This is a genomic window from Lactobacillus sp. YT155, from assembly GCF_030504545.1.
Classification (GTDB): domain Bacteria; phylum Bacillota; class Bacilli; order Lactobacillales; family Lactobacillaceae; genus BQUT01.
The window spans coordinates 287,404-402,746 of record NZ_JAUKWP010000001.1; the positions used below are offsets into that span (position 1 = coordinate 287,404).

General features: G+C 33.6%; 127 protein-coding genes, 1 tRNA gene and 4 pseudogenes (1 of these 132 running past the window's edge). 28 read left to right on the forward strand and 104 right to left on the reverse strand.

What is annotated here, in order from left to right:
- Positions 1-226 precede the first annotated feature (226 nt).
- The 4 genes from Q2T76_RS01530 (at position 227) to Q2T76_RS01545 (ending at position 3,823) form a co-directional block, all read left to right on the forward strand.
- Entirely contained in the window at positions 227-841 is a 615-nt protein-coding gene (locus Q2T76_RS01530) for an alpha/beta fold hydrolase (RefSeq protein ID WP_302083466.1), read from the forward strand.
- A 50-nt stretch (positions 842-891) separates the two neighbouring features.
- Positions 892-1,113 carry a hypothetical protein gene (locus Q2T76_RS01535; RefSeq protein ID WP_302083467.1) on the forward strand — a complete coding sequence of 74 codons (222 nt, stop codon included), beginning with the start codon at positions 892-894 and terminating at the stop codon, positions 1,111-1,113.
- A gap of 616 nt (positions 1,114-1,729) precedes the next feature.
- Complete coding sequence (locus tag Q2T76_RS01540; protein WP_302083469.1) at positions 1,730-2,809, forward strand: AEC family transporter; 1,080 nt, start codon at positions 1,730-1,732, stop codon at positions 2,807-2,809.
- A 15-nt stretch (positions 2,810-2,824) separates the two neighbouring features.
- The gene (locus Q2T76_RS01545) at positions 2,825-3,823 is read left to right on the forward strand and encodes an NAD(P)-dependent oxidoreductase (protein ID WP_302083471.1); all 999 of its coding nucleotides are present in this window, start codon (positions 2,825-2,827) and stop codon (positions 3,821-3,823) included.
- A gap of 17 nt (positions 3,824-3,840) precedes the next feature.
- On the opposite strand, the gene Q2T76_RS01550 is transcribed toward Q2T76_RS01545, so the two are convergent.
- From Q2T76_RS01550 to Q2T76_RS01570, 5 genes are all read right to left on the reverse strand, one after another.
- A complete protein-coding gene (locus Q2T76_RS01550) occupies positions 3,841-4,527 on the reverse strand; it encodes a response regulator (RefSeq protein ID WP_302083473.1) in 687 nt (228 codons plus the stop codon).
- Positions 4,517-6,130 carry an ATP-binding protein gene (locus tag Q2T76_RS01555; protein ID WP_302083474.1) on the reverse strand — a complete coding sequence of 538 codons (1,614 nt, stop codon included), beginning with the start codon at positions 6,128-6,130 and terminating at the stop codon, positions 4,517-4,519. The genes Q2T76_RS01550 and Q2T76_RS01555 overlap by 11 nt, the downstream gene beginning before the upstream one ends.
- Before the next feature lie 64 nt (positions 6,131-6,194).
- Positions 6,195-8,501: an RNA polymerase recycling motor HelD gene (helD, locus tag Q2T76_RS01560; protein WP_302083476.1), complete on the reverse strand. Its 2,307-nt coding sequence runs from the start codon at positions 8,499-8,501 to the stop codon at positions 6,195-6,197.
- Positions 8,502-8,579: 78 nt separating this feature from the next.
- On the reverse strand, positions 8,580-8,927 hold the full coding sequence (locus Q2T76_RS01565; protein ID WP_302083478.1) for a CrcB family protein: 348 nt from the start codon (positions 8,925-8,927) through the stop codon (positions 8,580-8,582).
- A complete protein-coding gene (locus Q2T76_RS01570; protein WP_302083480.1) occupies positions 8,927-9,301 on the reverse strand; it encodes a CrcB family protein in 375 nt (124 codons plus the stop codon). Before Q2T76_RS01570 ends, Q2T76_RS01565 begins: the two co-directional genes overlap by 1 nt.
- Before the next feature lie 108 nt (positions 9,302-9,409).
- Between Q2T76_RS01570 and Q2T76_RS01575 the strand changes: the two genes are divergently transcribed.
- Positions 9,410-10,315 (forward strand): proline-specific peptidase family protein, encoded by a 906-nt coding sequence (locus Q2T76_RS01575; protein WP_302083482.1) that lies wholly within the window; start codon positions 9,410-9,412, stop codon positions 10,313-10,315.
- Positions 10,316-10,388: 73 nt separating this feature from the next.
- Here the strand turns inward: Q2T76_RS01575 and Q2T76_RS01580 are convergent, their stop codons facing one another.
- Together Q2T76_RS01580 and Q2T76_RS01585 are read right to left on the reverse strand one after the other, a co-directional pair.
- A complete protein-coding gene (locus Q2T76_RS01580; RefSeq protein ID WP_302083484.1) occupies positions 10,389-11,291 on the reverse strand; it encodes a haloacid dehalogenase-like hydrolase in 903 nt (300 codons plus the stop codon).
- Positions 11,292-11,328: 37 nt separating this feature from the next.
- Positions 11,329-12,756, reverse strand: a complete 1,428-nt coding sequence (locus Q2T76_RS01585) for a PTS sugar transporter subunit IIC (protein WP_302083904.1) — start codon at positions 12,754-12,756, stop codon at positions 11,329-11,331.
- A gap of 258 nt (positions 12,757-13,014) precedes the next feature.
- On the opposite strand from Q2T76_RS01585, the gene Q2T76_RS01590 reads away from it, so the two are divergent.
- Positions 13,015-13,668 (forward strand): histidine phosphatase family protein, encoded by a 654-nt coding sequence (locus Q2T76_RS01590; RefSeq protein ID WP_302083486.1) that lies wholly within the window; start codon positions 13,015-13,017, stop codon positions 13,666-13,668.
- 56 nt (positions 13,669-13,724) lie between these two features.
- Here the strand turns inward: Q2T76_RS01590 and Q2T76_RS01595 are convergent, their stop codons facing one another.
- The 19 genes from Q2T76_RS01595 to Q2T76_RS01685 all read right to left on the reverse strand — a co-directional run bounded on the left by Q2T76_RS01595 (position 13,725) and on the right by Q2T76_RS01685 (position 25,174).
- Positions 13,725-14,027 carry a hypothetical protein gene (locus tag Q2T76_RS01595; protein ID WP_302083488.1) on the reverse strand — a complete coding sequence of 101 codons (303 nt, stop codon included), beginning with the start codon at positions 14,025-14,027 and terminating at the stop codon, positions 13,725-13,727.
- A complete protein-coding gene (locus tag Q2T76_RS01600) occupies positions 14,011-14,475 on the reverse strand; it encodes a DUF805 domain-containing protein (RefSeq protein ID WP_302083489.1) in 465 nt (154 codons plus the stop codon). Before Q2T76_RS01600 ends, Q2T76_RS01595 begins: the two co-directional genes overlap by 17 nt.
- A gap of 18 nt (positions 14,476-14,493) precedes the next feature.
- Positions 14,494-14,817, reverse strand: a complete 324-nt coding sequence (locus Q2T76_RS01605; protein WP_302083491.1) for a hypothetical protein — start codon at positions 14,815-14,817, stop codon at positions 14,494-14,496.
- Positions 14,801-15,229: a DUF805 domain-containing protein gene (locus tag Q2T76_RS01610; protein ID WP_302083493.1), complete on the reverse strand. Its 429-nt coding sequence runs from the start codon at positions 15,227-15,229 to the stop codon at positions 14,801-14,803. Before Q2T76_RS01610 ends, Q2T76_RS01605 begins: the two co-directional genes overlap by 17 nt.
- Before the next feature lie 122 nt (positions 15,230-15,351).
- A complete protein-coding gene (locus Q2T76_RS01615) occupies positions 15,352-15,795 on the reverse strand; it encodes a hypothetical protein (RefSeq protein ID WP_302083495.1) in 444 nt (147 codons plus the stop codon).
- 13 nt (positions 15,796-15,808) lie between these two features.
- Positions 15,809-16,354 (reverse strand): hypothetical protein, encoded by a 546-nt coding sequence (locus Q2T76_RS01620; protein ID WP_302083497.1) that lies wholly within the window; start codon positions 16,352-16,354, stop codon positions 15,809-15,811.
- A 14-nt stretch (positions 16,355-16,368) separates the two neighbouring features.
- Positions 16,369-16,818, reverse strand: a complete 450-nt coding sequence (locus tag Q2T76_RS01625; RefSeq protein ID WP_302083499.1) for a hypothetical protein — start codon at positions 16,816-16,818, stop codon at positions 16,369-16,371.
- Positions 16,819-16,834: 16 nt separating this feature from the next.
- Positions 16,835-17,143 (reverse strand): hypothetical protein, encoded by a 309-nt coding sequence (locus tag Q2T76_RS01630; RefSeq protein WP_302083501.1) that lies wholly within the window; start codon positions 17,141-17,143, stop codon positions 16,835-16,837.
- A gap of 17 nt (positions 17,144-17,160) precedes the next feature.
- A complete protein-coding gene (locus Q2T76_RS01635; RefSeq protein ID WP_302083503.1) occupies positions 17,161-18,654 on the reverse strand; it encodes a hypothetical protein in 1,494 nt (497 codons plus the stop codon).
- A 101-nt stretch (positions 18,655-18,755) separates the two neighbouring features.
- Positions 18,756-19,244 (reverse strand): sigma-70 family RNA polymerase sigma factor, encoded by a 489-nt coding sequence (locus Q2T76_RS01640; protein WP_302083505.1) that lies wholly within the window; start codon positions 19,242-19,244, stop codon positions 18,756-18,758.
- A gap of 148 nt (positions 19,245-19,392) precedes the next feature.
- Positions 19,393-19,623, reverse strand: coding sequence for a DUF2922 domain-containing protein (locus Q2T76_RS01645; RefSeq protein ID WP_302083507.1), 231 nt, complete (start codon positions 19,621-19,623; stop codon positions 19,393-19,395).
- Positions 19,624-19,639: 16 nt separating this feature from the next.
- Positions 19,640-19,855 (reverse strand): hypothetical protein, encoded by a 216-nt coding sequence (locus Q2T76_RS01650; protein ID WP_302083510.1) that lies wholly within the window; start codon positions 19,853-19,855, stop codon positions 19,640-19,642.
- A gap of 306 nt (positions 19,856-20,161) precedes the next feature.
- Positions 20,162-20,545, reverse strand: coding sequence for a hypothetical protein (locus Q2T76_RS01655; protein ID WP_302083512.1), 384 nt, complete (start codon positions 20,543-20,545; stop codon positions 20,162-20,164).
- Between the two features lie 153 nt (positions 20,546-20,698).
- Positions 20,699-20,980: a hypothetical protein gene (locus tag Q2T76_RS01660; RefSeq protein ID WP_302083514.1), complete on the reverse strand. Its 282-nt coding sequence runs from the start codon at positions 20,978-20,980 to the stop codon at positions 20,699-20,701.
- 2 nt (positions 20,981-20,982) lie between these two features.
- Positions 20,983-21,837, reverse strand: coding sequence for a hypothetical protein (locus Q2T76_RS01665; protein ID WP_302083516.1), 855 nt, complete (start codon positions 21,835-21,837; stop codon positions 20,983-20,985).
- Positions 21,838-21,949: 112 nt separating this feature from the next.
- Positions 21,950-23,491 (reverse strand): hypothetical protein, encoded by a 1,542-nt coding sequence (locus Q2T76_RS01670; protein ID WP_302083518.1) that lies wholly within the window; start codon positions 23,489-23,491, stop codon positions 21,950-21,952.
- Entirely contained in the window at positions 23,484-24,197 is a 714-nt protein-coding gene (locus Q2T76_RS01675) for an ABC transporter ATP-binding protein (protein WP_302083520.1), read from the reverse strand. The genes Q2T76_RS01670 and Q2T76_RS01675 overlap by 8 nt, the downstream gene beginning before the upstream one ends.
- A 52-nt stretch (positions 24,198-24,249) precedes the next feature.
- Entirely contained in the window at positions 24,250-24,909 is a 660-nt protein-coding gene (locus tag Q2T76_RS01680) for an SdpI family protein (protein ID WP_302083521.1), read from the reverse strand.
- The gene (locus Q2T76_RS01685) at positions 24,893-25,174 is read right to left on the reverse strand and encodes an autorepressor SdpR family transcription factor (RefSeq protein WP_302083523.1); all 282 of its coding nucleotides are present in this window, start codon (positions 25,172-25,174) and stop codon (positions 24,893-24,895) included. Before Q2T76_RS01685 ends, Q2T76_RS01680 begins: the two co-directional genes overlap by 17 nt.
- 172 nt (positions 25,175-25,346) lie before the next feature.
- Between Q2T76_RS01685 and Q2T76_RS01690 the strand changes: the two genes are divergently transcribed.
- Both Q2T76_RS01690 and Q2T76_RS01695 read left to right on the forward strand, forming a co-directional pair.
- Positions 25,347-26,270, forward strand: coding sequence for a DMT family transporter (locus Q2T76_RS01690; RefSeq protein ID WP_302083525.1), 924 nt, complete (start codon positions 25,347-25,349; stop codon positions 26,268-26,270).
- Positions 26,271-26,330: 60 nt separating this feature from the next.
- Entirely contained in the window at positions 26,331-27,323 is a 993-nt protein-coding gene (locus Q2T76_RS01695; RefSeq protein ID WP_302083527.1) for a D-2-hydroxyacid dehydrogenase, read from the forward strand.
- 329 nt (positions 27,324-27,652) lie between these two features.
- Here Q2T76_RS01695 and Q2T76_RS01700 read toward each other — a convergent pair whose 3' ends face one another.
- Positions 27,653-28,048 carry a hypothetical protein gene (locus Q2T76_RS01700; RefSeq protein ID WP_302083530.1) on the reverse strand — a complete coding sequence of 132 codons (396 nt, stop codon included), beginning with the start codon at positions 28,046-28,048 and terminating at the stop codon, positions 27,653-27,655.
- 94 nt (positions 28,049-28,142) lie between these two features.
- Positions 28,143-28,646 (reverse strand): DUF1836 domain-containing protein, encoded by a 504-nt coding sequence (locus Q2T76_RS01705; protein ID WP_302083532.1) that lies wholly within the window; start codon positions 28,644-28,646, stop codon positions 28,143-28,145.
- A 127-nt stretch (positions 28,647-28,773) separates the two neighbouring features.
- Here Q2T76_RS01705 and Q2T76_RS01710 point away from each other — a divergent pair, with 127 nt between their 5' ends.
- The 3 genes from Q2T76_RS01710 to Q2T76_RS01720 all read left to right on the forward strand — a co-directional run bounded on the left by Q2T76_RS01710 (position 28,774) and on the right by Q2T76_RS01720 (position 31,053).
- The gene (locus Q2T76_RS01710; RefSeq protein ID WP_302083534.1) at positions 28,774-29,616 is read left to right on the forward strand and encodes a DegV family protein; all 843 of its coding nucleotides are present in this window, start codon (positions 28,774-28,776) and stop codon (positions 29,614-29,616) included.
- 70 nt (positions 29,617-29,686) lie between these two features.
- A complete protein-coding gene (locus Q2T76_RS01715; protein WP_302083536.1) occupies positions 29,687-30,124 on the forward strand; it encodes a MarR family winged helix-turn-helix transcriptional regulator in 438 nt (145 codons plus the stop codon).
- Positions 30,124-31,053, forward strand: coding sequence for a nucleoside hydrolase (locus tag Q2T76_RS01720; protein ID WP_302083538.1), 930 nt, complete (start codon positions 30,124-30,126; stop codon positions 31,051-31,053). Before Q2T76_RS01715 ends, Q2T76_RS01720 begins: the two co-directional genes overlap by 1 nt.
- A 28-nt stretch (positions 31,054-31,081) precedes the next feature.
- Here Q2T76_RS01720 and Q2T76_RS01725 read toward each other — a convergent pair whose 3' ends face one another.
- Positions 31,082-32,023, reverse strand: a complete 942-nt coding sequence (locus tag Q2T76_RS01725; protein WP_302083540.1) for a Dyp-type peroxidase — start codon at positions 32,021-32,023, stop codon at positions 31,082-31,084.
- A 143-nt stretch (positions 32,024-32,166) separates the two neighbouring features.
- Here Q2T76_RS01725 and Q2T76_RS01730 point away from each other — a divergent pair, with 143 nt between their 5' ends.
- Positions 32,167-32,784: a TMEM175 family protein gene (locus tag Q2T76_RS01730; protein ID WP_302083542.1), complete on the forward strand. Its 618-nt coding sequence runs from the start codon at positions 32,167-32,169 to the stop codon at positions 32,782-32,784.
- A 108-nt stretch (positions 32,785-32,892) separates the two neighbouring features.
- A complete protein-coding gene (locus Q2T76_RS07910; protein ID WP_367881607.1) occupies positions 32,893-32,982 on the forward strand; it encodes a type I toxin-antitoxin system Fst family toxin in 90 nt (29 codons plus the stop codon).
- A gap of 174 nt (positions 32,983-33,156) precedes the next feature.
- Here the strand turns inward: Q2T76_RS07910 and Q2T76_RS01735 are convergent, their stop codons facing one another.
- From Q2T76_RS01735 to yycF, 9 genes are all read right to left on the reverse strand, one after another.
- Positions 33,157-33,567, reverse strand: a complete 411-nt coding sequence (locus Q2T76_RS01735; protein WP_302083544.1) for a peptide deformylase — start codon at positions 33,565-33,567, stop codon at positions 33,157-33,159.
- Positions 33,567-34,025 carry a DUF2975 domain-containing protein gene (locus tag Q2T76_RS01740; protein WP_302083545.1) on the reverse strand — a complete coding sequence of 153 codons (459 nt, stop codon included), beginning with the start codon at positions 34,023-34,025 and terminating at the stop codon, positions 33,567-33,569. Before Q2T76_RS01740 ends, Q2T76_RS01735 begins: the two co-directional genes overlap by 1 nt.
- A gap of 12 nt (positions 34,026-34,037) precedes the next feature.
- Positions 34,038-34,517, reverse strand: coding sequence for a 23S rRNA (pseudouridine(1915)-N(3))-methyltransferase RlmH (rlmH, locus tag Q2T76_RS01745; protein ID WP_302083547.1), 480 nt, complete (start codon positions 34,515-34,517; stop codon positions 34,038-34,040).
- Between the two features lie 531 nt (positions 34,518-35,048).
- A complete protein-coding gene (locus tag Q2T76_RS01750; protein WP_302083549.1) occupies positions 35,049-36,251 on the reverse strand; it encodes a S1C family serine protease in 1,203 nt (400 codons plus the stop codon).
- 80 nt (positions 36,252-36,331) lie between these two features.
- Complete coding sequence (locus Q2T76_RS01755; RefSeq protein WP_302083906.1) at positions 36,332-37,114, reverse strand: MBL fold metallo-hydrolase; 783 nt, start codon at positions 37,112-37,114, stop codon at positions 36,332-36,334.
- Positions 37,115-37,144: 30 nt separating this feature from the next.
- Entirely contained in the window at positions 37,145-37,933 is a 789-nt protein-coding gene (locus Q2T76_RS01760; protein ID WP_302083550.1) for a two-component system regulatory protein YycI, read from the reverse strand.
- 2 nt (positions 37,934-37,935) lie between these two features.
- Entirely contained in the window at positions 37,936-39,246 is a 1,311-nt protein-coding gene (locus Q2T76_RS01765; RefSeq protein ID WP_302083552.1) for a hypothetical protein, read from the reverse strand.
- Entirely contained in the window at positions 39,236-41,107 is a 1,872-nt protein-coding gene (gene walK, locus Q2T76_RS01770) for a cell wall metabolism sensor histidine kinase WalK (RefSeq protein WP_302083553.1), read from the reverse strand. The genes Q2T76_RS01765 and walK overlap by 11 nt, the downstream gene beginning before the upstream one ends.
- Before the next feature lie 42 nt (positions 41,108-41,149).
- Positions 41,150-41,863 carry a response regulator YycF gene (yycF, locus tag Q2T76_RS01775; RefSeq protein WP_302083555.1) on the reverse strand — a complete coding sequence of 238 codons (714 nt, stop codon included), beginning with the start codon at positions 41,861-41,863 and terminating at the stop codon, positions 41,150-41,152.
- 131 nt (positions 41,864-41,994) lie between these two features.
- Between yycF and Q2T76_RS01780 the strand changes: the two genes are divergently transcribed.
- Positions 41,995-42,067, forward strand: a tRNA-Lys gene (locus Q2T76_RS01780).
- 254 nt (positions 42,068-42,321) lie between these two features.
- Here the strand turns inward: Q2T76_RS01780 and arsC are convergent.
- The 9 genes and pseudogenes from arsC to Q2T76_RS01820 form a co-directional block, all read right to left on the reverse strand.
- Positions 42,322-42,735, reverse strand: a complete 414-nt coding sequence (gene arsC, locus Q2T76_RS01785; RefSeq protein WP_302083557.1) for an arsenate reductase (thioredoxin) — start codon at positions 42,733-42,735, stop codon at positions 42,322-42,324.
- On the reverse strand, positions 42,735-43,787 hold the full coding sequence (arsB, locus tag Q2T76_RS01790) for an ACR3 family arsenite efflux transporter (protein WP_302083558.1): 1,053 nt from the start codon (positions 43,785-43,787) through the stop codon (positions 42,735-42,737). Before arsB ends, arsC begins: the two co-directional genes overlap by 1 nt.
- A gap of 17 nt (positions 43,788-43,804) precedes the next feature.
- Entirely contained in the window at positions 43,805-44,134 is a 330-nt protein-coding gene (arsD, locus tag Q2T76_RS01795; RefSeq protein WP_302083560.1) for an arsenite efflux transporter metallochaperone ArsD, read from the reverse strand.
- Positions 44,135-44,162: 28 nt separating this feature from the next.
- A complete protein-coding gene (gene arsA / locus Q2T76_RS01800) occupies positions 44,163-45,890 on the reverse strand; it encodes an arsenical pump-driving ATPase (RefSeq protein WP_302083562.1) in 1,728 nt (575 codons plus the stop codon).
- 13 nt (positions 45,891-45,903) lie between these two features.
- A complete protein-coding gene (gene arsD, locus Q2T76_RS01805) occupies positions 45,904-46,269 on the reverse strand; it encodes an arsenite efflux transporter metallochaperone ArsD (RefSeq protein ID WP_302083563.1) in 366 nt (121 codons plus the stop codon).
- An 11-nt stretch (positions 46,270-46,280) separates the two neighbouring features.
- Positions 46,281-46,595 carry a metalloregulator ArsR/SmtB family transcription factor gene (locus tag Q2T76_RS01810; RefSeq protein ID WP_302083565.1) on the reverse strand — a complete coding sequence of 105 codons (315 nt, stop codon included), beginning with the start codon at positions 46,593-46,595 and terminating at the stop codon, positions 46,281-46,283.
- Positions 46,596-46,873: 278 nt separating this feature from the next.
- The gene (locus Q2T76_RS01815; protein ID WP_302083567.1) at positions 46,874-47,851 is read right to left on the reverse strand and encodes a replication initiation factor domain-containing protein; all 978 of its coding nucleotides are present in this window, start codon (positions 47,849-47,851) and stop codon (positions 46,874-46,876) included.
- A gap of 42 nt (positions 47,852-47,893) precedes the next feature.
- Positions 47,894-48,037: pseudogene (locus Q2T76_RS07915) on the reverse strand (helix-turn-helix transcriptional regulator); the annotation flags it as partial.
- 455 nt (positions 48,038-48,492) lie between these two features.
- On the reverse strand, positions 48,493-48,765 hold the full coding sequence (locus Q2T76_RS01820; protein WP_302083569.1) for a hypothetical protein: 273 nt from the start codon (positions 48,763-48,765) through the stop codon (positions 48,493-48,495).
- Positions 48,766-48,906: 141 nt separating this feature from the next.
- Here Q2T76_RS01820 and Q2T76_RS01825 point away from each other — a divergent pair, with 141 nt between their 5' ends.
- Positions 48,907-49,293 carry a helix-turn-helix transcriptional regulator gene (locus tag Q2T76_RS01825; protein ID WP_302083571.1) on the forward strand — a complete coding sequence of 129 codons (387 nt, stop codon included), beginning with the start codon at positions 48,907-48,909 and terminating at the stop codon, positions 49,291-49,293.
- Positions 49,294-49,348: 55 nt separating this feature from the next.
- The gene (locus tag Q2T76_RS01830; RefSeq protein ID WP_302083573.1) at positions 49,349-50,509 is read left to right on the forward strand and encodes a tyrosine-type recombinase/integrase; all 1,161 of its coding nucleotides are present in this window, start codon (positions 49,349-49,351) and stop codon (positions 50,507-50,509) included.
- Positions 50,510-50,812: 303 nt separating this feature from the next.
- Here the strand turns inward: Q2T76_RS01830 and Q2T76_RS01835 are convergent, their stop codons facing one another.
- Positions 50,813-51,151 (reverse strand): hypothetical protein, encoded by a 339-nt coding sequence (locus Q2T76_RS01835; protein WP_302083574.1) that lies wholly within the window; start codon positions 51,149-51,151, stop codon positions 50,813-50,815.
- Between the two features lie 77 nt (positions 51,152-51,228).
- A complete protein-coding gene (locus Q2T76_RS01840; RefSeq protein ID WP_302083576.1) occupies positions 51,229-51,414 on the reverse strand; it encodes a hypothetical protein in 186 nt (61 codons plus the stop codon).
- Between the two features lie 357 nt (positions 51,415-51,771).
- On the opposite strand from Q2T76_RS01840, the gene Q2T76_RS01845 reads away from it, so the two are divergent.
- Positions 51,772-52,644, forward strand: coding sequence for a LysR substrate-binding domain-containing protein (locus tag Q2T76_RS01845; RefSeq protein WP_367881608.1), 873 nt, complete (start codon positions 51,772-51,774; stop codon positions 52,642-52,644).
- A gap of 104 nt (positions 52,645-52,748) precedes the next feature.
- On the opposite strand, the gene Q2T76_RS01850 is transcribed toward Q2T76_RS01845, so the two are convergent.
- Genes Q2T76_RS01850 through Q2T76_RS01865 form a run of 4 tightly spaced genes read right to left on the reverse strand, consistent with a single transcriptional unit; the run spans position 52,749 to position 56,073 of the window.
- Positions 52,749-53,408, reverse strand: a complete 660-nt coding sequence (locus Q2T76_RS01850) for a Crp/Fnr family transcriptional regulator (RefSeq protein ID WP_302083577.1) — start codon at positions 53,406-53,408, stop codon at positions 52,749-52,751.
- Positions 53,409-53,428: 20 nt separating this feature from the next.
- Positions 53,429-53,974 (reverse strand): DNA starvation/stationary phase protection protein, encoded by a 546-nt coding sequence (locus tag Q2T76_RS01855; RefSeq protein ID WP_302083579.1) that lies wholly within the window; start codon positions 53,972-53,974, stop codon positions 53,429-53,431.
- The gene (locus Q2T76_RS01860; RefSeq protein ID WP_302083581.1) at positions 53,971-54,189 is read right to left on the reverse strand and encodes a heavy-metal-associated domain-containing protein; all 219 of its coding nucleotides are present in this window, start codon (positions 54,187-54,189) and stop codon (positions 53,971-53,973) included. Before Q2T76_RS01860 ends, Q2T76_RS01855 begins: the two co-directional genes overlap by 4 nt.
- Before the next feature lie 57 nt (positions 54,190-54,246).
- Positions 54,247-56,073: a heavy metal translocating P-type ATPase gene (locus tag Q2T76_RS01865; RefSeq protein ID WP_302083583.1), complete on the reverse strand. Its 1,827-nt coding sequence runs from the start codon at positions 56,071-56,073 to the stop codon at positions 54,247-54,249.
- A gap of 141 nt (positions 56,074-56,214) precedes the next feature.
- Here Q2T76_RS01865 and Q2T76_RS01870 point away from each other — a divergent pair.
- From Q2T76_RS01870 to Q2T76_RS01885, 4 genes and pseudogenes are all read left to right on the forward strand, one after another.
- Positions 56,215-57,155 (forward strand): annotated as a pseudogene (locus Q2T76_RS01870) (NADP-dependent oxidoreductase).
- Between the two features lie 105 nt (positions 57,156-57,260).
- Positions 57,261-57,893: a helix-turn-helix domain-containing protein gene (locus tag Q2T76_RS01875; protein WP_302083584.1), complete on the forward strand. Its 633-nt coding sequence runs from the start codon at positions 57,261-57,263 to the stop codon at positions 57,891-57,893.
- A 198-nt stretch (positions 57,894-58,091) separates the two neighbouring features.
- A complete protein-coding gene (locus tag Q2T76_RS01880) occupies positions 58,092-59,252 on the forward strand; it encodes a tyrosine-type recombinase/integrase (RefSeq protein WP_302083586.1) in 1,161 nt (386 codons plus the stop codon).
- 198 nt (positions 59,253-59,450) lie between these two features.
- A pseudogene (locus Q2T76_RS01885) lies at positions 59,451-59,617 on the forward strand (6,7-dimethyl-8-ribityllumazine synthase); the annotation flags it as partial.
- A gap of 47 nt (positions 59,618-59,664) precedes the next feature.
- Here the strand turns inward: Q2T76_RS01885 and Q2T76_RS01890 are convergent.
- The 5 genes and pseudogenes from Q2T76_RS01890 to Q2T76_RS01910 form a co-directional block, all read right to left on the reverse strand.
- Positions 59,665-61,152, reverse strand: a complete 1,488-nt coding sequence (locus Q2T76_RS01890; protein ID WP_302083587.1) for a family 1 glycosylhydrolase — start codon at positions 61,150-61,152, stop codon at positions 59,665-59,667.
- 25 nt (positions 61,153-61,177) lie between these two features.
- On the reverse strand, positions 61,178-63,007 hold the full coding sequence (locus tag Q2T76_RS01895) for a beta-glucoside-specific PTS transporter subunit IIABC (RefSeq protein WP_302083589.1): 1,830 nt from the start codon (positions 63,005-63,007) through the stop codon (positions 61,178-61,180).
- A 132-nt stretch (positions 63,008-63,139) separates the two neighbouring features.
- Positions 63,140-64,102, reverse strand: coding sequence for a LacI family DNA-binding transcriptional regulator (locus Q2T76_RS01900; protein ID WP_302083591.1), 963 nt, complete (start codon positions 64,100-64,102; stop codon positions 63,140-63,142).
- Between the two features lie 33 nt (positions 64,103-64,135).
- A pseudogene (locus Q2T76_RS01905) lies at positions 64,136-64,486 on the reverse strand (MFS transporter); the annotation flags it as partial.
- Positions 64,476-65,783, reverse strand: a complete 1,308-nt coding sequence (locus Q2T76_RS01910; protein WP_302083592.1) for an alkaline phosphatase family protein — start codon at positions 65,781-65,783, stop codon at positions 64,476-64,478. The pseudogene Q2T76_RS01905 and the gene Q2T76_RS01910, both read right to left, overlap by 11 nt.
- Positions 65,784-65,887: 104 nt before the next feature.
- On the opposite strand from Q2T76_RS01910, the gene Q2T76_RS01915 reads away from it, so the two are divergent.
- A complete protein-coding gene (locus Q2T76_RS01915) occupies positions 65,888-66,472 on the forward strand; it encodes a hypothetical protein (protein WP_302083594.1) in 585 nt (194 codons plus the stop codon).
- A gap of 28 nt (positions 66,473-66,500) precedes the next feature.
- Here the strand turns inward: Q2T76_RS01915 and Q2T76_RS01920 are convergent, their stop codons facing one another.
- The 18 genes from Q2T76_RS01920 to Q2T76_RS02005 all read right to left on the reverse strand — a co-directional run bounded on the left by Q2T76_RS01920 (position 66,501) and on the right by Q2T76_RS02005 (position 78,057).
- Positions 66,501-67,052, reverse strand: coding sequence for a hypothetical protein (locus Q2T76_RS01920; RefSeq protein ID WP_302083595.1), 552 nt, complete (start codon positions 67,050-67,052; stop codon positions 66,501-66,503).
- 105 nt (positions 67,053-67,157) lie between these two features.
- The gene (locus tag Q2T76_RS01925; RefSeq protein WP_302083597.1) at positions 67,158-67,565 is read right to left on the reverse strand and encodes a hypothetical protein; all 408 of its coding nucleotides are present in this window, start codon (positions 67,563-67,565) and stop codon (positions 67,158-67,160) included.
- A gap of 10 nt (positions 67,566-67,575) precedes the next feature.
- The gene (locus Q2T76_RS01930) at positions 67,576-68,220 is read right to left on the reverse strand and encodes a DUF443 family protein (RefSeq protein WP_302083599.1); all 645 of its coding nucleotides are present in this window, start codon (positions 68,218-68,220) and stop codon (positions 67,576-67,578) included.
- A 120-nt stretch (positions 68,221-68,340) separates the two neighbouring features.
- Positions 68,341-69,075 carry a hypothetical protein gene (locus Q2T76_RS01935; protein WP_302083600.1) on the reverse strand — a complete coding sequence of 245 codons (735 nt, stop codon included), beginning with the start codon at positions 69,073-69,075 and terminating at the stop codon, positions 68,341-68,343.
- Positions 69,076-69,080: 5 nt separating this feature from the next.
- Positions 69,081-69,800: a hypothetical protein gene (locus Q2T76_RS01940; protein ID WP_302083602.1), complete on the reverse strand. Its 720-nt coding sequence runs from the start codon at positions 69,798-69,800 to the stop codon at positions 69,081-69,083.
- Positions 69,801-69,805: 5 nt separating this feature from the next.
- Positions 69,806-70,543: a hypothetical protein gene (locus Q2T76_RS01945; RefSeq protein WP_302083603.1), complete on the reverse strand. Its 738-nt coding sequence runs from the start codon at positions 70,541-70,543 to the stop codon at positions 69,806-69,808.
- A 2-nt stretch (positions 70,544-70,545) separates the two neighbouring features.
- A complete protein-coding gene (locus Q2T76_RS01950; RefSeq protein ID WP_302083605.1) occupies positions 70,546-70,944 on the reverse strand; it encodes a hypothetical protein in 399 nt (132 codons plus the stop codon).
- A gap of 13 nt (positions 70,945-70,957) precedes the next feature.
- Positions 70,958-72,133, reverse strand: a complete 1,176-nt coding sequence (locus tag Q2T76_RS01955) for a hypothetical protein (RefSeq protein WP_302083606.1) — start codon at positions 72,131-72,133, stop codon at positions 70,958-70,960.
- Between the two features lie 77 nt (positions 72,134-72,210).
- Positions 72,211-72,645 carry a hypothetical protein gene (locus Q2T76_RS01960; protein WP_302083608.1) on the reverse strand — a complete coding sequence of 145 codons (435 nt, stop codon included), beginning with the start codon at positions 72,643-72,645 and terminating at the stop codon, positions 72,211-72,213.
- Positions 72,646-72,655: 10 nt separating this feature from the next.
- Positions 72,656-73,303, reverse strand: a complete 648-nt coding sequence (locus Q2T76_RS01965; protein WP_302083609.1) for a DUF443 family protein — start codon at positions 73,301-73,303, stop codon at positions 72,656-72,658.
- Between the two features lie 15 nt (positions 73,304-73,318).
- Positions 73,319-73,981 (reverse strand): DUF443 family protein, encoded by a 663-nt coding sequence (locus Q2T76_RS01970; protein ID WP_302083610.1) that lies wholly within the window; start codon positions 73,979-73,981, stop codon positions 73,319-73,321.
- Positions 73,982-74,022: 41 nt separating this feature from the next.
- Positions 74,023-74,541 carry a hypothetical protein gene (locus tag Q2T76_RS01975; RefSeq protein ID WP_302083612.1) on the reverse strand — a complete coding sequence of 173 codons (519 nt, stop codon included), beginning with the start codon at positions 74,539-74,541 and terminating at the stop codon, positions 74,023-74,025.
- Between the two features lie 2 nt (positions 74,542-74,543).
- Positions 74,544-75,029, reverse strand: a complete 486-nt coding sequence (locus tag Q2T76_RS01980; RefSeq protein ID WP_302083614.1) for a hypothetical protein — start codon at positions 75,027-75,029, stop codon at positions 74,544-74,546.
- A 2-nt stretch (positions 75,030-75,031) separates the two neighbouring features.
- On the reverse strand, positions 75,032-75,523 hold the full coding sequence (locus Q2T76_RS01985) for a hypothetical protein (RefSeq protein WP_302083615.1): 492 nt from the start codon (positions 75,521-75,523) through the stop codon (positions 75,032-75,034).
- 45 nt (positions 75,524-75,568) lie between these two features.
- Positions 75,569-76,246: a DUF4176 domain-containing protein gene (locus Q2T76_RS01990; RefSeq protein WP_302083617.1), complete on the reverse strand. Its 678-nt coding sequence runs from the start codon at positions 76,244-76,246 to the stop codon at positions 75,569-75,571.
- On the reverse strand, positions 76,236-76,820 hold the full coding sequence (locus Q2T76_RS01995; RefSeq protein WP_302083619.1) for a hypothetical protein: 585 nt from the start codon (positions 76,818-76,820) through the stop codon (positions 76,236-76,238). Before Q2T76_RS01995 ends, Q2T76_RS01990 begins: the two co-directional genes overlap by 11 nt.
- A gap of 12 nt (positions 76,821-76,832) precedes the next feature.
- On the reverse strand, positions 76,833-77,300 hold the full coding sequence (locus Q2T76_RS02000; RefSeq protein ID WP_302083620.1) for a hypothetical protein: 468 nt from the start codon (positions 77,298-77,300) through the stop codon (positions 76,833-76,835).
- Positions 77,301-77,373: 73 nt separating this feature from the next.
- Positions 77,374-78,057 (reverse strand): DUF443 family protein, encoded by a 684-nt coding sequence (locus tag Q2T76_RS02005; protein ID WP_302083622.1) that lies wholly within the window; start codon positions 78,055-78,057, stop codon positions 77,374-77,376.
- 165 nt (positions 78,058-78,222) lie between these two features.
- Between Q2T76_RS02005 and Q2T76_RS02010 the strand changes: the two genes are divergently transcribed.
- Complete coding sequence (locus Q2T76_RS02010; protein ID WP_302083624.1) at positions 78,223-79,029, forward strand: helix-turn-helix domain-containing protein; 807 nt, start codon at positions 78,223-78,225, stop codon at positions 79,027-79,029.
- Here Q2T76_RS02010 and Q2T76_RS02015 read toward each other — a convergent pair.
- The 3 genes from Q2T76_RS02015 to Q2T76_RS02025 all read right to left on the reverse strand — a co-directional run bounded on the left by Q2T76_RS02015 (position 79,018) and on the right by Q2T76_RS02025 (position 82,501).
- The gene (locus Q2T76_RS02015) at positions 79,018-79,767 is read right to left on the reverse strand and encodes a LytTR family DNA-binding domain-containing protein (RefSeq protein WP_302083626.1); all 750 of its coding nucleotides are present in this window, start codon (positions 79,765-79,767) and stop codon (positions 79,018-79,020) included. The two genes, Q2T76_RS02010 and Q2T76_RS02015, sit on opposite strands and share 12 nt — an antisense overlap.
- A gap of 2 nt (positions 79,768-79,769) precedes the next feature.
- On the reverse strand, positions 79,770-81,131 hold the full coding sequence (locus Q2T76_RS02020; protein WP_302083628.1) for a GHKL domain-containing protein: 1,362 nt from the start codon (positions 81,129-81,131) through the stop codon (positions 79,770-79,772).
- Between the two features lie 260 nt (positions 81,132-81,391).
- The gene (locus Q2T76_RS02025) at positions 81,392-82,501 is read right to left on the reverse strand and encodes a hypothetical protein (protein WP_302083630.1); all 1,110 of its coding nucleotides are present in this window, start codon (positions 82,499-82,501) and stop codon (positions 81,392-81,394) included.
- A gap of 144 nt (positions 82,502-82,645) precedes the next feature.
- Here Q2T76_RS02025 and Q2T76_RS02030 point away from each other — a divergent pair, with 144 nt between their 5' ends.
- Complete coding sequence (locus Q2T76_RS02030) at positions 82,646-83,551, forward strand: LCP family protein (protein ID WP_302083632.1); 906 nt, start codon at positions 82,646-82,648, stop codon at positions 83,549-83,551.
- A gap of 37 nt (positions 83,552-83,588) precedes the next feature.
- On the opposite strand, the gene Q2T76_RS02035 is transcribed toward Q2T76_RS02030, so the two are convergent.
- From Q2T76_RS02035 to Q2T76_RS02115, 17 genes are all read right to left on the reverse strand, one after another.
- The gene (locus tag Q2T76_RS02035) at positions 83,589-83,954 is read right to left on the reverse strand and encodes a MarR family winged helix-turn-helix transcriptional regulator (RefSeq protein WP_302083633.1); all 366 of its coding nucleotides are present in this window, start codon (positions 83,952-83,954) and stop codon (positions 83,589-83,591) included.
- Positions 83,955-83,969: 15 nt separating this feature from the next.
- Positions 83,970-85,445: a helix-turn-helix domain-containing protein gene (locus tag Q2T76_RS02040; protein WP_302083635.1), complete on the reverse strand. Its 1,476-nt coding sequence runs from the start codon at positions 85,443-85,445 to the stop codon at positions 83,970-83,972.
- A 60-nt stretch (positions 85,446-85,505) separates the two neighbouring features.
- Positions 85,506-86,267 carry a hypothetical protein gene (locus tag Q2T76_RS02045; protein WP_302083637.1) on the reverse strand — a complete coding sequence of 254 codons (762 nt, stop codon included), beginning with the start codon at positions 86,265-86,267 and terminating at the stop codon, positions 85,506-85,508.
- Positions 86,260-87,648, reverse strand: coding sequence for an O-antigen ligase (locus Q2T76_RS02050; protein ID WP_302083638.1), 1,389 nt, complete (start codon positions 87,646-87,648; stop codon positions 86,260-86,262). Before Q2T76_RS02050 ends, Q2T76_RS02045 begins: the two co-directional genes overlap by 8 nt.
- A complete protein-coding gene (locus tag Q2T76_RS02055) occupies positions 87,641-88,306 on the reverse strand; it encodes a hypothetical protein (protein WP_302083640.1) in 666 nt (221 codons plus the stop codon). Before Q2T76_RS02055 ends, Q2T76_RS02050 begins: the two co-directional genes overlap by 8 nt.
- A 1-nt stretch (position 88,307) precedes the next feature.
- Positions 88,308-88,988 carry a YveK family protein gene (locus Q2T76_RS02060; RefSeq protein WP_302083642.1) on the reverse strand — a complete coding sequence of 227 codons (681 nt, stop codon included), beginning with the start codon at positions 88,986-88,988 and terminating at the stop codon, positions 88,308-88,310.
- Positions 88,981-90,159: a glycosyltransferase gene (locus Q2T76_RS02065; protein WP_302083643.1), complete on the reverse strand. Its 1,179-nt coding sequence runs from the start codon at positions 90,157-90,159 to the stop codon at positions 88,981-88,983. Before Q2T76_RS02065 ends, Q2T76_RS02060 begins: the two co-directional genes overlap by 8 nt.
- Entirely contained in the window at positions 90,149-91,366 is a 1,218-nt protein-coding gene (locus Q2T76_RS02070; RefSeq protein WP_302083645.1) for a glycosyltransferase, read from the reverse strand. The genes Q2T76_RS02065 and Q2T76_RS02070 overlap by 11 nt, the downstream gene beginning before the upstream one ends.
- A gap of 195 nt (positions 91,367-91,561) precedes the next feature.
- On the reverse strand, positions 91,562-91,762 hold the full coding sequence (locus Q2T76_RS02075) for a hypothetical protein (protein WP_302083647.1): 201 nt from the start codon (positions 91,760-91,762) through the stop codon (positions 91,562-91,564).
- On the reverse strand, positions 91,755-93,245 hold the full coding sequence (murJ, locus tag Q2T76_RS02080) for a murein biosynthesis integral membrane protein MurJ (RefSeq protein WP_302083648.1): 1,491 nt from the start codon (positions 93,243-93,245) through the stop codon (positions 91,755-91,757). Before murJ ends, Q2T76_RS02075 begins: the two co-directional genes overlap by 8 nt.
- 8 nt (positions 93,246-93,253) lie before the next feature.
- On the reverse strand, positions 93,254-93,928 hold the full coding sequence (locus tag Q2T76_RS02085) for an acetyltransferase (protein ID WP_302083650.1): 675 nt from the start codon (positions 93,926-93,928) through the stop codon (positions 93,254-93,256).
- Entirely contained in the window at positions 93,879-94,481 is a 603-nt protein-coding gene (locus tag Q2T76_RS02090; protein ID WP_302083652.1) for a sugar transferase, read from the reverse strand. Before Q2T76_RS02090 ends, Q2T76_RS02085 begins: the two co-directional genes overlap by 50 nt.
- A 1-nt stretch (position 94,482) precedes the next feature.
- Positions 94,483-95,778, reverse strand: a complete 1,296-nt coding sequence (locus Q2T76_RS02095) for a UDP-glucose/GDP-mannose dehydrogenase family protein (protein ID WP_302083653.1) — start codon at positions 95,776-95,778, stop codon at positions 94,483-94,485.
- A 12-nt stretch (positions 95,779-95,790) separates the two neighbouring features.
- Complete coding sequence (locus tag Q2T76_RS02100; RefSeq protein ID WP_302083655.1) at positions 95,791-96,999, reverse strand: glycosyltransferase family 4 protein; 1,209 nt, start codon at positions 96,997-96,999, stop codon at positions 95,791-95,793.
- 11 nt (positions 97,000-97,010) lie between these two features.
- Complete coding sequence (locus Q2T76_RS02105) at positions 97,011-97,448, reverse strand: DUF4352 domain-containing protein (protein ID WP_302083656.1); 438 nt, start codon at positions 97,446-97,448, stop codon at positions 97,011-97,013.
- Between the two features lie 81 nt (positions 97,449-97,529).
- Entirely contained in the window at positions 97,530-100,118 is a 2,589-nt protein-coding gene (locus Q2T76_RS02110) for an immunoglobulin-like domain-containing protein (RefSeq protein ID WP_302083658.1), read from the reverse strand.
- A 625-nt stretch (positions 100,119-100,743) separates the two neighbouring features.
- The gene (locus Q2T76_RS02115; RefSeq protein ID WP_302083659.1) at positions 100,744-101,253 is read right to left on the reverse strand and encodes an HdeD family acid-resistance protein; all 510 of its coding nucleotides are present in this window, start codon (positions 101,251-101,253) and stop codon (positions 100,744-100,746) included.
- 266 nt (positions 101,254-101,519) lie between these two features.
- Here Q2T76_RS02115 and Q2T76_RS02120 point away from each other — a divergent pair, with 266 nt between their 5' ends.
- Both Q2T76_RS02120 and Q2T76_RS02125 read left to right on the forward strand, forming a co-directional pair.
- The gene (locus Q2T76_RS02120) at positions 101,520-103,952 is read left to right on the forward strand and encodes a YhgE/Pip family protein (RefSeq protein WP_302083660.1); all 2,433 of its coding nucleotides are present in this window, start codon (positions 101,520-101,522) and stop codon (positions 103,950-103,952) included.
- 114 nt (positions 103,953-104,066) lie between these two features.
- Positions 104,067-104,393, forward strand: coding sequence for a DUF6506 family protein (locus Q2T76_RS02125; protein WP_302083662.1), 327 nt, complete (start codon positions 104,067-104,069; stop codon positions 104,391-104,393).
- A 28-nt stretch (positions 104,394-104,421) separates the two neighbouring features.
- Here the strand turns inward: Q2T76_RS02125 and Q2T76_RS02130 are convergent, their stop codons facing one another.
- The 8 genes from Q2T76_RS02130 to Q2T76_RS02165 form a co-directional block, all read right to left on the reverse strand.
- Complete coding sequence (locus Q2T76_RS02130; protein WP_302083664.1) at positions 104,422-106,497, reverse strand: sodium:proton antiporter; 2,076 nt, start codon at positions 106,495-106,497, stop codon at positions 104,422-104,424.
- 102 nt (positions 106,498-106,599) lie between these two features.
- Entirely contained in the window at positions 106,600-107,208 is a 609-nt protein-coding gene (locus Q2T76_RS02135) for an alpha/beta hydrolase (protein WP_302083665.1), read from the reverse strand.
- A gap of 87 nt (positions 107,209-107,295) precedes the next feature.
- Positions 107,296-108,411, reverse strand: a complete 1,116-nt coding sequence (locus Q2T76_RS02140; RefSeq protein ID WP_302083667.1) for an NAD(P)-dependent alcohol dehydrogenase — start codon at positions 108,409-108,411, stop codon at positions 107,296-107,298.
- A 70-nt stretch (positions 108,412-108,481) separates the two neighbouring features.
- Positions 108,482-109,300: a rhamnulose-1-phosphate aldolase gene (gene rhaD / locus Q2T76_RS02145; protein ID WP_302083669.1), complete on the reverse strand. Its 819-nt coding sequence runs from the start codon at positions 109,298-109,300 to the stop codon at positions 108,482-108,484.
- 14 nt (positions 109,301-109,314) lie between these two features.
- Positions 109,315-110,592, reverse strand: coding sequence for an L-rhamnose isomerase (locus Q2T76_RS02150; RefSeq protein ID WP_302083670.1), 1,278 nt, complete (start codon positions 110,590-110,592; stop codon positions 109,315-109,317).
- A gap of 4 nt (positions 110,593-110,596) precedes the next feature.
- Positions 110,597-110,911, reverse strand: a complete 315-nt coding sequence (rhaM, locus tag Q2T76_RS02155) for an L-rhamnose mutarotase (RefSeq protein WP_302083672.1) — start codon at positions 110,909-110,911, stop codon at positions 110,597-110,599.
- 2 nt (positions 110,912-110,913) lie between these two features.
- Positions 110,914-112,368 (reverse strand): rhamnulokinase, encoded by a 1,455-nt coding sequence (rhaB, locus tag Q2T76_RS02160; protein WP_302083673.1) that lies wholly within the window; start codon positions 112,366-112,368, stop codon positions 110,914-110,916.
- A gap of 15 nt (positions 112,369-112,383) precedes the next feature.
- Positions 112,384-113,640, reverse strand: a complete 1,257-nt coding sequence (locus Q2T76_RS02165; RefSeq protein ID WP_302083674.1) for an MFS transporter — start codon at positions 113,638-113,640, stop codon at positions 112,384-112,386.
- A 68-nt stretch (positions 113,641-113,708) separates the two neighbouring features.
- On the opposite strand from Q2T76_RS02165, the gene Q2T76_RS02170 reads away from it, so the two are divergent.
- Both Q2T76_RS02170 and Q2T76_RS02175 read left to right on the forward strand, forming a co-directional pair.
- On the forward strand, positions 113,709-114,770 hold the full coding sequence (locus Q2T76_RS02170) for a helix-turn-helix domain-containing protein (protein ID WP_302083676.1): 1,062 nt from the start codon (positions 113,709-113,711) through the stop codon (positions 114,768-114,770).
- Between the two features lie 68 nt (positions 114,771-114,838).
- A protein-coding gene (locus Q2T76_RS02175) for a helix-turn-helix domain-containing protein (RefSeq protein ID WP_302083677.1) crosses the window boundary here: on the forward strand, positions 114,839-115,343 show its 5' portion. Its footprint extends 188 nt past the window's final position; 505 of the gene's 693 nt are visible here — the first part of the coding sequence; it begins with the start codon at positions 114,839-114,841; its stop codon lies beyond the right edge, outside the window.

Here is a 115,343-nt window from a genome sequence, read left to right on the forward strand (position 1 = left end):
AGAAATTGAACACTAAGATGATTTAGAATTGATTTCGTTAGAAGTCGGTTCAAAATTAACTTAGGCGGAAATTTCTGTTGCTTGGAATGCGTTTTAAATAAGAGTTAACCTCTCCCGAGGTAGCTCTTATTTTTTTAGTCCAATTATCCATTGACCTTTGAAGCTGTGAACTTAGCATATGATATAATGGTTTTTATAAAATAAATATTATGATAGGAACTCTGCAATGAAAAAGGTTTTAGTTCATGGGTCAGGACATAAAGCTGTTAGTTGGGATGAGACAATTTCCTACCTAGATGCTAGTGAGGATGTAATGTGTCCAGATTTGTCCTCAATTCTTAATGGCAAAGAAGCAACTTACACAAATTTATATTCTGTTTTTATCGACTACTGTAATGAAATTGAGGGAAAAATTGATTTGTGTGGGATTTCTTTAGGAGGAATTTTAGCATTAAATTATGCGCTTGATTTCCCTGAAAAAGTAAAAACTTTAGTCTTAATTGGAACGCCCTATAAAATGCCTAAAGCAATCTTTAGCATTCAAAATGTAATCTTCAAAGTTCTGCCAAAGTCAGTCTTTAAGAACATGGCGTTTGATAAAACAGATACTTTTGTTTTGAGTAATTCGATTAAAGATTTAGATTTCAGTACTGAAGTACAAAACATTAAATGTCCTACTTTGATTATTTGTGGCAAAAAAGACCGTGCCAATCTCAAATCAGCTCAATACTTGACAGAGAATATTAGTGACGCTGATTTGAAAATCGTCGAAAATGCAGGCCATATTGTAAACGAAGAAAACCCTAAAGCATTAGCAGAAATTCTGAATCATTTTTATTAAATTTTCACTTAATTGTTGTCATATAGTGTCTTATGAAAGAGGTTATACTTATGAAATTATCTGACATCAAGAAAAGCCTTAATGAAGCTTTTATAATTCTAGGAATGTGTTTTCTTGCATCTGTAGTAATTTCTTTTTTCACTCCTAATTTTATAAATTTTGACATGGAAGGAAAAATCTTCCTATTAGTTATTTTTGTAGGTTTGTTCGTAGTTGACTTATATAGATCAAAAAAGAAAAAATCAACTTCAAAATCTCAAGAGAATGAATAGTTTATTTTGAAATACACTTTAAAAAAATGTCTGGTATTGGCATCTTACTTAAAGTTGCAATATTTTTGTGCTACAATACTTATACAAAATAATTTAATATTGGTAACAATATTAGCACCAAAAAATCTCCCAGTCTGCTAGCTGTGGAGATTTTTTATTTTAGATTTAACATAAAAAACACGACCCTGCTAGAAGTCGTGTCTTAAATCATAAGTCACCTAACGTTTGCCCAACCAATTGCTAAATATTACAAGTAATAACCCAACAGTTAGAGGAAAAACAAAATAATTTACTAAATCAGGTAACAATTTTAACACCTCCAATCTTATTAGACTAAGGTAAGGTGACATACTAAATTACGATAAAATATCTTCTAATAATTTTCGAATTCAGACAAGATTTCAAGAAGCAGAGACCCACACTTAAATAAAAAAGACCAAAATCTAAAAAGATTCTGGTCTTTTTTATACCTATATTCTGACTATAAATTGTCACGCTCTTACTTTCATTAGTTACATAAAGTTTCATTACTTCCATAATGTTCATTATTTCACAAATTAAATATATGATTTATTCGTTATTAAAACAACGTTTTTAAAATTCTGGAGGAATTATTATGGACTTTATTAAGGCTATTGAGTCAACTTTCACAAACATGGCGATTGTCAGCTCAATTACTTCAACTATTTTTATTATTCTCTTAGGTTTCTACTTAAGAAAACGCAAAACTTTCGGTGAAACTTTTGGTAAGGTACTTTCAAAAGTTGTTCTATCCGTTGCTTTGCCTGCACTTGCTTTCACTTCATTCATGCAACCTATTGATAGTGAAACACTAACTCAAGGTATGAATGTCTTGATTTGGGGTATTCTTATCTACATCATTATGATTTTTGTTACTCCACTTGCTTATACAAAATATCCTAAGGACAAAAAAGATGTTCTAGCAATTCTAACAACTTTTGGTTCAACCACTTTCTTCGGTATTCCTATCGTTGGTGCTGTCTTCGGTCCTAAAGGTATCATGTACAGTTCAATCTTCAATATTGGTTACCGTATCTTCCTATACTCATACGCCTACATCAAGATGTCAGGTCTTAAGATGGAAGCTAAGAACATCAGAGAAATGTTCCTAAACCCAATTGTTATTGCAACTTTTGCTGGTTTGATTCTTTGGTTAATCCAAGATTGGGCTCCAATGGTTACCGTTCAACAAGCTCTTAATGGTGCAGTTGTTCCTGATGGTGGTACAGTTTCTGTTGCCTTCTTCCGTATCGATCAAACTGCTCTATGGTTATTCAAACCACTTCAATATCTAGGAAACTTAGCTTCACCTCTTGCATGGTTATCAATCGGTGCAACTCTAGGTTCAATTTCATTCAAGGATGCTGCTAAGGACAAAACTTCTTGGTACTACGGTATCAACAAAGTTGTGCTTATTCCTTTACTAAACTTAGTACTATTGACTATCCTTACAGTTACAAACATCTTACCTGTTAGCTACGTTGCTTTAGCAACTGTTGTTATCATGATGTCTACACCAACTGCTACGGTTGCTGCTGCCTATGCTATCAGTTTTGATCGTGATGCATTGTTAGCTTCCAACGCTTCATTAATTTCAACAGTCTTAGCGGTTGTTGCAACACCAATCTGGATTACAATTCTAGAAATTATCAAACATATGGGTCTGTTTAGTTAAAAGGGGGCTTTGTCTATGTTCAAAATTACTGCTTACGGTGTTCGTCCAAATGAAGTTTCATTTTTTAACGATTTGAACAAATACGATTATGAATTAAATCTTGTCGAAGAGTTGCTAACTCATGATAACATCGAAACTGCAAAAGGTTCTGATGCCGTGTTACTCCGTGCCAACTGTGTCGGAGATGCTACTAATCTAACCAAACTTAATGAGTGGGGTATCAAATACGTCTTCACTAGAACTGTTGGTTTCAATCATATCGACTTAAAAAAAGCTGCTGAGTTCGATATGAAAGTTGCCCGTGTACCTGCTTATTCTCCTTATGCTGTTGCTGAATTAGCGATGACTTTGGGAATGATGCAATTAAGACATACTACTCAAGCTACCAACAATACTCATAATGGCAAATTCGTTGTCGAAGCTGGACTTTTCTCTAAAGAAGTTCATTCAAGTACTGTTGGTATTGTAGGAACTGGAAAAATTGGTGCAACTGAAGCTAGTCTATACAAAGGTATGGGTGCTAAAGTTCTTGGTTACGATCCATATCCTAGCGACTACGCCGCTCAATTCGTTGAGTTCGTAAGTCTTGAAGAATTACTTACTCAATCTGATCTTGTTTCACTCCATGTTCCTTATTTCCCAGGTCAAAATGACCAAATGGTTGATGAGAAATTCTTAGCACAAATGAAAGCTGATGCAGTGCTTGTCAATACTGCCCGTGGTGAATTAGTTGATCATCAAGCAGTCTTAAATGCCTTGAAGGCTAATAAACTTGGTAGTTTTGCTACTGATGTTTTCCCTAACGAAGAACTATTCTTAGGCAAAACATTTGATGGCGAACTTCCTGATAAAGTTGTTAACGAACTTAACGACTTTTATCCTCGTGTAATCATGACTGCTCATGTTGGCTCATTTACTGAACCAGCATTGGAAGACATGATTTCTGTAAGTTATGACAACTTCCATCAAGTATTGGAAACTGGTCATACTGACAATGATGTTGATTTGAAATAAAAAAGAAGCTGTGGTTATCACAGCTTCTTTTTGTATACCGTTAATGGTCGACCGATTTCTAAATACTTAATTTCTGATTGGATCTCATCTTGATCAAGCAAATAATCTATATATTTCTTCACCGAGATTCGTGATAGTTGTGTTTTTCGAGCCAAGTCTTGAACTGAGAACAATCCTTCTTCTTTCGAAATTTCTTTTTTTATCTTCTGTAAAGACAACTCCGACAATCCTTTTGGTAAGTCGTGATTGTCTTTTTTGATTTCATTAGTATTTTGGAAAAGCGAATCAATCTTTTCTTGGGAAAAGACCTTATTATCATTTAATGATTGTTGAGTCTTTAGGAATTTTTCAATAGCTTGTTGGAACCGTTCAAATGTAAACGGCTTAACTAAATAATCTAGCACGCCATACTCCACCGCTGACTGTAAATGTTTGGACTCATTGGCAGCAGTAAGCATAATGATTTGTGGATGCTTCTTCAACTCCAGTAATTCTTTCAGAAGTTTATCGCCATTTAATTTTGGCATATAAACATCTAACAAGATTAAATCAAAATCTTGTTTGGTAATTTCTTTCAAGGCGGCTGAGCCATCCTTAGCCACGGATATTTCTAATTGAGTGTCATCAATTGTCCGTTGTAGATACGATTGATTGATTTCACTAACCATTGGATCATCTTCAACAACTAGTATTTTAATTTTCATCGCCCTCATAACTTTCTATTGGTAATTCAATATAAAATAATGTCCCCTGTGGTTCTACATTTGTAGCTTCAATAAATCCATTCTTAGAATCTATTAGTTGCTTAACTAATGCCATACCATATCCACGATTATTTCCTTTGGTGGAGTATTTCAAATCAAATATTTTCGATTTTTGTTCATCAGTTAAATTAGAACCGTTATTTTGTTCTTCAACAATAAGAATATTACTTTCTTCATCATAATTAAAGCCCAAAGTTATTTCTGGATGTTCGACTTCATTCATATTGAATTCATCAAAAGAATTATCAATCAAATTACCAAGAATTTTTATCAAATCAATTGCTAATTCATTGGTAACTATCTTCTTAGGAAGCAAACTCTTTTTATTCAAACGTAAGCTAATTCCTTGTTCGTTAGCCTGACGCATCTTTCCAATCAAGAATCCTGATACGGTTGGACTCTGAATATGATCATTGAAGTCACCAAAGTTCTGACGATATTCTTTGGTTGTTTCCATAATGAAGTTTTCTAAATCATCGTATTGTTTTAACTCAATTAAACCTACTATTGTTTGCATTTTATTCAAGAATTCGTGAGTTTGAGCTCGTAGTGATTGGATATACTGTTCACTTCCTGATAGTCGATCGGTCAACTCTTTATAATCAGATTGATCACTGATTACCGCCATGCCACCAATATTCTTACCATTAACTTCCAGAGGAGTCACGGAGATAATTAGTTCTCTAGCATTAGCAATGATTGCCTTATTAACCACTCTGGTATGGTTATAAAAACTCGCCTCAAAGATATTCTCAAATAGTTCATCAGTAAGCTGCTCTTGTTCTTTTTGCTGCGGGAAATAGCTTCGTGCCACTGGATTCATTGAGAGAACTCTCTTGTCATCATCAATGGCAATTAGTCCTTCACTCATACTGTTATTGATGGCAGCCATCTCAGTCACCTTCTCGGCAATCTCTTCTGGCTCCATCCCTAACAATAACTTTCTAACATGACTTGCCACCAACCAAGCAGCAATCAAGCCTACGAATAATCCTAAAGCTAAGCCGATATAAATCGGGGTTTGTTCTTGCGCCAACTCACTACCGATAGACTTATTGGTTAACCCTACACAGACCATTCCAATCTGTTGATGCTGTTTATTGTAAATAGGTTGGAAGTATCGGTAACCCATTCCTAATACTCCCTCTTTAGTTGAAAAATGAGGTTTTCCATTTAAAGATTTGCTGGCATCTTTGGGCGAACTAAAAGTTTTACCAATAACTTTGGTATCAGGATGAGTGTAACGAGTTAATTTCTGATCTAAAACCACCACAAAATCTACTTTCATTACGTCTTGAATGTAAGTAGTGTATTTTTGCAGCTCACTATCGTTTGCGGGAGTATTCCCCTGTTCTAAAGCGAACTTAACTCGATTACTATCACTCACTATTTCGGCAGTTTTTTTGATATTACTGCGAATATTAGCTCGTTGAGTAGCTGTGACATTTTGATAAGTAAGAATATTAGAAACAATTAACGAACTAGAAACCGTTAATAGAATTAATGAAATAATGATGATTCTTAATGAGATTTTTCGCTTCATTTGGTTACCTATTGTGAATGACTTACCTTAATAATATCAAAAAAACTATGCTAAAAGCATAGTTTTAGTTACGTTCTAATTTATAGAATTCAGCAGGAATGTTTTCAAGTAATTGACTCATTTCACCAATCGCTGAAATTGTTAACTTATGCATCGCCCGTGAGGCAATTGTATAAATTAATTGTTGTTCATCTTCTGCGAATTCATCTTTTGAAGCATTCCAGACAATAACTGCATCAAACTCTAATCCTTTAGCTAGGTATGATGGAATTACCAAGTTACCTTCTGCCAAACGTTGATTCTCTGACTTAATCAAAGTAACTTTTTGTCCATGATCTTGAAGTTCTTGGGCCAATTTCGTTCCTTGTTCTAAGTCTTTGGCAATGATTGCCGTAGTATCATTTTGAGCATCGTTAGCTTGTAATTGCTTGATAACTGACTCTATTGCTTGGTTCTCATCTTGGTTGATGCGAATGTTAGGAATATCACCTTGACGACTAAAGGCCTCGATTTTCTGTCCATTAGTCAACATTGCACGAGTAAATTCAGTGATTTGTTGTGTTGAACGATAAGAATGAGTTAGTTGAACCACTCTAGTCTTATCAACATCAAACATTTTTTGAACTTGTGCTAATAAACTTTGACTATCATTCTTAGTGAAGATTGATTGATTCAAATCTCCCAGCATTGTGTATCTAGCCTTAGGGAAATTGTACTTGAGATAAGCTAATTGGAATGGAGAATAATCTTGAATTTCATCAATGAAGACAAATTTCATTTCTGTTTGTCCATGTTTACCCAACAATAAGTCATACAAGTAAAGGTATGGTGTGATATTCACCATCGCCATCTGCTTGTTCTTCAAACTAGTATTGAAATCATCAACAAAAGCTTGCCACTCAGCTTCGCTAATATCATATTTAGACAAATCACAAATCTGCGGAACTGCCTTTAGGAAGTTGAAATAGTTTCCCGAAATATTAAAGAAACGATTCCGAACTATCTTCTTATGCACGCCTCGATAAGCTTGTTGAACGATTTTTTTTGCAAGGAATTTCTGTTCAGATTCATTATTTTTGAATTCTTGATCAGCTGTTGCATAAAGAGACTGCAATTCTTCTTTGCCAAGATTTTCAATTGCTTCAGCAACCCACTTGGATCTTAATTCGTGACCCATTTTGGTGCTAAGTATCTTCAATAGACGCTCAACTGTTGCGTCTAATCGATTGCTCAAATTATATTGTGAGCCAAAACTATAATAAATTTCAGCGATTCGTTCTTTGTCGATGACCACTTGTCCATCACGCTTGATATCCTTGAAGTAGACACCCGATTCGCCAAGTAATTTACTATATTTAGTCATTAAATTGAAGAACTTCAAGTCAGAAACAAACTTGTTAACTTTTTTTCTGGAAGCATCATTATTATCAACAAATTGTTGATTCAAATCCTCAACTTTAATATTTGGCAAACGACGTGCTACATATTGCAAGTAAGTCATTTGCACCATATTCTGCTCACCCATCTCAGGAAGAACATCTTCAATATAGTCATTGAATAATTGGTTAGGTGAGAACATTACCACCTGACTAGAATTCAAATTCTTACGGTAACGATAAAGTAAGAAAGCTACCCTTTGCAAAATTGCCGAAGTTTTTCCTGAACCAGCAGCACCTTGAACAAATAACAATTGTGAATCAGTATCGCGAATAATCTTGTTTTGTTCACGTTGAATGGTTTTAACAATGTTCTTCATGTGCGTTGATGACTTATCATCTAGCACTTCAAGTAACATCTGATCACCAATAGTTTCTTGTGTATCGAAATAGTTCTTGATGATACCATTTTCAACTAAAAATTGACGTTTCAAATAAAGATTAACTTTTTGCATGCCATCTGGAGTTTCATATTCCACTTCGCCCAGATTACCATCATAATAAATTGATGAAATTGGCGCACGCCAATCATAGATTAAGAAGTTATTCTCATCATCGGTATCAGTAAAAGAACTCAAACCAATATAAACTGTTTCTTTTTTACCCTCACCTTGCTCTTCAAAATCTAACCGAGCAAAGTACGGTGTTTTTTCTAATTGTTGTAAGATATTCAAACGTTGCTTCGATTGTTGCCAACTATTATTACGTTCATTCAACATTTGTTGCTGTTGATGAATTGATAACGCTGAATCCATAGCAATGGAATCGTCCCCAAGACCTACATGAACATCGTCATGAAAAGTTTCATTGATTCCTTCGATATCTTCTTTAGCGCGGTCAATATTATTTTTCATTTTGACTTCGCTAATTTTAATTTTTGAAACTACATCATCGAGCCTTTGTTGCTCTAGTTTCTTTTGACTATTCTCACTCAAGACAATCCCTCATTTACTTCAAAATACGATAAATAATCATATCATTTTCTCACTGGAAACGCAAACAATGACCCCATTCTACGCATAATATCCAATGATTCCAGCCAAGATTCCCACAATATAGCTGGTAGTTAAATAAATTCCGAAAACGACATACTTTTTATCATAAAATAACCCCATTAATTCTGAGTTAAAGGTGGAAAAAGTTGTTAGTCCTCCACAAAAACCTGTACCAATCAGCAGATATATCAGAGAACTTGCCGAGAAGTTCTTCAAAGCCAGTCCCAGAATGAAACTACCGACAATGTTAATGACAAAAGTTGCCCCGATTTTATAATCGATTTTGAAAAAGTTAGCATATTTGGTGAATAAATATCTCAGAACTGCTCCGATACCTGCACCTGCAAAAACCACCAAGAAGCTCATTATTCGGCCCCTTTCCGGACTTTGTTAGCAAGCTGAATTCCTAACATAGCCGCCAGTAATCCACCAACAATTGAAAGAATTAGGTATGCAATTAATCCCGAATAATTATGGGTCAAATTCATCTTGATTAGATCAATTACAACCCCTGAGAAAGTAGTAAACGCCCCGATGAATCCTGTGCCAATAGCCACATGCCATTTATTATCAAATTTTAATCCCCAATGATTATTCCAAATTGGCAATACAAAACTACCGACTAAATTAATCAACAAAGTCGCAATTGGAAATCCCCAGACATTAGGAACATTGAGACTAATCAAGTAACGACTGAGTCCTCCCAATCCACCAAATAATGCAATCAAAAATACTGTCATATTCTTCTCCAAAATCTTTTTCGCTTATCTATTATACTTTAATTCTCAGTAAAATATGTTTTTTCTTTTGAAAAGATATACAATAAGTTCATTACGGAGGTGTCAACAATGAATCAAGGAACAAAAATTATTACTTTAGATAATGGATACCATCTTTGGACCAGAACTGTTGGACACGGAGACATTAAGTTACTCTGCCTCCATGGTGGCCCTGGTGGAACACATGAATATTGGGAAAACTTCGGTGACGAATTAGCCGATCTCGGTGTTCAAGTATCAATGTACGATCAATTAGGATCATTTTACTCAGACCAACCCGACTACTCTGATCCAGCAATAGCCGAGAAATATTTAACTTATGACTACTTCTTGGATGAAGTCGAAGAAGTTCGCCAAAAACTTGGATTAGATGACTTTTATCTAATCGGACAATCTTGGGGTGGAGCCTTAGTACAAATGTATGCCGAAAAATACGGTCAACACTTAAAAGGTGCTATCATTTCTAGCATGGTTGATGAAATTGACGAATATGTTACAAGTATTAATCAATGTCGTCTTGATGCATTAGGTCCCGAAAAAGTTAAGTATATGGAAGAAATCGAAGCCAAAAACGACTTAGATGATCCAACTTATCAAAGCTACGTGGACGTTTTGAATGCTGAATATATCGACCGCCGTCAACCAGTAGCAATTTCACACTTAGTATCAACCATGGCAACGCCAGTTTATAATGTCTTTCAAGGAGACAATGAATTTGTTATTACTGGCAAATTAGGCGATTGGCATTTCAGAGACCACCTTAAGAACATCACTGTACCTACTTTGATTACTTTTGGTGAACACGAAAGTATGCCAATTTCGACCGCAAAAATTATGCAAGAAAAAATCCCTCATGCAAGATTGGTAACCACACCAAATGGTGGTCATCATCACATGATGGATAATCCAGAAGTTTATTTCAAGAATCTCAAACAATTCATTAAAGACGTTGAAAACAACGACTTCAATGATTAAAAAAAAAGACCACTCAAATGAGTGGCCTTTTTCTGTTGTCTCCAAGACAAACGTATATAAAGTTGGATAAATATTAACGGTTAATAGAACGAGCCATGCTGGCAAGTGTATGTCTAACTCCACGAATTGCTACACTTAAGGCATAAATGTTCTCAACTGTGGCAACTCCTCCAAATCCTGCATCTCCAATATGTTGAATATCAACCCCACACACCTTATTTCTCAAGGCAATGTTCTCAATTGTATTCACACTTGAAGTCTCTTGACTGGTTCCAATAGTCGACATAACTAACTTACCTTGTTCATGGACTAAGTCACAGACTTCTAATAACTTCTCATCACTGAATCCTTGAATGGTCCCCACAGCTGGTACCAAGATAACATCAGTGTCTGCTTCTAACAAACTCTTAACGGTATCTATATCAACAACTGGTTCATTGACTCCAGCTCCGTGCATTTTCCCTGCAATGATAAAACCACTAAAGATATCCTTAGCTAGTTTGACTGCTTCAACGATTGTCGAATTATCAACACCAGTTCCTGGATTACCTGTCAAACAAATGAAATCTAATCCTAACTTCTCAGCGGCTGCAAGTGATGTCTTGGTAGCTTGACGTCCCTCAGGTATTTCAATCATGTCTTCTACCATATCAGCATGCAAGTTCACTGGTTCAAGGTTAGTTCCCACTAGACGTCCAGTTAGTCGTTTAATTTCTTTAACAACTTGTTGATCATTGTCTGTTTCAATTCCACGAACAGCTGGATTCAAAACATCAAAAGCATTTAATAAAACTATGTCAGCACCAAAGGCACTAGCTAATTCTGCATTTGAAATATCATCAACTGCTGGGTCTTTAGTAACTACATTCTCACTGACAACTACTCGACCTTCGCTAGCTGCGATAGATTGTAACTGTTCAGCTGAATTCATTTGTGCAATCTCAGAAGCTGTTGCACTTATTAATCTTTTAACCATTAATCAATTATCCTTTTATTGTTTTTAACTACATTAATTAATTTACATCTTCGATGTCAACACTCTTATTAGCCATTCTGTTAGCTGCTAATACGAATGGTACATAAATTAAGAATGTTACCAACATACAGATTGCTGACCATACAACTGCTCTCCAGTCACCATTTGTTGCTAAGAAAGCATTAATCAATGGTGGTGTAACCCACACTACTTGTTGTGATACTGGATTTACTAAGTGTGCTGCTGTTGCGAAGTATCCAATTGATACACTGACTAAAGGTCCAAATACGAATGGAATTACCATGATTGGGTTAAGAACCACTGGTAAACCAAACATTACTGGTTCATTAATATTAAAGATTCCAGGTGCAAGTGATAGTTTACCGATTGTCTTGTAATCTTGACGTTTAGAGAAGATAACCAAGGCAAGAATCATCATAACTGTACCACCGGCTCCACCGAACCATGCGTAAATATCAAAACTTCCACGAACCCACATGTATCCTTTGTCAACAACTTCGGCCATTCCGCCAGCTTTGTAGAATCCCATGTTTGCTAATTGGGCAACTGTAAATACACTTTCCAAAATTGGAGCCATAACGTTGGTACCATGAATACCAAAGAACCATAGTAGTTGTACCAAGAAGGTAATCAATAGAACTGACCAGTAACCTTGTGAAGCTCCTAGTAGTGGTTCTGCGATTATCTTTTGTATAAATACCAAGAATGATTGGTCTGGTACCAATAGTGAAAATACATAGTAGAAGATTGCTAATGCATACAATGCAACTACTGAAGGAATAATAGCTACGAATGCTTTTGATACTGCAGGTGGTACTGAATCAGGCATTTTAATAACAATATTCATATGAATAAGTTTTGCGAAGATCCATAGTGCAACGAATCCGGTAATTATTGCTGTAAAATAAAAGTTTGCACTAAGGTTTCCTAACTCAACCCATCCACCGGCGGTAATATCAATACCTTTCCCAGTGGCAGTAAATCCATTTGCTGCTGCTACTCCTGCTTCATTAATAGCTTTAACGGCTTTACCTGGCAAGCTAACTGCAAGATTTCCTTTGTAGTTCATAGCTAGTCCCATGAATGAGGCTGCTAAAGCTACGATACCACCGGCTAATGCGTCAACTTTGTACATCTTAGCTAAGTTGTATCCCCATGAAAATGCGAATACCAATCCAACAATAGCTAAACTACCATTCCACATGAATCCATTAACTGAAATAATTTCCTTAATAACTGGAATGGTTGTTCCATCGTAATTTGGGAAAAACTGTGTTGGTAAATCACGAATTAACGCATTAATCATTGTTGCTAATGATCCAGCCATAACTGCGGGCATGGTTCCGATAAATGCATCACGCAAAGCAATTAGATGTTTTTCATTACCAATTTTTGCGGCAATGGGAATGAAATGTTTTTCCATCCACTTTGTCAATTTGTCCATCATTTTTCTTCTCTCCTGTCCTAATAATTTCGTTTTGTATACGTTTACAAAATTATTGTAACATTTAATATTTGTGTGTACAAATTTTTTAGAAGAAAATTTAAACTTTTAAAATTCACAAAGAATCAGCACTCATTCTTGACTGTTATAAAAAGAATAAAAGCCACACAATGATTAAGAATTTCACAAACTTAAATAAAAAAATTAGTCTCAAATATAATTATTTGATAAGATAATGAGTATATAAGGAGGTTAGTTATGGCAAAATATACCATTTATCTCGTTCGTCATGGTCAAACATATTTTAATAAGTACAATAAGATGCAAGGTTGGTCAGATACACCTCTGACTCCTGAAGGAATTGAAGTCGCTAAAACCGCGGCTAACTCATTGAAAAACAAGCAATTCGCTGGTGCATATTCATCAGATGCTAGAAGAGCAATTGATACCTTGAAAATAATTCTGGATGAGAATGTTTCCGACCTCTCACCAATAAAAGAACCTGCCTTTCGTGAACAATTCTATGGTTATTTCGAAGGAAATAACTCTCCAGAAGCATGGTACATGACCGGAATGCCCCATGGAGAAAAAACCTTCGGCGATATTATTAACAAATATGGCATGGATAAAACCAAAGATTTCATGAAAGAAGCCGATCCCTTCCATGATGCCGAAAACGCTGAAGAATACTGGCACAGATTGAATAAAGGTTTTGATGAACTAGACAAAATCGCAAAAGATGGCGACACAATTCTATTAGTTAGTCACGGAACTACTATCAGATCACTAGCTGATAAATATGGTGATGGTTCATTTGAAATCAAAACCGGCCCAGCTAATTCTAGTTTGACCGTCCTTGAACGAGATGGACAAACAAATGTTGTTACTAGCTATAACCAAGTCTTAAAATAAATTACGCAAAAAACCAGACAATAGTCTGGCTTTTTTTATATATCGTATAAGTTGTATTATGTTGGACCCATTGTCCAGTACATTGGTGGAACTCGGTCAATTACTTTTGATAACTCATACAAAGAATGTGGTATGCCTTTATCTGCATATTTCATAAAAAAGTAATTCAACATTAGGTCCCCAGAATAATGTTGACAGATGTACATCAAATCCTTATCACTATTTTCATTAAATTTTTGAGCAAATTCAAAAATAACTTTTAATAATTCCTGATTATCTTGAATTTCAGGATCAGAATAAACTTTACTCAAAGCATCCATCACTTCTTTTTTTGAAGGGATATTATTCTTTCTCTTCATTGTCACCTGCCTCGCTGACTACAGTTTTACTTGGCCGACACATAAGAATAATTTCGATAATTGCAACTATTGCCAGTAATATTCCAGCATTAGGATAACCAAGATATCTAGCCAGTACAAGCTCACTTATTTTAATTGGCACAACCCAGTACCAACCAATCCCAGCGTCCCTGAATCGACGAATACTAACCGCCCAAGTTGGAATTATTGTTACTACTGTCCAAAAATTGGGCAACCACGTATTTAATAACATACTTATCATTAAAGCTGTTTTGAGTCCATAAACTTTATTTACAGACATAAGCGTTGTATAAACGTAGAATATCCACATCAAAATGATAAAAAGCACTACTGCAAAATTCACTAATCTCGCAATCCAAAATTCTTTTCTCGTTGATTTCCCCGTGAAATTAACATAGTTCTTCCAAAACATCCCGTATTCTTTCATAGTAGTCTCCTCAAATTACTAGAATAAATTCCAAGCATTTACATAATACCAACCGACTCCTTTATTAACTGGAATAATATCTCTCATTAACTTCTCTAAACGCATCACCGAAACAGGTAATTCTCTAGGATTAGCTGCTATAAACATAAGTAACATCACATCCAATGTTGCAGCTTCTCTATCGAACTCTTCTAAACTAGAGTTAGAGTCAATTGCTTTTGCAAATGCTTGGACTTGCTCTAGCAAATTCTTTTTATCTTTCATTTTTGGATCTGAAAATACTGCGCTTAAGATATCTAAAACTTCCTCTTTTGTGTAGTGTACATTATCCTTTTTCTTCATTGTCACCTGCCTCGCTGACTACTGTTTTACTTGGCTGACACAACATTATTATTTCGATTATCCAACACGCAAGTCCTATAACTGTAAAAATAGTATATTCAGCAAAGACTTCCGTAAATCTGTTTATCACTATAAATATGATAACCCAATACCATCCAAAACCTGCATCTCTAAATCGACGTACTGTGACTGCTAGACTAGGTATGAATAATGCAATGAGAAACACACCATATATTAACGCCATTGTTCCGATTAATTCAGTAGAGTCTATGCTTGATTCTGACAACCGCAAACTCACAACCAACATGAAGATAACTACAATATTGAATAACATAGGTATCCAAAATTCTTTTCTCGTTGATTTCCCCGTGAAATTAACATAGTTCTTCCAAAACATCCCATATTCTTTCATAACTACTTCTCCTCAGTAAATAAGTGTTAAATGTTCTCTATTTCAATTTTTTCGTTTGATTCTTTATAACTTTTGAGTTCAATTATCTTGTTTTCCATTTTGATTCACCCGCATCGTTTTCATTAAATATACATATTCTCGGTAAACTCTATATCGTCCAAATTTTCATCGCCCCAAACAACCAAGAAAATAATATATGCTGAAAAATCTTCTAATGCTGGAAGTATTAGCCCATTACCAAATCCATCAATTCCATATTTCTCTTCCCAAATAATTGGGTCTTCCATAACAGATATACCAATTTTAGTCCCATCTTTGATCCCAATGGATCCGTAGTACCCTTCATCCCCATCAAATTCAAAATTACCTATTTCTTCGTCAAGTGTTAGGACAATCTCATCATTCTTTTTTATATCTTTGAAATATTTAGTTCCCACCATTCTAGTATCCATTTGTTCAATATATCTATCTGCTATCTTTAACTCGTCACTAGAATAATCGAGAGGTTGACCATTCAAAGTTAACTTGACAGTTCCAAGTGGCGTTTCAATTGGTGTTCTTAACATATCTTCTTTCTCCCTAATTTATTTCAAATTCAATTCCTTCTTCTGTGCCAGTTAAACCTCTTTTAATCTCATCACTAACTTCTTTTCTATCCGTATGAACAAATACATCAAGATGATCTGAGAGTACTATTACCACTTTACCAATTGAATTTTCTGATAAAAATCCAACAAATGAGTTGTACTTAAAAACTGATTCTAAGAAGTACTTCACTATTTCATCACTACTATCAACTTCAATTGCTCCGTCGAAGAAATTATCGATTCCATATTTATCAAAGAAAAGTTTTCTTAGCGGATAAACTTCTTCGTCTTGAGTCAACCATTTATCTTGATAATTGAAGATGATTACTTGTTGATTTAGTGAACTAAGCATTTTGCTGATTACTTCAACCAAATTATTAATTCGGTAAATTACATCCGGATAATCACGTGGATTGTCCATGTCCAATTTAAAACTGAATTCATTTCCTTGATTCTTTTGATTACTCAATTCTTCAAAATCAAAAAAACTATTTTGCTTTTTAATTTCAGCCAGCTCTGATTTATCAATCATTTTCATATTTATCACCTTTTTCAAACCCCTATATAAAGCACATATTCTTCTTTTTCAATTGCTTCACCCAATAGCTCAACAGCATTTCCAAGGTCTGTAACAAAACGTTCTCGGTCTAAATATTCTATGCGATCTTCTGGTTTATCGGCCACATAATAATCCAGCACTTTTATTTTCTTAGGAGCATTCTCAAATAATTGTTTCCAAGCAGCAAAAATTCCTTTTAGTTTGATAGAGTTTTCAACATCGATGATTGAATGGGCATAGTATGGCAACCCAGGTTCTTTTTCCAAGTTATAGTTAATTGACTCAATCCATAATAAAGACTTTTGGATATACTGAATTAAATCATCGTTTAAAATAATGGTCTTATTTTCTTCCTTAGCAGCCATAAAATTATCTGAAATTTTTTTCAATTCAGTGTTGGTTAATTTTTTGTCTGGTATTATCGTCAAATAATGTTCTAACATTTAGTCACCTTTTATATTATTCACATTCAATTTGGAAATTTTTCCCAAAATAGATTTTCGCTCTTACTTTTTTTGCATCACAAATGTATAAAATATTATCTTTTTTAGATAGTTCCTCTACATTCTTAATATCAATACTAACTAGATCTGTATTGTTATAAGTCAATAGAACACTACAATCATTTTCATAGACATCCAAATAGAGTATCAATTCAAATTCATCAATGATTCTACTGATTTTATATTGCCCCAGTTCATCATCAGTTAGACTTTTAGGCTCTTCATAAAAAAGTTCGAGTAGTTCTAGTTCACTGTACTTTATCATTTCCCTCTCACTTTCAACTAAATCTCTATCATCTCACTCCAAAATGGGATTTTTGTTTTTATATCTTTGTAATAAATACTTCCATAATATTCTTGTGGCGATGGAAAATCTGATTTGATTCCCTGTAGAATACTAGCTCCATAATAAGTTACATCTGTTTTATCTACCGACAAAAGTGGCCCATTATTCATTCCGGAAACCATAAATCTATGCTCTCGTAAAGGAATTAATTTGGGAGCAGCCATTAATCTTTTTTTAAATTTCGGTCTGTTCTTATTCAATCCGTTGTCAAAGTAACTGTCAGGCCAATGAATTTCTTCGTATCTTCTTAGAAATTCTTGCTTTGTTCGTAATATGTAGTCACGTCTTTCGTCTAATTCGTCATCAGATAGGTTCTTCCACGAATAAAAGCCTCCACCTGATGGCATCACTTCTTCATAAACTTCTCTTATTTCAACAGGAAAGCTTATATCTAACTCTTTTTCGACTCTTTCAATTTCATTTTTAGACATCCCTTCTTCTAAATCAATCTCCCCTTTTTCTTCAAGCTTGTGGAGTAATTGAATTATTTCAGTTGATTCTTTTCCTTCATCTTCTTGCTTATTTTGGAATTTTTCTTTTATCTCACTCCAAAGTGATTTATTTTCGTAACCAACTATATTTGTATTGGGGACAATATCTTCTACCATGAATACCTGAAAATCCTTTGGACCATCAATAAAAATCCCGTAAACCCCACCTGAACCCCAATAAGGTAACAGTCCATCTTCGCCTATAAATTCTTCTTCAAACTCATCATAATCTGATGGCAAAAATTTCTCACAATTATAAACAATTAAAACTATTTTTTCATTTCTTATCCATTTAAGTCTTAACATCCAATCATAAAAATAATCTCGTCCATCGGCAGCATCTTCCGGTAAGTTAAATCCTACCATCATATCTTCATAAAAATCGTAAATATTTTTTATATGACTTCCATCGAGTTGAACAATATATGAATTTTCTTGTTTGAATTTCTCAAAATCTAAATCTTTATAGGTTTCTAAATGTGTTATTTCATTCTTAAATACAACTGAATAATTATCTACATAGTCACTTCTATATCTAGTTACTTTTTCATCAGGATCTTTATCTTTTACTAAATACACATTGAAGCCTCTGGCATTTTTATCCCAAAACTCTAAATATCCATCTTTGCCTGTAAAATGCTCTTCAAATTCATTAAATGCCCCAGAATCAACCATAAACGAATCAGAGTTGTAGACTATAAGACTGATTTCTCTGCCTTCTTCAATCCAACTCAAGTCAGTCATAGCTTTACTAAATTGTTCCCAGTCACTAATTATACTGTCAGTTAAATCAAATGCTGAATCCATGGCTATAAAGAAATCTTCATCTCCATATATTTGTCTTCCATCGAGTTTCGCAATAAAATCATCTCTATCTCTTAATTCTTCAACATTTAACTGTTTATAGTTCTCTAGTTTTATTATTTTATTTCCCATCATCGTCATCTCCCCATAGATCTAACTTATTAATTTCATAATACAATATTTACATATTAATAAAAAGGACTTTCGTTGTTGATAGAACAACAAAAAAGCGTAGCTCAGCTACGCTCATTCATTATTTTTAATTTAATATTGTTCCTAATTTTTCGTAAGTAGCGTGCGGTTACGCCTAACTTTATTGCTAAATCCGTCAAAGGCGTCCGATTCAATAGGTGTTCTACCAATACTTTCCGTTCAAGGTGTGAAAGTTTTATTTTTTCAAACATCCCTATCAAATCAAAGCAATCTTCATATCCGAATTCCAATTCTTCATAATTATCTAGAACATGAATTTCTTTGTATCGACACTCTTTTCGCAGCAAGTCCAACATCGACCAGACGATTTTTTGATAAGCATATTTATTAAAATCAATCTCTTGCAACTTCGGTGGATACTTACAGAAGCATTTTGCATAAATTATCATTGCTTCTTGAACATAATCTTCATAATCAAAACGATTGCGATAAATATTGACCTTCTTCAAGGCTCCATAAATAACTCTTCGGTTCTGCATTGCTAATTCAAATCCATCTGTAATTGTGCGCATGGATTAAACACCCTTTCTTGTCTAATCCACAACCGGTTGTGGTAAGTCCATCGTATTAAATTCGTATATTTATCAATACCTACCGCCAATTCCCCAGATATCCATTTTAACAAAAATAACAGACCAAACGGTCTGCTATTTAAAGAGTCTAAGCCACGGGACTTTCGACAAAAATATCTTCTTCAGTACGTGTAACGTATTTTGCACTAACAGCTTGATGATACATTTCTTGACCTTCTTTAACAAACAACTTAGCATCGGCAATGCTTTGCATCGCTTTTTTGACTTCATCACTTGTTAAATCAGCCTTGAAGTAGTTAAGAGTTAGAATCTTAGTCTTACCATCTTCGGTTTTGAATCCTAGTTGTAATTTTTTCATCCTTGTTCTCCTTTATTTAGATATTTGCTGAAACAGTAGTAGTTCTAGTCAACTCAACGTGATCTAAGTCGTCACCTAACAATTGACTATATGCATTTGCGAATGAAATTAATTGTTCATCTTTAGGGGTATCAATTGCGTTATTCAATTTGTAAGTCTTTACACCATCAGGGTAACGATCTTCATTGACCACAACTAGCCCCACTGAAGTTCTCTTCCAATTTTCTTCCATTAATCTATCCTCCAAAAATTATTATTCATGTAAGAAATTCGCTGGCCAGTTAATTTAGCTTACACTTACAATAACGATTGAAAATCGGAAAACGGAACAAAAAATTTGAAAAATTAAAAAACATCCCTCTTGGAATGTTTTTTAATGAAATCTATTATTAATAATAATTATTATTCTAGAGATTCTTGAATTTCTTCTACCCATCTTTCGATAACATAGTCGAATTCATCTTTTTTTCAGCTAATTCTCTGTAACCAATCTTCAGTTTCTTATTTTTATCTGCACTTTTAATATATATTTTCATATCTATCTACCGTAGTCTTCACTATACCATTCCTCTGTTGAATAACCGTTATCTTCTCTGAATTCTTCTGAGTATTTCTTTACTACAAGTCCTCTCACGTAAATATCTTCATTGAATAAAAGTGTTGGTAGCAGTGTAATCATCAAAATTAATGCCAGTCCTATTATCGTAAAAATTGGTATTAGAATTATTCCTAAAATCGTCCCCCAAACTCCAGGAATAGTTAGATTGATATCTCCTACAGAGTTATTATTTATCCACCATTTGTTCATTCTATAAAATTGGGCTAGAACAAGTATTGCAACAATAAAGACGGCTAGTGCGGATGTCACAGCTTGTACTATTTTTGTTAAGGTTTTGTCCTTCTTAGAAACATTTACCTGCAAATATTCCTTGTTAATTTCTGCTATTATTCTAATCCTAACAACATATAGCGATAACGCTAATCCAATTACAGCATAAACCACTGCGGTTATTGCTCTAGAAGTTGCTGTTTCACCAGACGTTGATGAACCACTTAAATAAAAAACGAGTGCTATCTACACGGCAAAATATATGGACCCTGTATATGCGGCTTCTCTAAAATATTTAGGCCTTGAAAAGTAGTAAACAATTAGCAGAATATACAATAATGTTGAGATAAATGGTAAAAGTATAAAAGAATATCCTGAACCGAGACTGATTCCCCAGGCAATTAAACACAACAAAATTAATTTTAGACTTCTAGAAAATTTTTCATCTTCAAATTTTTGATTAACTTTAAAATTACCTATCTTCTGTTTGGCTACAGAAAAAGTAATCTTATCTAAATACTTCTTCATATCTATCTACCGTAATCTTCCCAATACCATTCTTCTACTGAATAACCGTTATCTTCTCTGAATTCTTCTGAATATTTATCTAAAATTTTTGCTCTAACATATATATCTGCATTGAAAATTAAAATTGGCAACAAAACAATAATCATAATTGCTAATGAGATAACAATATGTGAAATCCCATTAAGTAATTGACTTGGATCATCGATACCATTCATTATAAAAATTGCTTTATTCACTCTATACATATACATGCCTGCAAATATTAGAACTGCTGTTAAAGCAACTAATCCATATACTCTATTAACCCATTTTGAAACAGGCAAATGTCTTTCAAAGATATTGTTTATCGATTCTTTAATTAGTCCTTTAATTACCAAGTACACTGTCACCAGTTCTATTATCCAGTAACCGAAAGATATAGTTAGATATAGATAAGCGTTCGCACCATCAAATAACATTAAAATATACAGATTTCCATACATGATTACATTGAATTGAATTAGTAAATACACAATCAATCTGTACCTAAAATTATTCAGATATTGATTCTTATATTTCCTATTAAAGCCGAAATAAATGAATAGATTGATTGAAATTACCATAATTACAAATATGACCACAATAATAAAGAATGGTTGTGTCTCAGGAGGTAACTCAGCGTAATTAACTTGTGTTACCATTGCTAAAAAAATCATTGGAACTATTAAACTAAGAATTAATACGATGGCTTTCTTAATCGCAAAACTTACCAAGTGATTTTCTGTTCCATTAATGTCTTGGTAAATATCGGTTTGCTTAATCTTATCAAACGCTTCTTCGAGTGATATATCATCGAATAACTTATTTAGTTTGTTCATTTAATGTTACATTCCTTTAGTATTTACAAGTTGGAACTTATTATATACTATTCTCAACTTTAATTTTTATCTCAATAAAAAAACTCCAATTACTTGGAGTTTTTCAATAATTCTACAAATATCTTTTTCTTGCTAACAATCTTGCAAATATCAATATTAATAATGACTCTACAATAATTGGAACTACTAAATATTTTATATCTAAAAACACGATTATTATTAATGTAAGACTGATTAGTAACATGCTAACAAAGGCTGTGATTATTGTTGATAGGCTTTGCTTAACAACTTCCATCTCATTATTCCATTCGTAATTGGGGAATTTTAGATTAAAAAACAACCCTAAGACAGAAATAAATATTAAATCTAAAATTAGTGACACTATTAAGATAACTGTATTTATGCCTGATAACTTCATCATGAATAGACAGCTTAAAACTGCAATTATTAACCCTGGTAGAAATAATGTAATATTCAGACATATTTTGGATATGCTCATTTTCGCAATGGATATCGGTAACGATCGTTTAATCCATATCTTATTCCCTTCCATCGAAAAACCACAAGATGTTGTCGTTGTTAATGAAATACAGGCAACAAATAATACGTAATAGACACCTGCTCTGGATATATCGACATTAATTCCTAAATTATTTAGACTAACACTATCTATCATCTTAAATTGCGGCACAAAAGATAATGCGGCAACTACTATCAACAACACTGGCATCAATATAGTATTTGTTATGTATGTAAATGATGCCAAGTATCGACTAAATTCATCTTTAAAAAGTGAAATAAATTGATTCTGAATATGTAATTTTATTTCCTTCGATTTAACTACCGCTGCTCCAATAAGATATAAAATTTTCTCATATTTTTTTGTTAAAAACAGAATGAATAGTATTAGTAACAACATCGTCAAACCAAATAAAACTATGGTAATCAGCCATTGGTTAATACCTAATTCACGAGTCAAAGACCACTTAAAAAAAGATGTGTTGATGATTCCAATTTTTGGATTTTTAATACCTGATTTCAAATAAGAAATAACTAGTGGAAAAATAATTATTGAAAATATGAGTAATGTTTTAAAAAATTGAAATTTCAAATTAATTGTCGCAAAAAAGAGATTAACTAAAATAGAAACTACACTATTTAATATTATGGAAATAATTGGTATACAAATTCCAACTAACAGAATAACCAATAGATTTATTATTGGAAATTGGTGAATTATCATCATTGATATCTGAACACTGAATAATACTATCAACACAAGCACTTCCTGAATAATATATTGATAAAGAACTAATATTGTTTTTGCTTCAAATTCTTTTAACGGTAAGGTAAATATATAATCATGATCTTTTCCAACAATCATGTCTCCTACGCCAGATAAACAAGTCCAAATAGTTATACCCCAAAATAGTAAACCAACTACATACGAATTCACAGAATTTAAAAAACCTTCTTGTTGCATTGAAATTGGCAAACTTAAGAAGTACCCAATAACCAAAATAAAAACGGTTATGTATCCAATTAAGGTAATTCTGGCATGAGTTCTTATCGATGAATTGTTGTTGTTTATCTTCGAAATACCAAATTGATTAATATACCTGATTTTCAAAAATTGAAAAACTTTATTATTCATGTTTTGTAACCCTCCTAAACACTTCGTTTAGAGATTCTTTTTGAGTTACAGTTGACATCTTGTCATTTACTTTTACTTGTCCATCATCAATCAATACCACGTGATTACATAGTTTCTCCGCAACCTCAAGAACATGAGTGGAGTAGATTACCATTGTTCCATTCGCAGCCCTTTTTTTGAGTTCATCAATTAAAAAATGGGTAGCATTTGGATCAAGCCCCACAAACGGCTCGTCTAAGATAACTAATTTGGGATTATGTATAAATAATGATATTAAAACCAATCGCTGTTTCATTCCGTGGGAATAAGTAGATATTAACTTCGATAACGCATTTTTCATATCTAATAGCTCAGATAGTAATTCTAATCGTTTTGAAAAGTCATCACTGGATACTTCATACATTGAACCAATAAAGTTTAGATATTCATATCCTCTTAAATTCTCATAAATATCCGGATTGTCTGGTGAATACCCTAAATTCATTTTAAAATCTTGAGGATTTTTGACTAAATCAATCTTATCAAGTAATACTGTTCCAGAATCAAATGGATGTATTCCTGCAATAGATTTTAAGCTTGTTGATTTTCCAGCACCATTAGAACCTATAAATGCACAAATATCTCCTCTAGAAATTGTAAGGTCTAAATTTTGAATTCCTTTTGATGTGCCTTTGTAAATTTTTCTTAATTCTTTTATTTGTAACATAACATCTCCTTTTTGTATTAAAAAAGCATCTCAAAAATTATCGAGATACTATTTATTTTCTAGAGTTTTTATAAAATCTATATGAATATATAAGTGGAATAATAATCATGAGCAATGTTATTGCTAAAATTGTGAAGAATATTATTAAATCTGGAACTATCATCATGAATAGTCCACTGATAATAACTAACAAGCCACCAACTGACCAAATATAACCTGCTAAACGATGGGTTGAACGCCAATTATCTTCATTGTCTAGCGTCCAAGGAAGGCGAATACCAATTGTGTAATTGCGAGTGGCTTTTGGTAAGTAATTACCAACTACCATATAGGTGAATCCTATAATAATTGTAACCATCATCCCGACATTAACTGATTTTCCAATAGCTGCGAGTATGGTCATCACTTGAACTACAAAGGCAATTATTGCCACAATCCAGGGACCTAACCATTGAATCTTTTTATTTTGATTAACATTCTTTGGATCAACGTTAACCATAAAAATCACCAATAAGTTAATTAACCATAAGAAGACGGGCATTCCAACAATAGCTAGCAATTTCGGAGCGAAGCCATTTGGCTTATTATCTACTCCCCAATGAATAGCAATGTTATCGGGCATTTGATTATACAAAAACAATCCTGCTACTACTGGAAGCAATATAATAATTGAGGTTAATAATAATTGCTTCTTATCAATTTTTTTCTTCATCGTTCTCTCCTTCAAACTGTTTGAACCAAAGCATAACTTCTTCAAAAACCGAAGTGTTCAAACTGTAATAAATATAATTCTTTTCTTTTTCTTCATTAATTAATTGGGCATTTTTTAATTGCTTCAAATGATAGGAAATTGTGGCATTGGTCATATCGAATTGCTTCGCAATATCACCAGCATTCTGCTTTCCGGAACGAAGCATTAGCAGAATTTGTCTACGAATTGGATCATTCAAAGCTTTTAGCGTATTCGTAAAACTCATAATTGCCTCCTTAGCTATTTAGAAATATTTCTAAATAGAATATAACACGCCCTATTTTAAAAGTCAAAGTTATTTAGAAAGTTATCTAAATAGATTCAAAAAATATTTTCTACAGTAGTCGAATTAACGTATAATAGATATTAGTGATTTTAGAAGGGAAAATATTAATATCATGAATGAAGAAAAAACTATTCAAAAAAGGACCCACACCAAAGGGTTCATTTTAGCGTTGATTGCTTCCAGTTTATGGGGTGTTTCGGGAGCTGTCTTACAATTCGTTTCACAGAACAAACAAATTCCTGCTGAGTGGTTCATTGGGGTAAGAACTTTAACTGCCGGAACTATTATTCTAATAATTGCATTCTTCTCAATGCCTAAAGGACAAAAGAGTCACATCTTTGATATTTTCAAAAACTGGCGTGATGTTTTGTTCTTACTATTATTTGCCATCTTCGGATTAATTGGAAATATGTATACATTCTTCCTAAGTATTCAACATGGTAATGCTGCTTCAGCTACTATTTTGCAATACTTAAGTCCGTTATTTATCGTGCTGGGCGGAATCTTTTTCATGCGTCAGAAACCTACTCGTGTCGATATTGTTTCCTTTACTTTAGCATTGTTAGGTATCGTATTATTGATAACTCGTGGAAATCTTAATCATTTAAGCATTCCACTTGATTCATTAATCTGGGGAATTCTTTCAGGTGTAACTGCTGCCATGTACATCGTTTTTCCCAAACAACTTATCAGTAAGTACTCACCATTAGTTGTTACTGGTTGGGGATTCTTGGTCAGTGGAATTTTGTTCAACATTTATCATCCATTCTGGATTAATCCACCAAAACTTGATACTCAAGGAATTCTTGGTGTTGGAACAGTTATCTTAATTGGAACTATTCTTGCCTTTTTAATTATGGTTATGAGTTTGAAGTACACTACTTCTACTATTGTCAGCATTACCGATGCCGTTCAACCTTTCATTACTTTCGTATTGAGTATCGCCTTTTTAGGTGCAGACTTCTCACCAATGGAATTAGTTGGCTCGGCAATTGTCATCTTCGCAATTTACATTTTGAATAAATACGATGTATAAAAGTTGATATGAGTTCATCAGTAAACTACACTGGAATTATGTAGAAAGGATCGATGAAAAATGAAAATTTTAGTTTATTCTGTAAGACCTGATGAATTATCTATTTTAGCCGAATGGATTAAGGCCCATCCCGATATCCAAGTTGATCAGACAACTGATCTATTTGACGAAACTACTGTTGACCAAGCTGCTGGTTATGATGGTGTGGTTCTATTCCAACAACAACCATTCCCTGATGCTGCAATCAACAAGTTAAATGAAATGGGCGTTAAGAATCTTTCTTTAAGAAATGTCGGAGTTGATAATATCAATCTCGATTTAGTTAAAGAAAATGGTATGAAATTAACTAACGTTCCTGTTTATTCTCCTAACGCAATTGCTGAACATGCTGTCTTTTTGATGGGACGCTTGCTCAGACGTGTACCTGAATACGATAAGAAAATTGCCCGTGGCGACTTACGTTGGGCTCCAGAAATTGGTCGTGAATTACGCAACCAAACAGTTGGTGTTATTGGTACCGGTCATATTGGTCAAGTAATTATAAATATTTTGAAGGGTTATGGCGCCAAAGTTATCTGCTATGATATCTTCAAAAATGACAAACTTGAACAAGAAGGTTTGTATGTTGATAATCTTGATGACTTATATGCTCAAGCCGACATTATTACCGTCCATGTTCCTGAAGTGAAAGAAAACATCCACATGATTAACAACGATTCAATCGCCAAAATGAAAGACGGCGTAATTCTTATCAATGTTTCTCGTGGTGGCTTAGTTGATACCGATGATTTGATTGGTAACTTGAACTCCAAGAAAATTGGTGCTGCTGGTCTTGATGTTTATGAAGGTGAAGTTGGTGTCTTCAACGAAGACTGGGAAGGAAAAGAAATTCCTGATGCCCGCCTACGTGATCTATTGAGCCGTGACAATGTAATCGTTACTCCTCATATTGCCTTCTATACCAATACCGCTGTGCACAACATGGTAAACGTATCACTTGATTCTAACGTTCAATTAATCAAGGGTGAAACTCCAGATACATTAGTAAAATAAAAAGACATCCGAATTGGATGTCTTTTTTATATACAAAAAAATTGTTCTTTCAATATCGAAAGAACAATCCCTACTGTCTATATACAGTTTTTACCCCAAGTAAAAAATAGACCACAATTATTTAAAACAAACTCATTATAGTAATAAGTTTAAATCCCCAACGTCTTATTTTCCACTCCTCAATTATTCTCCTCAGAAAATAACTAATAAGTAAGATTAGATTTTATCTAACCTCAATATAGAATTTACTCTATTTTATAAGTTTTTTCAACACTTTTTTAAAAAAAATCTAATACTTTCGGATTTTCCCAAATAAAAAAGACTGAAGATTATTTGTCGTCAGTCTTTTTTGTTGTAGCTTTTTTAGTTGTTGTCTTCTTTGCAGCTGGTTTCTTTGCTGCAGTTGTAGACTTCTTAGCAGTAGTTGCTTTTTTAGTAGTTGTAGCTTTTTTTGCTGTTGTTGACTTCTTAGCTGTTGAAGCAGCAGTAGTTTTCTTTGCTGTAGTCTTCTTAGCTGTTGCAGTTTTAGCAGCAGGTGCTTTTTTAGCTGTCTTTGTCTTGTCTGCAGCAGTTTTCTTAGTTGCAGGCTTCTTAGCAGCTGTAGCTGTGTTACCTTCACGACCCTTTAGAAAAGCAAGTACGTCTGCAGCATGTTTAACACGGTCCAAACCATTTTTCTTAGGGCGGCGGCGGCCACTAATACCTGTATGCATATTTCTTGTCATGTTATTTCCTCCTCCCTTATGGCTATCTTCTATATTTTAAGAGAAACAGTTTAAATATTCAACAATTTTTGACGTTTTTTCGTTAGAGAACTGCTTATTTATCAAATTCTGCCACTTTGTTGGCAATTTCTTTATAAATAACCGCACGAATTGCTACAATTTGAGCGATTTTTAACTGATCACTATCGATAGCAAGATTGGCTAATGCATTCTCATTATCTAAAGTTTCCATTTCTGCATTAAATAAAGCGACAAAATTGTTGTACCCGATTTCTGGTTGGTCTAATTCGAAAACTTTGTTAATTCCTTTTTTTATTACGTCTAAAGGAAAAACTTGTTTCATAATACTGACAACAATTATTGAAGCAACATGTTTACGACTATATTTTTTCTTGTCTGGTTTGTCGATAACCTGCATTTTGACATAACTATTAATCATGGACTTAGTAATTGGCTTTTCAAGAATGAAGGAAACATTCTTATCCACCTCCAAAGTTACTTGATCCATATATAATTCTAACTCAGAAAGATCTTTCCATTCTGGTAGTCTATTCTTGCCAAATTCGGTTAACCATTTCGTAAAATCTGTATTATTCATACCTATACTCCTCAGCTCATATAAGAATTGTAACTTTATTCTAGCTAGAATTCAATTCTAAATATTATTGACTTGAGTTTTATTTGTTATATAATCAGTTTACATCCTAAATACGAGGTTAATATTAATGACAATTCATTTAGTAACTGATTCTACTTCTCAATTAACAACCGAAGAGATTAATAAATATGACATTCACATCATTCCCTTAATTATTAATGATCAAGGAAAATCATTCAAAGATGGAATTGATATCACTAGCGAAAGTTTTCTTAATGATTTACAAACAAAAAGTGAAATTACTACCACAACTAGTCAACCAGCCGTTGGTGACTTCGTTGATTTGTATGATGAGTTGGGCAAAGACAACGAACCAATTCTCTCAATTCACTTAACTAATTTGTTGAGTGGTACCGTTGAGGGAGCATTCAGTGCCGCTTCACAGACTGAAAGCAACGTCACTGTTATTGATAGCAAATTAATGGACCGTGGCTTAGGTGAACAAGTTCTGTTAGCAGCGCAACTAATCAAAGAAGGAAAAACCGTCGACGAAATTGTAGCTGCTTTGCAAGAAGCACATGATAAAAAAACAACCGACATTTTCTTCGAGTCACTTGACGCTCTACAACGTGGTGGTCGTATTAGTAAACTTTCCGGTGCGGTTTCAAAACTTCTCAAAATCAAAGCCTTTATTAGACTCTTCGATGACGAATTGAAGCTCATGTCTAAGGGTTACGGAAGAAAATTCATCAATAAAACTTTAGAAAAAACCTTCTCTGACTTGAATGGTGTAAAACTTGATACTTTTACATTAGTTCATGTTGGAATGAATGAAGATCGCTTGATTGAAATCAAGGAACTGGTCAAAACTACTCATCCAGAAGCGGACTTTCGAGTTGTTCTTACCAGCCCAATCATTATGAATCACGTTGGGTTAGGAACTTTCGCTTTTGTTTATAGTAAACATTAAAATTAGTCTTCAAACAAATCCTCTTTTACGGTAAACTATTAATAGTATATTACCTAGGGAGGTTTTTATTTTGGAAGAAAGTATTTCTCATTCAATTAAAGTATTAAATAATCAAATTTCACGTGAAATCAACACTTTTGCGATGCAATTCAAATTAACAGGAACTCAAATTCAAATTTTGGATTTCTTAAATGGTTTTGCAGCCAACGAAAATGTATTTCAAAAAGACGTTGAAAAAGAATTCAATATTCGTCGTTCAACTGCTACTAATATTTTGAAAAACATGGAAGAAAAAGGCTTGATTAAAAGAACTGCTTTGCCTTCAGATTCCCGTTTGAAAATTATTGAAGTTCAAGAATCTGGTAAGAAGATTCAAAGTGAAATTTCAAAATTCTTAGTTGCTACAGACAACAAAATTCTCAATAGTTTAGGAGCTTTCGAACGTAGAAGTTTCATTAAGTCACTTCACAAGATTCCCGAAAAGTTAGCTGAAAGCGAGAAAAAATAATGACTAGAAATGTTCTCATGGATTGTGACCCAGGAATTGATGACGCGATTGCCATCACTGAATTAATTGCTAATCAAGACGATTTGAACATTTTAGGAATTACAACTGTTGGCGGTAATCAAACTCTTGATTATGTTACTAACAATGCCAAAAAATTAATGTCTTTTTTTGATAAAAAAATCGATGTTGCTTCTGGTTGTGACAAACCATTAGTTAAAGACTTATACACTGCTGGCGAAATTCATGGTGAAACCGGGATGGATGGCTATGATTTTGGCAACGACTATCAGAATTATCCTCTAGCAAGTGCCAACGCAATTGAATTTATGAAACAAAAAATCGATTCCGTTGAGCAACTTGAAATCATCGCCACAGCTCCACTAACCAATGTAGCTTTGCTATTCAAAACTTATCCTGAAGTTATTAACAAGATTAATCATTTGTATATCATGGGTGGATCTCTGGAACAAGGAAATATTACTGCTGCCGCAGAATTTAATTTCTTCGTTGACCCCGATGCTGCCAAAATCGTCTTCGATGCTGGCATTCCTATTACAATGAGTGGACTTCATATGACTGAAGATAAAGCTTACTTCACGACTGAAGATATCGAAGAGCTCAAGAATCACGGCCGAGTTGGTGAGATGTGCTATGCCTTAATGAATTTTTATCACAATGCGGAAAAACAAGTTGGCGTAACTAAGTCACCAATGCACGATATCTGTGCTGTTGCCAGTTTTTTGAAACCAGAATTATTCACGGGCAAAACTTATTCAGTTGCTATTATTACTGATGACAACCTTCGTGGAATGTCACTAGCTGATAAACGCCTGCAACCAGAAGTTAAGAATCAAGTTAATGTTCTAATGGATGCAAAACGTGAAGAATTCCGAGATTTCTTATACGAATCTATCAACAAATTAAATTAAAAAAGCCTTCAAATGAAGGCTTTTTTGTTTACAATTCTTGATCAGCTATTTTTTCTAATGTGGTACGTGATGGAATAAAGAAGAGTTGACCTGTCAAAATATCTGAGAATGATAATAAGAAGTCTGATGTTTCCATCATTTGTTCTAACATCATCTTGGTAATTGTCCAATGTCTTGCGTAACCCATGAAGTAGGTTCCCGTAATTCCATTAGCAGGATTTGAGAACGGAACGTTCATACGGATAATCTTTTGTTCAACGCCATCAATTTCTAGCTTAGAACTGACATTATGAGCATTGTGATACTTATCTTCATCTTCCAACTCTAAGTCAGAGAATTTCTCACGACCAACAGCTTTTTCTTGTTCCTCAGTCTTAAGGTTTTCCCAGAATTTCATATTATGTTGCCATTTTTGCGCAAAAGCATATGAACCATTAATGTAGTCAGGATCTTCATCACCAACTAAAGCATAATCAGCCGAATCTTCGATTGCTGGTGCTTCAGTTCCATCAATGAAGCCGATGATTGCACGACCTTCAAAGTAACGGAAGCCTTTAGTCTCATCTACAACTTCTGTAATATCTTCCAAGAATTTCATGAACTGAGTTTGTGCTTCATAAACAACCGCTTCATTACTTGCTCTGATATGGAAGAAAAGATCACCTTTTGTCGAAGGCATTATGTATTTGTCATTCTTGATTTCTTGATAAGTTTCTAGTTCTTTAGGCTTTGGAGCGTTGGGAAAAAGATAATCCCAGGCTTTGTTACTAAAACCAATCGCCACTTTCAAACCAGCTTCGGCATCTCTAATTCTTAATGAACGAATGATTGCCTGTGAGCGATCAGCGAATTCAGCAATTGCTTCACGATCAGTTTCCGGATTTTCCCTTTTTAATTCTAGAACGGTAAATTGTACATGCTCTCCAATATCTTTCCAGACATCTTGAGCCAAATTTGGATTAATTGTCATTGTGTCCTCCCAAAATTTATTTAGAATCATTCTAATTACTGTCTCTATTTTAGCAGAATTATTTTTAATTACTAACTATATGAGCAAAATAATTTAATTTTTTTCAAAAAGTTTTTGTATAATGTTCTCCATGGGGGAAAACTATGAAACCTGATCGTGTTCAAGCATTTAGTGATGGAATTTTTGCCATCTTAATCACCATCCTAGTATTGGAATTCAAATTACCAAGTTATACACAAGGTCATCTATTTGAGTCAGTTATTAAGCAGTGGCCCATTCTGTTCTCATATATCCTGACATATTCTTACATTGGAATTCTCTGGTTATTCCATCACGATTTATTTAATAAATTAAAAACGACTACCATTATGATGAATGTTATTAACCTCTTTTCAATTTTTTTGATTACATTATTAAATTACGCAACTGTTCTTCTATCTGAAACTATTTCCACAGAAAATATTCCTGATATGAGATTTGCCTTTGGAATTTATGATGTGGTTGCGTTTTTGATCTCTTTTTCATTCGTGATAATTTATCTATACCTTTATCAACATCCCGAAATTCTAAAAGATGAAGTTGTTGATAAGTTCAATTTAAAAATCAACCGTTATCCACTGACCAGTATGTCCTTATATTTACTAGCATTCTTGTTAAATTACGTTCAAATATATGTCGGATTACTATTTTTAATTCTAGGAATCGTCTTTCATGCTGTTGCCTATTTCAAAACAGCCCGTGTTATTCATAGTAGTCATTAATTAAAAATGTACAAATCTTTATAGAATGCCTATTTCAAACTTTTTTGCATATATAATTTAATAGTCGCTTATGAATCCAACCTACTTAGGAAGGAGGTACCCTATGCAGTGAACTCTGTAATTAATGCCTTTTCTGCGATAGTCGTAGGCTGCGTTGTTGCAACCTACGCATACTGGCTGAATAATCGCAGAAAATAAGCGACAAAGCCAGATAACTAAAGCCGATCACTGCAATGGTCGGCTTTTTTAGTACAAAAAAAGAAGCTCACTCTGCAAAGCGGGCTTCAATGGTAACCTATGCAATTCTTCTGCATATTCATTATATTAGTAGCGGTGCAAAAATGCAACGTCATCGCTTAAACGATGCAAATTTTAAATAATAATTCCGTTGCAATGATCAATTTCATGTTGAATAATTTGGGCTACGAATCCCTGAAAAGATTGTTTTTGTGGTTGAAAATTACTATCTAAGTAACTCACTTCGATTTTTTCAAAGCGTGTTGTTTTTCTTTCTCCACTAAGTGACAAGCAACCTTCTTCAGTTGAGTACGGTTGCGACTTCGAAATAATTGTTGGATTATACATTAACAGACTTATCATGCCGATTTGCACAACAATAATTTGCTTGTTAACACCAATCATATTGGCAGCCATACCAACACAAACTTCTTTATTTGCTTGAAGAGTTTCCACTAAATCTTGTCCCACTTGGGCATCATTTGGCGTAGCGGTTGTGGATTTCTTGCTCAAAATTAAAGTATCTTTATTAATCGGTTGGATCATTATTTGATACCTCGAATCGATTTTTGTAGTAGTCCGTCAAAGAACCAACTGACACTAAAGATTGCAAAGAAAATACAGATAAATAAACAGCCAATTATCATTAGCCCTGGGGCATCACTTAATTGTGCAAAACTATAAAACATGGGTAAAAATCCGAATGAGAATAAGAGGATAACCAACGAATTCCGAGTGATTTTTGTTAACTTATTACCTGCAGTTACAGTAATTAATTGGTCTTCTCGAACTAATTTCAACAATCCAAAGCCATTGATGACACTGTTAGCGACTAAAATATCTATTAAATATAACACCACCATTGAAAGCAGAATCCCGTGTCCGGAGAGTTCTGCTTTGTGTTTGGCAGTAATTACTAAGAATGTGAATAACCCTGTAACTAATAAAAAGAAAATCATCGTCAAGATAATGACTATTTTTAATAGATTCACCCTTTTTTTCATAATACTCTCCATTTATTTGTGGTAGGTTCTTCCAGCATCAATCATAAATGCTCGATAGATCTGTTCTGTTAATACTAACCTCATCAGTTGGTGAGGTAAAGTGAATCTTCCAAAAGAAATTGCTTGATCCGCCCGTTTTTCCACTTCATCACTTGTTCCTAACGATCCACCGATGACAAAAGTCAGATCACTTTTCCCATACGTAGTTAAATCTGCAACTTTGGCTGCCAATTCCTCTGAAGATAGTTGTTCGCCTTTGATTGCTAATAAGAAGACGTATTCTTTATCTTTAATTTTCTCCAGAATACGTTGCCCTTCTAATTGCTTAATTTTCTCCATCTCGGAGTCACTTAATGACTCTGGAGCTTTCTCATCAGCGACCTCAATAATTTCAAATTTACCAAAAGCCGAAAGTCTCTTGGAATATTCCGAAATTCCTTGTTTTAGATATTTTTCTTTCAATTTACCGACACATACAATTTTTATGTTCATAATTATCCTTCAATAAGTAAAAATGTCAAAGTTTTCCACATTGACTAAATTTTAGTTCCTACATCTTGTGTATATCCTACAATTAAACCACCAAATATTCTATCAAAAATTTTTTTGAAAAAATATACCACTTTTTTTCCACATTTGTCTTCAATTTTTTCTGGCTTGTGTGAAACACTCATAAACCCCGGCATATCAACATACAGAACGTATGTTTTGTCTCAAAATAAGCGACTTATCCACAAACCAATTTCTCGTGTGCAAAACTTTGGAGAGTTAGAAAGGTTTAATTCACAGTATTAACAAACTTATCCACAGGCAGTACTCTACTTTATCCCATCTTGACAATTTTTTTAAATTTATCTAGCTAAATTTTACCGTGGAACAGTAATTTTTAATAATTGTATGATAATAAAAAACTTCGCAACAAAATGAACATTCTGCTTTATTTTTAATGTAAATATTCCACTATTCATTGCTCAGGCAAACGAATGTTTCCAACAAAAAAAACAGATCCTAAGATCTGTTTTTTTATTCTGCTTCTTGAGTTAATTTCACAGTTACTTCAGCACTTTTGCCATCACGATAATATTTAATCTTCGTATTGTCACCAATTGAATGAGCATACAAAGCCGTATGTAATTCTGCGACACTGTTTACTTTCTTACCATCAACGGCAGTAATGACATCATACTTCTTTAATCCAGCAGTTCTAGCAGGTGAATTACCATTAACTGAAGCGATTAGAACACCTTGCGTCACAGACTTCGGCAACTTCAAAGTATCTCTTTGGTCTTGACTAGAAACAAGTGACAAATCAGTTACACGCACACCTAGTGAAGGACGTTTAACTTTCTTGTTAGTAACTAGCGCATTAATAATCTTAACCACTTCATTACTTGGAATAGCAAAGCCCATTCCTTCAACAGTCGTTCCATCAGAACTAGAGGCTAATTTCATTGAATTAATTCCAATGACTTGTCCAGCAGCGTTAACGAGTGGACCTCCAGAGTTACCTTGATTAATTGCGGCATCAGTCTGGATTACGGTTGCTTGACCAGTATCCATACCTGATTTTTCGTCTTGAGTTGTAATTGTACGACTCTTGGACGAAACAATTCCCTCGGTTACAGAAGTCGCATAGTCACTTCCTAGCGGCGAACCAATGGCAATCACGGGATCACCTTCGGCGATTGAATCAGAATTTCCAAATTCAGCGATTGCGGGAACTTTGTCCCCAGCAATTTGAATAACTGCTAAGTCAGTAACTTTGTCAGTACCAACTAATTTTCCGTCAGTTTTTGAGCCATCTTTGAAAATAATTTCTAGTTTAGCAGCGCCAGAGACTACATGGTTATTGGTAACAATATATCCTTTGCCATCTTTTTTACTATAGATAACCCCAGATCCCTCACCATACTTTTGAAGTGAATCACTGTCTTTTTGACCAGAATCACCAAAAATTGAACTCCAGTCATTATTAGAACCGCTGCCTTGGCTTTGGTAATTGACTACCGAAACCACTGAACTCGAGACCTTTTTAAACGCTGATCCCATTGTTGAATTAGCTTTAACATTTAATTTGCTAACCTTAGCTGTTCCTGGTTGATTGGAGGTATCACTTGGATTGTCGTTCATCAGATTATAAACGATGAACCCCGAGAAAACACCACCGACAATTGCAGAAACTAAAGCAATAATCATCATACTTACGAATGTTTTTCTATTTTCCATAAAATTCTCCCATTACAAACATGGTACGACTATTATAAATTACTTGTTTGAAAAAGAAATGAATAAACCTCGAAAATTATCTAGATATCACAAAGTGGTTGCGCCTTGACTGGGTCGGTATCGTTGATATGAAAGTCATGCTCCACCCCAAAATCATGTTCAATCAAATCCTTCGCAACTGTTTCGTGAGCGACTTTTTTCAAATTATTCTCGGGACTCAAGTGACCCAGATAAATTTGCTTAGTACTATTACCAATCACATCCATTAAGGTATTGGCACCATCATCGTTAGATAAATGACCCCGATCACTTAGAATACGTTGTTTCAATGACCAAGCGTAACTTCCATTACGCAGCATTTCTAAATCATGATTACATTCCATCAAATAAGCATCTGCCGATTCAATCGTCTTCTTAACTCGTTCAGAAACGTATCCTGTATCGGTCAGAATTGCGAAACTCTTTCCTTGATAATGAAATTGATAGAATTGTGGTTCTCGAGCATCATGGGACACGCCAAAACTTTCAATATCCAAGTCACCGAGAGTCTTAGTCGCACCCATTTCAAAAATATGTTTATCAATATTTTCAGTCTTACCTATTTTTGGTGCCATTTGTTCCCAAGTACCTTCATTGGCGTAAACAGAGATTCCATATTTACGAGCAAGAACACCGACACCTTGAATGTGATCGCTATGTTCATGAGTCACCAAAATCGCATCGACATCAGCGATATCTTTGTCGATACTTGTCATTGCCGCCTCAATTTTCTTACCAGAAAGACCGGCATCAACTAATATTTTGCTATTAGGTGTCTCGATATAAGTCGAATTACCTTGACTACTGCTAGCCAACACACTCATTTTAAAATCTGAACTCACTTAATTACCTTCTTATTGATCATTTTGTTTAATAATAGTTCCATTAAAAGCATTTACTGTCTTAATAGTACTTGTTTTTGTACTACGATTCTTAACTTCAACAAACCAAGTTGGAATATAAATAACATTTCCCTTAACTGTCAGCAACTTAGAGTATGCATACTTCGTCCACATAATTTTTGAGTTATCGGGAATTTCTGAAGCTGTATACAACCGATCAACAGCTTCTCTTTCAGAAATCGTATCTTGTTCTTCACGCAACGAAGTCACTTTCGATACCAGAGTTTGACGATAATTCAAAATCGACTTATTACTGCGAGTAAAAACTAGTTGAGAACTTTCATCAAATAACTCTCCATAATTTGTCACTTGAGAGTAAACAAACTTACGATCATTTGATAAATAAGGATTGTATTTATAAGAACTTGTTAGCAGTACATTACTGCTGTTTTCCATAAACTTGTTGAGTACTTTTTTAGCATCACTAGTATCGTCTAAATAAATAGTATTTTTCAAACGACTAATCATCCCGTCGCCTTGTTCGGTCACATCTTGATCCTTCAATTGGTCCTTATCCTTCATAAAACTATTATCAGGAGTTGCAGATAAGTAGTAACCTTTTTGCTTTTCGTTAGACAAACGACCAGTAGTGATGTTGGCACTCTTCATCTGTGTAGAGATTGAGGCAACGTCAGATTTACTAGTAACCACATTGTTAGCTTGCTTATAACTAGTAAATAAGAAAATATCTAAGGCGATGAAAACCGCTAAGAAAATTAATTCAATTCTTCGAAAATCCACGATTACTCACCTCCTACTTGATCACTAACGCCAATAAGTTCTTGTAACGAACTCCAAGATTGATCGACACGAATAAAGTAAGCAGGTACTAAGTGGACAATCTCTTTGTTCTCGGGATCATCTTCCCATTTATAACCTAAATCAATAAACTGAATTTTCTTAGTATCAAACCCATGTGCCTTCAAATCATTCATTACCTGGTCAGTACTCTTCAAACGAACTGGTGTCGAATCCGAAGGAACCGGCACTTGAATTACTTGATTTGAGAATTGTGTAAGTTGCTCGGATTTATTAAATACGATTCTTACTGCACCGAAATCACTCTTATAAAAAGTAGGGAAGCCTTCAATATATTCTCTAAAGACTAGCGTTTTGGTTTTCCAATTGGCATACGCTAATTTAGCGTTAGACAAAGGTGTATTGATCTGATTGACCAAGTCTAACCCTCTGTCCAAGACTTCTTGCGAATTCTTAGGACTCTGATCTTTTTCATAATTATAGTAGTTTAAAGTATTATTCTTGTATGAAACAAGTTTTTGGTAGGACGATGGACTATAAGTTGTCGCATCAGCACTCTTATGAGTTGAAATATTGTTGGAGCCTAACAATGTTGAAATGTAACTATTGTCTTCTTGCTTCGAAACAAGATAACTATAAGATTTTAGCGCCACACCATTTTCATAATTAATTAATACTCGTTTATCATCTACTTGCAACTTAACATTAATCGCTACATCAGTCTTCCGAAGTAGTTTTTCGATCCTCTTTGAGCTACCAGAATTTACACTGATTTTGTAAATTGTATGTGTTTTATCGTTTCCTAAATAAATCACTTGATCTCTTTTTTCCACGTGGAATAAAATTCGATCGAACTTGATTTTATGCTCGGAAGCAAGACTCTTCTTGTCCAAAATCTTTCCATAATAATCTAATGGCATCTGAAAAGCATAGAATAACTGCAATGAATCCTTTGAGTTAACAAATTTTTCATACTTGTCTTTGTCATTCTTAGATGTAACTTTTACCTGACCATAATTCCATTTCGACATATCTTTTTGAACAGCGCTAACAATATTGTGTTTGTTGTTATACACCATTCGAACTTGGCCGTCGTCATTCCACAAAATTTGTGAAGGTGCATAGACGTCACGTTTTTTTACAACCCGCTGAACTCCGAGCTTGTTGTTATTATCGTCAGTATTTGGTTGTGTGCGATATCGTGCATTATTGGTAAAAATCAGAAACGTCAAAATAAAACTGATTCCAATCGCAATAACCACTAATGTTTGAACAACTAATCTACTAATCTTCATCCCATTCACCCACACTTTCGTTTGGATTGTAAGGAAGTGAAATATAAAATGTCGATCCCTTACCTTCAGAAGAGTTAACCCAAATCTTACCTTTATGTTCCTCAACAACTTCTTTAGAAATTGAGAGACCTAGTCCCGTTCCCCCTTGCTTACGAGAACGAGCCTTATCAACTCGATAGAAACGATCAAAAATTTTGATTTGATCACTTCTAGGAATTCCTAATCCTTGGTCATTGATGCTGATAATAATATGTTTGTTAGTCTCCAATAAACGACAAGTAATTACTCCACCATCGGGAGAATACTTAATCGCATTATTCAAGATATTATCAATAACTTGTGTCATTTTGTCAGTATCAATTTCCACCCATAAGTCATGCTTAGTGAAAACTCGTTTGATGGTATAGTCTTTAACTTTTGTACCATCTTCTTTAGCATGTTCCTTATCTTTTTTAAGCATCATGTCAAAACGATTCAAGATGTAATTGAAAAATTCATTGAAGTTGATATATTCAAGATCAAGTTTTGAAGTTCCTTGATCCATTCGTGACAAACTCAATAAGTCATTAATCATACGGATAACACGTTCTGTTTCTTCAACAGTAACTTGCAAGAATTGTGGGGCTAATTTCTTATCTTCCCAAGCACCATCATTTAGAGTTTCCACATAACTTCTGATACTGGTTAGCGGCGTTCTTAACTCATGCGAAACGTTAGAAACGAATTCTTTTCGTTCACGGTCAACACGTTGTTGTTCGGTGACGTCATGAAGCACACAAACCACACCACTGACAAAACCACTATCTCTTTGAATAAGTGAAAATTCAGCATTTAAAATCAAATCATTATTATTGTTAGGAGCCTCCAAGATGACTGAATCTTGATCTTCCAAAATATCTTGGAAAGAGAACTCATTCTCAATTCCTAACGAATCAGTGATTGATTGACCGATTACTTGATCTTGCTCTTCAATTCCCAAGAGTTCACGGGCCATTTCATTAATAATCGTGATATTTCCACGACGATTGGTGGCAATAACTCCATCAGACATTTGTGAAAGCACTGAGTCTAATCGACGTCGTTCAGATTCAGAATTATCGGTTTCTTCTTCAACTTTGATACTCAAGTTATTAACCGCTAAAGCCAACTGTCCTAATTCATCGGCACTATAAACTCTAACTTGCCCTGAGTAATCACCGTTAGACATGCGAATTGCTTGCTGTTTCATTTCATCAATCGGACGAGTAATAGCTCGAGAAATGAAGATTGCAATTAACGCCCCAATCAAACCAGCAACCAAGGAAGCAGTTAAGAAAATCACGATAATTCCGTTGATATCTTGATAGACTTTTTCCATGCTGGCACGCACGTAAATAGCCCCAATAACATTACTGGAGTCATTCACTGTTTTCACTAATGGTTGCACTAAGACATAGGAATTACCAAGATCTTTGTCATAAACAATCTTCGTAATTTTGCGATTATTATAAATGGCATTTTTGGTATCGGCGATATTACTTTTGGTTCCAACCGTTGATTGACGATTGGCATTAGAATTACCGACAATTGTGCCATCTTTATCTACAACTTGAATTTCAGAAATAGAATTATTATTAATATCTTGCAGTGAATTCTGAATACTATCCCCCATATCCTTATCATGCAAATAAATATCTTGCGTGATTTGATTAGAAATTCCCGGCGGAATTGAAATAGAAGTTTCAAAGTTCTGGACGTAATTATGTTCGATTTGACGCACAAAATAAGCCCCAATGATTTCGATAGTCGCAATCAAAATCAAAATGAACGCAAAAGGAATTTTGAAATGAATTGAATGAATGAAATTAATTTTTTTGTTCACAAGTTTTTCCCTTTAAATAAAAAAAGCCCACAATCATGCAAGCTAGTCATCACTATCAGTATCTTTTAGGTAGTAACCCACGCCACGACGAGTCATTAACCACTCTGGTTGACTAGGATTATCTTCGATTTTTTCGCGTAAACGACGAACGGTAACGTCAACGGTTCTGACATCCCCAAAGTAATCGTATCCCCAAACAGTTTGAAGCAAGTGCTCACGCTTCATAACTTGACCAATGTGTTGAGCTAAGTAATAAATTAATTCAAATTCACGATGAGTCAATTCAACTTCTTTACCATCTTTTTTAACAATATATGCATCAGGAATAATTGATAAGTTTCCGATTGTAATATTGTCAGTAGTGTTATCATCTTCACTTGTGTTTTGGACAGTTTCTTGACGTCTTAATTGGGCCTTCACACGTGCAACTAATTCTCGATTAGAGAAAGGCTTCGTTACATAGTCGTCAGCACCAAGCTCTAATCCAATAACTTTATCAATCTCTGCGTCTTTAGCAGTAATCATGATAATTGGTGTATCGTGAGTTTTTCTAACTTCACGCGCCACTTCCAAACCATCTTTAACAGGAAGCATTAAGTCCAATAAGATGATATCTGGATTCTCTTCTTCAACTTTGTCTAATGCTTCTTGTCCATCAAAGGCGGTTATAACTTCATAACCTTCTTTTTCCATATTATATTTAATGATATCTGAGATGGGTTTTTCGTCATCAACAACTAAAACTTTTTTAGCCATAAATTCACACTCCTTAGTGTACTCGTAATTCATTATACTAATAATGAAAACATAAAACAAAAATGTGATAATAAATCATTAAAACATTGCCATAAAAAGAGAACTTATGGTAATATATTCATTGTTGAATTGGGTGGTTAGCTCAGCTGGCAGAGCAACGGACTCTTAATCCGTGGGTCCAGGGTTCGATCCCCTGACCACCCATATAAGTACTTTTGAAGGTTGTTATATCATGCTAAAGCACTGATATGATAGCCTTTTTACTTTTTCTCAACTTTGAGAAATTTGATTGATTTTGATACTATGGGTAGTCAACTGGGTAGTCAAAAAATTACATTATTTAATAGTTAAGCACGCTAAAATGAAGGCTTTTCGGAGTCAAACAATAAAATTTTGGGGCAAACAACATCATAGAATCAAATATAAAAAAAGAGGATTTATAAAATCCTCTTTTTTTATCATATTTTATTTTTCAATTCCTTAATATGTTCACTAATTTCATCTCTTGTTTTTCTAAATACTTCCATTATCTCATCTTCAGTTCCAGTAGCTTGTGCTGGATCTTCTAGTCCCCAATGTTCATGTGATACGTTCGCTGGTAAAACCGGACAATTGTCCAAAGCATCCCCACACAAAGTGATAACTAAGTCTGAATTATTGATATATTCATTATCAATGACTTGGGATTTATTGTGGCTAATATCAATGCCAATTTCTGACATCACTTTCACTGCTCTAGGATTCAATCCGTGAGCTTCAATTCCACCGCTTCGAATTTCATATTCTTTAGGATCCAATAATTCTTTTGATAATCCTTCTGCCATCTGGCTTCTGCAAGAATTTCCAGTACAAATAAAATAAATTGTTTTCATTATGATTTTTCTCCATTAAAATATTTATTCTTTAATTTTAGAGCAACATTTACTAATAAAATTAGCACTGGAACTTCCACCAGTGGACCAATCACTGCGGCAAAAGCCTCTCCCGAATTTATTCCAAAAACTCCTACTGCAACAGCTATTGCCAACTCAAAGTTGTTACTTGCTGCGGTAAATGAGAGAGACGCAGATATTGGATAACTGGTGCCCATTTTCTTTGATATGAAGAATGACACAAAAAACATTATTACAAAATAGAACAATAATGGAATGGCAATTCTAACCACATCAAGTGGTAGCTGTATTACTTTTTCTCCCTTTACGGAGAACATCACAACAATCGTAAATAAAAGTGCAATCAATGTTATTGGACTAATCTTTGGAACAAATTTTGCTTCAAACCATTCTTTTCCTTTAATTTTTATAAGTAAAAATCTCGAACTGATTCCTGCAATAAAAGGAATTCCTAAATAAATAAATACACTCTTGGCTATTTCACCCATTGTAATATCTACTGTATGAGTCTCTAGTCCCAACCAGCTAGGTAATACTGTTACGAAAATATACGCAAATACAGAGTAAAATATTATTTGGAAAATAGAATTAAATGCGACTAACCCCGCTGTATATTCATTATCTCCTTGAGCTAATTCACTCCACACAATTACCATTGCAATACATCTAGCAAGTCCAATCATAATTAGTCCTACCATATAACTAGGATAGTTGTGAAGAAATACTACCGCCAAGATGAACATAACAATTGGTCCAACAATCCAATTTTGGAACAGCGATATCAAGAGAACTTTCCAATTCTTGAATACGCGCCACATTTCTTCATATTTCACTTTTGTTAACGGTGGATACATCATTAAAATCAACCCAATGGCAATTGGTATAGATGTAGTTCCTATCTCTAAACTATTTATCGTTGAGGGAACGCTTGGAAAAAAGAAACCTAATCCAATTCCTGTCGCCATCGCAATAAATATCCATAAAGTTAGATATTTATCTAATATAGATAATTTTTTTGCTACTTGATTCATGAATGCTCCTCCAATTTCTAATTCTGAGTTGTACTATTAATCTCTAACCCTGTAATTCTTTCTATTTCTTCAACTGTAGGATATTCCCCGTAATCGTACAATTCTCCATCAACAAGGGTTATAGGTAATATTTCGATTCCTTTGTCTTGTATTTGTTGCTTTACTATTTCACTTCTAGCAAAAGCTGCGGGATTTTGTGTTAAATTTCTTCTATAAATTCTACTGGTTTCAGAACTATTAACTTCTTTGGTAATGGCTGTTATTGTCAGTAATTCCGAATCAACTGAAGGTCCACAAACTCCTGTTGGACAGCACATTGCTGGCTCGTAAATTTCAATTACTTTCATAATAACCCCTTTCAATTTTGTAAAACAATTAGTGAATTAATTCTTCTTCAAAATTAGGAACCCATTTAGACACTGCAAAGTGTCCATCAGAAACTTCATCTACTTTTTTTATCCATTCAACTTCATTAACTGCACGAGCTTTTAGAACATTATTTGATGTCTTTGCTGCGTACATACTTTGATTTACTAACCACCAAGTATGTTTAATTTTAGCTCTATTCAAATCTTCATTTAATCTCATTGATTCATAAACTGGAGTTGTCTCTGGCAAAGTAACCATTAAAACTTCAGTTTCATCACCATTTTGTAAACGTGGTAACAATTTTTGAATTGATTCAGGAACTTCCCCAGCACTTCTCTCAACTTCTTTAGCATAACTTTGTGTTGAATCAAGTAATAATAAGGTATGCCCTGTTGGAGCTGTATCAATAACAACAACTTCATTCTCTGACTTTTCAACTATTTCAGCAAAAGCCCTAAATACTGCTATTTCCTGCGTGCAAGGAGAACGTAAATCTTCTTCAACATAAGCCACATCATCAGCACTCATTGTTTTTCGTGCTTTGTTTAGCACTTCTTCTTTGTAATCATTTAATTCTTTTTCTTCATCTATATGACTAATAGCAATTCCATGCGTATCAGATAAATACAAATTCAAATGGTCTGCTGGATCAGTAGTTGCTAATCGAACTTTTTTTCCAGCTTTCGACAATTCTTTTGCTATTTGAATTGCGATAGTTGTTTTACCAACGCCACCTTTACCCATTGTAAAAATAATTTTCTTGTTTGTTGAAATAAAATCATCAATTATTCTATCAAGTGATGGAAGTTCGATAGGCTCTATTTCTTCTTCCTTAAGAGGTGGTTGATTTTTTTCTAGTAAAATACGTAGCTTGCCTATTCCTGTTACGTTGTATGGACGCAATGGAACATTGAACATTTCAAATTTTTGTAGATCTACAGGGGTTTCTTTCAAATCATTTTGTTGTTGGTCAAAAATCGTTTGAGAAACATTTTCGTTAGCTTCTTCTAAAAGACCGTTAACAATCAATTTTTGATTTAAAATTCCTATTACACTAAGTTCATTTGAGGCCCTTTGTGCTTCAATAATTGAGGCCCTTTGTGGCCGAGTGACTAACATCAATGTTGTTAATTCGTTGTTACTCAACGTTTTTACAGCGTGTGCATATATTTCTCTCTTATCACCCATACCTGACAACTGGCCAAGACAAGAAACACCTGTTGTGTTCTCATCAAGATAGTTACTCCAAGCAGAAGGTAATTGCAACATTCTTAGAGTATGTCCCGTTGGTGCAGTATCGAAAATTATATAATCATATTCTTTTTCAATAGTTTCATCAGTTAAAAAGTTAGCAAATTCATTAAATGCAGCAATCTCAACAGTACAAGAACCTGATAATTGTTCTTCCATGTTCTCCAATGCACTTTCTGGCAAAACACCCCTATATGGACCTACTACACTTTCTTTATAGTCTTCTGCAGCTGTAACAGGGTCAAAGTTAGCAACTTTTAAATTCGGTATTCCATTGATGTCTTTTGGTTTATTTGTAAGTTCTGTTTGAAAAACATCTTGCAAGTTAGAAGCTGGGTCAGTACTAACAAGCATAACTTTTGCACCTTTATCAGCTAAACTGGTTGCAGTAGCACAAGCAGTCGTTGTTTTACCAACACCACCTTTACCTGTAAAAAATAAATACTTGGTTAGATTCATATTTATTGGTTCATATAGTTTCATTGATTGCACCCCCTTAGCAGCATTCATTTGATCCGTTACAGCAACTTCCTTCAGAATTTGATTGATCAACAAATATTAGTCCAGTGTAGTTCGTTAATTCTTCTTTAGTTGGGTAATCACTTGTCTTAACAATTTTGCCATCAAGAACCGTGATAGGTAAAATATCGTTTCCTTTTTCTTGTATAGTTTTTAGAACTGTTTCATTTTTAACAAATGCATCCGGTGTACTTGATAAGTTGTAGCGACTTGCCTCAATTTGAGAAACATCTTCAAGTGCTTCAAAAATTGAGGTGATAGTTAATAAGTTTTCATCAATAGATGGACCACATACTCCTGTTGAACAACACATTGCAGGCTCAAATAGTTCCAATTTTTTCATTTTTATTCTCCTTAATTTGACACCATATTTTTAGTTTGACATGCACATACATTTGAATTAAAAAATAATTGATTAAAATCTCTCATGAAGTCTTCTAATTTGCTTTGGTTTAAACTGTAATAAGACCATTTTCCCTCTTTTTTAACAGAAACAAAGTCAGCATTCTCAAGCACTTTCATGTGATGAGAAAGCGTTGGTTGAGTAAATTCAAAGTTTTCTAAAATGTCACAAGCACATAGCTCACCATTTGAAAGTAAATCAATTATTTTCATTCTGTTGGGATCAGATATTATTTTTAATTTATTCGAATAATCTTCGTAATTCACTTTTTAGTTTTTCCTTTCTTCTCTATTACAAACAATAATATTATTATTGAAAAAGCAACAACTATTAGCGACGTAGGTACTGTTATTTTCATCAATAAAGCAACTGCCACTGCTGCAGTAACACCAATTATCCTGGCTAATGTTTTTATGATAAAGCACCCCCAATGTCTCACATAGATATTTGTCTATATGTTTAATATAGATGAGCATCTATGTGTTGTCAACACAATTTAAAGTTCCTTTCAGAACAAAAAGACCTACTAAGTAGGTCTTTTTGTTCATGCTATGAAATCTTCAGTTTTGGCTAAATATACTTTCATCATGTGGTAATACTTTTCTGACATTTCTGATTCTCTAACTCGTTTTATAAAGGTGTCCGTTCCTCGAATATCATCTGTCCTAAGTACCATTCTCATGGCTCCACCATATTGATAGAACATATTATCGACTGTTCTTTCATACGAGTCTTCTTTAGGCTTCATTTCCAGTTTTAGTTCCTCTACATCGTCTAAGAGAACAGACCAATCTGGATTAAGTGGCCAATACTTCTTCTCTTGACCTAGCTGTTTATCTCTAAAGCTAATATACGTGCTTAAGATATTTTTAACCAATTGTAGTGCATCAGCAGTAGCTAGTAACTTACCCATCAAGTCTTGTGCATACTCATGTTTAAATCTTAATTCATAACGATTTTTTATTTCTACTTGTTCTCTAGGTATTCTCTGTTTCTTAGCTTGTTCGTAGTCTTTTTCATAGAATACAACTTGTAGATTAGACTGTCCTGCTCCAAAGTAGATTGAACTACCTTCCTTTTTGCCATTAAAATCGCCTTCTCCAGTAACATGCCATGTTCTGAATTTAGTTATACATTCATCATTCTCAACTTTTTCAATAAACTCTGGTATATCAATGAATCTATAATAGTCATTGATTGCCATATCTATTCTGTTAAAAACTGCTCCTGCATGTGCACAGTCTCGAAAAAAGGCAAACCACCATTGATCTCTAAATTTTATAAATTCTTCATATAGCCGACAACCTTGTCCACTCATTTCAATAGATACACCTTTATTTGTCAGTTTTGGAGAATCATATAAAACTCTAATATTATCTAGTTCATATACAGTGTTATAGTTCAATATGTTCGTACTCTTATTAATGAACATATCAACCTTTAATCGAAGTATTTTGGTAATCACATCTTCTGGTGACATGTTAGGTATTCTCACTCTTACCCAGTCATAAATACAATCCAATTTATTGCCTGTCTCTAGATACGGAATAAGGTTATTAATTTTTGTTATTACACCTTCTGAGATCTTTCTAGATCCATTTTCATACTTAGAATAAGTACTCCTACTTACTGATAGTATTTTTGCCATTTCTGTTTGAGTGTACTTATTTCTCTTTCTGTAAGATTTTAATTCTTTTTCTATTTCCAAATATTCACACTTTCTTGTCGCAAATTTATTTTAAATTGTGACACTTTTATTTTTCATAAAACCTTTAAATATCAACCTTTTTCACTCACTTGTATAGTCAATATTCTGTATATTAACCCCCGTATTACATAACGGGGGTTTAAGTCTTGAATATAACTTCAAGACCACTACAAGCAATGAGACATTGCTTTTCGCTCAAGCAAGACACTATGAGGCATAGTTTACTTGCTTGCTTTCGTTAAAATACCATTCCGTGCTACGACACTCCGCACTCCATTCACCAATGGACACGCCCAGCTATTCTGCTGGTCTTTCATGGCGACACGCCACTCATTCCATTGGTGCATTTTTGTTGCTAACCATTAATTACTAAAATCTCTATATCTGCCCTTTATTTGCTAAAACTATGTCTAGCAATGACTAGGTGAAAGAATCGAACTTTCACTGTTTCCTAGCTAGTCTCGATGATTTATAAAAAAGTCGTCTATATCTTTGCGATTATATAAAGTTATTCCCGAAACAGTGCAACTTGGTAATCCTTCATATCTAAATCTATCAAAAGTGTTATTAGAAACCGATAAATATTTACAAGCATCTTTTTTCTTCATCCACTCTTTGTTGTTAAAGTTAGAAATATCTTTAATCTTGGATATTTCATTAAGAATAATTTCTCTGACTTCATTTGATATTTTCTTTTTTTCTTCTTCATTCAAAAGCACTTCTACCATCTCCTCACCCCTTTTTTCTTATTTATGAGAATATTATAATTCTTAAATTTGAGAAAATCAATACATTTTTCTCTTTTTTGAGAAATATGTGATATACTATCTGTGATAATTATCAAAAACGAGAAAAGGAAGTGTTTATAAATGGGAAACAATCTAAGGTTTGTAAGAAAAGAAAATGGTTTAACTTTAGATCAAGTAAGTAGTGATACTGGTATTCCAAGAGCAAACTTAAGTAGGTATGAAAAAGGAATAAGTGATCCAAAAATTGATACTTGGGTTACTTTAGCCGATTATTATCATGCAACATTAAACTGGTTAGCTGGTCTTGATTCAGATGAGAATCACTTACCTTACATTGAAAATATTAGTGATCTTGCAGAGAAACTTTCTGATAATAACAATGTTGAAATACGACACACTATTCTTTCTGAAGACGAATATTACATTCTGAAAAATATTCACTCACTAAATAAAGATCAATTAAAAGAAATAAAAGACATTGTTTCTAAAGATGTAGCAAATCATTAATAAATAAAATCTCCTATTCTATGATATTGTTTGCCCCAAAATCATAAGGAGAAAAATGGATAACAGAATTAAAAAATACATAAAAAAAGACGGGAAACCCGCTTATAAATTTCAAGTATATTTAGGAATTGATAAACAAACTGGCAAAAAATTAAGAACCACACGGCGTGGATTTAGAAAACTAAGAGATGCAGAGCTTGAGCTTAAGAAAATAGATTATAAGGTTGCAAACAAAACCCTAGAGCTTGTAAATACTAACAAAAATATTACTTTCCAAGAAGTATATGAAGAATGGTATCAAGGATATATTAATACTGTTCGAGAAAGTACTTTTAATAGGACTCAAGGAATGTTTGATAACCACATACTACCTGCCTTTGGTAACTTAAGAATTAGAACTATTAAACCTGTACAATGTCAAAAAGCACTTAATCAGTGGTACAACGAAACCACAAGAAATTACAAACGTTGGTTCAATTATGTACAAGCAGTGTTTGATTACGCAGTGAAACAAGACTATACAGTCGATAACCCGGCTAGAAAAATTAACATGCCTAAAAAACATGAAAAAATTGGGCCTGATATTCCAAACTTTTGGGATAAATCGCAATTACAGGTTTTCTTCTCTAACATAAGTGAGAATCAAGAGCCGGAAAAATACTGTATGTTTAGATTATTAGCTTTTGGCGGGTTACGCCGTGGTGAATGCTTAGCTCTAACTTGGAGTGATCTTGATTTTAAAAACAATACATTGAGTATTAACAAGACACTCACTCAAGGTCTGAAAGGTAAGCAAATTGTGCAAGCCACTAAAACCCGAAAAAGTAATCGGATAATTTCCATTGATCATTCCACTATGGAATCTTTGAAAAAATGGAGATTGTTACAAAAGAAAATATTTTTAACTCATGGATTTAATACACTAGAAGATAACCAGCTTATCTTTGCCACAAGAAATAATACTCATAAATCTCTGAATACACCTAGTAAATGGCTCCAAAAGATAATTGAACAAACTGAACTTCCCAAAATTACTGTTCATGGTTTCAGACATTCTCATGCTTCTGCCCTATTCTCTGCAGGAGCAACAATTAAAGAGGTGCAAGACCGTTTAGGTCACGAAGATGCACAAACGACTTTGAACATCTATACGCATGTGACTGAAAAACAAGACAAAGAAGCTGTTGATAAATTAGTAAATTATCTGAACATTTAGGGGTAGTCAACGGGGTATTCACTTTCAATTATTGAGCATTTGAAATATGAATATACAGTGATATAGCAACAACATTTAGATGAGCTAGGTCTGGCAAAGTTAATCCCCTGACCACCCATTGAGTAACTTTTAACCGATTGTATAGGGGCTTAAAACCTTGATATAATCGGTTTTTTATTTTTAACAAATTTTAATGAATTACAAAATATGGTATTCAATGGTATTCAAAATGGTATTCAATTTTTATCGTGTAGGCAGAATAAAACACCTCTGATTAATCTCAGGGATGTTTTTTTATTTGTTTTACATTTGACTGATATACCAATGTAATTCAGAAGAAACGTCGTCAAGACTTTCAATAATATTATTTTTTGTTACTCTTCCTGAAACTTTATAAATTTCTTGAGCAGCACCATGATAGTTGCCAATTAGATTAAGTACATCATCGCTTTTATTCGCATATTGTTCACATGCTTTTTCTTCGTTCTGCATTTCTTCTCTTATAGTTCTAAATTCACTAATAATATCAACCATATCATCATTAGAATTTTCTATTAGTTGATCAATTTTATTTGCCCATTCTCTTATTTTTTCATTCTGTTCGTTTTTATTAGTAATGTCATTTAATATACTTTTCATCATATAACTATCCTCCTAATTAATTTATCCAATAAAGCACTTAAGTAATATACCACTATTTCTAACGACCTAAGTTAAACTTATACCGACCTACCCTCACGCTCTGCTATCAATCGTTTTAGTTCTTCAATATCTTCATCAGTGGCAAACTTCTTTATAAAGTTTCTTGCCGTTGACCGCTTAGCAATGTATGCCTTACGTTCCTTGTGTTCTTCATCCCACTTTTTATTAGCTCGTTTCTGGGCTTCAGTAACCATGGTATACATCCCCAATCTTTGTGTTTGATTTTTATTAATTTCATGATAATATTAAAAAAGAACGAGGTAGTAGGATACCTCGCCCAAACGGTTTGGTTATTCATATTCGTAAGCTAATTACTTAAATAAGTGATTGGCTTTTTTTATTATGTAATATGCTTTGGCAATTGATACTATCAACCCACCAAGACCTACCATAATAAACAAATACAATAACCTCTATTGAATTATTCACGTTCGCACCTCCCCAATTGGTTTGTGTAAAAGGTGGAACGTAATAACCAATACCCGCTATAATCTCCTAAGGGTAATTACTCCTTACTTGATTACATAAATTATGTATATACGTATTATCGTGTATGTGCAATAGTTTATTTAAAATATTTTCAAAAATTAGCCGAACTAAAGAGCTACTCTAATACAGCTAAATACTTTAATATCAGTCAACCTACCGTAACCTATGCCGTTAAACGGCTAGAAAATGAATTTAATACTCAATTAACTATCAAAGATACTAAGTCACACACGCTGACAATCTCAAAGACAGGCAATCAATTATTAATACATATTAATCGAATTTTATTTGAAGAAACTTTAGCTCGCAAAGAAATTCGAGATATCCAAAATCCTAAATTAAAAATTGGTTTTCCGCCTATTATTACTAATTACTTTTCTAAATACTTTAGTTACTTCAAAGATATTAATATACTTTCCACAATCGAGCCGATCACTTCCGAATCACAAATTCTTATGAAACAAATTATTAATGGAGATTTGGATGCTACGTTGGTAGGTACGGCCAATCTATTAAATAACTCTGATTTAGAAACTAAACTTTTACGCACGCATGAATTCAAAATTGTTAGTGCAAAAAATCGCGTTTTATCAAAAAATAGCTCATTATCTCTTTCAGATATAAGAAACGAATATATGATTGTTCTTGATGAAAACTCGGTTCATAATAAAATTTTGTCTAATCTTTATAGTTCAATGAATATTGATCCAAATATTCTCTTCAAAACTCCTGATTATAAACTAGCATTAGATTTGATTGCTCAAGATAAAGGAATTGGTTTCTTCACGGAAACGGCTCTATTAGAACCTGAAAAGTATAATATTTATAGCATCAACGAAGCTAAAGATATCAACTTTTATATTTATTTGGTATACAGAAAAGACAAGATATTAAATGATGATTTATCCAAATTAATTAGTACATTCGAAAAAAATAACTTATAATTTTGCAAAAAAGGTTTGACGAAAATTCGTCAAACCTTTTCTTTAGAATTATTTTTCACAAACTCACATAATTCCATATATGTTTTTTTAATAATCTTGCTTTTTTAAAAAATATTTTCTAATTCATCATTATCTAAAATATGAATTTTTAACTGATTGCGATTGATAACTTTTTTATTTTCTAGATCTTTAAATTTCCTTGATAATGTCTCAGGAGTTGTTCCAATATACCTAGCTAATTCCTTTAACTTGAAAGGTAATTCCACAACCTGACTATTTTGATCTACGCTTAAGTCAAGTATGTAGGTAGCCAATTTAGCTTCTACACTCTCTGAATTGAACAGTTCTACTTGCCGTTCTAGCTTCTCTAATTTAAAAGCAAAATCAGTCAGCAAATGTTGACTAATTTCTGGATAATCTATTAATAATTTTTGAAAACTGGATTTTGGTAAAGTACAAATAGTCGAATTTTTTAAAGCTGTAGCATAAAGATTTTTATTATTAATTCCATAAAGAACTCTTTCTCCTTCAAAATCCCCAGGCTGCATAATTCTTAATAATTGTTCTTTACCATTTTTATTTAATTGATATATTTTGATACTTCCAGCAGCCAAAATCACCAATTCATCTTGTGAATTAGGAGCAAAAACCATTTCGTTTTTTGCTATCTCTTTATGTCGTGTAATAGCTGATATTTTTAATAGATCATTCCGAGATAAGCGCTGAAAAATCGGTACTATTTCTGCACAAATATGTTGTTCCAAAATACTACCTCTTTTCTAAATTAATTTTCTTCATCACTTAGCTCAGTCTTTAATTCCATCATTGTAATATTTGCCTGGGCTTTCAACAGACGCAACTCGCGTTTACTATATTTTAGTAAGTCTACTAATGATGACTCTAAGTTTACTAAATCTTCAGTTTCTGCTAATTTAACAGCTCTTGTAATAAACATCATATTTGTCTGAATATCTTCAGCCAAAATTTTAAACATTTCTGAGTTGCTCATATACTTAATCTTACTATCTTCTTTTAGCATTGTATATTCAACAAATTCTTGTGAGGTGCTGGGAACTAATTCTAACTCATCTAACAATGTATCTCCCAATTGATCTTTGAACTTCACGATGTCATACAATAATTTTTGTAAATGTTCGGAGATACTTATTTTATTACTACCAACATAATACCATTTTATTTGCTGAACCTTTTGTTCAAAAATTTGTAAGTTAGCAACAATGTGTCCCGTCATAGCTCCAGCAGTTGGAGTTTTATGATCAATTTCTGATTGTTTTATTTCTTGTTGATAAAGTTGCTCAATATTCATCATTTGACTTTCACCTCTTTAACTTCATAACCAAGATTAGTAACTGTATCTATTAATTTTTCTTGATCGATTAGTGACTCATTAAAGTCTACTTTAACCTTACTGGCGTTAAATAATACTTTTGTAGTGTTGACACCCGATAAGTGTCCTACTCCAGCCTCTATTTTTTGTAAACATGATGGGCACGATAACTCGTCCAATTGCATAATTATTTTCATATTAATCTCCTTTTTTATTATCATAATTTCTTATTCAATAAAAATAATTGATTCAAATCAATTTTTGTAACTATATTTAATTAATCGCATACCATTTAAAATAACTATCAAAATACTTAGTTCATGAAATAGCATTCCACTAGCCATGTTAATTACCCCCAAAGCCAATCCTAGGAGTAATAGCGCAACGGTTCCAATCGCAATAAAAATATTCTCTTTTACATTAGCAAATGTTTTTTTACTCAATACATATGCGTAGACTAAATTCTCTAGACTAGAATTAGCTAATACAATATCTGATGTTTCAATTGCTACATCAGTCCCATTCCCCATCGCAATTCCAATATCAGCAGTTGCAATTGAAGGACTATCATTAATACCATCACCTACAAAAGCAACCTTACTGTCTTTTTGTAGATCTTTTACATATGTTACTTTTTGTTCCGGTAATAATTCTCCAATACTTTTATCAACTAATAGTTGTTTAGCAACATAATCTACCGCTATTTTATTATCACCGGAAAGAATAACTAAATTCTTAGCACCTAGTTTGCGTAATTCATTTAAAGAAGATTTAGCCGTAGGTTTCAATGTATCACTGATACCAATAATTGCTACTATTACACCCTCTTTAGCATACAAAATCGTTGAAGCTCCAGTATTTTGAATATCATACAAATCCATATACTGCGATGTTGTTAAAGTAATATTGTTTTTCAATAGTAACTTTTCATTTCCTAATAAAACATTTTTATGAACTAATCCTTGTCCTTTAACAGTTGCTACTTCTATTGCGTCATTACTTTTACCGAAATATTGAATCATTGCTTTTGCTAAAGGATGATCTGATTTTTGTTCCATGCTGGATATAAGTAGCTTATCTTCGTCAAGTATTGTTTGATACTGTTTCACAATGCTTACTCTCATCTCACCATTTGTTAAAGTGTTAGTTTTATCAAAAATAAAGGTTTTCACCTTGGCCATTTGATTTATTACATTACCACCCTGAAGTAGAATTCCTTTATTAGCACCATTGCCAATTCCAGCTACGATAGATACTGGAGCCCCTATTACTAACGCCCCAGGACATCCTAAAACTAAAATAGTAATTGCCAGTTTAATATTCTGTGTTATAGCAAATACTAATAATGAAATTAACAGGACAATAGGTGTATAAAATTTTGCAAACCTATCAATAAATTTTTCAGCCGGTGATTTTGTGTCCTGAGCTTCTTCAACCAATTCAATAATCTTGCCTAAGGTAGTTTCATCACCAATTCTAGTTACTGAAACTTCAATGCTGCCATTATCCACAATTGATCCGGCAAAAACATCCATACTGTGATTTACTGATATTAATTTTGATTCACCCGTGATTGCCGATTGATTAATATTGGCTCTTCCAGCAACTACCTTACCATCTGCAGGTATCTGTCCTCCGGTATTTATAACGACTACGTCATCTATTTCTAAATCATCAATAGGAATTTCTTGAATCTCACCTGAGTCTAATTTTTTATTAGCTTTTTTAGGAACCAATTCAACTAATTGACGAATTGAATTACGCGTCTTCTTTAAAGTTTTTTGTTCTAAAAAATTTCCAAATAAAAACAAAAAAGCTACGACAGCCGATTCTTCAAATTCTCCAATCAACAAACCACCAATAATCGCAATACTCACTAGTAGGTCAATGCTAATAACTTTAATTTTAATTGCTTCAATAGCTTTCACGAAGATAGGAATTCCACCAATTATTCCACCGATTAGAAACAAGTATTTTCCTGAATTAATGTTCAATAATTTCAAGCTAACAAAAGCTAAGATTATTAAAACACCTGTAATCATTGCAACTAAGTTATTATGCTTATTTATATATTTAATCATTTATCATCACCTCAGCCATTATTATTAACTATTTCAAAAATTTAATAATTGATTCAAATCAACTTATTTGACTAATTTCATAAAAACTTGCTAAGCTAGTCCTCTAATTAAATAAAGAAGGTTTATACTATGTCAGAAAATATGCAAGCTGTTGTCATTAATCAATATGGTGATGAAAACACCTGGAAATGGCGACACTAACAATACCGGAAATCGGACCTAAACAAGTACTTGTGGAGGTAAAAGCAACTTCTATCAATCCAATTGACTGGAAATTACGTGAAGGCTATTTAAAACAAATGTTTGATTGGCAATTTCCAATTGTTCTTGGTTGGGATGTCGCAGGTGTGATCATTAAAGTCGGTACAGAGGTTACTGATTGGAAGATCGGAGACGAGGTTTTTGCCAGACCAGATACTACTAGAAAAGGAACATATGCTCAATTTACTGCCGTAGATGATAATTTGTTAGCCCACAAGCCAAAGAATGTTTCATTTGAAGAAGCTGCTGCTGTTCCATTAGCTAGAGAAACAGCCTTTCAAGCTCTATTCACACATGGAAAATTACAATCTGGAGAAACTGTTTTGATTCAAGCAGGTTCTGGTGGCGTTGGTACTTACGCGATTCAATTAGCAAAATCTTTTGGTGCCAAAGTAATCATTACCACTAGTGAGAAACACTTTGATTTAGTAAAGGATTTAGGAGCAGATGAAATTATTGATTATCGCACTGAAAAAATAACAGATAAATTAAAAGATATTGATTTAGTCATTGATACACTAGGTGGTATCAATCAAGAAGAAGCCTTTTCAATTATGAATCCAAAAACAGGTCGTCAAATTTCAATTGTCGGTGAATCTGAAAATACTAAAGAAATTATCAAAGATACAAATTTACAATTTGAAAGTATTTGGCTACAACCAAATGGTGATAATTTACAAAAAATTGCTGACCTTATGACCCAAAATAAAGTTAAGTCGATTATCGATTCAGTACTACCTTTTTCAAAAGATAGTATTGTCAAAGCACATCAAATAAGTGCAACTAACCATTCAACAGGAAAAGTTGTAATCAAATTCTAAATGATCAAGCCTGAATATTAAGCAAAGAAAAAAACATTTCAAATTAAGATTTAATATTATTAAATAGTCTTAAATTGTATATTATTACTAAATTGGAGGTATATCATGACTATAAGTAACTATGATTTAGGTAATAAAATAGCTTCAATTAGGCTTAGTTTAGGTTTGTCTCAAGAACAGTTTGCTGAAAAAATTGGAGATATAACAAATAGTTCCACCATTACAAAGGGAACAGTAAACAACTGGGAACACGGGAGAAATAAGCCTAATAAATCAAGATTATTAGCAATTGCTCAAATCAGTAATAGAACTGTAGATAATCTTATAAATGATGAATACGATTTTAAAAGCTGGGAAGACGCAACTGGATACACTGAGGAACATATAAAAGAAGAAATTAAAAAAAGCTCGCGTATAAATAAAAATGATGACCCACAAACACAGATTAGCCAAGCAGTTAATAACATTGAAGGCCGTGGGCAAACTGATGTAGGAGCCATTAACTCAGTAGAGACCGCCTTACGCTCCATTGAAAATATTTTGAATGACTACTATATCGATCCAAAGAAAAAAGAAAAATTTATAGACAATAGTTCAGGTCTTAAATTAATGAAACCACATTCTTTGGAATCAGTGGCTTATGACGATATGACACCGCAAGCGTATGAAGATATTGTAGATATTCTAAATAATGCTAGATATGCAGTAGATAAATTAAAATATAAGTATCATAGATAATTTTTAAAACAACAAAAACGTTTATTTTATGTAGTGGTTTCAAACCACCTCTTGACGTACCTTATAGATACCTCACTAACGAAGTCGTTTAAACCGACCTCGTACTAAGCTACCCTTAAGCCAGGTTAAAGCCAGGTTTAAATATAATTATTATTCACATCCCACTACCTGCCTGCACGACGGTAAAGGATGAATAAAATGGATAATAGAATAAAAAAGTACACAAAAAAAGACGGTACAACCGCCTATATGTTTAATATGTATCTAGGAATAAATGAACAAACTGGTAAAAGTAAAAGAACCACCCGCCGTGGTTTTAATACAGTTAAATCAGCAACAGAAGAACTAAAAAAATTAGATTATCAAGCAAGTAAAGGGATGTTAGATAACAAGCCCGATAAAGCTAATATAACATTTAAAGAAGTTTATGAGGAATGGTACCAGGGGTACATTAATACTGTTCGTGAAAGTACATACAATAGAACACAAGGGATGTTTAACAATCACATTTTACCCGCATTAGGTAAATACCGTGTTAGAACTATCTCAATAGCTCAATGTCAAACATCCCTGAACAAGTGGTACAAAAAAACCACTAGAAATTACAAACGGTGGTTCAATTATGTACAGGCTGTTTTTGATTATGCTATTAAGCAAGGATATATAAAAGATAATCCCGCTAAAATGGTTGTTATGCCGAAGAAACATGAACAGAGTGGTAAGCAATTACCAAACTTTTGGGATAAGGGACAGTTAAAAACTTTCTTTAGTTTTATCGATCCACAAAGTGAACTAGAAAAATATACCTTGTTCCGCCTATTAGCCTTTACAGGTATCAGACGTGGGGAATGCTTAGCTTTAACCTGGAGTGATTTAAATTTAAATGATAATATCCTAGATATTAATAAAACACTCACTCAAGGTCTTAAAGGCAAGCAGATTGTTCAAGCTACCAAGACTAAAAAAGGTACTCGTAAACTCTCATTAGATAGTACCACCGTTAGTTATTTAAAACGTTGGAAATTAGAACAACGACGCATTTACTTAATGCTTGGGTTCAATGTTAACAGTGATGATCAATTAATATTTGCAACAACTAAGAATACTTTTAAATCACTCAATACACCAAGCAAGTGGTTAAAGCCTATTATTAATAAATCACAATTACCACCAATAACAATACATGGTTTTAGACATTCTCACGCCTCCGCCCTATTTTCAGCAGGAGCAAGTATCAAAGAAGTACAAGAACGATTAGGACATGAAGACGCACAAACCATATTGAATATTTATACTCATGTTACAGAAAAACAAGATAAAGAAGCAGTGAATAAGCTGGTTAATTTTCTAGATTTTTAGACTAATGGTATTCAAAATGGTATTCAATTACAAAATATAATTAAATAAACTTTTATAAACATTGATTTAATAGCATTTATAAAAATATAGGCTCAAACCCCTGACCACCCATATAAGTACTTTTGAAGGTTGTTATATCATGCTAAAGCATTGATATGATGGCCTTTTTGTTTTTCTCAACTTTGAGAAATTTGATTAATTTTGATACTAGGGATAGTCATTCGTGGAACTACAACCCACTATGAACTAGTAAGTAATGAAGTTGTCAAAAGTATAGCTTCCATTGAACAAGCAGTAGAAATAAGGATAGTAATGCTGCCCAAGGATTGCTAGAAATGATGTCACTTATTGAATTAATAAAATAAGTTAAAAAAGGAGAACCCTTTTTTTAGGTTCTCCTTTTTTATTAATATTAAATGTCAAAATACAAATCTTCGCCATTCGAACTAATTACTTGTTTGTACCATTCAAATGAATCTTTCCTAATTCTATTATTTGTCCCATTTCCATCATTATCACGATCTACATAAATAAATCCGTATCTTTTAGACATTTCACCAGTAGAATTTGCAATGATATCAATTGGACCCCACATAGTATATCCTAAGCATTCAACACCATCTCTAATCGCTAGTCCCATCTGTTCAATATGTTCGCTCATATATCTAATTCGGTAATTATCATGGACATGACCATCTTCTGTTAATACATCGTGTTCACCAAGTCCGTTTTCTACAATCATTATAGGTTTTTGGAAACGATCATAGATATCATTCATTAGATATCTTAATCCGACCGGGTCAATTGCCCATCCCCATGAACTTGATTCAAGATATGGATTATTAACAGTATTTTCTGCATCCCAAGTAACTGTTCCACCATCATTATTAGATGTTGCCGGAGAAAAGTTACCCGCTGTTTTTCTAGCTTTAATTCGAGAGTCTGTAGAAACATCACTTGAAGAATAATAACTAAATGAAACAAAGTCAACAGTTCCTTTTTTCAACGCTTCAAGATCACCGTCTTCAATTTGTATTTCAATATTGTTTTCTTCAAATAATCGTTTAGCGTATAAAGGATAGTATCCTCTTGCTTGTACATCTGGGAAGAAATACGATTTTCTAGTTGTTTCTTGTGCTTCCAATGCGTCATTGGGGTATGGGGTATTTGGATAATTTACAACTCCAGCTATCATACTTCCGATCATAAAGTTAGGATTAATTTCATGCCCTAAAGTTACTGCTTTAGCCGAAGCAACCAGTTGATTGTGTGCTGCTTGATATCTTGCTTCTAAGGGATTTTCACATTTAGAAATGTCGATTCCACCTGCAAATAATGGATAATTAAGTAGTGCGTTAATTTCATTAAATGTGATCCAGTATTTAATCTGGTCTTTGTAACGGAGGAATAGAGTTTTACTTAACTTCAAGAATTCATCCATCATTCTTCGATCAATCCACCCATTAAACGCTTTAGTTGCCCACAAAGGAGTATCGAAGTGATCAATAGTCATAATAATTTCCATGCCTAATTCACGTGCATAGCTGATTACTTTATCATAGTACTTTAGGCCTTCTTCATTTGCTTCCTCCATTCCCAGTTCAGGGAAAACTCTTGGCCATGAAACTGACATTCTATAGACACTGAATCCCATCTCAGCAAATAAATCTAAATCTTCTTTCCAATGGTTATATCCATCAATTCCTTGACGAGCTGGGTAAAAACCATAATCTTTTTTTGCTGCTTCTAAAGGATGGTCAAGCGCCCATTTTCTACCGTTTCCTGCTAATGGTAAAATATCTGAAGCCGATAAACTTTTATTTGCTTGATTATAGGCTCCCTCATATTGATCTGCGGCAGTTGCACCACCCCATAAAAAGTCTTTTGGAAAATTATTCATAACTTTATCTCCTTATTTCTGTTTTTTATTTTTTACTTACTGATAAAGCGTTAGTATCAAGATCATCTAGGTTAGTTTTAATTTGATACTCTGAACTATTAGTAATGATCATCATTACAGTGGCGTCATAACCTTCTTCTTCAATAGCTGCATGATTAAATTCAATTAATTTTTGCCCTTGTATCACTTCATCGCCTTTTTTTACAAGACTATTAAAATAGGCACCTTTAAGATTCACAGTATCAATACCAATATGAATTAGCACTTGCGAACCCATCTTATCTGTAATTCCAATTGCGTGATTAGTATCAAAAGTTACAGTAACTTTACCATCAATTGGAGCTACTATTTCATCCGAGGCTGGTTTAATTGCAATTCCTTGCCCCATTTCACCAGATGAAAAAACCGGATCGTTAACTTTTTTCAAATCAATTTTCTCACCTTCAACAGGAATTATATAAGCTTCAGTATCTATTGAAGCTACCTCACCATCTTTAACTCCATTTAACCCAAATAAATAAGTCAGAATAGCTGCTCCGAAGAAACTAATAACTAATGCAATAACTTCCCAAACAAAACCTTTGCCCAAATATGTGGGAATTGAAAGAATACTTGGAAAAGCAAACGCATGCGCTTGAACACCTGATAATCCAATAATTATTCCACTTATTGCACTAACTGAAATTGCAATATAAAATGGTTTCTTATATTTTAAAGTTACTCCATAAAGCGCTGGTTCTGTAATTCCAAATATTCCGGCAATACTTGCTGCTCCTGAGACTTGTTTCATTTGCTTATTTCTAGTTTTTAAAAAGACACCTAGAGCTGATCCTGCTTGTGACAAAACTGCAGCACATGCAATTGGGAAAATTGGATCTTGCCCTAAGTTTGAAATATTACTCATAATCAATGGCAAAATCATCCAATGAAATCCAAACATTACAATTACTTGCCAAAGTCCACCAATGACTAACCCTGCAACAACAGGAGCATTATTATAGACAGCCATAATTGAGTCTGCTAACGCATTTGAAATTGTTGAACCAACTGGTCCTACAATAATTAAAGTCAGAGGCACCATAATTATTAATTCTAAAAGAGCAACAAAAACATACTTTAGACTATTAGGAATTATTTTTTTCAATAATGGTTCTAGGTAGCTCAGAATCCAAATTGTAAGAATAATAGGAATAACTGATGAAGTATATGACATTGGTACGACAGGAATTCCAAAAAAACTCAAGGTTGTATTATCAGTAGCTAACTGAGTGATTTGTGGATAAACTAATGCTCCAGCGATTGTCATACTTACAAAACGATCAACTTTCAACTGTTTAGCAGCATTATAAGCGATGAATATAGGTAGAAAATAAAATAATGCATCACTAGCTGCATTCAATATGATATAAGCACCATCTTTAGAACTCATCCAACCAACTGTCGTCGAAAGTGCTAAAATTCCTTTTAAAACTCCTGCACCACAAATTGCATCAAGAAATGGCATGAACAAACTGGAAATAAATGAAATAAAATTATTTAAAATACCTAGTAATCCTTTTTGCTTATTTCCAGTTTCATCTAGTTCTTCAGTCTTAACATTTGACTTTTTCATTTCATTCAAATTAATAAGTGCATTATAAACATCAGCAACTTGTGTCCCTATAACCACTTGCCATTGTTCTTGACCGAAAACAACTTGAATAATACCATCTAGTTTTTCTAAAGACGCTTTATTAACTTTTTCGTTATCAACAACATTAAATCTCAAACGTGTTGCACAATGCCACACTTTTTTAATATTATTAGAACCACCCATATCATTTAAAATACGAGCTGATAAATCTGTATAATTCATGCGAAATCTCCTTTTACCTTTAACATCAACTTAAGCGCTTTCAATTTTTGGTACAATCTTATCCTAATTTGTGGGAACATTCCCATGTCAAGCAAAAAAATAAAAAAGTTACTAATTGTTTTAGCAACTTTTTTAACACGTATTTCTAATGATTATTTTAGGTACAATTTTATACTCATGAAATTCCGTTTGTTCTAGTTCTGAAAGAATTTTATTGATACTGTTCCTTACCTGTAAAGATAGAAATGTATCAATTGTCGATAACTCATTAAATCTGCCAAAATCACTATTATCAAAACCAAAAACTTTAATATCTTCTGGTACTTTATAATTGTTTTCTCTTAAATATGAAATAAATTCCGATGCAACATAATCTGAATATACAACAATCACCTGAGGTTTTTTTGACAACTTCATATATTTTTGTGCCGCATCTCTACCTGCATTTGTCTGCTCAGGATAAAAAACCTTCCATGAATCTATTTTTTCCCATCCTGCTTTAAACTCATTTAAAGCTCTCAATCGAGCTTTCGTATTGTTTTTAAGTTGATCATTTAAAATATGACCAACACTGACATCTCCATATGTATCAGTTACATATTTTAATATTTTACAATACAGTGGATAGTGATCAACATAAGAAGAATAAACATATCTACTATTAATACGGCGCCATGTTGAAATCGGACCGTATTCAGAAAACTTCTTTATTGTATGCCAATTATTTCTATTGTCCGCAAAAAATAATCCATCTAATGTATGATACTTGAACGCATTTAATATTTCTAATTCGTCTTCCTTTGTTTTTGTAAAATAAATATTAATTTTGTAACCTTTTTTATCAAGCATGTGAGTGACATAATTCATCAAATCTCCAACTGCAGGATAATAGGTTTTAGCAATAAACCCAATAGTTTTAGTACTTTGTTGTCTGAGTTGTCTTGCCAAGATAGAAGGAACATATCCTAAATCATCAGCAGCCTGAAGTATTTTTTGTCTACTGGTATCAGAAACATATCCTTTGCCACTAAACACGCGAGAAACTGTAGATTTTGATACTCCAGCAGCTTCTGCTACATCAAAAATATTTGTCATAAGAAAACTCCTTTAAAAGTTCAACAAAATAAAAATAATCGACAGAATATAGATTATCAATAACCAGTTCCACGCACTTGGTGGCGCAATTCCTAACCCTAAGGTCATAACCATTCCCAACATTGAAAAAATATTCAACATTTTCTTTTTCGTCTCTGGATAATCTGCAAGTGCACCCAGAACTGGTGCCAAAATTGATACCAATAAAGTTCCAATACTGTTGGCGTATCCCCAATATGCTGTTGCATTAGCTGGTGACACCCCGCTGTTTTGAGCGACCGATTTGAAGTAAACTGGCAAGACTGCCGTCGTCACAATTATTCCGTAACCTGAGTTGGCCCAATCATAAAAAATCCAACTCCATTGTTGCTTATTAAATTTCATCTGTCACTCCTTTAAAAATTCCATCCAAATATTTTCCAGCTAATGGATTGTCAAACTGTAATCCTAATAATCTAGCAAATGTTGGTGCTTCATCAACCAAATTTGCAGAGTCAATTGTTTCACCCGCTTTAACTGCTGGTCCATTAAAAACAATTGTCGTCTGATAATCCGGTTTTGTCGGATCATATCCATGAACTCCATGATAGCGGTCAGGTTCGCCCAAAGTTGCTGGATCGACCTCTTCCACTATTTGGGGACGATTACTTTCATCAGTGAAATAATAACCTTCCTTAGCTTCAACCATCAAAGTACAATCAGCATCAGCCCCACGTTCACTAGCTTCCTGACCTGAAATTACTGTCTCAATACCTTCAACACTACTTACTAATTCGCGCAAACGTAGATTATCGGTAAAATTCTTTGTATAGATATAACTAGAGCCATCGGTTGTCTTAGCCAACACTGACCAATCATCTTCAATTGTCTGGTCTGGTCGTTTGGTTAACCAGCCTTCTTGGGCAAACAAAGTATTTAAGTGAATCATTTTATCAACGTTGATTTGATAATGATCGCCAAGTATTACAAAATTGGTATCGGCAAAAGTTCCTGCTTGCTTAGTTGCTTCAATTATTTCGCCAACTCGTTGGTCCAATCGATGCAAGGCTGCCATAGCTTCTGGCGAGCGAACACCATAGCGATGACGCATACTGTCCATGTCTACCAAGTGAATCATTGTTAAGTTAGGTTGCTGATTAGTTAAAGTATCCACCGCCGAAGCAGTAATAAAGTCATCGAGTTGCGGCTGCTTAATTCCATTACGTAGATGTCCGTATTTGTGATTCATCTTTAATAGAAATAAAGGCGAACTAGCTTTCAACGAAACCAAAACTTGATTTGTCCAAATGCGATTAGGAAAAATTTCGGCTAAATTGTAAGTAATTTTGCTACCAGCAGTTACTGGCCACAAAAAAGCTGCCGTCGTCATCTGTTTCTGGTGCGCTAAGTCATAAAGTGTTGGTGACTTAACATCTTTTTGATACCAATACCAATCTGGAGAATTACGTTTAGGCTGAATCTTAGTATTATTAATAATTCCGTGAACATTAGGATACTGCCCGGTGATAATTGTTGTGTGTGACGGATAAGTCAAAGTCGGATAAATTCCAGTGACGGATTTCACCCATGTTCCACCAGCAATTAACGAATTTAAAATTGGCAATTCTTCACGATGTTCACGCAAATCACGAAATCCTAGCGAATCTAAGGAAATAATGACTAAATGTTGATTAGCTTCCATAGAAGTTGTCCTCTATTATTTATTAATAAACATTATTATAACTTACATTAATAATAGATGTCAGTATTGGAGCTGATATAATGTAGGCGAAGGAAGTGATATTTATGGGCTCAAGAATTATGCACTACGCAATAGCCACAATCATAAATAATAACTATCAATTAGGTAATGACTTTTTGATCGGAAGCATCGTTCCCGATTCAAACAAAAATTCAAACACTCCTAAAGAACTGACTCATTTCATGAAGAAACGACCAGACGGTGAACATGATATGTTTCCTGAGAAATTCTTGGAGGAATATCAAGACAACTTAGATCCATTTAAACAAGGATATTATCTTCATTTGATTTCAGATGATATCTGGCTAAAAACAATTTTTAAGGACTACATTCTCGAACATAATCATTACGATAAATCGACAGCACTACAGCTCTTATACGCAGACTATCATTACTTTAACCAAGTTTTGATTAAAAAATACCAATTATCACAATTAACAATAGGAAACTTCACAACATCGGGAGTTAAAGAAATAGCAGATGAAGATGTTCCCGAAATTATCAACGATTTAAATGCTGACTTTCAAGATTATTCTGACAAAAAAAGTCCAGGCTTATTAAGCTTGGACTGCATTGATGAATATATAAATGAATGTGTTGAACAGTTTGAAAAAATGCAACACTCTTAGCGTTATCGTTCCCGTCATAGTCATATTTTTAGTAAGTCTTTTCCAAATATTCTATTAATTCTTCAACTCTTTTTTGATCCATATCATATTGCAAGAAGAATACGCAGAACCAAGCTACTATGATTGGGAGCGAGTAACCAATTCCATTTGAAGTAAGGAAAAAAACTGAAAACAATATTGGCATAATATAGTAGACTTTTTGCCATTTCTTAAGGTTGCCTATATTTCGTTTTGTACGTTCAATGTACTGTTTGATTTCTTCTTTAGAAGGGTTAATTATTTCATATTTTAAATTCTTTCCTGGTTTGAGCAGCTTGACACATCCCCAAGCTAACAACATTCCAAAAAGATTCATGAGAATAGTATAAGTGAGAGTGTTCCCGGTAATTATGAAACGGTTCAAATAATCTATTGTCATTATCAACACAAAAATTATCACACCTAGAATTACTAGATTAGGTTTTCCATTAATTTCTTTCAAAAATTGGTCTTTCTCAATGTCATAATAAAAGCCCGATTTGTTTTTATCTTTTCTGTCTTGAAACAAGAAGATGAATTTCTCATTTTTTGATTTATGCATATTCAACAGCTCCCTTCGCTGATTAACGTTTCTCTTCGACCAACAATAATGATGGTTCAAACTCCACGCCTTCTTTTTCTACCCCACTTACTCCAATTCAATAAATTAGTCATAAACCTTTCCCCCAATACTTAGTGAATCTAGAGACATAGATTCCATAATTGGCATATGCTCTTTATCCAAGTCCATCTGTATTGTCCAACCAGAATTGTTATGATTATTGAATTTTCCAAACACACGAATAGCCTCTCCACTACCTTGAGGAAGACCATTTCCAATAGTTCCTGTATTTGTTTGACTCCAATCGATTGAAACGCTAGTAACTCGAGGATTCTGTTCTTTAATATAATCCACTATTTCCTTTTCATGTTTCTTCAAATAATTAATTTGTCTCTCTCGTAATTCTTGTTTTTGCCTATCCATATGAACTTTCACACCTATTCCTACTCCAGCAATCAAGACAAAAACCATTGCCACGCTTAGGGCAATTAAAGTAACCCTTTTATTCTTCATCATCTTCTCCTCAGTCATCAATTTCTAAATAAGATTCTTCATTCCACTTCCAAACGCCCTCATTCATTATTAAATAAACATAAATAAAAAATAATGCCGCAACAGTAACTACCAAATCATAACTGAATGCGAATTTCATAGTTATAGCAATTACAGCAAATATGAGCTCGGATAGAAATATAAAAAAGTACTTCATCATATCGCCAAAAGAGAATTTTATTTTTGCTTTTATCATTTTCTTCTCATCAAAATAGCTACTGTCTATCTTTTTTCTTTTTATAGAATAAATTCTAATTAATATCACACCAATAATTCCTATGAAAAAAATCAGATTTTCTAATAGTTGATTGTTTAATCGAACTAGATTTGACATTTTTAATAAAAATGGACCCACAATAAAACTCAATCCACTTCCTAATATTGCAACATCCCCTGGTGACATCTTCTCTTCAACTCCTGGTCCGGAAAGCTCGTTCCATTGTTTAGGAGTTATCTCATAACATTTATGTCTAATAATCCATGTTAGAAATGGAAACAATTGAACCAAAAAGATTGGCGCATCGGTATCAATCAAATAGTGCTTATCGGCTGTATTCAAAATTATGTAACGTCTATTACCAGTTAACGGTTCTGATTCAATTTTCGTTTTAGTCATATTCTCTTAACCTGCTAATACATCGCTTTCTGATACAGCTCCCAAAGAATCTTTAGCTGTGTCCAACTGGGTTTGAATCTTTGCATTTTGTTTCTCTATTCTGTCTTTTAGATCAACATATTATTCATCACTTTTCTTTATCGATATTAACAATGGTGGTTCAAATTCGATTTTCTCTATCTCTCCAATTTTAGTGATGTTATAAAGACTTCCTAAAGTATTAGGTAAAATTAAACGTTTTGTTTTCATGTCACCAATTGACCCATAAAACCGATCAAAATAAAGTGGAATTGAATAGATAATAGTAGGAATTCCTGTATTATAAATTCCCACCGATGCAATAAAAACACCTAAAATCCAAATCATTCTTTTCGTGTTACTTTTAATTTTCAAGATATGATCAACTTTAAATTCACCAACAACAGATGATTTTTTCTTATCTCCTTTAATTGAAATGAATCTAAACCCCATGCCAATACTGATTGCTAATATCCAGGCTACTAGATAACCATACCAACCTATATTTAAGAAAACATAATTCTGAATCAATTTAAATGGAACAATTAAGAGCACATATCCTAAGATAATAAATGCATCTCTAGTATTTGTCGAAATCGCTTCTTCCTCCAACTGTAATTCATTCAACTTTTTCTTATCTAATTTCATTCCATATCTTGTATTAATCGATAATAATAAATTGTAATAAAATCCATACCAAGGAATTAAAGCCGAAGTTAAATAGTAGTCATCTTGCTGGCTCTTAATGACTACAAAATTCTTAATATCTTTTATTTTAAATATTTGGGCTCTTTGCTTTTTTTCTTCTTGATAATTGTAATTATTATCTGTAAGCATCTGTTTTACCTTTTAAGTTTCTCAACTGACAATAATAAAGGTGGTTCAAATTCTACCTCTACTTTTTCTCCCCACCTACTCCAATTTAGAAAACTAATATTAACTCCTGGCCCAATCATTTTAATTGTCTTCATATCACCAACTGATCCATAAAAATTAGATAAGAAAACAATGACTGAAGCAACTATGGTTACTGACCCAGGAGATCTACTTAATTCGGCTAGAACTGGAATAATAGGTATTAAAATTAAATTTTTCATTTTTGAAAAAAGATTATTACTTTTTATTTTTAAGATATTGTCAGGAGAAAAATCTCTAAGTATATTGTTCTTTTTCCTATCATTAATCAATGAATATCGATTAATTACTATGCCAATTATTAAACCGATAAGGATCGATTCTAAATAGCCGTATTTGTATAGTTGGTATATGCCAAAAGACATAAACAATGCCAGTATCCAATAACCAGCAATTTTAAAATCTTGATTGCTATTAGTATGGTCAGTGTCTATTAACTCAAGTTCATTTACTTGCTCATTCTTCAACTTCATAGCTCGCCTTTTATTTACTGGCAACAAAAAATTATAAAATCCATACCAAGGAATTAAAGCCGAAGTTAAATAATAGTCATCTTGCTGGCTCTTAATGACTACAAAATTCTTAATGCCTTTTATTTTAAATATTTGGGCTTGGTACTTTTTCTCATCTATATCGTCTGTAAACATCTGTTTTACCTTTTAATTTTCTCAACTGACAATAATTCTGATGTTTCAAAATCTAATTTTTCACTCTTGCCCCATTTTCTAACTCTATTTAATCCTCCATATACATTAGGGCCAATTTCATGGATTGTTTTCATCTCCCCTAATGTCCCATAAAATAAATAGAAAAATATTATCTCTTGAGCAATTGTTGTTGAAAGCCCATTTTTAAATCCTGCCAAAGTACACAAGGGATATACAGTTAAAAAAACGAGCGGTAAGAAACAATTTCTAAACCATTTATTGCTCCTTACCTTTAATTTATATGTATACGTTATAGTGAAATATAGTGAAGTAAATTTCCTTGTTTCTCTCAAAGTTAAAAGCCAATCAATTACAATTCCCAGTACTATTCCTATCAAAATAGCTGCCAAATAGCTATATCCACGAAACATTTCTTTAATTAAAACATCAAGAATTTGTAGAAATATAAACGAAATTCCAAACAATCCAAGCAAAGCAAAATCCTTATTATTACTTGTGTAATCAGTATCAATCAATTCCAGCTTGCTCAATTCCTCTTCTTTTAATTTCATGGCATATCGTTTATTCACTGGCAATAAGAAGTTATAAATCCCATACCAAGGAATATGCACCGAAGTTAAATAATAGTCACCTTTTTCAGTTTTCAATACATTAAACCGTTTGATATTTTTAATTTTAAGAACTTGTAATTCATTTTGTTTTTCAAATTCATCCCTAAACATGTCTATTTCCCAAATTCTTTAAAGTTATAAACTATTTTAATTTTGTTCAAATCTGAACTTCCATTCCTTAATTTTTCTAAATTATAACCGCCTGCAAATCTTGGCATTTTTTCGTTTAAATACATTTGATATCTAATAGTAATTGTTTTTTTATTATTGATTACACACGGAATATCTAACATTCCTGTTGGTGCTATAGAATATTCTTCAAACTGCACCGCCTCTATTCCTTTATATCTTTTGGCCAAATCTGCAACTATTTCATCTTCAATTATTTTTAATTCTTTTTCTTTTTGTTCTTGTTGAGCTTCGTTATGTTTATGAATTATATATCCCGCTCCAGTTCCACCTATCAGCAGTAATGAAACAACAAAGACTATTATTTGTGTTCTTTTCTTCATTTTTCATCCTTCACTATGGTTGTTTTGCTCCAACGTAGCTTGCTAATATATGATAGTTTTCATCTAGGAAGTATGTTTGTTTGTAACTTCCTTTTTTCCCATTCTTCAAGGTCACAGTGACAGTCGTTTTTACTTTTGTTAACTGACGTTTGTTGTCAAATTCGACTGAATCAACTTTTTCAATCATGCGCTTATCTTCGTTAATTTTGCCACCGGCTTCTTTTTCTTCAGCTTGAGTAATTTTCTTTTGTGCCTTATCGAATTCTTTTTGATTTGTGTAATTACCTTTGGCATCAGTAACTGGTATTAAGTTCTTAACTAACTTACCATCAGCATAGTTTTTAGCACGATAACTTAACAAGACCTGATGTGACATTAACCATGGCTCTGTTTGATTCTTCCCAACAATCTGTTGACCAATTTTATGTTGCTCAATAGCATCATCCATACTTACTTTTTTTGTATGGATATCATATTGAATATCATTTATTCCCTGAAGGCCTTTTTGAATCTTGTCTTGGCTCAAGTTACCCTTCATCTTAGCGAAAGTTTTTCCATAATAAATATCAGTAATATTGAAGTCCTTATCTAAGTACATTACTATAGGCATCTTTTGCCCACCGTGATCCATCGGAATCCAAGTGGTTTCTCCAGTTGCCTCAACTCGATAAATTTTGCGGATTTTATTATATTCAACTTTTTTAGTAGAAATATCGACCAGCATAATACTATTTGTATCAGATGAACCAACTTCTTTAATTAAATCTTGATAGAAATCAAAGGCGGAATTAGTACCGACGAAGTCTTCGTCTTCTTTTTGATAACCGTATACATCAGAATAAAATTTGTTACCAATATAACTATTAATTTTTGTACCATCTAATGAAAGCTTTTTCCCTCTCATTGTTGCTATATATAATCCATATTGATCATTAATTTTTTCAGCTTTGTAAGCACCTGGTTTATACCCAACTCCCAGTTCTGAGCCTTCTTTCATCGGACCCATGCCAAACATTGAACGAACGTCATCATGAATTATTTTGGCATCCTTGCCAGTTACTTTCTCAAATTTTAGTGTTGCTTGCTTATTAGCGTGATTATTCTGATTAGCGACTATTCCCCAAATAATTCCAATCACCACAATTATTGCTGCACCAATTCCCATATACTTCATTATTTTATTTTTCATCATCTTCTCCTCAGTTATCAATTTCTAAATAGGCTTCATAACAGTTCCAAAACTATTCCCTCATGATTTTATTCCTTTTAATCTTTATAGTTTTCGAGAGTTTGACCGGTCATAGTAAACTCTACAGTCTCAAGATTAGGTAACTCGTCATTATCATTAACATCCATCATTAGCGAGAATTCATTATCATCAACACCTTTAATGGTGTTGACTCTTCCAGTAACGGAGAGACTATTTCTATTGAAAGCTCCACCCACAGGTTGAATGTCAACTGAATTCCAATCAAATTTAACACTAGTAACTTTGGGTCTTTCATATTTAATATATTGAATTAGTTCTTGTTCGTGCTCTTTCAAAAATTTTATCTGCTTTTCTTCTAGCTTTTTATCCTCGGTTTTTTCATGTTTTAGTTGATTATTCATATGAATTTTCACACCTATTCCTACTCCAGCAATCAATACAAAAACCATTGCCATGCTTAGGACAATTAAAGTAACTCTTTTATTTTTCATCATCTTCTTCTCAGTTATCAATTTCTAAATATGTTTCATTCAAATTCCACTTCCAAAGTTCTTCATTAATCATGCTGTAAATAAAAAGTCCGACTAGTGAAAGAGATGTAGTAACAAGACTATCTTTAGCATATACATAATTTATATAAAGTATCCCCAGAACAGCTACTACTATCAGAATATATTTTGCAATTACACTCCATGTATCAACAGATGCGAATTTAATCTTTGCAATCAATACTTTATTCTCATCAAAATAGCTATCACTTACTTTGTTTCTATGTATCAAAAAATAGCGAACTATTACCAATCCAACTATTCCTGAAAAAAAGATAATATACCAACTCTTAATTTTAAAAACATTTGTATATTGAATTAAACGTGGCGTAATAAAAAAGTTCGCCCCGATAGCAAGCATTCCAGTTTCCCAAGGAGTCCAATTTCTACTTTGCCCAACTCGAGGCCCTGATAACTCATTCCACTGTTCTGTTGTTATTTCATAACACTTATGGCGAACAATCCATACTAGAAACGGGAATAGTTGAATCAAAAATGGAGGCATATTAACATCAACCAAATAGTGTTTGTCCGCTGTATTAAGAATTATGTAACGTCTATTGCCTGTTAATGGCTCTGATTGCACTTCAATTTTACTCATTTTGAACACCTTCCATCAGTCATCAATTTCTAAATATGTTTCTTCACTCCACTTCCAAGTCCAGAAATGTTCATTCATTATACTGTAAATATAAATCCAGACTAATGTTAAAACTGTTAAGAGAATACTACCTTTAACATCGGCAATTTTTCCTGCTATCACTAATGAAATAACGAGTGTTATAAAGATAAATCTAAAAAGAGACTTCGTGAAATCGGTAGATGAATATCGAATTTTTGCATAAACCATCTTCTTCTCATTCAAGTAACTATCATCGAGTTTATTTTTGTGAATTGAATAGTAACGAAGAATTACTAATCCAATAATTCCACAAACAAAAGCAACAAATTGAGATACCCGGCCATTAATGTTGAATCCATCAAAATATCGAACTATAAACTGTGATGGAAAAATAAACATTGCAGCGGCAGTGTATGTAATTGTTTCTCCTGTCGTCCATTGTCGATTCTGACTAGTTAAAGGTCCAGAAAGTTCGTTCCATTGTTTCGGTGTAATTTCATAACATCTATGTTTGATGAATAATATTAGAAATGGAAATAACTGAAGCAAAAAGTATGGTCTATTAACGTCAACTAAATAGTGTTTATTTGCTGTGTTCAAAATCATGTAGCGTTTATTACCAGTTAATGGCTCTGATTGCACTTCAATTTCCGTCATTGTTAGTTATCTCCTTTCTATCATCATTTTCTTTGTAATAATCAATCACCATATAATTGCTTTAAGTACTTATCTTTTTTGGCAACGCCATCGTCTGTTATTTCGCCTCCATACTGTACTCCACGAACCATTCCTTTATAAAGGAAGAAGCGAACATAATTTGCTCCTAAGTTTTTGCCCTCATACTCTATATAACTATCATAATAAATATCAGATTTTGCATTTTCTATGCTTTTAAAGTACTTTTTCATGCTACTGTGATCAGCCTTTTCTGTTTCAAAATAATTTGTATTTTGTTCCAACATATAATTGACTCCACCTTCGTATCCATTCCAATATTCAAAAACTTCATTAACCTTCTTAATATTTCTATTCGTTTTTTTTGGTTTCCCATATCTATTTTCAATATCTTTTTTTGTGGTCTCACCAAAAATTACTTTGTCATGAATATCAGTAACTGTTAATCTGTCACTTTTTGATGTGAAAAATAAGAAATATCCTGTCATTATTAGAATAATTACTACAATACTTGTTACGATTATTTTTACTTTCTTTGTCATGATTAGCCCTCATAAGGTAGGATTTTTTTCAAATACTTATCTTTTTTAGCTGCATTTTCATTAACGATTTTATTCCCAAACTGAATATCGTAAACCCTATCTTTCCAGAAAAAGAATCTAACATAGTTAACTCCTAAGTTTTTACCAGAATATTCTAAATAATAATCATAATTACGAGTGTCCTTTAGTGGTGCCTTCTTATCGTACCTCATCTCATTCCAATAATTATCTAAGTTATCGTTAATAGTTCCTTCTAACCCATCACTGTAATAATATTTTTTATTAACATCATGAATATTAGTATTTCTCTTTTTTGGTTTTCCATACAACTGCTTCAAATTTTTTTCACTTGTTTTACTGAGGATTACATTACTTTGAATATTAGTGAGAGTTAAATTATCACTCTTCTTTGGAAAGAAGATGATACATCCCACTATCAGAATGATTACTAAAATACTTATTATGGTTATTTTTGTTTTCTTCGTCATGATTAATCACCATATATTTGTTTCAAATATTTGTCTCTTTTTGCAGCACTTTCGTTTGTTATCTTATTTCCAAATTGAATATCGTAAACTCTATCTTTCCAGAAAAAGAATCTAACATAGTTAACTCCTAAGTTCTTTCCACTACACTGTACATAAAACTCATATCCGTTAACATTCTTTTTGGGAAAATTTTTGTCAAACTTAAGTGACTCCCAATAGCCTAAGTCGTCAAGTTGATCATTAAGTGTTCCTTCACCGGAATCACCGTTCCAATAGTCCCTGATTTCAGAAACTTCCTTTTTATTTGTATTAATTTTACTTGGTTTTCCATACCTTTCTTCCAAGTCTTTTTTAGTAGTCTTTCCCAGCACGACATGATTGTGAATATCAGTAACTGTCAGTCTGTCACTTTTCTTTGGAAAGAAAATGATACACCCTACTATTAGGATAATTACTAAAATACTTGCTATGATTACTTTCGTTTTCTTCGTCATAAATTGTTCTCTCTATTTTTCATCTGCTAGATTGCTAGCTATCATTTATCTCATACAAGATCTGATTACTGTAAGTACGAATAACAAGGAGAAAAGAAGTGCAAAGACTTTTCCTCTTCGGTATGACTCAGCTTCAAAATCTCCCTTAACGATTTTTTTACTATAGATAGGCACACCAATTTTTGAATTTTTAAACATCGGTGTTTCGCTGTCATAACCACCAATTACGGTTTTATCTTTTATTATCTTAACAAGTTCCCTATCTTCGTCACTTTCGTAACCACTAAAAAGAACTTCGGCTATCTCTTCATCATCGAAGAAAGTTAACTCTTCGCCATCAACATATCCTTTAGGAAAACTAATTCCACTATAATGCTTGAATCTATCTCTAGAAGTCACATTTCTTTGAGCAATCATTATCAATTCGTTATTTTCTCTTAATTTCACTACAGTTCCTACTGGATAATAATTGTTTTTGGTTGTAGTTTCTATTGCAATTGACTGTTCGTCTTCTTGATAACCGATTTTAAGAACTTCATTAATTCGATCTTCGTTAAAATAAATGAAGTCGCTATCGATGATTCCCTGTGGATATCTAACTGCTCCATATTGAGAGGTTCTTCCATTTCTTCTTTCAATCATATGACTGATAATGACAACTTCATCATTATCGTCACCAATTTTCATAACAGTTCCAATTGGATATAATTCGTTATTTTTCATGATTAAATCCACCTTTTCCAACAGCTTTATTAGCAAACCATCGCGTAATGTAATTTGGTAAATAAGCAGCAGCTAAAAAATTCAAAATAATTATGATAACTAATGGTATTCGTACCATGGCAAGCACAGAAGGTTGGTCAATGCTCCTTATCACTAAAAGTTCTGCAAATACTGCCCATGCCAATCCCCATGTTAAGTTAGTCTCATACAGAGATACACTCACAGTCTGTCTAGTAAAATAATTGAATTTTATAACATCGAGATTGGTATTTTCTTTCTTAGCTTTTTTAGCAGCTTTAAAGTTCAATACTGCTTGATATAACCCAAATATTATTAAAATAATTGAAGCAACTATCAAACCCCATCCCTGTTCAAACAACCTCAAATCCCCAACAAATAAAAGCATTGCTCCAACAACTGCGGCAAAAAATGGAATCAATCCTAACATAACAATTTTATTGGTCTTTGAATTTTTAAAACTTCGATTTTCTCTATCTTCATTTATATAGTTATCAATTTTTTTAATTGACATAATTCCTATTACTATAAAAATAATCCCTATAATATAATTCACTTTTCTGCCCCACTATTTATCTGTTATTAGTTGATTGTTAATGGATATCACTTGAGCTTTTTCCCAATCTTCTTCACCAGTAGTTGTTACTTCCACATAGTCCTTAGTTACTTCTCTGTCACCGTTGTACCAATCGAGGATACTTCCATGCTCCGTGCTTGGTTTTCCAAACCTATCGACAAGTTCTTGAACAGTGATGCCTCCAACATATTTACCACCAACTTTTTTTGCTAACTTAATGCTATTAAAATCGGCATTTCGCCATTTTTTCGTTTGATCAAATTCAGATAACGGAGCTGTTTTGCTTTCTTTTGTCTCCGCTTCACTTTCTTCTACTTGTTTTTGAACCAATGCATGAATTTTTTGTTCTTCACGTTCTCTAATGACTCTGTTTACTCCTTCATAGGCGATATCTAAAATACTTACAACAATTAAAAATATTAATAATTTATTTACGAATTTACTATTTCCATTTAACATCCCTTACTCATCTCCCAATATGTATATAACTTATCCAGTACAGTCATAAACCTTTACAGAAACAAATTAAAATCTAGGTACTTTCCTTGTCTTCTAAAATCAATTCCCCATTCTCAAATCCCCACATATTTTCATTGAAAAATAATAATATGGCAAAACAGAATACCGGCATTGACATAATTATTACGTTTACCGTTTGAATTGTAGTCTCAGCGTACAACATGCCATATAAGAAAAACACAAGCACGATGTACAAACCTATTTTGGGTAAAAAATAGTATTCTGCTGGATATATTCTTTTTATTACAATTCTCTTTCTGCTTTGATCTAACATTATTTCATCTAATTGATGTCTTTTATGATAGATTATTTTATAAATCACACATCCTAAAAGTCCTGCGATATATAAGCCTATTTTTATAGATAGATTATTGAACTCAAGAAAACGGGTGTCATCATAAAGACCTTGTGACCCAGTGTATCCAATCATTCCTACCGAACCTGCAGTGATGGTTACTTTAGTAAATTTGTTTGAATCAGGATTATCCGCAAAATTAAATATTCTAGCATATTCTTCTTTCGTTATTTCTACACAAACATGCTTAAAAAAATAACTAAGTAAAGGAAATATGATAGTCATTATTATTGGTATATCACTATCCATTAAATAATGCTTTCCTTGGATAGTAATTAATTTATATCTTCTATTCTTAGCTGGTTTTTCCACCACGAATGGCAGTCTTTTATTCTCACTCATTGTTCTGTCCCCAAATCCTATAAGAACCATTACTAATTTGTTTCTACTATTATATTGAAAATATCATATTTTAAATGAAATAAAAGGGGGTAGTGAACTTCGTAGACGTTTTGGCACTATTCGTATATAATTTGATAGATAACCTGTACTTTTTAGGAGCACAATATGTTTCTTGGAGAAAAAATACGTAAAAAACGTCTAAATCTAAACATTACTCAATCTGAACTTGCTGATGGCATTTGCACGCAATTCACCATCAGTAATTTGGAGCGAAAAAATCTTCCCCCTTCTACTGAAATTTTGACCCAGCTTTGTCTTAAATTGAATATGGACTTGAACGAATTATTTACCGAGTTTGATTCCATTCCTAACCCAATTAAAATAACTGATGACGTAACCACAGCTGAACACGAGCTCTTAGAAGGTAACTTTGATCCTGCCAAAAAGATATTACAAAAATTCGATTTGGAAGATGCCAAAACCAGAGTTCCTGCAATTCTATATTTGTGGCGTAGTTATATTGAAATTATAGAAAATAACAATACTGATCTTGCTATTTTCTATTCCACTCAATTCTCACAAAATAGTTCTTCTGAAGACATCTTTGAGACTATTCTTTTCGACACGGTCATGGGAATTATCTATGATGCCGAAAGTGATAATGAAAGTCTGGCTAGCTTCTACTTTGATAAGAGCTATCAACTACTAATTGATGTAGCGGAGATTAAGAGTGAACACTTACCTAGATTGCTATTTTCAATCATCAAAGTGGTAAAATTCTACTTAAATCACAATCAAGCAGAACAGGCTCAGAAACTTCTCAATTTAGCAATTTCCTGGAGTCGTCAAACTGTGCTAGTTCACTACATGGTTGAAGTTCTTGAATTGAAATTACAGAACACAAAAAAAGGAGCTGACGATTATGAGTTCGTCACCTCCGCACTTACAACTTTCAAACAATTAGCCGAATAATCTTCTCAACTCACCTAGTTTTCTCACTGCGAAATCACAGGTGATGTCGTTAGAGAAGATTATTTTTTTTCGGCGATAATCAATTTGTTTCACATTGTTCTTATTGATTAAGAAACTCTGATGACATTGAATGAAATCAGGTAGTTCTGCTTGAACTTCTTTCATGGTTCCTCTGAATTCAATAAGTTCGTTTTTAGTATGTAAAATCAATTTGTTTCTAGCACTATTATTTAGTTTTTCGAAGTAATAAATAGCATCTTCAGGAATTTGCCGCAAAATTCCATTGAACTTCACCGTAAATACCTTCGGTGTATAGTTTTCCATCTTCGATTCATTATGCATAATTGCTGCATGGATGGTCTCTTTAATTTCTCTAGTGACAACTTCTTCGCCATCTTCTTTGTAGATGAAATTCAACGTATTAACCTTTTGCTTGATGGTTTCTTTCATCATTTCATCATGTGTCGAAATAAAAGCAATCTCTGCATAAGGATCAAGATTACGAATTTCAACCGCCAGTTGAATACCATTAATTTGATCTGGTCCAAGATCAATGTCTAAGAAATAAATCCCACCCACTGTCTCAGATTCTCTTGCTAGAATTAATAGTTCGTTTCCTGACTCAACTTCAAAAACGTTACTTTTGATATTTTTAAAATTATCCTTCAAGTAATTCTCAGCTAGTTGTTTATACTGTTTGATAAACTGTCTTTGATCATCGCAGAAAAATATATTCATGCTTATATCCCCTCGTCGACACTTAAATTAACAATAAACTTCTCATCTTCGATTTTGTAATTAATAAAAATATTGTCACTATTATCGGTAATTTCTTTAACAGTAGCTAGTCCCAGTCCTCGATTAGGTCCTTTTGAGGAATAACCGTTTTGACTAATATCTTCGAGATTAATTTCATCTGAATTCTTGATTGTATTAACTACTAAGAAACTATGCCCATCTTCAATATTCTCAATTCCGATTGTAACTCTTGGCTGAGCCGTCTCTGCTGCAGCCTCAATCGCATTATCTAGAATAATTCCTAAAATTCTAAACTCGTCACTATATTTCTCATCTTCTTGAAGTACTTTAGTCGATACTTCGATGTCGAACTGTATCCCTTTGGTCTGTGCCTCAAGATATTTACTGAAGATTAACCCTTTAATAAATGGATTGTTGATGTATTGTAGACCGTCGATTCGCTGATCTGACATTACATTGAAATTATATTCCTTCAGAAGATCCTGCACATCATCAATTAGTTCTTTGTCTCCATATTCATTGATACGATAATTGAGTGCCGACAAAGCATTTTTGATATCATGACGAAATTTTCTAACTTCATTGTAGTTGTTTTCTAAGGTGCTCATATATAATTCAAGATTACGCACATTTTCTTGCTCGCTCTCGAACTTTTGCTCTTTAATTGTGGCATTAGCAAACATCCAGACAGCAAATGACAAAATTGCAAACATAACTAACATAGTTACTACTACAACCCAAGCAAGCCGCATGGAAGCATTGGTTAATCTAAAAGCTTCATCGACTGAAAAAGTCGAAACACCAGCAATGACTATCAGCAGTGCAAATAAGTAAGTTAATCGACGATTCATTGTGAATCTGGAGTTCATTAATTTAACTACCTTATTTACTAGCAAAAATAATAGTCCACTCAGAATATACATGCTGAGAATACTTGAAATTGCTGCACCCCAAGTGAATACCTTGTCAGAAAAATAACCGACACCACTAAATCGATAACCATAAACAATGATTAACTCTGTAAGAACTACACTAATTTTTACAATTAAATATGCAGCAAATCCACTAATTATTGCCTTAACATATCTTAGTAATGGTTGTTTTAATTCAAAGTTTACTAGCCAGATAAAGGCAATTGCTGTGAACGTAATCGTCATTAACTCTTCAAATCTCGCTGCGTTCCAAACAAGCTCTATTGCCGACATGATAGTTCCTAGTACTATTGAAACTACCAATCGTTTCATTATATTTACATTTTTATCAAAAAAGTACGCAAAAATATAGAAGACTAGAATCATTGTAAATAATTGAATTGTCATACCTTTTATTTCTGGTATTAACATCTAGCACCACCCCAAACTTACTCCAATACCTCATGCCTAAATTATAATATAAAAAATATCATAACTCAGTATAAAACATGCTCCGTACACTAATCGTATTCTTTTTAACATCAACCGTTAAAAAGAACCTATTAGTTTTATTAGAAATATCTATATTAATAATATCACAACTAAATTATGACAGATATTCCTAACTTTAAAAATGGAAGGTGTTCATTATTGATGCAGTTAAATAAAAAACCTCCAAAACGGAGGTTTTTTTACATTTCTTCATATTTTTTAATTACTTCATCTGAAGTTGCTTCTGTATTCGCAGCCACTGCCTTGGGAGAACCGCCACCACGAACTTCAATTTTTTCTTGGAATTTTGCCAATATCTCTCGGGCTTTACCATTCGGCGATATAATTCCAAAATATGTTTTATTATCTAGCGTTGCCAGAACTAGCTTTTCATCATTAACTTCTTTCATTGTTAACGGAATTAAAGCATTGAAATCACCAGCATCAGTTACATTAGCTTGGATAATTGAGTCAGAACTCTTGGCAAGTTCTTGAGCCTTGATTCTTAACACTTCCATCTTCATAGCTTTGAGCTGCTTAGTGAGTTGTTTATTCTTAGTAACTATTTCCTGAATTTTTTCAGAAATACTATCTTTAGAAGCGCTTAGAACAGTGGAAGTTTCTTTGAGGATTTTTTCATCCAATTGTAGCTTCTCATCAGTTACCCAACCCGTAGTAATTAGTATTCTCGTGCCGTTAGGGACTGGCTCCGTTCCCGTAATCACAAAACTTTGAATTTGCGCTGTACGATTCACGTGAAGAGTTCCGCAAGGTTGGGTATTAATATCACCAAAATGAACTAGTCGAACTTGATCAAATTTCTGGTAAGTCGGATCTGGATAATCACTACCTTTAACATAACTAAAGGTGCAAGGGATGTCAGCTTGAATGATATCATTCATCCACTGTTCGACATTTCGCAGATCTGTTTCATCTACATCTTTGGTATTAATTTCATACCATTGATTGCTGGGATTGGCGTTCACTTCCGTTAGTTTTAAACCTAACTTGTCATAATAACCATCCAACAAATGAAAAGCACTCTGGACAGAAGTGTTAATATAACGAGTTTTCTTATCCAATTGCATTTCAATAGGATCTCTCAATTCACCAGAAACTTTGTGATACAAAACACCCCCATCCCACTTCAAATCCTCAACTGACTGACTATTTATCCAGCCTTTGTCAGGCAACTGGCCACCTTTTTCACCATAAAAAATAGTGCCTTCGAAACTGTAATAGCTGTCTTGAGCATCTTTAATCTTAGTCGTAAGAGTCAATTGTTCGAAATTATCGTAAAACTTATTCATATTAACACCTCACCTTCTTGAAGTGATTATCTCATACATATCTTGAAAGAGTCACTTTTAGAATACCAGGTTAAGTATCATTGATTAGAACTGAGATATTATTATATTCTGTACTTAAACTGCGAAGATAAGGATATAGTACTAATGAAGAAAACATTCAAAATACTTTTAGCAATAATCCTTTTGATAACTCTTGGTGCTGGTATTTATGGAGCTTTTGTTTATCATGAAGTGAAAAATACTAGTTCGAAGATTTATCAAAGTAAGGGTAATGCAAAAAACAAACGTTATATTGATGTTAGCTTAAAGGACAAGCAACCTTTTTCCGTCCTATTAATGGGAACCGACACTGGTGATTTTGGTCGTCATGAAAAAGGCCGTACTGATACCATGATTTTGGCAACTGTTAATCCTTCTTCCAAAAAAACCAACTTGTTAAGTATTCCACGTGATACGCTGGTAACCATCCCTAAGTATGATGGTGTCAAAATTAATTCTGCATATACTTATGGCGGTGTTCCTCTTGCTATCAACACCGTTCAGGATACTTTTGATATTCCGGTGGATTTTTATGTTCTTGTTAATATGCATGGTCTTAAGCAGCTAGTTGACTCTGTTGGTGGAATCAGTGTCAATAGTGATCTCGATTTCAATTTTGGTGGTCATCATTTCAAAAAAGGAAAAAATGAATTGAATGGCGACTTGGCTTTAAAATATTCAAGAATGAGACATGATGATCCTCGTGGGGACTTCGGTCGTCAACTTCGCCAGCAACAAGTTATCGAAGCTATTTTCAAAAAAGCTATTTCGATTCGAATGTTAACCAAATACAATGACTTCTTAACAGCAGTTGGCGAAAATATGAAGACAAATCTTACTTTTGATGATATGACGAAAATTCAAAGTAATTATCATTCAGTCAATCATTTCCAAAACAATCAATTAAAGACTGATGGCCAAATGATTAACGGTCTTTCATTCCAAGTTATTTCTGATAATACACTTGCTCAAACTTCCAAAACTTTAAAAGAACAACTCGACTACAAATAAAAAAAGCTTTCACTATTTAATAATAGCGAGAGCTTTTTTAAACAAATTCATTAAAATATTTTAAAAATTCTTCGTTCAAATCTTTATCGATTTTTTGTAAAACCTGTTCTCCATGCTTGGTTATCGTTATTTTGATTCTTCTCGTATCATCGAACTCACTAACCAAGCGTTCAATTAGTCCCTTACTATTCATTTTTTTAATAGCTCGAGAAATTGAAGTGTTTGCCATTTGTAGTTCCTCAGACAAGTGTGAGGGAGTCTCAAAAGTGCTTTTAGAAATCATTTCTAACATACAGTATTGCATAAAACCTAGACCATAATTATTGGTGAAATTGTTCATTTTATTCATAATTTTGATATTTTCCAAATACCAACTGCGTGCATCATTACATCCCGTTGTCACAATAACTTACCTCGCTTATCTTCCCATGTTTTCTATTGCCCTACTCAATTTATTAACTGAATTATCATTAAACACACTGTCAAAAGAAATGATTGGTACATCTGGATCAACTTGCTCTTTGATTCCTTGAAAATTCTTTTCATCAACAATAATAATGTCCATATTTTCTAAATTCTGTTCATTAGTTTCGAAAATAACTTTTCTATTTATTTGTTCAACAATTTTGTTTTGAGCTATATATTGTTGTGCGGTCCCTGTTTCGTAAAACAATCCAATTTTGATTGGGTTTTCATATTCTGCGACCGGAATATTGACTTTTAAAATTGGAATAATTTCTGTTAACAATTGTTCCATTTGATAAAAATTCAAGTCACCACTCATTAGTTTAAAAACTGCTTCTTTAACGAAACTATAGAATTTAGGATACTTATCTTGTTGTTTGTTTAAATAAGTTTCCATTTCCTGTATATCATCAATATGGCCAAAGTTTTCGAGTAAAATAACTCTTCGAGTCAAAATATATGCTAATTGCTCTGCCTTAAGCTGTTTTTCATTTTCGTAATGAGCTATTAAGTTATTTTGCAACCTTTTAACCAACATGTATTCTCTAATATTGTTGTCTTTAAAGAATGCTACTTCTTTTTTTACCGCATCTTCACTTCTATCAATTCTCATAGAAGTTATGAACAAGAATATTAAATACTCAGATTCTAAATCAGATACCGTTTCATTTAATTGTTTAAACTGTAAATTCACAAAATGATGAACAATTTCATAAAGCGGATGGTTGGTTAGCCAATTATATTCAGCAAAATCAGAATCAACGTAGTGATGTTGACGAATACGGATAACCGCAATCGCTAAATATATTTCCATAATATAGCGCTCGACAAAACTGAATTCGGATTTTGTTTCTACGTTCAATTGCTCAATTTGTTGATCAAGAATTGTCTTCTCAATAGCTTTAATTGGCCATTCATAAGTTCCATAAATATTCTTAAGTACTTCATAATAGAACTGTCGAATACGGACTTCTTTCCCTTGTAGTTGTCCTTTACTGACATTCAATTTCAAATCATACAAATTTAAAATTGGTGCTATTCTTCTAAGTTTTCTATTCAATGTAGCAAAACTAGTGTAATTCTCTAAACAAAATTCAATAGTACTTTTTTTCTGATCAAATAATATTTTTTTGATAAATAGAAAGGCTAGAGAGCGATTATAATAATAAATCTCTAATTTTTTGAAAGTTGCGGGCCCTTTTTCTAAACAATATCCTTTACCGCTGCAACTTTCTATTGCGTATACTTTTTCGCCGTAAACATTAGCTAAATCATCATTGATGCTATTTATCAATGTTGATATTTTTTTCTGACTTACACCTACCAGTTTGGCTAACTCATTTCTGGTTAACCACTGATTTACTGCATTGCTAAATTGTTTAACGATCACCAGCCTTATCTCATCATCTTTTTCTAAAAATAAATGCATAATTTTCCCCTCTTAATCAATTAAACAAGTCCCCTAAAACTCAACTTAAAAGAATGAAAATTAGCTATCTTTATAAAAAATATTATCCAATGATTTAACCAAGAAATCAGGAAACCAATATCGAATTTCTTGGTGAATCTGATAGTCTTGTTGATCTATCTCAATTGGAACATTGATATCATTTAAATCATCAATCAGACTTTTGATATGCTCTGGATATGTGTGATCGAACTGCGAATAATGTAGATATACCTTTTTAAAATGCGAATTATTCTTAATTAAATTGGGCAGCAGTTCGTTCAATTCAGTAACTGATGCCTGGTCATTATTCCCAGCTATACTTCTTAGTATTGGATCTTTAATTGGATTATCTGTTAGATAGTTCCCTAGAAAGTACTGAGGAGCTCCCGCAATAACATAATCAGCTCCAATTAAGCTTCCAAACATTAAAGCGGCATATCCACCTTTACTCGAACCAACACAAACTGTTGTTGTATATGAATTCTCTTTTTGTATTTTTTCAATTAGCTGAACAACAGCTTCTTGAACATTTAATTTTCCATTTTCACCTAAGTAATAACAGCCTCTTTTTTGATAACCAAAATTATCTAGTATAAAGAGTTTATTAGTCTTGGTATTTTCTAAAGTTCTTAGATAATTGTATGTTGCTTCATATCCGGTTCTAGGAAAAGCGCTAAAAACAACTACTAAGTTCGAACTATCATTTTGTTTTTGATAAATGTAATTTAACTTTGTGTTTTTGAAAGTAAAACGTTTACTTTTCAGTTGAAAATAAATTTTCAGTAATGTTCTTTTAAACATACTGACCCCCTTTTAAAATTTGCTCTCGATTGATAACGATAGCCACGGCTAATCCAAAGGCAATCCAGACTGTTCGCATTTCGAAAATACTGCTACTCCCTACTGAAGCAGCGAAAAAACCGATAAGCGTTAATAGTGGATAGCTGAATACGTATGAACTGGTTGAAAGAAATAACTTACTAGCTCGATAACACATATAAATTAAAATAATCACAAATCCAGCCAGTCCAATAAAACCAGTATCAAACAAAATCGCTAACAAAAAATTGTGCATTCCCATACTTTGATTATTGCCTGGCGGTAAATTCATATACCCATTTAATAGATAGAAGACGTGCTTCTGTGAACTGCCTACTCCTACACCAAATGGGTGATGAGCAATCGAATGAAGTGCATATTTATAAATCCTCATTCGCTCAGCAGTCGAATCCATTTTGCCTAAAAACGTCATTTCCACTCGCGTAATTAAAGTGCTTATATCAACGATCTTGGAGTTATTGGGGCGAAAAAACATCCCAACCACTGCAATCATCATCATGAATATCACATTCTGCGTTTTGCTATATTTCACAAATAACAAAAGCAAGATAAAGATAAACGCAATAAAGCCACTTCGCGAATTAGTTTGAATGATGAGCAATAAATCAATTAGCAATAATACTGTTGTTGAAATAACAGCAAAAATACGTTGCCAGAGTTTTTTTCGATTCAATGATAATAAGAAAATCAAAAAAAACATGCTGATAAACGCCGCAAAATCATTAGTATTGACGAACATCCCTGTCGGTCTTGTATCGTAACCACTGGTGTATGCCGTTGAAAATTTCAAATGAATCTCTAAGAAATATTCTCCAATCAACGAATACAACATAATCACGCAGTAGTTAATTGATAGAACTATGGCTGCTTTTTTTATTCTTACTAAACTGTCAAAATAGTAAACAGAAAATAAAATAAAGTAAGCAATTTCAAACTCAAAATACAGCGATCCCAAACTAACTGTAGGATAATCCGACCATAAGATCGTCACCGCTGAAAATAATATCCAAATTGCTAAACCTAAAACAATATACTTGAACTCATTATTTATTGCCTTTTTTCGATAATTTAATAGAAACAATCCCAAGTGAATTGGTAGTAAAAGACGAAATAAAAATAACGATGGTACACTTGCTATAGCTAAGTAAGGACCCCAGAATGCCGCTGCTAGGGTTACTAAAAAAAATGAATAATCTATTTGTCTACGAGATATAAAGTAGAAAATTCCAATGATATCTATCAGGACTATAATAATACAAAATCGTGCTGGTGACACCCCTATTAATAAACAAATTAACAATATCGGAAGTAATGCCAGATATTTGGTTTGAGAACTAGTCATTAAAAACCACTCCCATGAACTCACTATCCTGTTCAGTTACTGTCTTTTTAAAGGCGTTTAAATCACATTTTCTTTCTACATTTGTTGGGGTAACCAGAACTACTTGGTCGGTGCTTTGATACATAATTTCCGAAAGAAATGAGTCTCTGTCTTCGGCGGAAATAATGACAATAAAGTCATAATAATCTCGATAGATATTAATTAACTTCTTGAAGTTTTGAAATTTTAAAATGAATTGATTCTCATCAACCACTGAACCAACTGTTAGAACCTGTAATTGTTGATTCACTGTATTGATCGCATTCAAAGCTGCTTCTGGGTCACTTAATACATTAGTCAATCCCATTGAAGACTTACTAAATTGCAAACTCTTTGTTAGTCCGTAATCGTTAAAATCACAGTCAATTAATAGAGTTTTCTTGCCTAGGCTACTACTTGCACCGCCTAAATTTTTGGCAAAATTCACTCCCACACTCTTCTTTCCATTGGCCGACACTAACAAGACTTTGTTGTCTTCATTTGCAAAAAATCGTTCAGTTATCTTCAAAATATTATTTTTATCAACTAATCTATTTTGTGAAAATGCTAAGTTCACAGAACGTTTTTTGAATCCTTCAAAAATTCTGTTCTTTGATCGTTTTCTAAAATTCAATTTCATTTCACCACCTCGTTATTAATTTGTTCTTAACTCTACCTAAATAATTAATTCCTAATTTTTCCAATTCTTCAGCCGAATCAATTTGTTGATCACGCAAAGTTATCAAAAGTAGATAAGATAAACTCAAGATTAACCAAACAACGATATCCAGTAGATACTTAACTAGACTAGACTCTCTGACTGGTGCACTGGGTTTCTCTAACATTGATATATCAATGTTGGGGAAAAGTCCTGGTAATTCACTACGAATTTTTTTAGAAAGAGTCTCCATAACTTTGGTAACTAATTCTTGGTCATTATCGGTGTAGCCAACTTTGATAATTAGCGAGTTATTATCTGAAGTTACATCCAAGTTAGATTCAATTTCTTTTAATCGTGACTGCGGTAATTGTAATTTCTCATTTACTTTCTTCATCATCTGACTACTGGTAATAACTTCTGAATATGTATTCATTAATTGAATATTCGTTTTCAAATCATCACTTTGAGCTACATTGTTATGATTTTTATTCTTCATATTAATTAATATCTTCATGTCGGAAGTGTAATTTGTTTTTGCAATAACTGAGTTATATACATACGTACTTCCAAGAATAAATACTAAAAAGAGCATCAATATCCAAATACTATTTTTCGTATTTTTTATAAACTTCTTGATTGTTAAATTTTCTGGACTAATCATCTTTGTTAACCTTATCTTCGTATAGTTGAATTAATTTTTTTTCTTCTATTTGCCAATTGTAGTGTTCTTGAAATGCCTTGATTCCTTGTTGCCCCATTTGAATTCTCAAAGCTTCATCAGCCATAAACTCAACAATCCAATCGGCCATTAATTCACTATTGGTAGGATCAAAGTCAATTCCGCACTTAAACTCCTCACAGATTCGATGAAAGGCTGGAAAATCACTAGCAATAAATGGCAATCCTGCCGCCATATATTCGAACAACTTAGTTGATTGTGAGTTCAAATTATTGGGTGTTGGTTGCAATAGGCAAAGACCTAAATCAGATTCGTGATATATTTTCCAGATTTGTGAATAAGGTTTTCTACCTAACAGGTTTATAAAATCATTCAAATTTCTTTGAGCGATATATTCCTTTAATCTATCTGGATTCTCATTAATCTGACCAACCAGATTAAGTTGCACAATTACTTTGCGCTTATTCACCAATTCATCAATTAGATCTATCATTTCGTACAATCCACGTTGTTCAATCAAAGCCCCTACATAAACCAACGTAAAAGCAATGTTGTCAGCACTATGACTGAGCGTGAATTCATCAGGTTGATATTGCGGATAGTTCAAGATATCAACACTATCTAATTCCATATCTTGATAATTATCTTTGTAGGACAATTCAGCGAACAATGTGGAATCACAAGATTTCATCAACTTCTTTTCCACAGAACTGACAATTCTTGAGAATCTTTCCCGCATGAATTTAGGAATCCAAGTTTTGGTCTTTATGGCCGCTGGCAAATGTTCATGCATGTCATAAATAATCTGAACTTTATCTCCTAATTTCTTCTTAACGAAATAAGCAACAATCAATAGTTCTGGATCTTGAATATGTAAGAAGTAAGCATTGCTGTTCATAAATTGCTGATAAAATTTTCGCCAGTAGTGCCAACGTGATAGACGAGACTTCCGTGGCAAAATATTAACTGTTAAGTTCTCTTGATTCGGAATATCTGTCTGTTTGTTTTCAGCTTCAATCGCAGAAAAATCAACTTCAAAACCATTGTTAGCTAATGACATCGCTTCTTTAAAGAAAATCCGTGTATCAAACCAAACGTGGACAGAACTGATCATCATAATCTGATGACGATCGCGAATTTTATTATTTTTCATTTCGTCTGTCCTCTTTCTCGCAAAGTTTTAATAGTCGTTGGTTCAGTAACTCAGAGTTAAATTCCAACTCAATTTTTTCACGGGCGTTACTTTTGATTTGATTTAATTTAGCTAAATCCTGAAGAGCTCTTTTCACTGCTTCAAAACCGGCGTGAGCATCATGTTCCGGAACTAACCAACCACTTTCTTTGTCAGTTATTAATTCTGGAATACCACTGTGAAGTGTTGAAATCACTGGTAGACCTGAAGCCATTGCTTCCATCAGAACTACGGGAATACCTTCCTTATCACCATTAGTGCTTGTGCGGCTCATTAAAACAAAGAAATCACTAGCAACTATCTGTTCATGCACTTGCTGCTGATTTTGAGAACCCAGCAAAGTGACATTTTTTTGTAAATTCAAATCTGTAATTTGTTGAACAAGTTGTTCTTTCAAGGACCCATCGCCAATAATGTCCAAATGAGTATTAATTCCCGCATTATTTAGCTTTGAAACGATTTCGATTGTTGTATCGAATCCTTTCTTCTCTACTAATCTTCCAACACTCAGTAACTTCAACTCTGATTGAACTTCATGTGGTTGAAATTCAAAAAGATCAACACTAACTCCCATATGCCAAACAGAAACCTGTTCTGTTCTCACACCTATTTCATACAACTTCTCTTGAAATAAGCGATTAATAGTTAGAATTTTGTTATTCTGCGCAAACAATTGTTTATAAGCAATAACTCCATTTTTCTTAACAAAAGCTGTCAAATCAAAACCATGAAAAAAAGTAATTAGATTGACTGCTGGCAATAAGTTAACTGCTCTTAGATTGGCAACTGTTGCTCCAATAGGTCCATAGTGAGCGATTATTGCATCACTAGAAGATAAGCTCTTTGCTTGCCTTGATAGTTCCAAACTGCGTAATGCTGTGACCAAATGGTACTGATGCTTGTTAAAGAACTTAACCGTTGCTACTGGATGAGATAACATTGTTCCTGCAAGTCTCAAGCCACGAACAATTCCATTTCTTGAACTTACATATTTAACTTTTTCCATTAAATGGTATTGTTCAACTAACGGATGAATCTCACTAGTATCAGCTTTTTTGAAAGCTATTATTTCAACATCAGCACCCAGATCAATCAATCCCGTAATTTGCGAAAGAATGAATGTCTCAGAAATTTTAGGAAAAGTGGAAAGCAAAAAAATTGTTTTCATTTATTCTTCCTTACTTTCTCGATGTAATTTGGTGTATTCTTCATAACTTAGCAATACCAATTCGATCTCGTTATTTGAAACAATGAACAAAGGATTTTCGGTCGCTAATTTGCGAACATCACCCCATTTTCGTTGTACATTCGTTGTCGAAGTAATGTACTTCGGGTTAATTTGTAATTTGATGATTCTCACCCCTCACTCTAAATTAAACTTCTCAGTATTACCGTTAAGTATTTGAATGAAGTCTTCATATGAAAGAATCACTGTTCCAAAATTATCTTTTTCCATAATAAACAGCGGATTCCTTTTAGCTTTTTCTTTAACAGTACTGAACATTTGATAAACTTCTTTATTACTTATTATTTGGTTTGCAGTAATTTTTGGATGTTTAATCATTCTGTCCCCCTATTTCACTTAAAAAATATTTTCTTTGGCAAATCCATACCAAAACTCCATAAACAACTATTCCAATAGCAATTAGAACTAGTAGTTTGATAATTCGATTACCGTGCAAATTAGGTTGGATTAAGGTGATAACAAATGCCATGATCGAGCTATTTACTAAACTAAAAAATAACTGTCGACCATCATCTACTAATTTTCCGATTTTTTTTATCAGTCTTTCTCTGGCATAGATGGCTGCCACAATAGTTGCTACCAGAGGCGAAGCCATTAGTGCCCAGATACCTATTACATGAATTCCACCAATTAAAAAAATCATCTGAATCACAATAGATGTAATTGAAATTTTGACCGGTGTTTTCGTATCTGATTGGCTGTAAAAAACTCGGTAATAGAATTCTTTATAAACAATTAATGGTAATGAAAGACTGCCAAAAATTAAAAATTTCCAAACATTATTAGTATCAGTGGGCGTGAAATTCCCACGTTGGAATAAAATCGCAATCAATGATTGCCCCAAAACTATCGCACCAAACATCATTGGAATTACAATAAGATTAGTTAAGTTAATGTAATAACCAAGTTTTATTTTTGCTGCTTCTATGGTTTTGTTTTGAAAAACCGTTACTAATTCGGGATACAGAACACTTAGTAAATTCAAGATAATTAGTGTCTGCATAATGTTTAGAATTTGATTAGCATAGACACTCATAGATACCACGCCAACACCAAATGACCTCGCAATGACATTGGGAATCATTAGCGATATTTGATAAATCGTGGAGTTCAAAACAATTGGTACCGTGAGTCTGAACAACTCTTTCGTTCGATCATTTTTGATATCTAGCACCCATTGATGACGGTATTTCTTTTCTTGATTACTAATTCTTAACACAACGTATTCAATCAAATACGAAATCGTAATTATAATCGCTGCCAATGTGATTGATAGCCGATTATGAAAATAAATCAATCCCGCCAAACTAAATACCGTTGAGCTAATTGCCGCAATCTTAATCATCGAAAACTTACCAGTTACTTGTAACATCGATGTCTGAAAGTTTGAAAAGAAACGAATGTACTGACCAATTCCCAGAATGAAGGACAAACTAATCATAATTGCCCAAAATGTATTCGGATTAGCAGCCATCATTCTTAGATAAACAAAACTTCCAATCGAATAGGCTCCCAGTAACATCAAAACTATGATGCCCATCATGTTGATATAACTGTTTAGAACTTTCCGATCATCACGATTTTTGACTCGAGTTAAGAACGGAACAAAGACAGTCACAATGGCCGAACCAAAAATATTTGTCACGCACACCATCAGCGTGTTGGCAAAATTAAAGGCATCCATTTGATTACTGGTACCAAATTGATGAGCCATTATCGAGGCTCTAAATAAGGTCAATGTTTGGTTAAAAATTGTTAAAACTGTTATTAACCCAAATATCTTCAAAAATTTATTTTTCATAATTTCTACTAATAGCTCTCTTTAATAACTTTGGAAGGTGAGCCATAAGCGACTACATGTGCTGGCTGATCTCTAATTACTAATGAGCCTGCACCTATGGTTGTGTCTTCACCGATTGATAAACATTGAATAATGACACTTCCTGCACCAATGAAACAACGTTCACCAATCTCAACAGCTCCACAAATTGTAGAGTTGGGTGCTACTGAAACAAAAGAACTGATAACACTCTTATGTTCAATTACACTAGCGGAATTAACAATACAGTGATTGCTAATTGACACTCCGCTATGAATTACAATATTTGGCATTAATAAATTGCCAGTTCCTAAAGTCACGTTAGTATCGATAAATGCTCTTGGATGAATCACATTCACAAACCGTTCTTCAGGAATTCTCACTCTGTTAAAAATATCCGAGCGAATTTTACTATTTCCAATTGCGATAACAAATACGCAACTTGGTTCTTCTAAAATACTATTTATTTCTTCGAAGGATGCTAACAATTGATCATTTTCAACTGTCATTCCTTCAAACTTGTCATCGCAAAATCCCACAACTTCGTATTTACCTTGGTGTTTTGCGATTTGTTCAGCTACTTTACCTAAACCTCCAGCACCTAAAATAACTAGACTAGGCTTTGGAGTTTTCCCCTTTAAAACTTGACGTATTGACAAACCCATCTTGACTAATCCCTTCATGTATAATCACTTTAAAAACTGTTAGCACCAATATTTTTAAATCAAAATACAGACTTTGGTGTTCAACATAAAAGCAATCAAGTTCGAATTTTCTCTCCCAACTAATAGAATTTCTACCGTTAATTTGTGCCCAACCAGTTATTCCTGGTCTGACGTTCAAACGTTTTCTTTGTTCATCTGAATATTCTTGTAAATAACTTTCATTAAGTGGTCGTGGTCCAACTAAGCTCATTTGTCCAAAGAAGACGTTGAGTAATTGTGGTAATTCATCAAGACTTGAAGCTCGAAGTAATTTACCAAAATGAGTGATTCTTTCTTCATCACTCAATAACTCACCATTTTCATCTACTAAAGTTGGCATTGATTTGAACTTGTAAATCGTGAATGATTTACCAAAACGACCTGAACGTCGTGAAAGAAAAATTGGATTTTCTTTGAATTTAAAAGCAATTAAAATCGCAACTGCCAAGATTATTGGACTTAAAACAATTAACAAAAATAAAGAAAACAAAGTGTCAAAAATTCTTTTTACCATCTCAAATAGCCCCTTTTCTACCAATAGTTTGATATTCAATATCTGAGTCTTCGTCTGCATCTAAGAAAATGCCTCGACCATCAAGAATAAGTGGTCGCTTCATTTTTGATTTAAATTCACTTAAATCAATTTTCTTAATTACTTCCCATTCAGTGATAACTAAAGCAGCTTCACTATCTTGAAGTAATTCATCCACAGTTTCGTCGTAGGTAATTTTTTCACCAAAAATATTCTTTATGTTGCCCATTGCTTCTGGATCAAAGACATGAACTTCTGCATCTCTTTTTAGTAATTCATTGATTACCTTGATTGAAGCGGCATCACGAATATCATCGGTCTCTGGTTTGAAGGCTAAGCCTAACAAACTAATTTTCTTCCCTTTTACGTTCGGATAGATCTGATCTAGGTATGAAACTAATTTTGTTTGTTGTTGTTCATTAATTTTCATCGCCGATTTCACAATTGAAGAATCCACTTGGTACTTGTCAGCAATTTTTGTTAACGCCGAAGTATCTTTAGGGAAGCATGAGCCTCCATAACCAATCCCAGCTTGTAAAAACTTATCGCCGATTCGATGATCAAGTCCCATTCCGTATGTAACAGCATAGATGTCTCCACCTGTAGCTTCACATAAATTAGAAATCATATTGGCGTAACTAATTTTTGTAGCTAGGAATGCATTTGAAGCGTATTTAATAATTTCTGCGCTTTCAAAATTTGTTTGAATCACAGGTGCATCAAATTTTTCGTTAATGTCTGCAACAACTTTAATTGCTGTTTCATTATCAGAGCCAAGAACAATTCTTTCCGGATTGAAAACGTCTTTAACTGCTGAACCTTCTCTTAAAAATTCTGGATTTGAAACAACATCGAAATGAACGTCGCTTCCTTCATTCAATTTTTGTTTGATTTGAGCATTAGTCCCAACTGGAACTGTACTCTTGGTGACGATTATTTTGTCTTCATGACTACTTGCTTTAACGTCTGTAATTACTTGATTAATATAAGTTAAATCAGCAGTTCCATCTTCAGCTTGTGGCGTTCCCACAGCTAAATAAATAACTTCACATTCGTCATAGTTGACGGCGGTATTTAATTCAAAAGATAAGCGTCCTGCTTCAAAATTACTTCTGATTAAATCCTCAATTCCTGGTTCATAAATCGGTGACTTAAATCTCTTTAACATCTCGATTTTTTCAATATTGGTGTCTACGCAAATAACTTCATGACCGATTTCGGCCAATGAAACACCTGTGACTAGACCAACGTATCCGGTTCCTATCACACTAATTTTCATTACACATGCCCCTTACATGGTTTTCAATAAAACCCCTTCTATTTTTTTTACTTGCTTATCTACTGCATATTGTTCTTGAGCTAGTTGCTTAATTCTTGGAGAAATTCGTTTCAGTTCAGAAACTTGCCCTTTTAATTTCTGCAATAAGTCAGCTAACTCACTTGGATTTTCTGGATCAACGTAATAACCAATCTGATTTTTTTCAACGATATCCTTTGTCCAACCGTTGGAATTAACAATTATTGGCTTACCTGCTGCTAAAGAATCGAAGAATTTATTCGGTGAATTCGTGGCAAGAATTGGAAGGTTCTTAAAACAAGTCATAGTAATGTTTGCTAAAGATGTTATTTCTGGAATGTTTTCACGTGGTATATAGCCTGTGAAAGCAACGTTGTTAAGCCCCTTTGCTCGACAACTTTCTTCCAGTTTTTCTTTAGTCATTCCATCACCTGCTATCAAGATTGCCACGCCATTGTCATTTCTTTTTTGTAAAATCTCGGCAACCTTAATCAGGTAATCTAACCCGTTAGCTTTTCCCATTGCTCCAATATGTGCTAGAACAAATTTGTCCTCAACACCATATTGATCAACCATCTTATCTACTAATTTTTCATCGACTTTTTCAAATAACTTCATGTCAGAAAAATTGGGAACCATTGTCACTTTTTTTGGATTCACTCCAGTAGCAATAATCCCGTCTGACATCCCTGGTGACAAACTAACAATTTGTTCAGCATGTTTGTAGATGCTTTTTTCTAGTTTTTTCATCAGCCACAAGACAAGTGGATTATGTATAGCTCCAATTTGTCTAGGTGCTTCTGGCCATAAATCTCGCACTTCAAAAACATATTTGCTTCGATGGAGGAAATGTAATGCTAATGTTGGTATAGCAACCGTCAACGGAGTCGAAGTTGCAAAAACTATATCAGCATTGTTCTTGCGTGATTCATCATAGGCAAACTTTAAATATTTCAAAAACGCTAAGATTCTTCGTTGAAATGACATATGATTTGAATAGTCATTTCTTTGAGCAATTACAGTAATCCCTTCATCAGTTTTATAGCTAACTTTTTGTGAATATTTCTTATCTTTCAGTTCTTCTTCTAAAAAAGCATCTGTTGTCACCATGGTTACTTCGTGACCTTGACTGACTAAATACTTTGCAATTTCGTATGATCTAGTGGAGGTTATAGATTTTCTTGTAGCAAAATATTGATGCAAATAAGTTATTCTCATTCTTTTAGTTTGAGCTTCCACTGAGCATTTTCCTTACTGTCAACTGGGTGGAACATTAAAGTGAATTTCTTTAATTCTTTTGGTATTTTGTAATAACCTGTTCCGGTAACACTTTGATGAGCTTTGATGGTTTTAGCAAAATTAATCCCTTCACCCATGTAGTAATATGACTCACCAGATTTGATGATAAAATCGCTAGCAGCTACGACTGTCTTCTTCTTTGAGATGTTCTTTATCTTGTATTTAATACTGATAATTTGATCATTTTTTAGATCATGATCGTTTTCTACTTTTAGAGGTGTTATTTTAACCGTTTTGGTTTTCTTCTCAATCTTAATCTGATTGTTAGCATCCTTTGGTTTCGCACTGTTTTGACAACCTACAAGTGTCGTTAGAATAACAGTACTTAATATTAAATAAATTATTTTACGCATTTTTTTTAACTCCCTGGTAAAAATATAGACACATGTTTTACATGTGCCTATATTTGATTGAATTCTTAAAGCTTCGAAAAATTAGCCAACAATACTAATAGTTTTTGATACTTGTTGATGGTATGTTGAATCTACACCAACAACTTGAACAGTGTCACCAACTTTAATGTCTAAGTATTCTAGACCTTTAAGTGTGTATACACCTGCAGCAGTATCCATATCAGCGTTCTTAACAATGTTTCCATTAACTACCAAACGTACGGCTTTGATATCTTTACCAAAGTTTCCTTTGATGATGTCAGCACCAAGTTGGTATGTATCTGGAGCTGTTAATGAGTAATCGTGGTTTGCATCATCTGCAACAACGTTTACTTTTACAACTGCTACTTCTTTAAATTGACTATCAACACCTACAGCTTCAACTTTGTCATCTTTTGAGATAAGACCAGTCAAACCTTTAGCAGTGTATGTTCCATTTTGAAGATCAGCTTGTTTAACAATTTGTCCGTTAACACGTACACGTACGCGGGCAATATCTGCTCCTTCAGTACCTGAAAGAGTTGATGAACCTAATACGTAGTCATTAGCAGTAAGTTTGTAATCATGAACAATTGAACCATTCTTATTAACATTTACTGTATTTACAACTTCGTAATTTGAGTTAACAGCTTTAACTTGGATTACGTCTTCGTTTTCAGTAACGAATTTGTCAACATTATTAAATGTATAGTTACCATCTTTTGTTGTTGCTTGTGCGACAACAGATCCGTTAACAAATAGACGAACTTTGTATACGTCTTTTCCGTATGTACCTGTTAAGTTTGATGTTCCCATATTATATGTGTTAGCAAATAGTGAGTAGTCTTTTTGACTTTCACCGGTAACGGTAACTGCCTTACGGTTTTGTTCTTTGTATGCACCGTCAACAGCAACTACTTCTACTTTTTGATCTTTGTTCTTGATGAACTTGTTAGCATTTTTAACAGTGAATTTACCATTGCTTGTGTCTGCTTGTGTAACAACTGATCCGTTAATGAATAGACGAACACGAGCAACATCTTTACCGTATGAACCTGTTAGAGTTGCATCACCAATCTTGTATGAGTTTGGTGTCAATGAGTAATCTTTAGCAGCTTCACCTGTAACGGTAACTGTTTTACGGTTTTGTTCTTTGTATGCACCGTCAACAGCTACTACTTCTACTTTTTGATCTTTGTTCTTAATGAACTTGCTTGCGTTTTTGAATGTGAAGTAACCTTTGCTTGAATCAGCTTGTGTAACAACTGTTCCGTTAATGAATAAACGTACATGAGCTACATCTTTTCCGTAATGTCCGTTTAATTCGGCACTACCTAATTTGTATTCATTTGGTGTTAATGAATAGTCTTTAGCTGGTTCACCTGTAACAGTAACCACTTTACGAGCTTGTTCTTTATATTCTGAATCTACACCAACGACTTCAACTAAGTGATTCTTATCAGTGATGAATTTGTTAGCATTACTGAATGTAAAAGCACCGTCTTTTGTTGTTGCTTGTGCGACAACTTTTCCGTCGATAAATAGACGAACTTTGTAGATGTCTTTTCCATATTTACCAGTTAAAGTTGAGCTACCAAGATTGTATGAGTTAGGTGTTAATGAGTAGTCCTTAGCAGGAGTGTCATCAACAACATGAATCATTACACTTGTTTGAGCTTCAAGACCTTTACTGTCAAATACTTCATAACTAACTACATAGTAACCAGCTTTGCTTGTATCAACTGTGTTAGAAGTAACGATGATTTTACGTGTAATGTCACCGTCTTCTTTATCATAAGCAGTAACACCTTCAAGTGCTTTTGCATTATCAAATTTTGAGTTTAATGAAACTGTTGTATTTTTTGCTGAAGTATTAATTTCTGGACGTGTGTTTTCTGGAGTTGCAGCTCCTGGATCCATAACACGTAGAGGAATATCTACTTTACTTTCACGATTTCCAATTGTCCAATCAATCCAGTTACCACTTTGTGCTAAAGCACTTTGTGCGTGGTAGTAGCCATCATAAGAATCAGCGATTCTTACACCTGATTCATTGATTGCTTGACCTAAGTTAATTGTCATATTCAATGTTGTTTTTGCTAAGAATTGAATATTTGTCATTGGACGATTTGTAAATAAAATTTCATTATTTGTTGTGTCCACACGAATATCACTTGAATTGTAGTTATATTCGTTATTGAAGATTCCACCAAAGTTTTCTGAACGGAAACTTCCGGTAATAGCATTACGGAAAGCACTTGTCTTTGCTAATGCACGGAATTCTTCTGGTAATTTTACTCTAAAGTAAGTTGTTTCATTTAGGTTTACACCTGCCAATGATGAAACATCTAGCTTAAATGACAATTCACCTGATGTAACGCCATTGTTCACTTGAAGCCCACTAGCAGCACTACCGCTATATGACATGTCCCCCCAAGTTATACCATTAATAGTACTTGCTGGTTTAGCAGATGAATCTGAATTTACGGTTGCCTCTTTTTTAGCTGCATTATTCTTTACAGCTTCAACCTTCACATTTTCTGCACTACCATTTGTTGCAGCAGATACCGGTGTAGTAATTGCTCCACTAAATACTGCGAGCAATGCACCGTATGTTGCAATTTTTACAGTGTTTCTTGTTTTCTTAACCATTAATTTTCCTCCCATTGGTTAACTAGTAACACTGTAAATAGTATCCGATATGATTAATTTACTGCGCTCACAAAAATCACTTGTCTAAGCCCTTTTTTGAAAAATCGCTTATATATTAAGGGTGTAAAATGTTTCAGTTGTGATATATTTTTAATTTTGACGATTGTTTGAATCAAATTATGGTTTTTTTGTCTCTAAAAAATGACCAGAAAATGCTGGGTTCTCTAAATATGAAGAAAATGTGAAGAAAAATTTAAGGCAATAACTAATCATTCAATTAGAAAAAAAAGCCAACACAAGATTGTGTTGGCTGTTCCTTCTATAATAATTCCCTTTTCGTACCAAATTTAGTATTTCTTCTACTGATTAACGGTCCCCCTAGGATCTATCAGTTTTCCCTTTAAGATTCCCCTTAGTGATATTAGAGCAAAAAAATATGAGTGTTGTATTACACATCAACACTTTTCATAAGGCTGTCACATCTTCCTTTCACCCCGATTTAATATTTTATTTATATACCTCATTAAAAGCTTTGTAAAATGATTAGCTCATAATAATCTATTTTTTTCAAAAAAAGAAACCGACATTTCTGCCGATTTCCTGTTTCTTCTATAATAATGTGTAGTTAAATCGAATGTGCTATTTCACCAATTCCAAAAGTCATGAATCCTAATGAAATAATAAATGAAATTGTAAGTACTGAGGCTCCCGGTTGTACTAAGAGCACAATTCCAAAGATTATCCCGAGAACTGCCATAATTACTTCTAACCAGTAGTATCCCTTACTGAATCCCTTAGTAATATTAGCCAAGCCAAGCGCCATAACTGAGTCGGTTATGAACATAATCGCAAATGAAATTGCCACGTACAAAAGTCCAAAACTTCCATTAAATAGCATTAACAATCCTACTAAGATATCTAAGATTGCACTGAATGTTAACCAGCCGCTCTTTTGCATATATGGTCTTAATGAGAATAATTTGTATATTCCTCGTCCAATTGCAATAATTGCGGCAATGATAATTACCATCGCAAAAGTTGGTAACGGATTTCTCAAGCAAATAACTGCCACAATTACACTTAATATCCCAATAATTAATCCAAATGGATCAAATTTATTCAATCTGTTTTCCACGATTCTCATGCTCCTTTTATAAATATAAGAGACACTCTAACACTTTTAATTATAAATGTCATACGTAAGCATAAATACTCAACAATGCCAATTAGTTCCAAGTGGTCACATCTCCATTTTTCTTCAAAATTCTGCTATCCTTAGTCCCACAAACCTTGATAAGACAATTAAATATCACTTTAGGCAAAAAAATATTGATATTCTGAATTTTAGGACTATAATTTATAATATTGTTTATGCCCTATACAATTATTAAGGAGAATTTTATGTTTAAGAACAGAGGAAAGTTATTAAGTTTTATTGTACTAATATGTATTATCCCAATTCTGCTATTATTTGTAATTTTTAACTTCATTAAGTATGAACAAGACGTCAACATTAAGAATATGAACATTGCAATTGTCAACGAAGACAAACCTGCAAAATTCAAGGGCAAAACTGTTAATGTTGGTAAAGAAGTGCAAAAGACCTTGTCGAAAGACAAACAGGTAAAATGGCACTTCGTTGATGCTCAAGACGCTAAAAAGAATCTTGATAATGGTAAGTATGCAATGAAAATTGTTTTACCAAAGAACTTCTCGAAGAATGCAACAACAGCTTTAGACAAAAATCCAAAAGTAAGTACCTTGAAGGTACAAACTTCTGATAAAAACAACTATCTTGCTGGTATGATTACCACTCAAGTAGTTGAACAAATGAAAGGTAAAGTTGTTAAAAGTATTCAACGCGCTTATGATGACTCTGCCCTAAAGGCTCTCGGCCAATTAGGTGACGGTGTTACTCAAGCTAGTGATGGGGTCAGTCAATTAAATGATGCGTCCACTCAATTAAATGATGGAAGTAAACAAATTTCTGACAATTTACATGTTCTAAAGAATGGTACTCAACAGTTAGCTGATGGTGCTGCTCCACTACAAAGCGGTGTTAACCAACTTTCAAGTGGCTCAAGTCTACTTGCTTCGAATTCATCAACTCTAGTAGCTGGTGCTAACCAACTAAATGGTGGAATTAGTCAATTAACTGCTGGTTCTGGTTTGTTAAGTCAAAAATTAGCTGATGCTTCTGCACAAATTGATGCTCAACTAAATGGTAGCCAAGATGATCTTACTAACTTATATGCTGGTTTAACTGCGTTGAATGATGGTATTCAACAAATGAATGCTCAAGTAAGTGACCCTGCCAATGATAATTCTGCAGCTATCACTGCTGATTTGAACCAAGTTGGTACCAACCTAACTAATGCTGGTAACTTGTTACAAGATACTGGTGCTAAGTTACAAGATTTAAATACTAACGTTTACGATACAACCAACCCCCAAAGTGTTGCTAGTCAATTGACAGCAATGCAAGAACTTATGGCTAATGATCCTGATTTCAAAGAATTCTTGAAGACTCATATGTCCTTTGGATTAAAATTGAATAGTTATTCTGTAGCTGTTAAACAACAACTTACTAACACCGGTAATAATGACTTAGCTCCTGTTAAGACTAATTTAGCCCAAATGGGAACTGAACTTCAAAGTGCTGGTGGATTACTTCAAGGTGATGTAACTACTCAATTAACTAAGACTCAAGACAACATGAACAAATTAAAAGCTGGTATTAATCAAATGGCAGCTCCTGATCAAGCTCCACTTGCTCTAAATGGTGCAAAACAAGCTATCAATACTTTGACTGGTGGCTTGGCTCAGGTAAATAACGGTTTGAAGCAACGTGGAACAACCACAAGTACAATGGGTGGAATTCAAGCTACACAACAAATCCATAATGGTTTAGTACAAGTTCAAGCTGGTCTAAAAGGAACTAACGGTCAATTAGGACTAATTCCTGGATTAATTACCTATACAGGTGGCGTTGACCAATTAAATGGTGGTCTTACAACCTTAAGTGGTAGTGCACCAACTCTAATTAACGGAATTACCCAATTAAACGATGGTGCTGGCAAACTTGCTACTGGTGCTGATCAATTAACTAGTGGCTTGAGACAAGCTGGTGATGGTATTGGCTTGTTGAACATTAAGTTAAGTGACGGAAGCAAACAAGTTAAAGGTCTCTCAACTGGAACTGCAAACGTAAATCACTTTGTTTCTCCAGTCGAAGACGAAGTTCTTAATGCTAAAGAATCACATGACTTAATCAATGCCTTTGCTCCACTTGTGTTAACCCTTGTCTTCTTCGTAGGTGCAATGTTGACTCAAATGTCATTATTCAGAAATAACAATAATGAAGAAGCTAGCTTGAAACAAAAAGTTCTTAGCGTTTCAAGTGTGGTTCTAGCACAAACTATCTTAATTGATGCTTTCTCAATGATTCTTGGTTTACAAGTTCAACAACCTGTTTCATTCCTAGTAATTAGTTTATTAACTAGTGCAGCCTTCACATTGACTTGCCTAGCTCTTGATAAACTATTTGGCACAATTGGATTATTAGTTGCTCTAGCACTATTATTCTTACAACTAATTATCACTGGTGGATTATTCCCTAATGAAATGCTTTCAAGCTTCTATCAAGTATTGGCAATCTTCTTACCAGGTACATATTCAATTAGTGGCTTTGAACAAGCTGTTAACGGTAACGGCGCAGCCCTTATCACAAGTAGTTTAATCTTAGTATTATTCGGATTAGTATTCTTTGCCGCACTATTTGGAAATGAAATTAAGAACAAATTCTTTGCTAAAGAAAACGTTCAAGCAAAATAATTAAAAAGGCTTCTCGATAATGAGAAGTCTTTTTTTATTGTCTAAAACAAGCATTCTGATGGCTATTTGAAGCCAATTGACTATACTAAAATTATTAGGGAGGAATATTATATTATGGCATTAGAGAAGTTACATAAGTGGGCATTCTTTTATTTTTCGCCCGACTTTTCACCAGAGGAAAATACGGTTATCAATAAGAACCAGGCTGGATCATGTGAATTCATCACCGTTGGCTTTGATCCTAAAGCCAAAGAAGATGGTTCGATTATTGAGGTTGCTAAACAGCTAAAAGCTGATGGTGTTCAATTCATCGAACTATGTGGTGGTTTCGGGCCAACTTGGACTACCAAAATCAATGAAGCACTTAACTTTGAAATTCCTGTTGGAGCAGTTACTTACGGACCAGAATTTCGGATGCAATTATTTGATATCATGAACTAAAAAAGACCTCCAAAATGGACGTCTTTTTTTATTCTTCAGTTTGATAAAGTTGTAGTAGTTGAGCCTGATTAATTTCGGTATATAGAACACTAGCTAATGGCTGAGGGATGTCGCCATTAGTTACATTAGTTCTAACGTAATCATATTCTTTTTGGAATGCTTGAATATATAAATCGTCATCAACCGTTTCTTTTTCTACATTGTAACGGCGCTTCACGTTATCAAAGAAGCTATCCATTACCCGTCTTACAACGTTAATAAAGTCATTATCGTAATGATTCTCGTCAATTCTTTGCTGTAACACTTCATCCAAATAACTATCAACAGACTCGATTACATCGGCATTCAAATCCAATAACTCATGATAAACCGACTTCCATTCGTTGGCTTTCTTCGCATATCTTGGATCACTTCTTAATTTTTCATCTCGGAATCGTTTACGCTGTTGCTTAGTAATAACTCGGTGTTTAGTATGCCACACCAGTTCTCCTCGCATGTGTTTTAGGCGATGGATAAATCTACGAAATGATTGTTTAAGTTGATTCATTCCACCACTAAAGCCACCTCGGTGATTGTGATCTAATGAACGGCGCATGATTTTTTCATAAATATCAATTGTGTTCATACTATACTTATTGGATTCATCAAACTTCTGCAAAGTATCAGAAACCAGTTCTTTAGTACTATCTAACAACAGACTTGAATTCTTAGAAAAATCTTCTCGTTCAGAAGCATTCATTCGGCTCTTCTGCGATTGTAATTCCGCCGTCAAAATTTCTCGTTTATCATGATTATCAATTACTTCACGCATTTGTAAAATCGCATAATCAATCATCTTATTCCGAGTTGCATCAAGATCAGCAGTACTGAATTCTTCTTCTTTTTGAGGAAGAATAAATGGTAGAACAATTGAACTAACAACTAGACTCAATAGGATTACCAATGTCGCTACAATGATTAATTCGTTTCGATAAGGGAATGCCTGACCACCAAGAGTGTTAGGCAATGAAAAAGCCATCGCCAAGGTAATTGTTCCATGCACTCCACTAACCGCAAAAATAAGTGCTAAAAATCTACTATGTTCGCGAGTTTCATCTCTTTTATTAGTTCGCATCGACCATAAGAAACGTAACAGAATCATTCCTAGATACATCAAGACACTCAAGCCTAATAACTTGTAAACTTCGATGTTACCAAGTTTTTGCATGATGCCGATGACTTCAGGTAAGGCCAATCCCATGATTAGAAAAACCAAGTCATTCAAAATATCAGCGACAATATTCCAAATTGTTTTGGACGTTAACTGCACGCTGGTAGTGGTTAATTTCAATTTGTTAGCTTCCCAATTATGTTGAATTCCTGCGGCAACGGCTGCCAAAATTCCAGAAACGCCAAAATGTTCGGCTAATAAATAAATCGCAAATGGCGTTAATAAACTGATAGGAATGGTAATTAATTCAGGACTAGTTGCGTGCGTATTTAAGAAGAAACGCAGCATAACAACGAAGTATCCGACGATAACCCCTACGGCAATTCCACCAACGGCTACCACTAAGAAGTGAGTGATGCTGGTTCCTAAAGAAAGTGAACCTGTCTTCATCACCGTTAAGGCTAAATCTAATAAAACTAAGCCAACCGCATCATTAAATAATGATTCTAATTGTAAATCATCATCGACACTCTTAGGGATGTCGGAGCCACTAGTCATTGATTTTACCGCCATGGCATCCGTTGGCACCACAATAGCAGCTAAAGCAATTGATAATGGCAACGTCCAATGAACTTCAACTCGACTAGCAATCAAACCAATCATTAAGGCTGAGACAACAGACAAAACCACTGATAAAACAATAATTCTGGAAAAGTTTTTAGAAATCTTTTTAAAGGATTGTTTTTGCCCTTCAATAAACATCAATGGAGCAATGATGAATAACATGAAGAATTCCGGTTCTAGTTCAAAATTTTTAAAAATCGGCACAAAAGATAATGCTAACCCAGTTAAAATTAAGATAAAAGCTTCGGGAACTTTGGGAATAAACTGTTTAAGTGTATTAGCTCCGATAACCCCAATAAGTAATGTTGCAATAATTAAAAAATCGTTCATGAAATCCCCTCAATAAAACTTCAAACATCTAATTTAAAACTTCCATATTATATAAAATAGCCGCAATAATTACCAACAATAACTTAAGATTATTGCCGATCTCTAAAACTTAACTACTTTTTTCAACCAGTTATTTAAAAACGCCCATTGAGCATATGTATGAAACCAGTGCTCGCCGTCTTCCATAATGGTAACATTCACATCTTTTTGTTTTTTCGCAAATGAAGTAACTGTTTCTAACGAGGTTATTTTATCATTACCGGCATAAAGAATTTCTGTGGAGACATCCCAAACTATAGGATTATTTCTAGCAAATTCTAAATAATCCCAGAGAATTTTTTCACCTGTGCTCATAGTAATCTCTTGTTCTTTTTCTAGTTGATCTGTGGTAATTTCATTATTCTCCATTACACCCAGAATCAATTTCTCCATATCTAAGACAGGCGAAATAAGTAACGCCTGTTTGATCTGCTTTCCAGTTAAAGAAACCATAGCTAGATAAGCCCCTAAGCTATTAGCAATAAGGTAGACTTCATCATATTTCTCACTTAACTTATCAAATTCATCCACAAATTGCTGCTTAACTTCCCACGGAAGATACTCACCATATTCCAAACCAATTACTTCTATTCCATCTAAACTTGGCTCAAAGTTCTTGATTTCTTCAACATTACCACCTTGTCCATGGATGTATAATGCTACTTTCGACATAATTCTAGCCCCTCAATCTTATATTACATATCATATTAACTTAGGCATCAAAAAAAGTCTTCTAAAAGAAGACTTTTTAGGTATTAACTAAGCTTGATATTCTTTATCGATAATTAGAACTGGTTTGATTGTTTTTCCAGATACCGAATCTTGCGTTGCTTGATTAATATCTTCAAAATCATAAAATTTCTCAGTTTTATCAAAATCAAACATTCCTTGTTTGTAGAACTCAATTAGTCGAGGAATATCGATTTGAGGAATAGAATCTCCCATATTAACTCCAACAACTTTTTTGTCATCAACACAAAGTGAATTCCAAGTATCTAGATCAATATGATTTGGAGTAACCGCAATGGTAGCTGATGTTCCACCTTGGCAAAGTGCCGTGATTGAATCTTCCATTACCTTTGTAATTCCAGTAGTATCAACACTGAATTTGACTCCTAATCCATTTGTTAACTCTTTAATGGCTGCTACTGCATCAACATCCTTACTATTGATAACATCTGTTGCACCTAGTTCTTTGGCCAACTCTAATCGAGAATCAACCACGTCAACAGCAATTACTTTTGTACATCCAGAAATTTTGCCTGCCATCATGGCTGCCAAACCAACAGCACCAGTACCAAAGACAGCAATCGTATCGCCGGGTTTTGGTTGTAACGTATTTAACACAGTTCCACTACCAGTCACATATCCACAACCAAGTGGTCCAAGTTTTCTCAAGTCCATGTCTTTAGGAACTTTTACAACATTTTTTTCACGTACTACAGTTGTGGTAGTAAATGAAGACTGGTCAAACATATCAGCAACTTTTTGCCCGTTTCTTTCAAAGTGATTGCTTCCGTCTGGACGAACTCCTGATAAATTATTTTTTGCATAATTAATACATTGAGTTGGAATTCCTTTCAAACAGTTATCACATACTCCACAGGCATAAAACGATAGAACAACGTGATCTCCTGGTTCAATACTTTGAACATTAGAACCAACCTTTTCAACAATACCAGAGCCTTCATGTCCTAAAATAATTGGATAATCAATGATCGCATCACCAATTCTTAGAGCTTCATCTGAATGACAAATACCTGAAGCAACCATATGTACTTGAACATCATCTGGATGTAATTCTGCCAATTCTATATCATCTTTAATTTCAAAAGGTGCATTTTGCTTCTCAACTACTGCTGCTTTAATTTTCATTGTTAATCCTCCGTCATTATTTAGAAATACAACTCAATTCTAAAACTTTGTTAATGTTTTCACAATGATTTTATTCTAAAAATTCAAGTCGAGGACTGACACCAAATACTTTAGCTAAATCCTTCAAATCTTGATCTGTAATTTCTTGTTGGATAACTCCTCCTTGGGCTTGAACAATTGTCCAAATTTGAGCGGCTTTTTCGATAGTTTCAATTAATCCATAAGCTTCATCGATAGTCGAACCGGTTCCAAAGATACCGTGCTGTGGCCAAATTACTGCTGGAAAATCTTTTAGTTTCGCAGAAGTTGCCTCTCCAATATCAATTGTGCCTGGAACCATCCAAGGAATAATTCCAATACCTTCTGGAAATACGACTAATGATTCTGTTTGCATCTTCCAAAGAATTCTAGAGAATTCTCTTTCACTCAATTTTTGAGTAAATGTCATTGCAATTAAATTAGTTGGATGACAATGCATAACAACTCGTTGACTGGGTTTTTGTTTCAACTTAGCCTGATGTCCCATTAAATGAGTTGGGAATTCGCTTGTAGGGCTAGCCCCATCATTGTATCCCCACATCAAGTCAACGCTCTTACCGTCATCGGCGATACGCACTAATCCTAAGTCTCTTTCGGGGAAATCAATAATATTCTTGAAGTATCTACCTGTGGCTGTTACTAAAAAGTACATTCCAGATAAATCTTTTCCATCAAAATCAATCGGAATATTTCTTTTTACTTCATTAATATCAGAGAAATTAGCCAACTCTTCTTCTAAAATTCGATAGCTAACATTCCCACCATTTCGCTCGTCCCAACCATGGTCGTATAATCTAAAAGTGATTTTTTTAACTTCTTCTACAAAAGGTGAATCAATAAATTTAGTCATTACTTGCTCCTTAATTAACGTTTAAATAGAACATCTTTTTCATAAGTGTGGATATTGTCTAACCAGTCTTCACCCACTGGGACATTATTTCTGCGACAGAATTCATCCCAAACTGCTCCGAATGGATATGATTTCAATTCCTCTGTTACTGCTAGTCTTGTAGTGTAATCACCTTGTTCTTCGGCTTTTTTCAAATCATCAATTGGAGCAAGCATTGATTGTAGTAAGGCTTTTTGAGTTGCTCTTGCTCCGACTACCCATGCAGAAATACGATTAATGGTTGCATCAAAGAAGTCCAAACCAATATTAGTTTTTGAAAGCAAGTTGTCACGAACCAATGATCTAGTAATTCTAACTAAAGCATCGTCAAAGATAACTACGTGATCACTGTCCCATCTTACAGGACGAGATACGTGTAACATTAATCCTTTACCAAATGGTGTGAAGGCAGAGAATTTATCAGAAACATCTTCTGTTGGATGGAAGTGACCTGCATCAATAGTCCATAACTTGTTTCTTGTTAAGGCATAGTTGTCATAAAATTCGTGTGAACCAACTGTGTAAGATTCAACACCTGTACCAAACAACTTACCTTCAAATGCTTCAATAGTGTTCTTTTCATCCATTGGTTCTTTAATAATCTCATCGAGAGAATCAATTAATCTCAATCTTGGACTTAACTTATCGACTGGATTATCTTTGTATCCATCTGGAACCCAGAAGTTATTAACTGATTGTTGACCTAATTCTTTACCAAAATATTCAGCAATCTTTCTACTTCTCTTACCATGTTCAATCCAAAAGTCACGAACATCCTTGTCAGGACTAGCTAATGTAAATCCATCTTTAAGCATTGGATGTGAGAAGAATGTTCCATTCATATCTAAGCCAACGCCTTCTTTTTTTGCCCAATCAACCCAATATTTAAAGTCTTCTGGTTCTAGCTCATCCAAATCTTTTTTCTTATCAGTTACGGCATAAATAGCATGTAATTGTACTTTGTGATTCCCAGGGATTAGTGAGAGTGCTTCTGAAAGGTCACTACTCAATTCGTCTGGTGTGGTTGCCAAACCTGGATAATTTCCTGAAACCCCAATTCCACCTGTTAATTCTTGATTAGGGAATAAGAATCCATGAATATCGTCTCCCTGCCAACAATGAATAGACAATTTAACTTTTTCTAGATCATTCATTACCTTTTCAGTATCAACACCGATTTCGTCATATCTTTGTTTTGCTAACTCATAAGCTGAAACTACATTTTCTTCTTTTTCCACGATTATTTCCTCCATTTTATTAATCTAAGTGAAATACTTCCTTCAAATCTAAAGCTACTGGACTATTGTCAGCATTAGTTGTCATCAAAGGCTCCATATAGTCCCACCATTTTTTACAAATCTCTGTATTTGCGATTTCATTGTATTTACTTACATCTGGCACTTCTAAATAAGCAAATAGCTCACCATTATTTTTGTTTAAGAAGATTGAATAGTTATTAGCACCGTGATTTTTTAATTCTTCTTTCATTTCCGGCCACAATTCACGATGTCTTTTTTCATATTCTTCATAGGAATCCTTATTGACATACATTATCTGAGCAATTCTTTCCATGACTATTTCTCCTTTTCTAAAATAAATGTTTTATAGTCTTCTAGAATTTTTCCGTAATCTTTATTAGGGTCGTACTCTTTCAAATTGAATGACTGTGCAATTACTTTTCGTGCACTGTCTACATCACTCAATTCATGTTCCGAAATCATTTGAACAACAATATTACCAATAGCAGTTGCCTCATCTGGTCCGGCAATAACTTTGATTTTTGCTAACGAGCTAGTTAATTGATTCAAGATATCAACATTGCTACCCCCGCCAACTATATTTAATTTATTAATTGGTTTTTTGGTAATTTTTACTAACTGATTTAGTGCATCAGCGTAGTATAAAGCTAAGTTACAGTAGACTGCACTTACCAACTCACCCGTCGTTTGTGGGACTTTTTGTCCCGTTTCACGACAGTAAGCCTGAATTTCATTAATCATACTTTCTGGGTTACTAAATCTTTCATCATTAACATTTATGTACTGTTGGAATGGCTCTTCTTTCTCAGCTAAAGCTGCCATTTCAGCAAATGAATATTTCTTATTTTGTTCTGATCTAATTGATTGAACCATCCAAAGACCCATAATATTTTTTAGAAAGCGATAGGTTCCGTAAGCTCCCCACTCGTTTGTATAATTTTCCTGGAAAGCTAATTTTCCATTCTCAGGGGTCTTTAGTTCTCTACCTAACAATGACCAAGTTCCCGAACTTAAGAACGCCCAATCGTTTCCACTTCCGGGAGTTCCTACAACAGCTGAGGCCGTATCATGCGTTGCCACAGTGATTACTTCACATTTTGGTAAGTCATATTGTTTACACCATTTATGTGAAATTTTACCAAGCATCGTTCCTGGATCAGCTAACTTAGGAAACTGTTCTTCAGACACATTGACTTCACCTAGTAAATCATCATCGAATAGTCCCTTCCGCAAGTTCATCATTTGCGTAGTAGATGCATTTGTCACTTCTGTAACAGCATTCCCGGTCAAGATATATCCGATATAGTCAGGTATCATCATTATTCGATCGGTTTGTTCAAGCAGCTTTTCATCTTCCTCATACAATTGATAAAGTGTATTAAAATCTAAAAATTGTATTCCGGTTTTTTCATATATATATTCTTTGGGATATTGTGATGTTAATTCCTCGATACTATTAACTGTTCGACTATCACGATAGCTAATAGGATTTTGTAATTTTTGACCGTTATCTCCAACCAAAACATAATCAACTGCCCAAGTATCAATTCCTATAGTGGCAGCCTCTATTCCAGTTTTTTTTATTTTTTCTAATCCTATAAATATTTCTTGAATTAATTTATCAATATCCCAGCGATCATGACCGTTTTCTTTTTTAAATCCATTTGAAAAACGGTGCATTTCTTCTAACTTTATTTCTCCATTAATTAATTGTCCGAGAATTAGTCTTCCACTGGATGCTCCAATATCTACTGCAATATAATTTTTCATTTCGTCACCAACTATTTATTTTTTTCCATATCTTTCTTCAGTGATTTCATCTAATGAACGTCCACGAGTTTTCGGAGTCCAAAGAACACCGACAACCATCGAAATAATCAAGAAAATAATAATCATGGTTCCTGCATATTTGAATCCTAAAGTTGACATTATTGTTGGGAATACGATTGACCATATTCCAGCTGAAGCGCGTACAATAAAGAACATAACCCCTTGTGATCCGGCACGATATTGTGTTGGGAATAGTTCAGTTGCCCATAATGCATAGAATGCTTGAGCCCCAAAACCTGCGGATAGTCCCCATAAAAGAACAAATCCCCATAAGGCCATCCAGCCCATGCCTCCATAAGTAATAGCTACCCAAGAAAGTGTGGCCATTAAAGCACCAATTCCGTACATCCAACGATGACTAATATGATCACCTAGTTTGGCGAATATTACATATCCGGTCAGAGCGGTAAGTATCCACAATACAGCAGACAATAAGTTTGCTTGCATGTTACTCAAACCACCTACAGTTGAGTAAATATATGGCATGAAGAATCCTTGAACACCAGCAGCTAAATTCCATAATGCATATACACCAATTAAAAATAAGATCGATTTAACATTCACCAAATTAGAAAATAGTTCTTTGTATGGATGAGTTTTAACACCATGAGTTGCTTCAGCCTTCTTCTGTTCCTTCCAGTCGGCTGATTCATCGAGTCCTCTTTGCATTAGCCAAGCTATTAGAGCTACTACAAATAGTGACCCAAAAATAATACGATTTCCCATCAAGCCTAATGGTGACAAAATTACACCTAAGACGAAAATAATTGCTGGCCCCATTGACCAAGCAAATTGAGAAATTCCAATATTATATGCTCGATTTGTCGATTGTGATGTTTCTGAGATATAAGTCCATGAAGCTGGAACCCCTGCACCAACAGAAATTCCTGTTACCATGAATCCAGTTAACAATGTTGCAAAATTGAATGAAAACATAACTATTAAAACACCTAACATGTAGATCAACATGTTATAACTGTAGATAAATTTACGACCATACTTATCAGAAAGTCGTCCACCAATTAAAGCTCCAACGGCAGCACCAAACGCATTGGCACTTAAAGCACCTAACAAACCAACTTCAAAACTACTTAGTCCCAAAGCTTTCGTCCATAAAGCAAGTCCGGAAGCTCCGGCAACTATTGAGCCTGAGTCCAAGTAGTTGGTCAAAGAAACAGCAATAACAGATTTTAGTGATTTCTTTTCTCCCATTGTTTCATCTCCTTCATCTTTGTAATCGTTTACATATTCTATTTAATATTGGATTTGACCGTGCTACAATGACACTATCAAATACAATTGGTATCATTTTTACAGGTGATGAAATGGAATCCACACTACTAAATACCCTTAAAGCCGAAACCACGATAGAGAAGCAACAAAAAATTAGTGATGTCTTTATTGAAGATATTCCTTCCTATGCCCGCGCTCATAAAGATAAGAATTTCACTCTATCCAATTCCTTTTTCTTTACAACAAAAGATGTCTATATCAGTAAACATAATCGCTATGCGGATTATCCAGAGCATACCCATAGTTTTCTTGAAATGAACTATATGGTGAGCGGCGAATGCACCCAAATAGTTAACGGCAAAGAAATTCATTTAACAAAAAATGATCTATTACTGTTAGATATTGGCTGTAGCCATTCAATAAAAAAACTTGGCAAGAATGACATTCTAATTAATATACTTTTTCAAAATAAAAACATCTCCATTGATTGGCTGAACAACCTAAAAAAAAGCCGCAGCCTTTTATATACTTTTATTTTTAATACAATTTATGGCAAAGAAAATTCTCAAAAATATCTTGTTTTCAAGAATAATAGTCGAACCCAAATTAATTCCATTATTGATAGTTTGATTACTGAATACTATGAAAAGAAGCCTTTCTATAATGAAATGATTTCCGCTTATTTAAAAATACTTTTAACTGAATTGGTCAGAAATTACCGTCTTAAAAACGACAAAAAACTAAGTGATTCACAAAAGTATGTAACTAAAGTACTTCATGATATTGAAAAAGATTATGCTACTTTAACTCTGGCTGAGGAAGCTAAAAAAGTTGGTTACAATAAAAACTACTTAAGTAATCTGCTAAAGAAAGAAACAGGAAAATCATTCAAAGAACTTCTAACATATGAAAGAATACTAAACGCCCATTTATTACTCACATCTACTTCAGATTCGGTTTTTGAAATAATGGAAAAAGTTGGCATTACAAATAAAACATTTTTCTATAAAAAGTATCAATCTCAATATAATCAATTACCAAGTACAACCAGAAGTAACAGTCAAAAAGATTTTATAAACGATAATATTTCCCAGGTAATACTCAAATAAACTAGTTTGTACTTTCTCTGGACCTATGATAAAATGTTTATATATCAAGGCTTAGAGGGTACATAGTTATGACTTACAACAAAAAAGCTATCGCTGAACGTTTAAAGAAAATACGGACCGATAACAACTTGAGCATGCAAGAATTCTCCGAATTAATCGGTGTCAGTGGCAAAAGTACGATTAATGAATGGGAAAAAGCTCGCTCAATTCCTTCCAAAAAAACCCTAATTAAAATTGCTTCAACTTTGCAGGTTGATAGTAATTTTATTTTGTATGGAAACTTTGCAGACTACATTAAAGAACTGGTCGTTTCTACTATTAAAGAAAGAAACGATGAAGACTTAGTACCAATTTTTCTTGACTATTTAACTCAAATTGATGCACTCTCGCAGTTTAAAGATTATGAGAACAGCCAGGAAGTTAATTCGATTTATGATCAAATTAGAATACGTGAAACCGTCTTAAATATGGCGATTGAAAAAACACTCGACGATAACATCGCCGAGTTGAATGACTTCTTATACGAAAAAGGCATTTCTTTTTCTTCTAGTAAATCTTTGATTTTAAAAACAA

Coding starts and splice junctions, on each gene's coding strand:
- Q2T76_RS02020 (WP_302083628.1), bottom strand. CDS start 81,131: ATGTTAATACCAGAAATAAAAGGTATGACAATTCAATTATTTACAATG.
- Q2T76_RS01985 (WP_302083615.1), bottom strand. CDS start 75,523: ATGACGAAGAAAACGAAAGTAATCATAGCAAGTATTTTAGTAATTATC.
- Q2T76_RS01635 (WP_302083503.1), bottom strand. CDS start 18,654: ATGATGGGAAATAAAATAATAAAACTAGAGAACTATAAACAGTTAAAT.
- Q2T76_RS02055 (WP_302083640.1), bottom strand. CDS start 88,306: ATGAAATTGAATTTTAGAAAACGATCAAAGAACAGAATTTTTGAAGGA.
- Q2T76_RS02045 (WP_302083637.1), bottom strand. CDS start 86,267: ATGTTTAAAAGAACATTACTGAAAATTTATTTTCAACTGAAAAGTAAA.
- Q2T76_RS01755 (WP_302083906.1), bottom strand. CDS start 37,114: ATGAGTGTGTTGGCTAGCAGTAGTCAAGGTAATTCGACTTATATCGAG.
- Q2T76_RS01605 (WP_302083491.1), bottom strand. CDS start 14,817: ATGAAGAAAAAGGATAATGTACACTACACAAAAGAGGAAGTTTTAGAT.
- Q2T76_RS02065 (WP_302083643.1), bottom strand. CDS start 90,159: ATGAAAAATAATAAAATTCGCGATCGTCATCAGATTATGATGATCAGT.
- Q2T76_RS01670 (WP_302083518.1), bottom strand. CDS start 23,491: ATGAATAATAAAGTTTTTCAATTTTTGAAAATCAGGTATATTAATCAA.
- Q2T76_RS02010 (WP_302083624.1), top strand. CDS start 78,223: ATGTTTCTTGGAGAAAAAATACGTAAAAAACGTCTAAATCTAAACATT.
- arsB (WP_302083558.1), bottom strand. CDS start 43,787: ATGAATCAAGTAGCAAAAAAATTATCTATATTAGATAAATATCTAACT.
- Q2T76_RS01925 (WP_302083597.1), bottom strand. CDS start 67,565: ATGAAGAATAAAAGGGTTACTTTAATTGCCCTAAGCGTGGCAATGGTT.
- Q2T76_RS02000 (WP_302083620.1), bottom strand. CDS start 77,300: ATGTTAAATGGAAATAGTAAATTCGTAAATAAATTATTAATATTTTTA.
- Q2T76_RS01705 (WP_302083532.1), bottom strand. CDS start 28,646: ATGAATAATACAGATTTTACGAAATGGTTAACCGAATTTGGCAAGAAT.
- Q2T76_RS01740 (WP_302083545.1), bottom strand. CDS start 34,025: ATGAAAAAAAGGGTGAATCTATTAAAAATAGTCATTATCTTGACGATG.
- Q2T76_RS01965 (WP_302083609.1), bottom strand. CDS start 73,303: ATGAGTAAAATTGAAGTGCAATCAGAGCCATTAACAGGCAATAGACGT.
- Q2T76_RS01540 (WP_302083469.1), top strand. CDS start 1,730: ATGGACTTTATTAAGGCTATTGAGTCAACTTTCACAAACATGGCGATT.
- Q2T76_RS01930 (WP_302083599.1), bottom strand. CDS start 68,220: ATGACTAAAACGAAAATTGAATCAGAACCGTTAACTGGTAATAGACGT.
- Q2T76_RS01645 (WP_302083507.1), bottom strand. CDS start 19,623: ATGAAAAAATTACAACTAGGATTCAAAACCGAAGATGGTAAGACTAAG.
- Q2T76_RS02105 (WP_302083656.1), bottom strand. CDS start 97,448: ATGCGTAAAATAATTTATTTAATATTAAGTACTGTTATTCTAACGACA.
- Q2T76_RS01735 (WP_302083544.1), bottom strand. CDS start 33,567: ATGATCCAACCGATTAATAAAGATACTTTAATTTTGAGCAAGAAATCC.
- Q2T76_RS02165 (WP_302083674.1), bottom strand. CDS start 113,640: ATGGGAGAAAAGAAATCACTAAAATCTGTTATTGCTGTTTCTTTGACC.
- Q2T76_RS02135 (WP_302083665.1), bottom strand. CDS start 107,208: ATGTCGAAAGTAGCATTATACATCCATGGACAAGGTGGTAATGTTGAA.
- rhaD (WP_302083669.1), bottom strand. CDS start 109,300: ATGACTAAATTTATTGATTCACCTTTTGTAGAAGAAGTTAAAAAAATC.
- Q2T76_RS01820 (WP_302083569.1), bottom strand. CDS start 48,765: ATGGTAGAAGTGCTTTTGAATGAAGAAGAAAAAAAGAAAATATCAAAT.
- Q2T76_RS01750 (WP_302083549.1), bottom strand. CDS start 36,251: ATGGAAAATAGAAAAACATTCGTAAGTATGATGATTATTGCTTTAGTT.
- Q2T76_RS01625 (WP_302083499.1), bottom strand. CDS start 16,818: ATGTTAGAACATTATTTGACGATAATACCAGACAAAAAATTAACCAAC.
- Q2T76_RS01630 (WP_302083501.1), bottom strand. CDS start 17,143: ATGATAAAGTACAGTGAACTAGAACTACTCGAACTTTTTTATGAAGAG.
- Q2T76_RS01900 (WP_302083591.1), bottom strand. CDS start 64,102: ATGACAAATATTTTTGATGTAGCAGAAGCTGCTGGAGTATCAAAATCT.
- Q2T76_RS01970 (WP_302083610.1), bottom strand. CDS start 73,981: ATGACGGAAATTGAAGTGCAATCAGAGCCATTAACTGGTAATAAACGC.
- Q2T76_RS01725 (WP_302083540.1), bottom strand. CDS start 32,023: ATGACAATTAATCCAAATTTGGCTCAAGATGTCTGGAAAGATATTGGA.
- Q2T76_RS01955 (WP_302083606.1), bottom strand. CDS start 72,133: ATGAAAAATAAAATAATGAAGTATATGGGAATTGGTGCAGCAATAATT.
- Q2T76_RS01840 (WP_302083576.1), bottom strand. CDS start 51,414: ATGTATACCATGGTTACTGAAGCCCAGAAACGAGCTAATAAAAAGTGG.
- Q2T76_RS01675 (WP_302083520.1), bottom strand. CDS start 24,197: ATGTTACAAATAAAAGAATTAAGAAAAATTTACAAAGGCACATCAAAA.
- Q2T76_RS01640 (WP_302083505.1), bottom strand. CDS start 19,244: ATGCGCACAATTACAGATGGATTTGAATTAGCAATGCAGAACCGAAGA.
- Q2T76_RS01680 (WP_302083521.1), bottom strand. CDS start 24,909: ATGAAGAAAAAAATTGATAAGAAGCAATTATTATTAACCTCAATTATT.
- Q2T76_RS01550 (WP_302083473.1), bottom strand. CDS start 4,527: ATGAAAATTAAAATACTAGTTGTTGAAGATGATCCAATGGTTAGTGAA.
- Q2T76_RS01765 (WP_302083552.1), bottom strand. CDS start 39,246: ATGAAGATTAGTAGATTAGTTGTTCAAACATTAGTGGTTATTGCGATT.
- arsC (WP_302083557.1), bottom strand. CDS start 42,735: ATGAAAACAATTTATTTTATTTGTACTGGAAATTCTTGCAGAAGCCAG.
- Q2T76_RS01830 (WP_302083573.1), top strand. CDS start 49,349: ATGGATAACAGAATTAAAAAATACATAAAAAAAGACGGGAAACCCGCT.
- Q2T76_RS01875 (WP_302083584.1), top strand. CDS start 57,261: ATGACTATAAGTAACTATGATTTAGGTAATAAAATAGCTTCAATTAGG.
- rhaM (WP_302083672.1), bottom strand. CDS start 110,911: ATGGAAAGAATTGCTCAGATAATGTATGTCAATAAGGATTCCTATGAA.
- Q2T76_RS01570 (WP_302083480.1), bottom strand. CDS start 9,301: ATGACAGTATTTTTGATTGCATTATTTGGTGGATTGGGAGGACTCAGT.
- Q2T76_RS01595 (WP_302083488.1), bottom strand. CDS start 14,027: ATGAAGAGAAAGAATAATATCCCTTCAAAAAAAGAAGTGATGGATGCT.
- Q2T76_RS01665 (WP_302083516.1), bottom strand. CDS start 21,837: ATGAACAAACTAAATAAGTTATTCGATGATATATCACTCGAAGAAGCG.
- Q2T76_RS01535 (WP_302083467.1), top strand. CDS start 892: ATGAAATTATCTGACATCAAGAAAAGCCTTAATGAAGCTTTTATAATT.
- Q2T76_RS02095 (WP_302083653.1), bottom strand. CDS start 95,778: ATGAAAATTAGTGTGATAGGAACCGGATACGTTGGTCTAGTCACAGGT.
- Q2T76_RS01940 (WP_302083602.1), bottom strand. CDS start 69,800: ATGTTTACAGACGATATAGATGAGAAAAAGTACCAAGCCCAAATATTT.
- Q2T76_RS01710 (WP_302083534.1), top strand. CDS start 28,774: ATGACAATTCATTTAGTAACTGATTCTACTTCTCAATTAACAACCGAA.
- Q2T76_RS01615 (WP_302083495.1), bottom strand. CDS start 15,795: ATGTTAAGAACACCAATTGAAACGCCACTTGGAACTGTCAAGTTAACT.
- Q2T76_RS01590 (WP_302083486.1), top strand. CDS start 13,015: ATGGCAAAATATACCATTTATCTCGTTCGTCATGGTCAAACATATTTT.
- Q2T76_RS01690 (WP_302083525.1), top strand. CDS start 25,347: ATGAATGAAGAAAAAACTATTCAAAAAAGGACCCACACCAAAGGGTTC.
- Q2T76_RS02140 (WP_302083667.1), bottom strand. CDS start 108,411: ATGAAAATTAAAGCAGCAGTAGTTGAGAAGCAAAATGCACCTTTTGAA.
- Q2T76_RS02060 (WP_302083642.1), bottom strand. CDS start 88,988: ATGATTAGTCCAGAAAATTTAACAATCAAGAAGTTTATAAAAAATACG.
- Q2T76_RS01660 (WP_302083514.1), bottom strand. CDS start 20,980: ATGAAGAAGTATTTAGATAAGATTACTTTTTCTGTAGCCAAACAGAAG.
- Q2T76_RS01685 (WP_302083523.1), bottom strand. CDS start 25,174: ATGAGTTTTACGAATACGCTAAAAGCTTTGAATGATCCAATTCGTAGA.
- Q2T76_RS01880 (WP_302083586.1), top strand. CDS start 58,092: ATGGATAATAGAATAAAAAAGTACACAAAAAAAGACGGTACAACCGCC.
- Q2T76_RS01695 (WP_302083527.1), top strand. CDS start 26,331: ATGAAAATTTTAGTTTATTCTGTAAGACCTGATGAATTATCTATTTTA.
- Q2T76_RS01990 (WP_302083617.1), bottom strand. CDS start 76,246: ATGAAAAATAACGAATTATATCCAATTGGAACTGTTATGAAAATTGGT.
- Q2T76_RS01935 (WP_302083600.1), bottom strand. CDS start 69,075: ATGCTTACAGATAATAATTACAATTATCAAGAAGAAAAAAAGCAAAGA.
- Q2T76_RS01855 (WP_302083579.1), bottom strand. CDS start 53,974: ATGATGAATATTGAGCAACTTTATCAACAAGAAATAAAACAATCAGAA.
- Q2T76_RS01890 (WP_302083587.1), bottom strand. CDS start 61,152: ATGAATAATTTTCCAAAAGACTTTTTATGGGGTGGTGCAACTGCCGCA.
- Q2T76_RS02150 (WP_302083670.1), bottom strand. CDS start 110,592: ATGGAGGAAATAATCGTGGAAAAAGAAGAAAATGTAGTTTCAGCTTAT.
- Q2T76_RS02030 (WP_302083632.1), top strand. CDS start 82,646: ATGAAGAAAACATTCAAAATACTTTTAGCAATAATCCTTTTGATAACT.
- rhaB (WP_302083673.1), bottom strand. CDS start 112,368: ATGAAAAATTATATTGCAGTAGATATTGGAGCATCCAGTGGAAGACTA.
- Q2T76_RS02070 (WP_302083645.1), bottom strand. CDS start 91,366: ATGAAAACAATTTTTTTGCTTTCCACTTTTCCTAAAATTTCTGAGACA.
- Q2T76_RS01945 (WP_302083603.1), bottom strand. CDS start 70,543: ATGTTTAGGGATGAATTTGAAAAACAAAATGAATTACAAGTTCTTAAA.
- Q2T76_RS02040 (WP_302083635.1), bottom strand. CDS start 85,445: ATGCATTTATTTTTAGAAAAAGATGATGAGATAAGGCTGGTGATCGTT.
- murJ (WP_302083648.1), bottom strand. CDS start 93,245: ATGAAAAATAAATTTTTGAAGATATTTGGGTTAATAACAGTTTTAACA.
- Q2T76_RS01700 (WP_302083530.1), bottom strand. CDS start 28,048: ATGACAAGAAATATGCATACAGGTATTAGTGGCCGCCGCCGCCCTAAG.
- Q2T76_RS01910 (WP_302083592.1), bottom strand. CDS start 65,783: ATGGAAGCTAATCAACATTTAGTCATTATTTCCTTAGATTCGCTAGGA.
- Q2T76_RS01555 (WP_302083474.1), bottom strand. CDS start 6,130: ATGAAGCGAAAAATCTCATTAAGAATCATCATTATTTCATTAATTCTA.
- Q2T76_RS02075 (WP_302083647.1), bottom strand. CDS start 91,762: ATGATTAAACATCCAAAAATTACTGCAAACCAAATAATAAGTAATAAA.
- Q2T76_RS01895 (WP_302083589.1), bottom strand. CDS start 63,007: ATGAATTATACAGATTTATCAGCTCGTATTTTAAATGATATGGGTGGT.
- arsD (WP_302083560.1), bottom strand. CDS start 44,134: ATGAAAGTAATTGAAATTTACGAGCCAGCAATGTGCTGTCCAACAGGA.
- Q2T76_RS02125 (WP_302083662.1), top strand. CDS start 104,067: ATGGCATTAGAGAAGTTACATAAGTGGGCATTCTTTTATTTTTCGCCC.
- Q2T76_RS01545 (WP_302083471.1), top strand. CDS start 2,825: ATGTTCAAAATTACTGCTTACGGTGTTCGTCCAAATGAAGTTTCATTT.
- Q2T76_RS02120 (WP_302083660.1), top strand. CDS start 101,520: ATGTTTAAGAACAGAGGAAAGTTATTAAGTTTTATTGTACTAATATGT.
- Q2T76_RS01920 (WP_302083595.1), bottom strand. CDS start 67,052: ATGCATAAATCAAAAAATGAGAAATTCATCTTCTTGTTTCAAGACAGA.
- Q2T76_RS01835 (WP_302083574.1), bottom strand. CDS start 51,151: ATGATGAAAAGTATATTAAATGACATTACTAATAAAAACGAACAGAAT.
- Q2T76_RS01915 (WP_302083594.1), top strand. CDS start 65,888: ATGGGCTCAAGAATTATGCACTACGCAATAGCCACAATCATAAATAAT.
- Q2T76_RS01825 (WP_302083571.1), top strand. CDS start 48,907: ATGGGAAACAATCTAAGGTTTGTAAGAAAAGAAAATGGTTTAACTTTA.
- Q2T76_RS01720 (WP_302083538.1), top strand. CDS start 30,124: ATGACTAGAAATGTTCTCATGGATTGTGACCCAGGAATTGATGACGCG.
- rlmH (WP_302083547.1), bottom strand. CDS start 34,517: ATGAACATAAAAATTGTATGTGTCGGTAAATTGAAAGAAAAATATCTA.
- Q2T76_RS02130 (WP_302083664.1), bottom strand. CDS start 106,497: ATGAACGATTTTTTAATTATTGCAACATTACTTATTGGGGTTATCGGA.
- yycF (WP_302083555.1), bottom strand. CDS start 41,863: ATGGCTAAAAAAGTTTTAGTTGTTGATGACGAAAAACCCATCTCAGAT.
- Q2T76_RS02170 (WP_302083676.1), top strand. CDS start 113,709: ATGACACTATCAAATACAATTGGTATCATTTTTACAGGTGATGAAATG.
- Q2T76_RS01620 (WP_302083497.1), bottom strand. CDS start 16,354: ATGAAAATGATTGATAAATCAGAGCTGGCTGAAATTAAAAAGCAAAAT.
- Q2T76_RS01530 (WP_302083466.1), top strand. CDS start 227: ATGAAAAAGGTTTTAGTTCATGGGTCAGGACATAAAGCTGTTAGTTGG.
- arsD (WP_302083563.1), bottom strand. CDS start 46,269: ATGAAAAAATTGGAACTATTTGAGCCTGCAATGTGTTGTTCAACAGGA.
- Q2T76_RS01585 (WP_302083904.1), bottom strand. CDS start 12,756: ATGGACAAATTGACAAAGTGGATGGAAAAACATTTCATTCCCATTGCC.
- Q2T76_RS01980 (WP_302083614.1), bottom strand. CDS start 75,029: ATGACGAAGAAAACAAAAATAACCATAATAAGTATTTTAGTAATCATT.
- Q2T76_RS01730 (WP_302083542.1), top strand. CDS start 32,167: ATGAAACCTGATCGTGTTCAAGCATTTAGTGATGGAATTTTTGCCATC.
- Q2T76_RS02025 (WP_302083630.1), bottom strand. CDS start 82,501: ATGAATAAGTTTTACGATAATTTCGAACAATTGACTCTTACGACTAAG.
- Q2T76_RS01960 (WP_302083608.1), bottom strand. CDS start 72,645: ATGAAAAATAAAAGAGTTACTTTAATTGTCCTAAGCATGGCAATGGTT.
- Q2T76_RS01950 (WP_302083605.1), bottom strand. CDS start 70,944: ATGAAGAAAAGAACACAAATAATAGTCTTTGTTGTTTCATTACTGCTG.
- Q2T76_RS02110 (WP_302083658.1), bottom strand. CDS start 100,118: ATGGTTAAGAAAACAAGAAACACTGTAAAAATTGCAACATACGGTGCA.
- Q2T76_RS02090 (WP_302083652.1), bottom strand. CDS start 94,481: ATGGTAAAAAGAATTTTTGACACTTTGTTTTCTTTATTTTTGTTAATT.
- Q2T76_RS02085 (WP_302083650.1), bottom strand. CDS start 93,928: ATGGGTTTGTCAATACGTCAAGTTTTAAAGGGGAAAACTCCAAAGCCT.
- Q2T76_RS01650 (WP_302083510.1), bottom strand. CDS start 19,855: ATGGAAGAAAATTGGAAGAGAACTTCAGTGGGGCTAGTTGTGGTCAAT.
- Q2T76_RS01975 (WP_302083612.1), bottom strand. CDS start 74,541: ATGACAAAGAAAGTAAAAATAATCGTAACAAGTATTGTAGTAATTATT.
- Q2T76_RS01580 (WP_302083484.1), bottom strand. CDS start 11,291: ATGGTTAAAAGATTAATAAGTGCAACAGCTTCTGAGATTGCACAAATG.
- Q2T76_RS02015 (WP_302083626.1), bottom strand. CDS start 79,767: ATGAATATATTTTTCTGCGATGATCAAAGACAGTTTATCAAACAGTAT.
- Q2T76_RS02050 (WP_302083638.1), bottom strand. CDS start 87,648: ATGACTAGTTCTCAAACCAAATATCTGGCATTACTTCCGATATTGTTA.
- Q2T76_RS01610 (WP_302083493.1), bottom strand. CDS start 15,229: ATGAAAGAATATGGGATGTTTTGGAAGAACTATGTTAATTTCACGGGG.
- Q2T76_RS02005 (WP_302083622.1), bottom strand. CDS start 78,057: ATGAGTGAGAATAAAAGACTGCCATTCGTGGTGGAAAAACCAGCTAAG.
- arsA (WP_302083562.1), bottom strand. CDS start 45,890: ATGAAACTATATGAACCAATAAATATGAATCTAACCAAGTATTTATTT.
- Q2T76_RS01575 (WP_302083482.1), top strand. CDS start 9,410: ATGAATCAAGGAACAAAAATTATTACTTTAGATAATGGATACCATCTT.
- Q2T76_RS01860 (WP_302083581.1), bottom strand. CDS start 54,189: ATGAAAATAATTATGCAATTGGACGAGTTATCGTGCCCATCATGTTTA.
- Q2T76_RS01600 (WP_302083489.1), bottom strand. CDS start 14,475: ATGAAAGAATACGGGATGTTTTGGAAGAACTATGTTAATTTCACGGGG.
- Q2T76_RS01565 (WP_302083478.1), bottom strand. CDS start 8,927: ATGAGCTTCTTGGTGGTTTTTGCAGGTGCAGGTATCGGAGCAGTTCTG.
- Q2T76_RS01865 (WP_302083583.1), bottom strand. CDS start 56,073: ATGATTAAATATATAAATAAGCATAATAACTTAGTTGCAATGATTACA.